This window comes from Leptospira paudalimensis (assembly GCF_026151345.1).
Lineage (GTDB): Bacteria > Spirochaetota > Leptospiria > Leptospirales > Leptospiraceae > Leptospira_A > Leptospira_A paudalimensis.
Window position 1 is genome coordinate 115,343 of the sequence record NZ_JAMQPR010000002.1, and the last position, 115,343, is coordinate 230,685.

Annotated in this window: 112 protein-coding genes (2 of these 112 running past the window's edge); 61 read left to right on the plus strand and 51 right to left on the minus strand. The window is 38.0% G+C overall.

Annotated features, from left to right (window positions below; genetic code table 11):
* The 6 genes in view from ND855_RS17550 to speE are tightly spaced (at most 26 nt apart) and all read right to left on the minus strand, a layout consistent with a single transcriptional unit that may run on beyond the window.
* Positions 1-609: the start of an NAD(P)/FAD-dependent oxidoreductase gene (locus tag ND855_RS17550; RefSeq protein ID WP_265359525.1), read on the minus strand. The gene continues 663 nt to the left of window position 1, outside the view; the window shows 609 of its 1,272 coding nt (coding positions 1-609); it begins with the start codon at positions 607-609; the stop codon falls past the left edge of the window.
* Between the two features lie 26 nt (positions 610-635).
* Positions 636-1,454: an orotidine-5'-phosphate decarboxylase gene (gene pyrF, locus ND855_RS17555; RefSeq protein ID WP_265359526.1), complete on the minus strand. Its 819-nt coding sequence runs from the start codon at positions 1,452-1,454 to the stop codon at positions 636-638.
* On the minus strand, positions 1,451-2,329 hold the full coding sequence (locus ND855_RS17560) for a hypothetical protein (RefSeq protein WP_265359527.1): 879 nt from the start codon (positions 2,327-2,329) through the stop codon (positions 1,451-1,453). The genes pyrF and ND855_RS17560 overlap by 4 nt, the downstream gene beginning before the upstream one ends.
* Positions 2,326-3,051, minus strand: a complete 726-nt coding sequence (locus ND855_RS17565) for a hypothetical protein (protein ID WP_265359528.1) — start codon at positions 3,049-3,051, stop codon at positions 2,326-2,328. The genes ND855_RS17560 and ND855_RS17565 overlap by 4 nt, the downstream gene beginning before the upstream one ends.
* A complete protein-coding gene (locus ND855_RS17570) occupies positions 3,041-4,300 on the minus strand; it encodes a hypothetical protein (protein ID WP_265359529.1) in 1,260 nt (419 codons plus the stop codon). Before ND855_RS17570 ends, ND855_RS17565 begins: the two co-directional genes overlap by 11 nt.
* Positions 4,301-4,306: 6 nt before the next feature.
* On the minus strand, positions 4,307-5,152 hold the full coding sequence (gene speE, locus ND855_RS17575; protein ID WP_100727913.1) for a polyamine aminopropyltransferase: 846 nt from the start codon (positions 5,150-5,152) through the stop codon (positions 4,307-4,309).
* Between the two features lie 140 nt (positions 5,153-5,292).
* On the opposite strand from speE, the gene ND855_RS17580 reads away from it, so the two are divergent.
* Together ND855_RS17580 and ND855_RS17585 are read left to right on the plus strand one after the other, a co-directional pair.
* Positions 5,293-5,742 (plus strand): hypothetical protein, encoded by a 450-nt coding sequence (locus ND855_RS17580; RefSeq protein WP_265359530.1) that lies wholly within the window; start codon positions 5,293-5,295, stop codon positions 5,740-5,742.
* Between the two features lie 71 nt (positions 5,743-5,813).
* A complete protein-coding gene (locus ND855_RS17585; protein WP_100727911.1) occupies positions 5,814-6,203 on the plus strand; it encodes a DUF302 domain-containing protein in 390 nt (129 codons plus the stop codon).
* Positions 6,204-6,365: 162 nt separating this feature from the next.
* Here ND855_RS17585 and ND855_RS17590 read toward each other — a convergent pair whose 3' ends face one another.
* The 5 genes from ND855_RS17590 to ND855_RS17610 form a co-directional block, all read right to left on the minus strand.
* The gene (locus ND855_RS17590) at positions 6,366-7,112 is read right to left on the minus strand and encodes a trypsin-like peptidase domain-containing protein (protein ID WP_265359531.1); all 747 of its coding nucleotides are present in this window, start codon (positions 7,110-7,112) and stop codon (positions 6,366-6,368) included.
* 84 nt (positions 7,113-7,196) lie between these two features.
* Complete coding sequence (locus tag ND855_RS17595) at positions 7,197-8,117, minus strand: DMT family transporter (protein WP_407658763.1); 921 nt, start codon at positions 8,115-8,117, stop codon at positions 7,197-7,199.
* Entirely contained in the window at positions 8,107-8,589 is a 483-nt protein-coding gene (locus ND855_RS17600) for a DUF2505 family protein (RefSeq protein ID WP_265359532.1), read from the minus strand. Before ND855_RS17600 ends, ND855_RS17595 begins: the two co-directional genes overlap by 11 nt.
* Entirely contained in the window at positions 8,589-9,335 is a 747-nt protein-coding gene (locus ND855_RS17605) for a ferritin-like domain-containing protein (RefSeq protein ID WP_265359533.1), read from the minus strand. Before ND855_RS17605 ends, ND855_RS17600 begins: the two co-directional genes overlap by 1 nt.
* A 58-nt stretch (positions 9,336-9,393) precedes the next feature.
* Positions 9,394-10,062: a lysoplasmalogenase gene (locus ND855_RS17610; RefSeq protein WP_265359534.1), complete on the minus strand. Its 669-nt coding sequence runs from the start codon at positions 10,060-10,062 to the stop codon at positions 9,394-9,396.
* A gap of 66 nt (positions 10,063-10,128) precedes the next feature.
* Here ND855_RS17610 and ND855_RS17615 point away from each other — a divergent pair, with 66 nt between their 5' ends.
* From ND855_RS17615 to meaB, 4 genes are all read left to right on the plus strand, one after another.
* Positions 10,129-10,437, plus strand: coding sequence for a hypothetical protein (locus ND855_RS17615; RefSeq protein ID WP_238761418.1), 309 nt, complete (start codon positions 10,129-10,131; stop codon positions 10,435-10,437).
* A gap of 1 nt (position 10,438) precedes the next feature.
* A complete protein-coding gene (locus ND855_RS17620) occupies positions 10,439-12,250 on the plus strand; it encodes a methylmalonyl-CoA mutase family protein (RefSeq protein WP_265359535.1) in 1,812 nt (603 codons plus the stop codon).
* 1 nt (position 12,251) lies between these two features.
* The gene (scpA, locus tag ND855_RS17625) at positions 12,252-14,390 is read left to right on the plus strand and encodes a methylmalonyl-CoA mutase (RefSeq protein WP_265359536.1); all 2,139 of its coding nucleotides are present in this window, start codon (positions 12,252-12,254) and stop codon (positions 14,388-14,390) included.
* A 144-nt stretch (positions 14,391-14,534) separates the two neighbouring features.
* Positions 14,535-15,650 carry a methylmalonyl Co-A mutase-associated GTPase MeaB gene (gene meaB / locus ND855_RS17630; protein ID WP_265359537.1) on the plus strand — a complete coding sequence of 372 codons (1,116 nt, stop codon included), beginning with the start codon at positions 14,535-14,537 and terminating at the stop codon, positions 15,648-15,650.
* Between the two features lie 288 nt (positions 15,651-15,938).
* Here the strand turns inward: meaB and ND855_RS17635 are convergent, their stop codons facing one another.
* From ND855_RS17635 to ND855_RS17655, 5 genes are all read right to left on the minus strand, one after another.
* Entirely contained in the window at positions 15,939-16,601 is a 663-nt protein-coding gene (locus tag ND855_RS17635; RefSeq protein WP_265359538.1) for a response regulator, read from the minus strand.
* Positions 16,598-17,836 carry a sensor histidine kinase gene (locus ND855_RS17640; protein WP_265359539.1) on the minus strand — a complete coding sequence of 413 codons (1,239 nt, stop codon included), beginning with the start codon at positions 17,834-17,836 and terminating at the stop codon, positions 16,598-16,600. Before ND855_RS17640 ends, ND855_RS17635 begins: the two co-directional genes overlap by 4 nt.
* A gap of 42 nt (positions 17,837-17,878) precedes the next feature.
* Positions 17,879-18,241, minus strand: a complete 363-nt coding sequence (locus ND855_RS17645; protein ID WP_265359540.1) for a PilZ domain-containing protein — start codon at positions 18,239-18,241, stop codon at positions 17,879-17,881.
* A gap of 80 nt (positions 18,242-18,321) precedes the next feature.
* Positions 18,322-21,525 carry an efflux RND transporter permease subunit gene (locus ND855_RS17650; protein WP_265359541.1) on the minus strand — a complete coding sequence of 1,068 codons (3,204 nt, stop codon included), beginning with the start codon at positions 21,523-21,525 and terminating at the stop codon, positions 18,322-18,324.
* A 12-nt stretch (positions 21,526-21,537) separates the two neighbouring features.
* Entirely contained in the window at positions 21,538-23,400 is a 1,863-nt protein-coding gene (locus ND855_RS17655; protein WP_265359542.1) for a hypothetical protein, read from the minus strand.
* A 124-nt stretch (positions 23,401-23,524) separates the two neighbouring features.
* Between ND855_RS17655 and ND855_RS17660 the strand changes: the two genes are divergently transcribed.
* Genes ND855_RS17660 through ND855_RS17670 form a run of 3 tightly spaced genes read left to right on the plus strand, consistent with a single transcriptional unit; the run spans position 23,525 to position 27,250 of the window.
* The gene (locus tag ND855_RS17660) at positions 23,525-24,184 is read left to right on the plus strand and encodes a MotA/TolQ/ExbB proton channel family protein (protein WP_100727990.1); all 660 of its coding nucleotides are present in this window, start codon (positions 23,525-23,527) and stop codon (positions 24,182-24,184) included.
* Positions 24,185-24,195: 11 nt separating this feature from the next.
* Entirely contained in the window at positions 24,196-24,837 is a 642-nt protein-coding gene (locus ND855_RS17665) for an energy transducer TonB (RefSeq protein ID WP_265359543.1), read from the plus strand.
* A gap of 1 nt (position 24,838) precedes the next feature.
* Positions 24,839-27,250, plus strand: a complete 2,412-nt coding sequence (locus ND855_RS17670) for a fibronectin type III domain-containing protein (RefSeq protein ID WP_265359544.1) — start codon at positions 24,839-24,841, stop codon at positions 27,248-27,250.
* Positions 27,251-27,347: 97 nt separating this feature from the next.
* On the opposite strand, the gene ND855_RS18865 is transcribed toward ND855_RS17670, so the two are convergent.
* The 3 genes from ND855_RS18865 to ND855_RS17680 are packed head-to-tail and all read right to left on the minus strand — an operon-like array spanning position 27,348 to position 29,381.
* Positions 27,348-27,605, minus strand: coding sequence for an LA_0364 family Cys-rich lipoprotein (locus ND855_RS18865; protein WP_407658764.1), 258 nt, complete (start codon positions 27,603-27,605; stop codon positions 27,348-27,350).
* Positions 27,602-29,014, minus strand: a complete 1,413-nt coding sequence (locus ND855_RS17675) for a UTP--glucose-1-phosphate uridylyltransferase (RefSeq protein WP_135637846.1) — start codon at positions 29,012-29,014, stop codon at positions 27,602-27,604. Before ND855_RS17675 ends, ND855_RS18865 begins: the two co-directional genes overlap by 4 nt.
* Position 29,015: 1 nt before the next feature.
* On the minus strand, positions 29,016-29,381 hold the full coding sequence (locus ND855_RS17680) for a hypothetical protein (RefSeq protein ID WP_135637848.1): 366 nt from the start codon (positions 29,379-29,381) through the stop codon (positions 29,016-29,018).
* 112 nt (positions 29,382-29,493) lie between these two features.
* Here ND855_RS17680 and ND855_RS17685 point away from each other — a divergent pair, with 112 nt between their 5' ends.
* The gene (locus ND855_RS17685) at positions 29,494-30,366 is read left to right on the plus strand and encodes an esterase/lipase family protein (protein ID WP_265359545.1); all 873 of its coding nucleotides are present in this window, start codon (positions 29,494-29,496) and stop codon (positions 30,364-30,366) included.
* A 63-nt stretch (positions 30,367-30,429) separates the two neighbouring features.
* Here ND855_RS17685 and ND855_RS17690 read toward each other — a convergent pair whose 3' ends face one another.
* The 3 genes from ND855_RS17690 to ND855_RS17700 all read right to left on the minus strand — a co-directional run bounded on the left by ND855_RS17690 (position 30,430) and on the right by ND855_RS17700 (position 32,593).
* Entirely contained in the window at positions 30,430-30,873 is a 444-nt protein-coding gene (locus ND855_RS17690; protein ID WP_135637852.1) for a four-helix bundle copper-binding protein, read from the minus strand.
* A gap of 68 nt (positions 30,874-30,941) precedes the next feature.
* The gene (locus ND855_RS17695) at positions 30,942-31,319 is read right to left on the minus strand and encodes a hypothetical protein (RefSeq protein WP_135637854.1); all 378 of its coding nucleotides are present in this window, start codon (positions 31,317-31,319) and stop codon (positions 30,942-30,944) included.
* Positions 31,320-31,369: 50 nt separating this feature from the next.
* Complete coding sequence (locus ND855_RS17700; RefSeq protein ID WP_135637856.1) at positions 31,370-32,593, minus strand: TraB/GumN family protein; 1,224 nt, start codon at positions 32,591-32,593, stop codon at positions 31,370-31,372.
* A 60-nt stretch (positions 32,594-32,653) separates the two neighbouring features.
* Between ND855_RS17700 and ND855_RS17705 the strand changes: the two genes are divergently transcribed.
* Genes ND855_RS17705 through ND855_RS17715 form a run of 3 tightly spaced genes read left to right on the plus strand, consistent with a single transcriptional unit; the run spans position 32,654 to position 34,578 of the window.
* Positions 32,654-33,157, plus strand: a complete 504-nt coding sequence (locus ND855_RS17705) for a chemotaxis protein CheD (protein WP_135637858.1) — start codon at positions 32,654-32,656, stop codon at positions 33,155-33,157.
* Between the two features lie 5 nt (positions 33,158-33,162).
* Entirely contained in the window at positions 33,163-34,017 is an 855-nt protein-coding gene (locus ND855_RS17710; protein WP_135637860.1) for an HDOD domain-containing protein, read from the plus strand.
* A 24-nt stretch (positions 34,018-34,041) separates the two neighbouring features.
* The gene (locus ND855_RS17715; protein WP_135637862.1) at positions 34,042-34,578 is read left to right on the plus strand and encodes a shikimate kinase; all 537 of its coding nucleotides are present in this window, start codon (positions 34,042-34,044) and stop codon (positions 34,576-34,578) included.
* 145 nt (positions 34,579-34,723) lie between these two features.
* Here the strand turns inward: ND855_RS17715 and ND855_RS17720 are convergent, their stop codons facing one another.
* Entirely contained in the window at positions 34,724-35,674 is a 951-nt protein-coding gene (locus ND855_RS17720) for a TPM domain-containing protein (protein ID WP_265359546.1), read from the minus strand.
* A 46-nt stretch (positions 35,675-35,720) separates the two neighbouring features.
* Here ND855_RS17720 and ND855_RS17725 point away from each other — a divergent pair, with 46 nt between their 5' ends.
* The 13 genes from ND855_RS17725 (at position 35,721) to ND855_RS17785 (ending at position 52,420) form a co-directional block, all read left to right on the plus strand.
* Positions 35,721-36,908 (plus strand): hypothetical protein, encoded by a 1,188-nt coding sequence (locus ND855_RS17725; protein WP_135637864.1) that lies wholly within the window; start codon positions 35,721-35,723, stop codon positions 36,906-36,908.
* 175 nt (positions 36,909-37,083) lie between these two features.
* Positions 37,084-41,661 (plus strand): glutamate synthase large subunit, encoded by a 4,578-nt coding sequence (gene gltB / locus ND855_RS17730; protein WP_265359547.1) that lies wholly within the window; start codon positions 37,084-37,086, stop codon positions 41,659-41,661.
* A complete protein-coding gene (locus ND855_RS17735; RefSeq protein ID WP_265359548.1) occupies positions 41,654-43,096 on the plus strand; it encodes a glutamate synthase subunit beta in 1,443 nt (480 codons plus the stop codon). Before gltB ends, ND855_RS17735 begins: the two co-directional genes overlap by 8 nt.
* 214 nt (positions 43,097-43,310) lie before the next feature.
* Entirely contained in the window at positions 43,311-44,279 is a 969-nt protein-coding gene (locus tag ND855_RS17740) for an LA_0442/LA_0875 N-terminal domain-containing protein (protein ID WP_265359549.1), read from the plus strand.
* 189 nt (positions 44,280-44,468) lie between these two features.
* Complete coding sequence (ccoN, locus tag ND855_RS17745; RefSeq protein WP_108961164.1) at positions 44,469-45,899, plus strand: cytochrome-c oxidase, cbb3-type subunit I; 1,431 nt, start codon at positions 44,469-44,471, stop codon at positions 45,897-45,899.
* The gene (gene ccoO, locus ND855_RS17750) at positions 45,899-46,594 is read left to right on the plus strand and encodes a cytochrome-c oxidase, cbb3-type subunit II (protein WP_265359550.1); all 696 of its coding nucleotides are present in this window, start codon (positions 45,899-45,901) and stop codon (positions 46,592-46,594) included. The genes ccoN and ccoO overlap by 1 nt, the downstream gene beginning before the upstream one ends.
* A 4-nt stretch (positions 46,595-46,598) precedes the next feature.
* The gene (locus tag ND855_RS17755; protein ID WP_100715964.1) at positions 46,599-46,748 is read left to right on the plus strand and encodes a CcoQ/FixQ family Cbb3-type cytochrome c oxidase assembly chaperone; all 150 of its coding nucleotides are present in this window, start codon (positions 46,599-46,601) and stop codon (positions 46,746-46,748) included.
* Between the two features lie 5 nt (positions 46,749-46,753).
* Positions 46,754-47,284, plus strand: coding sequence for a c-type cytochrome (locus ND855_RS17760; RefSeq protein WP_100715965.1), 531 nt, complete (start codon positions 46,754-46,756; stop codon positions 47,282-47,284).
* A 2-nt stretch (positions 47,285-47,286) separates the two neighbouring features.
* Positions 47,287-48,606, plus strand: a complete 1,320-nt coding sequence (gene ccoG / locus ND855_RS17765) for a cytochrome c oxidase accessory protein CcoG (RefSeq protein WP_265359551.1) — start codon at positions 47,287-47,289, stop codon at positions 48,604-48,606.
* A 2-nt stretch (positions 48,607-48,608) separates the two neighbouring features.
* Positions 48,609-49,097 (plus strand): FixH family protein, encoded by a 489-nt coding sequence (locus tag ND855_RS17770; protein WP_265359552.1) that lies wholly within the window; start codon positions 48,609-48,611, stop codon positions 49,095-49,097.
* Positions 49,094-51,556: a heavy metal translocating P-type ATPase gene (locus ND855_RS17775; protein ID WP_265359553.1), complete on the plus strand. Its 2,463-nt coding sequence runs from the start codon at positions 49,094-49,096 to the stop codon at positions 51,554-51,556. Before ND855_RS17770 ends, ND855_RS17775 begins: the two co-directional genes overlap by 4 nt.
* Positions 51,538-51,753 (plus strand): cbb3-type cytochrome oxidase assembly protein, encoded by a 216-nt coding sequence (locus tag ND855_RS17780; protein WP_265359554.1) that lies wholly within the window; start codon positions 51,538-51,540, stop codon positions 51,751-51,753. Before ND855_RS17775 ends, ND855_RS17780 begins: the two co-directional genes overlap by 19 nt.
* A complete protein-coding gene (locus ND855_RS17785; protein ID WP_265359555.1) occupies positions 51,731-52,420 on the plus strand; it encodes a sulfite exporter TauE/SafE family protein in 690 nt (229 codons plus the stop codon). Before ND855_RS17780 ends, ND855_RS17785 begins: the two co-directional genes overlap by 23 nt.
* A 3-nt stretch (positions 52,421-52,423) precedes the next feature.
* Here the strand turns inward: ND855_RS17785 and ND855_RS17790 are convergent, their stop codons facing one another.
* The 7 genes from ND855_RS17790 to ND855_RS17820 form a co-directional block, all read right to left on the minus strand.
* On the minus strand, positions 52,424-52,750 hold the full coding sequence (locus tag ND855_RS17790) for a hypothetical protein (RefSeq protein ID WP_265359556.1): 327 nt from the start codon (positions 52,748-52,750) through the stop codon (positions 52,424-52,426).
* A gap of 105 nt (positions 52,751-52,855) precedes the next feature.
* Complete coding sequence (locus ND855_RS17795; RefSeq protein ID WP_265359557.1) at positions 52,856-53,119, minus strand: hypothetical protein; 264 nt, start codon at positions 53,117-53,119, stop codon at positions 52,856-52,858.
* Positions 53,100-53,624 (minus strand): RNA polymerase sigma factor, encoded by a 525-nt coding sequence (locus ND855_RS17800; RefSeq protein ID WP_265359558.1) that lies wholly within the window; start codon positions 53,622-53,624, stop codon positions 53,100-53,102. The genes ND855_RS17795 and ND855_RS17800 overlap by 20 nt, the downstream gene beginning before the upstream one ends.
* 3 nt (positions 53,625-53,627) lie before the next feature.
* Entirely contained in the window at positions 53,628-54,080 is a 453-nt protein-coding gene (locus ND855_RS17805) for a Spy/CpxP family protein refolding chaperone (protein WP_265359559.1), read from the minus strand.
* A 94-nt stretch (positions 54,081-54,174) separates the two neighbouring features.
* Positions 54,175-54,555, minus strand: a complete 381-nt coding sequence (locus ND855_RS17810; RefSeq protein WP_265359560.1) for a TIGR04452 family lipoprotein — start codon at positions 54,553-54,555, stop codon at positions 54,175-54,177.
* 91 nt (positions 54,556-54,646) lie between these two features.
* Positions 54,647-55,327: an SH3 domain-containing protein gene (locus ND855_RS17815; RefSeq protein ID WP_265359561.1), complete on the minus strand. Its 681-nt coding sequence runs from the start codon at positions 55,325-55,327 to the stop codon at positions 54,647-54,649.
* A 37-nt stretch (positions 55,328-55,364) separates the two neighbouring features.
* Entirely contained in the window at positions 55,365-55,721 is a 357-nt protein-coding gene (locus ND855_RS17820; RefSeq protein ID WP_265359562.1) for a hypothetical protein, read from the minus strand.
* Between the two features lie 62 nt (positions 55,722-55,783).
* On the opposite strand from ND855_RS17820, the gene ND855_RS17825 reads away from it, so the two are divergent.
* The 3 genes from ND855_RS17825 to ND855_RS17835 all read left to right on the plus strand — a co-directional run bounded on the left by ND855_RS17825 (position 55,784) and on the right by ND855_RS17835 (position 58,329).
* On the plus strand, positions 55,784-57,190 hold the full coding sequence (locus ND855_RS17825; RefSeq protein WP_265359563.1) for an aspartate ammonia-lyase: 1,407 nt from the start codon (positions 55,784-55,786) through the stop codon (positions 57,188-57,190).
* 74 nt (positions 57,191-57,264) lie between these two features.
* Positions 57,265-57,651, plus strand: a complete 387-nt coding sequence (locus ND855_RS17830; RefSeq protein ID WP_265359564.1) for a response regulator — start codon at positions 57,265-57,267, stop codon at positions 57,649-57,651.
* 51 nt (positions 57,652-57,702) lie between these two features.
* Positions 57,703-58,329, plus strand: a complete 627-nt coding sequence (locus ND855_RS17835) for a lytic transglycosylase domain-containing protein (RefSeq protein ID WP_265359565.1) — start codon at positions 57,703-57,705, stop codon at positions 58,327-58,329.
* A gap of 9 nt (positions 58,330-58,338) precedes the next feature.
* Here the strand turns inward: ND855_RS17835 and ND855_RS17840 are convergent, their stop codons facing one another.
* Positions 58,339-59,670, minus strand: a complete 1,332-nt coding sequence (locus ND855_RS17840) for a hypothetical protein (protein WP_265359566.1) — start codon at positions 59,668-59,670, stop codon at positions 58,339-58,341.
* Positions 59,671-59,771: 101 nt separating this feature from the next.
* Here ND855_RS17840 and ND855_RS17845 point away from each other — a divergent pair, with 101 nt between their 5' ends.
* Both ND855_RS17845 and ND855_RS17850 read left to right on the plus strand, forming a co-directional pair.
* A complete protein-coding gene (locus tag ND855_RS17845) occupies positions 59,772-61,790 on the plus strand; it encodes a protein meaA (protein ID WP_265359567.1) in 2,019 nt (672 codons plus the stop codon).
* Between the two features lie 94 nt (positions 61,791-61,884).
* Positions 61,885-62,886: a P-loop NTPase family protein gene (locus tag ND855_RS17850; protein ID WP_407658765.1), complete on the plus strand. Its 1,002-nt coding sequence runs from the start codon at positions 61,885-61,887 to the stop codon at positions 62,884-62,886.
* Here the strand turns inward: ND855_RS17850 and ND855_RS17855 are convergent.
* From ND855_RS17855 to ND855_RS17885, 7 genes are all read right to left on the minus strand, one after another.
* Entirely contained in the window at positions 62,883-63,317 is a 435-nt protein-coding gene (locus ND855_RS17855; RefSeq protein WP_265359568.1) for an acyl-CoA thioesterase, read from the minus strand. The genes ND855_RS17850 and ND855_RS17855 overlap by 4 nt on opposite strands.
* Positions 63,318-64,958: a glycerol-3-phosphate dehydrogenase/oxidase gene (locus ND855_RS17860; protein ID WP_265359569.1), complete on the minus strand. Its 1,641-nt coding sequence runs from the start codon at positions 64,956-64,958 to the stop codon at positions 63,318-63,320.
* A 4-nt stretch (positions 64,959-64,962) separates the two neighbouring features.
* On the minus strand, positions 64,963-65,892 hold the full coding sequence (locus tag ND855_RS17865) for a diacylglycerol/lipid kinase family protein (RefSeq protein WP_265359570.1): 930 nt from the start codon (positions 65,890-65,892) through the stop codon (positions 64,963-64,965).
* Positions 65,889-66,530, minus strand: a complete 642-nt coding sequence (locus ND855_RS17870; RefSeq protein ID WP_265359571.1) for a TetR/AcrR family transcriptional regulator — start codon at positions 66,528-66,530, stop codon at positions 65,889-65,891. The genes ND855_RS17865 and ND855_RS17870 overlap by 4 nt, the downstream gene beginning before the upstream one ends.
* Positions 66,530-68,146: an FAD-binding oxidoreductase gene (locus ND855_RS17875; protein ID WP_265359572.1), complete on the minus strand. Its 1,617-nt coding sequence runs from the start codon at positions 68,144-68,146 to the stop codon at positions 66,530-66,532. The genes ND855_RS17870 and ND855_RS17875 overlap by 1 nt, the downstream gene beginning before the upstream one ends.
* A gap of 85 nt (positions 68,147-68,231) precedes the next feature.
* A complete protein-coding gene (locus ND855_RS17880; RefSeq protein WP_265359573.1) occupies positions 68,232-68,684 on the minus strand; it encodes a VanZ family protein in 453 nt (150 codons plus the stop codon).
* A 41-nt stretch (positions 68,685-68,725) separates the two neighbouring features.
* Positions 68,726-69,031: an HU family DNA-binding protein gene (locus tag ND855_RS17885; protein WP_004788037.1), complete on the minus strand. Its 306-nt coding sequence runs from the start codon at positions 69,029-69,031 to the stop codon at positions 68,726-68,728.
* Between the two features lie 177 nt (positions 69,032-69,208).
* Here ND855_RS17885 and ND855_RS17890 point away from each other — a divergent pair, with 177 nt between their 5' ends.
* Complete coding sequence (locus tag ND855_RS17890; protein WP_265359574.1) at positions 69,209-70,486, plus strand: STAS domain-containing protein; 1,278 nt, start codon at positions 69,209-69,211, stop codon at positions 70,484-70,486.
* A 457-nt stretch (positions 70,487-70,943) separates the two neighbouring features.
* Here the strand turns inward: ND855_RS17890 and ND855_RS17895 are convergent, their stop codons facing one another.
* Positions 70,944-71,471, minus strand: coding sequence for a hypothetical protein (locus tag ND855_RS17895; RefSeq protein WP_135603360.1), 528 nt, complete (start codon positions 71,469-71,471; stop codon positions 70,944-70,946).
* Between the two features lie 87 nt (positions 71,472-71,558).
* On the opposite strand from ND855_RS17895, the gene ND855_RS17900 reads away from it, so the two are divergent.
* Positions 71,559-73,061, plus strand: a complete 1,503-nt coding sequence (locus ND855_RS17900) for an HDOD domain-containing protein (RefSeq protein ID WP_135603359.1) — start codon at positions 71,559-71,561, stop codon at positions 73,059-73,061.
* A gap of 2 nt (positions 73,062-73,063) precedes the next feature.
* Positions 73,064-73,315 (plus strand): hypothetical protein, encoded by a 252-nt coding sequence (locus tag ND855_RS17905; protein ID WP_265359575.1) that lies wholly within the window; start codon positions 73,064-73,066, stop codon positions 73,313-73,315.
* 11 nt (positions 73,316-73,326) lie between these two features.
* Here ND855_RS17905 and ND855_RS17910 read toward each other — a convergent pair whose 3' ends face one another.
* Complete coding sequence (locus ND855_RS17910; RefSeq protein WP_100715991.1) at positions 73,327-73,755, minus strand: Crp/Fnr family transcriptional regulator; 429 nt, start codon at positions 73,753-73,755, stop codon at positions 73,327-73,329.
* An 80-nt stretch (positions 73,756-73,835) separates the two neighbouring features.
* On the opposite strand from ND855_RS17910, the gene ND855_RS17915 reads away from it, so the two are divergent.
* The gene (locus ND855_RS17915) at positions 73,836-74,939 is read left to right on the plus strand and encodes an acyltransferase family protein (protein ID WP_265359576.1); all 1,104 of its coding nucleotides are present in this window, start codon (positions 73,836-73,838) and stop codon (positions 74,937-74,939) included.
* Here the strand turns inward: ND855_RS17915 and ND855_RS17920 are convergent.
* From ND855_RS17920 to ND855_RS17935, 4 genes are read right to left on the minus strand one after another with little or no spacing between them, the layout of a single operon-like run.
* Entirely contained in the window at positions 74,887-75,489 is a 603-nt protein-coding gene (locus ND855_RS17920; protein WP_135603358.1) for an NADPH-dependent FMN reductase, read from the minus strand. The genes ND855_RS17915 and ND855_RS17920 overlap by 53 nt on opposite strands.
* Complete coding sequence (locus ND855_RS17925) at positions 75,486-76,130, minus strand: DUF1569 domain-containing protein (protein ID WP_135603357.1); 645 nt, start codon at positions 76,128-76,130, stop codon at positions 75,486-75,488. The genes ND855_RS17920 and ND855_RS17925 overlap by 4 nt, the downstream gene beginning before the upstream one ends.
* Positions 76,131-76,137: 7 nt before the next feature.
* Positions 76,138-76,848 (minus strand): ParB/RepB/Spo0J family partition protein, encoded by a 711-nt coding sequence (locus tag ND855_RS17930; RefSeq protein ID WP_265359577.1) that lies wholly within the window; start codon positions 76,846-76,848, stop codon positions 76,138-76,140.
* Positions 76,832-77,749 carry a ParA family protein gene (locus ND855_RS17935; protein WP_265359578.1) on the minus strand — a complete coding sequence of 306 codons (918 nt, stop codon included), beginning with the start codon at positions 77,747-77,749 and terminating at the stop codon, positions 76,832-76,834. The genes ND855_RS17930 and ND855_RS17935 overlap by 17 nt, the downstream gene beginning before the upstream one ends.
* Before the next feature lie 221 nt (positions 77,750-77,970).
* Between ND855_RS17935 and ND855_RS17940 the strand changes: the two genes are divergently transcribed.
* From ND855_RS17940 to ND855_RS17955, 4 genes are read left to right on the plus strand one after another with little or no spacing between them, the layout of a single operon-like run.
* A complete protein-coding gene (locus tag ND855_RS17940) occupies positions 77,971-79,020 on the plus strand; it encodes a putative porin (RefSeq protein ID WP_322113585.1) in 1,050 nt (349 codons plus the stop codon).
* Positions 79,007-79,681, plus strand: a complete 675-nt coding sequence (locus ND855_RS17945) for a M48 family metallopeptidase (protein ID WP_265359580.1) — start codon at positions 79,007-79,009, stop codon at positions 79,679-79,681. Before ND855_RS17940 ends, ND855_RS17945 begins: the two co-directional genes overlap by 14 nt.
* Positions 79,682-80,155, plus strand: a complete 474-nt coding sequence (locus tag ND855_RS17950) for a low molecular weight protein-tyrosine-phosphatase (protein WP_265359581.1) — start codon at positions 79,682-79,684, stop codon at positions 80,153-80,155.
* A 2-nt stretch (positions 80,156-80,157) separates the two neighbouring features.
* The gene (locus ND855_RS17955; RefSeq protein WP_265359582.1) at positions 80,158-81,429 is read left to right on the plus strand and encodes an NAD(P)/FAD-dependent oxidoreductase; all 1,272 of its coding nucleotides are present in this window, start codon (positions 80,158-80,160) and stop codon (positions 81,427-81,429) included.
* On the opposite strand, the gene ND855_RS17960 is transcribed toward ND855_RS17955, so the two are convergent.
* The gene (locus ND855_RS17960) at positions 81,415-81,675 is read right to left on the minus strand and encodes a hypothetical protein (RefSeq protein ID WP_265359583.1); all 261 of its coding nucleotides are present in this window, start codon (positions 81,673-81,675) and stop codon (positions 81,415-81,417) included. The genes ND855_RS17955 and ND855_RS17960 overlap by 15 nt on opposite strands.
* Entirely contained in the window at positions 81,672-82,031 is a 360-nt protein-coding gene (locus ND855_RS17965) for a hypothetical protein (protein WP_265359584.1), read from the minus strand. The genes ND855_RS17960 and ND855_RS17965 overlap by 4 nt, the downstream gene beginning before the upstream one ends.
* A gap of 160 nt (positions 82,032-82,191) precedes the next feature.
* On the opposite strand from ND855_RS17965, the gene ND855_RS17970 reads away from it, so the two are divergent.
* Genes ND855_RS17970 through ND855_RS18020 form a run of 11 tightly spaced genes read left to right on the plus strand, consistent with a single transcriptional unit; the run spans position 82,192 to position 95,904 of the window.
* Positions 82,192-83,052: an alpha/beta fold hydrolase gene (locus ND855_RS17970; RefSeq protein WP_265359585.1), complete on the plus strand. Its 861-nt coding sequence runs from the start codon at positions 82,192-82,194 to the stop codon at positions 83,050-83,052.
* On the plus strand, positions 83,049-83,591 hold the full coding sequence (locus ND855_RS17975) for a PaaI family thioesterase (protein ID WP_108961200.1): 543 nt from the start codon (positions 83,049-83,051) through the stop codon (positions 83,589-83,591). Before ND855_RS17970 ends, ND855_RS17975 begins: the two co-directional genes overlap by 4 nt.
* Positions 83,588-84,907 carry an LIC20035 family adhesin gene (locus tag ND855_RS17980; RefSeq protein WP_265359586.1) on the plus strand — a complete coding sequence of 440 codons (1,320 nt, stop codon included), beginning with the start codon at positions 83,588-83,590 and terminating at the stop codon, positions 84,905-84,907. The genes ND855_RS17975 and ND855_RS17980 overlap by 4 nt, the downstream gene beginning before the upstream one ends.
* The gene (locus tag ND855_RS17985) at positions 84,898-85,878 is read left to right on the plus strand and encodes an AAA family ATPase (protein ID WP_265359587.1); all 981 of its coding nucleotides are present in this window, start codon (positions 84,898-84,900) and stop codon (positions 85,876-85,878) included. Before ND855_RS17980 ends, ND855_RS17985 begins: the two co-directional genes overlap by 10 nt.
* A gap of 1 nt (position 85,879) precedes the next feature.
* Positions 85,880-86,698: a DUF58 domain-containing protein gene (locus ND855_RS17990; RefSeq protein WP_265359588.1), complete on the plus strand. Its 819-nt coding sequence runs from the start codon at positions 85,880-85,882 to the stop codon at positions 86,696-86,698.
* Complete coding sequence (locus ND855_RS17995; protein WP_265359589.1) at positions 86,691-87,533, plus strand: LB_053 family protein; 843 nt, start codon at positions 86,691-86,693, stop codon at positions 87,531-87,533. Before ND855_RS17990 ends, ND855_RS17995 begins: the two co-directional genes overlap by 8 nt.
* Before the next feature lies 1 nt (position 87,534).
* Positions 87,535-88,488: a VWA domain-containing protein BatA gene (gene batA, locus ND855_RS18000; RefSeq protein WP_265359590.1), complete on the plus strand. Its 954-nt coding sequence runs from the start codon at positions 87,535-87,537 to the stop codon at positions 88,486-88,488.
* Positions 88,489-88,493: 5 nt separating this feature from the next.
* Positions 88,494-90,137, plus strand: a complete 1,644-nt coding sequence (batB, locus tag ND855_RS18005) for a VWA domain-containing protein BatB (protein WP_265359591.1) — start codon at positions 88,494-88,496, stop codon at positions 90,135-90,137.
* Complete coding sequence (locus ND855_RS18010) at positions 90,121-91,686, plus strand: BatD family protein (protein ID WP_265359592.1); 1,566 nt, start codon at positions 90,121-90,123, stop codon at positions 91,684-91,686. Before batB ends, ND855_RS18010 begins: the two co-directional genes overlap by 17 nt.
* A gap of 3 nt (positions 91,687-91,689) precedes the next feature.
* Positions 91,690-93,522: a molecular chaperone HtpG gene (gene htpG, locus ND855_RS18015; protein WP_265359593.1), complete on the plus strand. Its 1,833-nt coding sequence runs from the start codon at positions 91,690-91,692 to the stop codon at positions 93,520-93,522.
* Between the two features lie 57 nt (positions 93,523-93,579).
* Entirely contained in the window at positions 93,580-95,904 is a 2,325-nt protein-coding gene (locus ND855_RS18020; RefSeq protein WP_265359594.1) for an ATP-binding protein, read from the plus strand.
* Here the strand turns inward: ND855_RS18020 and ND855_RS18025 are convergent.
* Positions 95,888-96,694 (minus strand): hypothetical protein, encoded by an 807-nt coding sequence (locus ND855_RS18025; RefSeq protein ID WP_265359595.1) that lies wholly within the window; start codon positions 96,692-96,694, stop codon positions 95,888-95,890. The two genes, ND855_RS18020 and ND855_RS18025, sit on opposite strands and share 17 nt — an antisense overlap.
* A gap of 91 nt (positions 96,695-96,785) precedes the next feature.
* On the opposite strand from ND855_RS18025, the gene ND855_RS18030 reads away from it, so the two are divergent.
* Positions 96,786-97,949, plus strand: coding sequence for an AZOBR_p60025 family cell surface glycopolymer formation protein (locus ND855_RS18030; RefSeq protein WP_407658766.1), 1,164 nt, complete (start codon positions 96,786-96,788; stop codon positions 97,947-97,949).
* Complete coding sequence (locus ND855_RS18035) at positions 97,946-98,773, plus strand: 1,4-dihydroxy-6-naphthoate synthase (RefSeq protein WP_265359597.1); 828 nt, start codon at positions 97,946-97,948, stop codon at positions 98,771-98,773. The genes ND855_RS18030 and ND855_RS18035 overlap by 4 nt, the downstream gene beginning before the upstream one ends.
* Here ND855_RS18035 and ND855_RS18040 read toward each other — a convergent pair.
* From ND855_RS18040 to ND855_RS18055, 4 genes are all read right to left on the minus strand, one after another.
* A complete protein-coding gene (locus tag ND855_RS18040) occupies positions 98,759-101,269 on the minus strand; it encodes a discoidin domain-containing protein (protein WP_265359598.1) in 2,511 nt (836 codons plus the stop codon). The two genes, ND855_RS18035 and ND855_RS18040, sit on opposite strands and share 15 nt — an antisense overlap.
* Before the next feature lie 51 nt (positions 101,270-101,320).
* On the minus strand, positions 101,321-102,244 hold the full coding sequence (locus ND855_RS18045) for a helix-turn-helix domain-containing protein (protein WP_265359599.1): 924 nt from the start codon (positions 102,242-102,244) through the stop codon (positions 101,321-101,323).
* A 343-nt stretch (positions 102,245-102,587) separates the two neighbouring features.
* The gene (locus ND855_RS18050; RefSeq protein ID WP_265359600.1) at positions 102,588-103,409 is read right to left on the minus strand and encodes a ParB/RepB/Spo0J family partition protein; all 822 of its coding nucleotides are present in this window, start codon (positions 103,407-103,409) and stop codon (positions 102,588-102,590) included.
* A complete protein-coding gene (locus ND855_RS18055) occupies positions 103,393-104,145 on the minus strand; it encodes a ParA family protein (protein ID WP_265359601.1) in 753 nt (250 codons plus the stop codon). The genes ND855_RS18050 and ND855_RS18055 overlap by 17 nt, the downstream gene beginning before the upstream one ends.
* 230 nt (positions 104,146-104,375) lie before the next feature.
* Between ND855_RS18055 and ND855_RS18060 the strand changes: the two genes are divergently transcribed.
* The 9 genes from ND855_RS18060 to pyk form a co-directional block, all read left to right on the plus strand.
* The gene (locus tag ND855_RS18060) at positions 104,376-105,689 is read left to right on the plus strand and encodes a helix-turn-helix domain-containing protein (RefSeq protein WP_265359602.1); all 1,314 of its coding nucleotides are present in this window, start codon (positions 104,376-104,378) and stop codon (positions 105,687-105,689) included.
* A 2-nt stretch (positions 105,690-105,691) separates the two neighbouring features.
* The gene (locus tag ND855_RS18065) at positions 105,692-106,690 is read left to right on the plus strand and encodes a hypothetical protein (protein WP_265359603.1); all 999 of its coding nucleotides are present in this window, start codon (positions 105,692-105,694) and stop codon (positions 106,688-106,690) included.
* Between the two features lie 528 nt (positions 106,691-107,218).
* Entirely contained in the window at positions 107,219-107,662 is a 444-nt protein-coding gene (locus tag ND855_RS18070) for a phosphatidylinositol phospholipase (protein ID WP_265359604.1), read from the plus strand.
* A gap of 952 nt (positions 107,663-108,614) precedes the next feature.
* Complete coding sequence (locus ND855_RS18075; protein WP_265359649.1) at positions 108,615-108,830, plus strand: hypothetical protein; 216 nt, start codon at positions 108,615-108,617, stop codon at positions 108,828-108,830.
* Between the two features lie 381 nt (positions 108,831-109,211).
* Entirely contained in the window at positions 109,212-110,330 is a 1,119-nt protein-coding gene (locus ND855_RS18080; RefSeq protein ID WP_322113581.1) for an MBOAT family O-acyltransferase, read from the plus strand.
* An 8-nt stretch (positions 110,331-110,338) separates the two neighbouring features.
* Positions 110,339-111,859 (plus strand): hypothetical protein, encoded by a 1,521-nt coding sequence (locus ND855_RS18085; RefSeq protein ID WP_265359606.1) that lies wholly within the window; start codon positions 110,339-110,341, stop codon positions 111,857-111,859.
* Between the two features lie 36 nt (positions 111,860-111,895).
* Entirely contained in the window at positions 111,896-112,945 is a 1,050-nt protein-coding gene (gene asd, locus ND855_RS18090) for an aspartate-semialdehyde dehydrogenase (protein WP_265359607.1), read from the plus strand.
* Positions 112,946-113,029: 84 nt separating this feature from the next.
* Complete coding sequence (locus tag ND855_RS18095; protein WP_265359608.1) at positions 113,030-114,961, plus strand: hypothetical protein; 1,932 nt, start codon at positions 113,030-113,032, stop codon at positions 114,959-114,961.
* Between the two features lie 4 nt (positions 114,962-114,965).
* Positions 114,966-115,343, plus strand: partial view of a pyruvate kinase gene (pyk, locus tag ND855_RS18100; protein ID WP_100716024.1) — the beginning only. It continues 1,056 nt past the right edge of the window; 378 of the gene's 1,434 nt are visible here — the first part of the coding sequence; the start codon lies at positions 114,966-114,968; the stop codon falls past the right edge of the window.

A 115,343-nucleotide genomic window follows, 5' to 3' on the forward strand; every position in this document is an offset into this window, starting at 1 on the left:
GTGTTGTGTATGGAGTCCCAAAAATCCATGGTTGTAAAAAAATCGTATGAGTGATTTGGCAGGGAATTCCAACATTAAATCTGGTGGAGTGGACCAAACAGCCGAACTCATGGGAACCAAATAATAATTGAGAATGTCTTTTCCATACCCGAAGGTTTCCATATAACGACCCAAATTCCAATCATCGTATGTTGGATTATCCAAAATTTTAGGTGCTTCCGTATTAAATCGATTGATCTCGAGTAACATTTTTAAGTACCGAGGACGGAAGAGGTTTTTTTTCTGTGCAAATAAACCAGCAAGTCCAGATCCGCAAAATTCGAGTTTGGTGGGATCATATTGCACACTGAATGACATATCCGATTTTTTAGTCGGAACATTTAAGGTTTGGAATAAACGTAATAAATTGGGATACGTAACATGGTTGAATACAATAAACCCAGTATCAATGGGAATTTGGATTCCATCTTCTTCTACCATAACCGTATTGGTATGTCCGCCGATATAATCAGCATGATCAAAAATGGTTAATTCAAAATCGTTTTTTAAAAAGTAAGCAGAACCTAAACCTGCGATTCCAGTTCCAACAATTGCTAATGTTTCTTTCACTTGATTCCCTAATGGTGATTAGACCGTTAAGGAAAGAGTTGGTTCATCTGCAAATGTACTTCTTCTGATTTCTTTTTAGAAACTTCTCCAAAATTTTCAGCAACTGTACTCATGGTGATCCCACGTGATGAATTGATAAGAGATTCTTTCCCACTTGCTTTGATGATGGATTCTAAATCGCCACCTTGTGCTCCAAAACCAGGGATGAGAAAACATAACTCTGGGTGGCGCTTTCGTAAGGATTCAATTTCAGAGGGATGGGTTCCACCGACAACTAAACCCAATTGTCCAGGATAGGATTCTGCCAGGCGCGCCATTTGGTCACTCACCTCTTCGTACACGTACAAATCACTGGACCCAATCCTTAGTTTTTGAAAATCAGATGAACTTGGATTTGAGGTTAACCCTAAAACAAATAGATACCCACCCAAATCTAAGTATGGCACAAGGCTGTCTCGCCCCATGTAAGGATTCACTGTGAGGGCATCCACCTTTAAGGTTTGGAAAAAATACTTTGCATACTCTTTTGCCGTATTCGCAAGGTCCCCACGTTTGGCATCCATCACAATGGGGACTTCGGGGGAAATTTCCTTCATTAAGTGGACTGTATGTTCTAACGCAAAATAACCTTCTGCGCCGAGGCGTTCAAAAAAAGCAATGTTGGGTTTCCAAGAGACCGCGTAAGGATGGGTGTATCGAACGATGGTCTCAGCAAAAAAGACAAGAGGTGATTTTGAATCCAAACAGGGTTTTGGTAATTTTTCCAATTCAGGATCCATTCCAATGCATAATAAGGAACGTAATTTGTCTCTTCGGGAATGGAATTTGGTTAAAAATGAAGTCATGGATTGGATTTTGGTTCCTTGATTTTTTTCTTTTGTTTTCGTTTTTCTAATTCGAGAGGGATGTCTCTTTTTTTATAACGACCATAAATATGACCAGGGATGACTGCGACAGCTGTTAATGGGTTCACAACCACATCTCCAATAGCTCCACCCACATACGTAGAATAAGCAGGTGTTAACAATTCATAAGAGGAATTTAATTGAGCCATGTCCTCTTTCTCTGCAAAATAATTTAAGGCATCGTCAGATGCTTTTGCTTCATGGTAAAGAGCTCCAACAACGGGAATGGCATAAACAACTGCATACAAAGTCCTTTTTTCTCTTTGTGAAAAATCCTTTGCATGCCCACCTTCATGGATCACGACTGGTGGTAAGTCAGAGTAGACATTGATTGTATTGGTAAATGAATTATAATGATCACCACCAATCGTACCTGCGAACAATCTACCAGGTAAAAACGTATAGGCAAGGAGGGAGATGGATCCAAAAAAATATCGGATCACAGGGTTAATATTTTTGTTTTTGGGAAGTCTACGCCATTCAGAAAGAGGAGCATACTGGTTGAAACGTACTTTAACATCTCTTAGGTTGTTTTCTTTGATGTAACGAATTAAATATTCTTTGGTTTCTTTTGAAATATAATGGTTATCTGCTTTTAGATTCCATAATACCAATTTGGAGGGAAGAGAAAAAACCCAATTCCCCGTTTGGTCCAAAATCCAAATCGGTTCCCCTTCTTCAAATTGAGGATCATCTTCTGTAAATTCAGGGCTTGGATGGTAAGGATTTCCATAATTATATGGTTTTTCCAAGGAATAACAATTGGAAAAAAATACCAAACTCCCCAAAAATAAGATGAATCCATATCGTTTCATAAACTGTCTAAAATTTCCTTTAACTTTGGATCCACTGGCTCTTGTTTGGTGGGTGTTTGTTTTGGAATGATTTTTTGCTCCTCTAACTTTTGTGATTCGGTGGATTTTTCAGTGTAACCAGAACGTATTTCTAGTTGGGTAAATAGTTCTGTCAACGCATTTCGGCCCAATTGGTTTAATTGGTCTTCGCGGTTTCCACGAAATCCATTATAAGGCACATACCACAAAAGAGGTACAACAGTGATGATGCTACCTGTTAAAAAACAATTAGTAACCTTCGAATCAATTTCATCATAATAATTAATTTCTTCTTCGGCATAACCTCGGATTTGGATTTTTGCCTTTAACCGAACATAGGTTAAATTCCGAGAACAACGATCTAAAGATACTAATTGGAATTCCTCTACAAAAATAGAACCCCCTCTTTCAACAAGTAATGGGTACCGTGACTCTCGGATGGAAAGTTCTTTTCGGATGAGATAGGATAATGGGCCATATTCATTTTGTAGGGCTTCGGAATCAAAAAAATAGGGATCATACACTGCCATTTGCCTTCGATTTTCTTGTTTGACCTGGATGACAATATGATCCATTTTTTTTACAAAATCATATTCCCTTTCATTTGGGAAAACTCGGTACACTCGCAACGAAATCCCGCACTGCAAAAATCCAAAGAGAAACAAGAACAAACTTGAAACAGAAAGGATCCGATTAATAAACATAAGTATACCCAAAGTACAAATTCGAAATACCATAGGATCTCATTGGACGACCCTTCCCTCCATCTGCTTCGTAATACGCAGAACTCACAAAGTAATCCCTAACACCTGCAAGATAAGATTCTTGGTTTAAAGCACGAAGCCCTGGTGCTTGCGATTCATTGGCACGCCAATTGTATTGTATGGCTTGTAAACCCAGATGGAATTTATGATTCGGAAAGGGAACCCAATTCAATTGGGCATTCAGATTCAGCCCAACAATCGTCGTTAGAATTCGCTTTTCTGAGAATAAAGAATACACTTCATCTGTTGTGGTTCGTTCACCCCCAAATCGGCTCACTCCTCCACTACTTGTCAAACTATCTCTTCTATACTTTAAATTCCCAACGGGGGTAAAAAACAAATCACCACCCAATTCATAGGAATAATTCTCAAAAAACTGATGCACAAATTTAAAACCAGTACTTGGAGCCACATATTGGATTGTATCTCGGAAAAGTCCTGTTTGCCCCAATGATTGTGAATTCTGAGATGAATTTGTATTTAATGATCCCATTCGAAATCCAAATTCCCACACAAATCTCTTGTTATGCGAATATTCATCATGGACTAATACAGATAATTTATGGTCTGCACTATAAAATCGATCCGTTTGGAATCCTAGTTGGAAACCTGCAATGTCCCCCATCGAAAAAAAGTTTCTAGTGGTGTTAAACTGCATGTATACATATTCAATTCCCCACTTTTTGGAACTATGTTGGTAGGAAATCCTTGGAGAAAAAGTATCTGAATTTTTTCTAGTATCTTCCCATTCCAATTGGTAAGGAAGTGTGCGGATATTTTGGTATCCCATGGGGGACCTTGGAAAATAGGGAGTGCCCGCTTGGAAGGCAACTCTTCCATCATCTAACGCCCATTCCTTGCCGGAACGAAATCCTGCATTTTGGCTTAAAAAACGAAACCCGAATTCCCAAGTCCCATTCATAAATTCGAGTGAACCGTTCTTTGTCGTTGGTAAATTTTGGTTAGGTGCGAGATATACCGATTCGTTTTCTTTGGATTGAAAATTTTCCTTTCGTATCCGTTTGATTTTTTCTCGGATGAGGTTTGCTTTTTTTGGATAACCTCGTTCTTCGTACGATTCGGCTTCCAATTCCATCTCTGTTGCTTTTGTTTCTTGTGCAAACAATAGATTTGTACTTCCCAAAAGGGAAAAACAAAAAATGAAATTGGAAACGAATCGAAATTTCACAAAGTTTTAACCTTTTCGTTTGATATAAGCTTTTGCAAACTCAGGTAATACAAAGGCAGCTTTGTGGATTTCAGGGCTATAGTACTTAAGTCCTTTTGGAACTCGTTTTGGATCAGGTGTGACCGAATACGGATCAATTGCATTCGATAAAAAAGTAAACCCAATGATTCCGGAAGGGTAAGTTGGAATCGTTGTGTAATAGTATCCATATTCAGGAAAAATTTTCGGAATGAATTCAAAGAGTGAAGTGATCACATCACCATGGTACCAAAACGATTCTGCTTGAGTGGCAATGATCCCAGTAGGTTTTAAGGCACTTGCCATATCACGAAAAAAAGGTTCCTTAAATAAAACTTCTGCAGGGCCCACAGGGTCACTAGAATCCACAAGGATCACATCAAAACGACCTTTGTTGTCTCTTGCGAATTTGGCTCCATCATCATAATGGTGAATGACTTTTGGGTCTTTCATGGCATCTGCACATTCTGGAAAGTATTTGTAACTGATGTCTACAACGGCTTTGTCAATCTCACACAAAACAACTTCTTTGACAGATGGGTGTTTTAATACTTCACGAACAGTTCCCCCATCCCCTCCTCCAATCACAAGGACAGATTCTGGATTGGGATGGCTCATCATTGGGATATGCGCAATCATCTCATGATAAGAATGTTCGTCTTTGTTTGTAACCATTGTTACACCATCTAAAGTAAACATACGACCGAATGATTGTGTTTCAAATATATCAATTTTTTGGAACGGAGATTGTAGGCTTTCGATTGTCTTTGTTACTCGGTAACTGACGGCTCGCCCTTTTTCTAATTCCAATTTTTCTGTGTACCAAATCTCCATTAAATGCTCCTATGGATTCTCTCTTTGAACCAGAATAGGAATGGGAAGAAGAAGGTGTAGTTTTTTTTAAAGATTTAGGAATGGGAAAGCTTAAAAATTGAACTTGGCGGGAATCGGTCAGTACCATTCCATAGATTTGTATGCAGAAATATTCTCGCGTTTTTTACCTAGTTGGTTTTTTAGCGATGCCACTCTTTATTTTACTTTTGGTTTTTGGCTATATCAAAATCAACCAAATGGCAAGTGAAGAAATCCATTGGGGCCATAATAAATCGTTTGCGTTTGGACAAGCTTCAAGAGAAGGAAAACTCATTTTATTATCCGTAACAAAATCACGTTGTGAAATGTTAAAAGGATTGGAATGTGGGGAAGGAAAACCAGACCTCGGCACCTATGTCCTACTCAACTTCACTCCACGTGACAACGAATTCCAAACCCTCATTTTGGATGATCGTTTTGCCTCACTCAAATCTGACCCTCTGCCTCAATATTTTCTGTTGAATGCTTCGGGCGAAATTAGGCATACCTCGAACCAACTTCCCAGTGTAGAAGAAATGCAAAAACTCCCGAAAAAAGAAACTTCTCCTTAAAAATTTAAAAAAAGCTCTTGCAACTTCCAACTTCTCCTATACCCTATGGGGTATAGGATTTCGGAGGATTTATGTTAGGGTTAACCGTTCACAGAAAAAAAAGTTTTGAAGAAACCATAAACGATACAACGGAAGCGTTAAAAAAAGAAGGGTTTGGAGTTTTGACTACCATCGACGTCAAACAAACCTTAAAAGACAAAATTAACGTTGATTTCAAACGTTATACCATCCTTGGTGCATGTAACCCAAGTTTTGCGCACAGAGCCCTACAAACCACGGACGAAATTGGAATGTTGTTACCATGTAATGTGGTAGTGACAGAAGAAAAAAATGGTGAGATCAAAGTTTCTATTTTTGATCCCATGACAATGACTAAACTCGTGCAAAATTCCGAACTGGAAACGATCGCCAAAGAAGTGCAGGACAAACTTGTACGAGTGATCCACCACCTCCACGAATAAAGTACTTTTTGTAATTGTTTCTCCATTAACGGGGGCGCCTCGCCAATGGATGAGAATTTCGCATTCTTTCCATTAGGTGATCCCGCCTCAAACCAAATTACTGAATACGTACTGTTGGTATTGGTACGACCGTAACAAATACCACTTTGGAAACAATTGATACTATTTTCCTTCTTCTTTTTCAAGAATTGCATTTACTAATGAATTTAAATCTAAAACATAATTCGCCATAGCAAATTTATTTGTATAAATGTCGTCTTCAAAATAAAAATTGGAAAAACCTACAAACTCGCCTTTAATATTAAATAGTAAACCGGGATCCGGTATAATTCTTGATCTCGATGAGATCAAGAGACTTTCCCTAGTTGAATATTCATTTTGAGGATAAATTTCATCACTAATATTGATTTTTGAAATGGATGTTAAAGCATTTACAGATTTATCTTTCTCATTGTGAGTAATTAGAATTAGAAATTGCCCAATTTTCAATTTTGAATCATTGTTGAAGCGAATTGGTTTTAAAATCACATTATTTGCGACTTTTAAGATTGCGAGATTATTCTTTTCGTCTATACCTACTAGTTTGCCAGGAATTTTTCTTCCGTCTGCGAAGGTAATTTCAAAATCGGAATTAAATTTACGAAGTGCATAACGATTAATAATTATGAGTCCATCTAAATTGAATATAAATCCTACTCCGAGTTGCCTCGAAAGAACATTTTCTGAATTTGTTTTCTCTTGATTCTTTACACTAACAATTACAATTGATTCCTTAACATCATTGAATATAAATTCAGGTAATTGATTTAAAATTGATTCATCTATATTTGAATTTATATTCTGTGAGAGTATTATATTACTTTGAAGTATAAAAATAATATTGATAATCCATTTAATAGCGTATTTCATATTTCCTCCCATTTTGCCCTATTGACGCATAACTTGGAGTTATTTGAATCTCCAATAACACTCAAACCAATTTCAAAAAAAACACTAAATAATTTTCTCTTTTTCCCGCGTCCGAGACTCATTCTGTTTCCGAAACACTTCCATCACAGCACAAAACAAAATCACAGCTCCACCGAGCCATAACCGATCGGGTGGAACTTCTCCGAGGAAGTACCATGCCGCCAAACTCCCGTAAATCGGACTTAGTGTGGACAATGTTCCCGCTGTAGTCACAGATAAATTTGACAAACTGCGAATCCAAATGGTATGGGCAAGGGAGGTAAAAATTCCTGCAAGGATCACTTGGAAGAGGAGATACTTTGGTTCTGCGAGCATCTGGGAGAGTCCATCGGCAAACGGGAGTAACACCAATGAGGTTGCAAAGAGTTGGGTGAATAAAATTTGGGAACTCGGGTAATGTACATGCATCTCTTTTGTGAGTAGATTGCGAATCGCATACAAAACAGCAGAAACCACTCCCCAAACCACACCTTGGAACATTTGGTTGTCCCAAGACAGATCAGGCACAATGAGAAATAAACCAAAAAGAGAAAAGGAAGCCAAAAATAATGTAAATGGTTCTGGCTTTTTACCACCTAACATAGGTTCTAAAATTGCAGAAAAAACAGGATAGGTAAACAGTGACAACATCCCAACGGCAACTGTGGATACTTGGATGGAGTGAAAGTAAGTTACCCAATGTAAGGCGAACAAAATCCCAATCCCAAATACATATCCAAAATGTTTAAAACTCTGGTAGGATATGGACTTACGCCTGAGGAGAAAAAATAACCCTAATATCAGTACAGAAAACAATGCACGACCAGAGATAATGGTTACCGCAGGAAAAGGGAGGAGTTTGGCAAACAAAGTGACGTTCCCCATAATGAGGATCGTCAAATTGAGTTCTAATACAGAACGAAGGAAAGAAGGGCAAGAAGTTTTCACTTCTTCCTTAGGATTCAACCCCTAGAAATTTGGCGATGGATTTTCTGTCCTTCTCCAAACTATGTTTGTGAATTTCTTCAATTGCCTTTTCCACAATTGGAGAAACAAAAAGTAAACTAGAAACCACGTCTACATCATAAGAACGTTTGGACTCAGAGCCACTTGCTTCGTATTTACTTTTCCCTTTGATCACAAATACGTTGTCTTTGCCTGGTGGGGCAATTTTAAACTCATGTGTATTGGTTGTGGTATCAAAGGTAGATTCTTCGAGTAAGGAAAGATCATTGAGAGCTGCTGATAAAACGGCAGGCATTGATCCTTCTAAACTCACCTTTCGTTTTTGGTGGATGAGGTTCCCTTCTTTTTTTTCTTCGAGTAACGTTACATTCTTTAGATCAGGAAACTGGTCTAGGTGTTTGTATCTCTCCTCTCTAGCATGCAAAAGTTTATCTAAGGGAACTGGGAATGTATGGGTGACTTGGTATTTCACTATTTTTTCTTACCTTTTTTCTTTGCAGGTTTTGCCTTTGGTTTGGCTTTTTTAGGTGTAGGTTTTGCTGCTTTTTTAACAGCTTTCTTCGCCTTCACTTTGTTTTGTGGTTTAGCGACTGGTTTGGATGCCGGTTTTGCCTTTGTCGTAGTTTTTGGTTTCGCACTTGGTTTTGATTTCCCTTGTGACTTCGAAGGTTGGTTTACCTGTGCGAGTAAATCTTCATCTTCCCAATAAAAAACTTGGTCAGCTGGAGTGGATTGTTCCATCGCCATTGCTTGGGCTTCCAAAAGTGAATTATTGGATTCATTAAAATTTGCTAATTTTTGAAACAACAAATTGATTTTTGGATCTTGGAATTTCCCACGGATGGTTGCATAAAAATTACGTGCATCTTCCCCTTCGCGAATGGCAAGTTCAATGGCCTTTTTTTCGTCAGCTTTGACTTCTGCATTTTTGTTTCGGTCTAAACGATCCATGATCTTTTGGATGGTGGAAGAGTGGAATTTTTCAATCTCCGAAAGTTGTTTGAGGTTCGGAAGTTCTTTCCCCTCTGCACTTTTATAAATGTCTTTGATGTATTTGATGTGCTCATCACCATCTAACGCAAGTTGGCTGAAAAGTTCTCTAATTTGACCTTCAGGCAAACTTTCAGATAGTTTAAGATAAAAATTGAAACATTGAACCTCATGTTCAATCGCAGCTGCTACTGCTTCAATAAAGGATGTTTTTTTTAGTGATTTCATAATCCCTTTCCCTGGTTTTGTAAAACCATAAATACGATACTCGTTTGAGTGAAGTGAATCAAGTATTTTTCACTGATTGAACATCTAACTCTTCTGTCTTTGTTGCAGCATAAATGAGTAGTTGTGCAAGATAATAAGTGATCATGATTCCAAGAGATGCAACGGACCGGTCCATTTCTCGGTTGAGAAACATCGAATATGCGATAATGGAGTCCGAGAGGATGAAAACCAGTGCACCGAGGAGTCCCAAATAGAATGGTTTGGTGATCGAATTTCTTGCAGCTGCCCGCCAACCCATAAGGCAAATGGCAGAGATATAAAATCCTACAGGGATCGTGAGAGCACCTAATTTCGGAACAAGCACCATAAAAAAGGAACTACCAAATAACAAAAATGGAATCGCAAGGACAGGTTTGATTTTGGAATCAATGGTAAATGCATACGAATAAATCAATTGGGCGATGAGAAACGAACCAAGCCCTGGGACAAAATATCCTTCTTTCGGGATGGCCAAAAAACTATCTCCAAATAGAGAAAATACAAGTCCTACCGCAACCAATTTTCCTCGTTTTTCCAATGTGGGAAACGAACGAAACAATGCGACAATCAAGATTAAGATTGGGACAATTTTGGAAGGTAGATAAAAAACATCTTCCTTTGAGATCGTAACGATCGCAAGCAGATGAACAACAGAAAAGAGAACAAACAAAACAATTTCTTTAGCCATATTTCTTACTTTACACAGATATCATTCTCGAGATTTCATCAGATGGAAAGCCCGAGTGATCAGCCTATGAAACAAACACGACCCTTGTCTATCCTTTTCTTAATCTGTCTTTTGTGGACACAAACCTTATCTGCAAGAGAAGTCCCTTCCGGCGGAGAAATGTTGATAGATCTCATCGTTGCTCGTCCCATGGGACTTGCAGGTACTGTATTAGGAACTGCTGCATTTATCGTCGCATCTCCATTCACTCTTCTCTCTGGAACATTCTTGCAGTCTGGAAGAAGATTGGTTGTATACCCTGCAAAATTCACCTTCACACGAGGGTTAGGCGACTTCCCTGGTTATATGGAAGATTACCAAATCGTAGAGGAATAAATTGAACGAATTTTTATTTTCAGATTTTCCTGAAGTATCCACTGAGGATTGGAAAAACCAAATCCTCAAAGACCTAAAAGGCAGTCCTTGGGACAAAGTGACCTGGGAAACCGAAGAAGGTTTTAAAATTGAACCTTTTTATCGCAAAGAAGACCTTCCTGTTTTACCTAGAGTTTTCAAACGAAACCCTGGATGGAAAGTAACCGAAACTATCACATCCAAATCCGAAACAAAATCTTTAACAGAGAAAGGTGTTGAAGCAGCCATCCTTGTTTCTCACGAAGAGGCAGGAAAACAATATGGTTGTAAAATCTCCTCAACTTCTGACTTAGAATCTCTCGCAAAATCAGTGGGTGAAATTCCTCTTATCGTTTCACTTGCCACACGAACTCCAAAGTTCACCGACACATTCAAAAAACTGGCATCTTCGCATAACACGGTTCTAGGTGACTTTGATCCGTATGGTACTGCTCTTCTTTGTGGAGAACTTGGTTGTGAAAAAGAGAGTATTGGCAAAACCTTCCAAGCACTTTCAGGAACCAAAGGGTTCTCTGGTGTGGGCATTCATAGTTTGTATTTACGGGATTCAGGTGCTTCCATTGGCCAAGAACTTGCCTATTCTCTTTCTTGGGGTGTGGATTACTTAAACCAACATTTGGATGCGGGAGTTTCGATCGAAGATGCTGCATCAAACCTTTGGTTTTGGATGGGGATTGGCTCTGATTACTTCACAGAGATCGCCAAATTCCGTGCTATGCGAATCCTTTGGACTGAAATTCTCAATGCCTACAAACCAGGCCTTGGAGAAATGCATCCTGCTCTTATCCTTGCCCAAACTTCTAATTTTCAGTACACGGCATACGATCCTTACGTGAATATGTTACGTGGAACAACGGCTGCTATGTCTGCCGTAATTGGTGGTGCTGATTTTATCGCAGTATCGCCTTTTGATTCCGAATATACCACAAAACAAGAGTTAGGCAAACGAATTGCAAGGAATGCACAACTCCTTCTTCGTTACGAATCCTTCCTCGACAAAGTAGAAGACCCTGCGTCTGGTTCGTACTACTTAGAATTACTCACGAAAAAATTAGCGGAAACGGCTTGGGAAAAATTCCAAACTGTGGAAAAAGAAGGTGGGTTTGGTGTTTCTTTGAAAAAAGGTACCATCCAATCCGAAATCCAAACTCGTGCTTCCAAAAAACGGGAAGCCCTTGCTACCAAAAAAGAAATCCTGCTTGGAACAAACCAATACCCACTCCCAACAGAACGGCATGCTGAGCTAAAAGAATCAGTGGCCGAAACTGAAAAACGGCTATCTTACTCAGAAAAATCAACATACGAACGTTTGGTGCCACTCAGACTTTCGTATGAATTTGACAAGTGGAGAAACAAAACAGACCTCCAGGTTGCTTCTGGGAAAAAAGCACCTAAGGTATTTTTACTGACCATTGGGGACCTAACGATGCGAAAAGCACGTGCTGGTTTTAGCTCCAACTTCATTGGCTGCCTAGGATACGAAATCATCGACAACCTGGGATTTTCTTCTATAAAAGAAGGAGTGACCAAAGCAAAAGAATCGGGAGCCGAGATTGTTGTCCTTTGTTCGGCTGACGAAGAGTATGCGACCTACCTTCCTGAATTTGCAAAGGAAATGGCAACCCAACTTCCAAACGCTTGGAAACTGCTTGCTGGTTACCCAAAAGACTTAGTTAGCCAAGCGGAATCTCTCGGGATCGATGACTTCATCCACATGAAACGTAACCTCGTTCAGTTTATGGAAAAAGCCCAAAGCAAATGGATCGGGAAATAAAATGAAGAAACCTAATTTTGCAACTACCCCACTTTCTTTTAGTGCCCCAAAACCAGACCCAAAGTCCATTTCTCTTTGGCAAACGGCAGAAGGGATTTCCATCCAATCTCGGTACCAACCAACCGACTTGGAAGGAATGGAACACCTAAATTATGCGGCTGGAATCCCTCCCTATTTACGTGGGCCTTATTCCACCATGTATGTAAACAAACCTTGGACGGTCCGCCAATACGCTGGATTTTCCACAGCTGAAGAATCAAATGCCTTTTATCGTCGAAACTTAGCCGCAGGGCAGAAGGGACTTTCCGTTGCCTTTGACCTGGCAACACATCGGGGTTATGATTCCGACCACGAACGAGTCGTAGGAGACGTGGGGAAAGCGGGTGTGGCGATTGACTCTGTCCTCGACATGAAGATCCTCTTCGACCAAATCCCTCTCGATCAGATGTCTGTTTCCATGACCATGAATGGTGCGGTCATCCCAGTCCTTGCATTCTATATTGTTGCAGCAGAAGAACAAGGGGTTTCTAAGGACAAACTTTCTGGTACCATCCAAAATGATATTTTGAAAGAGTTTATGGTGAGGAACACTTACATCTACCCGCCAAAACATTCGATGAAAATCATCGCTGATATCTTTGGTTACACTTCTAAATACATGCCAAAGTTTAACTCCATCTCCATCTCTGGTTACCATATGCAAGAAGCGGGTGCCACAGCCGATTTGGAACTTGCCTATACACTTGCGGATGGTTGGGAATACATCAAAACAGGAATCGCTTCTGGGCTTTCTGTCGATGAATTTGCACCACGCCTCTCATTCTTTTGGGCGATTGGGATGAACCATTTTATGGAGATTGCCAAGATGCGTGCGGGGCGTCTGCTTTGGGCTAAAATCGTAAACCAGTTCCAACCGAAATCCACAAAGTCTTTGGCTCTCCGAACCCATTGCCAAACGTCTGGATGGTCCCTCACAGAACAAGACCCATTCAATAACGTGGGAAGGACTTGTATTGAAGCCATGGCAGCAGCCCTTGGCCACACTCAATCCCTTCATACAAATGCTCTTGATGAAGCGATTGCCCTTCCGACTGACTTCTCAGCAAGGATTGCACGTAACACACAAATTTACTTACAAGAAGAAACTAACATCCACCGAGTCATCGACCCTTGGGGAGGATCCTTTTATGTGGAAAAACTCACAAACGATTTAGTCCACAAAGCGTGGGATCTAATCACCGAAGTACAAAAATTAGGTGGTATGGCAGAGGCGATTGAGACGGGAATTCCAAAGATGCGGATCGAAGAAGCATCCGCAAGAAAACAGGCTCGTATCGACTCTGGGAAGGATGTGATTGTCGGAGTAAACCGATTCCGTTTGGATAAGGAAGCTCCCCTTGATATATTAGACATCGACAACACTGCAGTTCGACTCGCCCAAATCAAACGACTCGAACAAATGAAAAAAGACCGTGATAACACAGCCGTCGAAGCTGCGTTAAACGCCATTACGAAATGTGCAGAAACAGGCAACGGAAACTTACTCGAACTCGCAGTGGATGCAGCACGCAAACGTGCTTCTCTCGGTGAAATTTCATTTGCAATGGAAAAAGTATTCGGGAGGTACAAAGCTGTGATCAGATCTATCTCGGGAGTGTATTCCTCAGAAATTTCCGAAGACAAAGGTTATATCGAAGCGAGAGGTCTTGCCGATGAATTTGCCAAACTCGAAGGCCGTAGACCAAGGATCATGGTTGCCAAAATGGGACAAGATGGCCATGACCGTGGTGCCAAGGTGATCTCCACCAGTTTTGCTGATATGGGGTTTGACGTTGATATCGGGCCTCTTTTCCAAACACCTGCGGAAGTTGCCAAACAAGTGGTAGAAAACGACTGCCACATCCTGGGAGTTTCTTCCCTTGCAGCAGGACACAAAACCTTGGTTCCGCAAGTGATCGAAGAATTGAAAAAACTTGGCGCAGAAGATGTGTTAGTTGTTGTGGGAGGAGTGATCCCTGCACAAGACTACGACTTCCTCTACAAATCAGGTGCTACAGCGATTTTTGGACCAGGAACAGTGATTTCGGAAGCCGCAAAACAAATCCTCAATTTGTTACTCGGCGAACGAAGAGCCGCGTAAGGTTTACCAAACAAAGATCCGGCAAAACACCGAATCAAACAACAAACACCGACTTGTCAATCTGGCGGTCGGTGTTCGTTTGGTGTCTGACAAATCAGGATTCAAAACACAACCGAGACATTCTTACGTTTCATAGAGAATCAAATGGATCAGGAAAACAAAGACTCACAGAAAACCAAACTTTCCAGTGAACCGAAAGAGCCAAAATCGGCCCTCTCTGTCAATCCTGGTGTTGCGGATGCTCCCGCCATCTCTCCCTATATCAAAGAACAACGAAAGTCCCTCTCCAAAAAAGAAACCACACCAGAATCCCTTGCAGATGGAATTTTAACAGGGAACCGAACAGCCCTCTCCAAAGCCATCACCCTTGTGGAAAGTAATTTGGAAGAACACAATGACAAAGCCCAAGCCATCTTAGAACTTGTGATGCCAAAGGTAGGAAACTCCATTCGCATTGGGATTACAGGGGTTCCCGGAGTGGGAAAATCCACTTTCATTGAAAGTTTTGGAAGTTACATCCTCGAACAAAACCGAAAACTCGCAGTACTCGCCATTGACCCCAGTAGCCAACGTACAAGAGGTTCTATCCTCGGAGATAAAACGAGAATGGAAGTTTTGTCCAAAGCAGAAAATGCCTTTATCCGTCCCTCACCTAGCAGTGGTTCACTGGGAGGTGTCGCACGAAAAACACGAGAAAGTATGTATCTCTGTGAAGCAGCTGGGTTTGATACTATCATCATTGAAACGGTAGGTGTCGGTCAGTCTGAAACCCAAGTCCACTCCATGGTGGATTTCTTTTTGTTACTCATGCTTGCAGGTGCGGGAGACGAACTCCAAGGGATCAAACGAGGCATTATGGAGATGGCAGATCTGATTGCCATCAACAAGGCCGATGGACAAAATGAAGCCTATGCCACTCGGGCTAGAGCCGAGTATGAATCAGCTCTCCACCTCTTCCCTGCCCCCGAATCCAAATGGACACCTCGTGCCACCACTTGCAGTGGACTTGGAGGAAAAGGAATTGATGAAATTTGGAATCTCATCCAAGACTACACCACCACCACAAAAACAAACGGTTATTATGCGAAAAATCGGGAAGACCAAACCAAAACTTGGTTTGAAGAATCTTTGAGGGAAGCTGTTTTGGATCAGTTTTTTGCAACTGAAGGGAAAAAAGAAGCCATTAGCCTCTCTGAATCCAAATTGATGAGTGGAAAATCCACACTACTACGCGAAATCAAGTTCCTCCTCGGGAAATAAAAAAAACACCACCGTGACTGAACACGATGGTGTATTATAAGGTTATCATTCATTTAAAGGAAAAGTCCAATTCGAAATAGGGTGAATTAAAGAATAAAATTCACAAAAAACAAGATGGTGAAATAGACACCGAACCAAAGGAAAAAACGAAAGTAGGTAACAAAAAAGAAGACCAAAACTTTTAAAGTGTCCTTAAAAGAAAAATTCTCTGAATCCGGATTTCATTATAAGGGAGAATTGTAGATTCGTCTATCTACCAGATGGTATAAAAAGAAACCTGCAAACAAATCAGAAGATACCAAATACCCTCGCTTTTTTTAACATTTGGACCCTGGTATTGACCTGGAGTTTTTTGTAGATGGTTTTGATTTGTTGCCTGACAGTCCCGATGGTTGTTCCAAACAATTGGGCAATCTGTTGGGGAGTATCCCCTTCAATGATGAGCTCTAAAATTTGCCTTTCCCTGGGTGATAAAACTTCTAAACCCAATTCTTTTTCTTTTTTAGGATGGGAACTTAGGGTTGGACTCGTTTCTGGTTTTCGAAATGCTAACAATACTTTTGTGGCGATAGAAGGAGAAATCACACTCCCCCCATCCAAAATTGTTTGGATGGTCTCCCATAGGGAATCCAATTCTGACTTCCAGATATAACCTGATGCACCAAGTTTGATCGCAGCAAAGATCACATCATCTGTTTGTAAAGAAGAGATCACAAGACTTTTCCTCACATCAACAGTATGGTATTTTTTTAAAACATCGATACCACTGGCGCCCGGTAGTCCAATATCAAGAATCAATAATTGTAATTCTTCCTTAGGAGGATTTGAATCGAAGGCTTCTGCAGAGTTCCAAGTTGTGATAGAGAGTGTATCTCTAGTTTTTAATACAGCTACTAAAGAATCTAAGTAGTCAGGATTGTCTTCTATGATGCCAATTTGGACTACATTCATAATAAGAATAATGATTTCGGGATTCGCATTTTGATCCGGTAAGGAGATGGACTAATTTCTAATTGACCATTTAGGAATTGGATTCTTTGTTCAATCCCTTTTTCTCCGATTCCCAAATTCCAAAACGATTCTGGATTTTCAATGATTACATTTGGATTCTCTGCTTTTGTTTTTTTGCCTTCTGTGGCAAATTCAATGGAGATGGAATTTTCAGTTTCCTCTAAACGACAAATAGTTTTTCCACTACCATGCCTTAAATCATTGGTACTAATTTCTTTAAAGATTTGTAATATATGGTGTGCAGTTTCTGGTTCTTTGATTGAGACCAAACGGTCGGTAAAGGTCTCGCTTTGGATTAAAATTTCCCTGCCTAACATTTTATATCTTTTTTTAACAAGGAGATGTAGACCATCGATAAGAGATTCCTGCAAAATTTCTCTCTGGTCTTCTTCTTTTACTTGGTTCCGTAAAGATTGTAAAGCGTCGGAAGAAAGTTCTTTGATTTTATGTACCACCGCAGTTGCAGTTCCAACTGAATTGGTCTCCAATGTTTGGCAGAGTAATACCAAGTCCGTGAGTTTAGAACCCAAACTATCATGGATGTCTTGGAAAAATGTCCTACGTTTTTCTTCGAGTAACATACCTCGATACGCTGCAATGTAACGTGTTTGGAACCACCAATGGTTCAGAAAAAAAGAAACTAAAAACAATGGTACAATGGTAGACATCTCTCTCCATGTTTCTTCTGGAATCAAAGAATCATTTTGGATGAAAACTCGTATTAAATAAATGCAAAAAACAAGTGTCCATTCAGAAATAAACTGCCAAACAAGTCCTGGATAAAAAAACGAATTTGAACCAATGAGTGCGATGATCGTTAACCAATTTCTTGGATCAAAGTAAGGGATAGTTGGATCATGAAAGCCAGTTTCAATTTCGACTAAGACTAAAGAAAAAAATAAAATTCGAACGAGTTTTGTGATATTGGCATTCACTGTTCGATAAAAAAAAGAAATCCCAACTAAGCATAAACTGATGATGAGTTGTGAAAACGAAAGATAACAATTCGTTAGATCAACTTTTCCCCACTCCAAATAAACGCTATGAGCATAAGCCAAGGTATAAGCGAATCCTAAAAAATATAGTTTGTTTAAAATTTCAGAATAAACAGCAATTAAAGAAATTGGGTCAAATTGTTTGCCCAACAGTTTGTGATAGAAAACACGAATGTTCATAAATCTACCAATACTTTGTTTGGTAGGGAATGAAGACTTTCTTCATACTTCTAGTTTTTTGATATGTTCCAATAGAAGTTTTTTATCATCATCAAAGATTTGGTTGAATTCAAGTCCGACTTCATAAAAAGCACCTTCACCAAATTCCTCCAATCGAACTACTTTTGCCTTTGGGTACAAAACATATTTTACATCTGGGAAACGTAATTCCAATTCAAGCCTTGTACCCAATGACATTGGTTCCTTCGTACGAAAGAGGAGTCCACCTTCTGAGATGTCTTGTGAGTCCCCTTCCCCTTTGTCACTAGGCAAAAACTGAGCCGAACCTGCACCCGATTGGATCACACGGTAGGTGAGATGGACTTTTTCAGAGATACGATTGTAAATGCGGCGTTCGCTAGACATGAATGCTAGAGAACACCGAATTCAATGTTAGGGCAAGTTTAAAATGAAAATCTCACCCGTATCTAAGAGTGAGATTTCTGTTATCCTTCTAAATCCTCAGGTCGGATTTCGTAATCTGGACGGAAGGCTCCTTCAATTTTCTCTCTGAGTCGATCAATGTATCCAAAAACGGCAGGTACCACAATGAGTGTGATCAGTGTCGATAGGATGAGTCCACCAATAATGGCAATCCCCATTGCAGTTCTCGATTTAGATGCCTCACCAATCCCGAGTGCAATCGGCAATGTCCCTGCAATCATCGCAAGGGATGTCATAAGGATTGGTCTCAAACGTTTAGCACCAGCATCAAAGATGGCATCGTTTCTAGACATTCCATGTTCTTTCATGGCAAGCATCGCATGGTCGACAAGTAAAATGGAGTTTTTAGCAACAAGTCCCATTAGTAGGATGAGTCCAATCATACTAAATAAGTTTAACATTTCACCAGTTAAAGCGAGTGCAAAAAAGGCACCCGAAATGGCAGGTGGAATGGCAAACAAAATCGTTATCGGTGTGATAAATGACTCATAAAGAGAAGCTAACACAAGATAGATGAATATAAGCGCCATTCCAAAGGCAAGGACTATGTTTTGTAACAATTCTTTGAAGTCTTCTGATTGTCCCACAAAGGAATACGTAATCCCAGGAGGTGGAGGTAATTTTTCCTTCAGGATTTTGACAGCAGATTCAGAAGCTGATGCTATGGCACCACCTGGTGCTAGGTTTGCATTGATAGGAACAACTCTAGATCTGTCTTCACGAATGATCCTTGCAGGGGATGTACTTTCCTTACCATCTGCAATTGCACTTAGAGGAATGAGTTTGTTTTGAATGTTTGGCACTCTTGTTTCATAAAAAGACTTACGTAAATTTCGTTGGTCTTCTTTCAGACGTAACCTAACATCATATTCAATTCCATTTTCAAGGTATTTGGCAACTTCTCCCCCTTCGATGTGGTAACGAAGTTCTGCTCCCATCACCCCTGCCACCACTCCAACAGTTTGCATTTTGGCACGATCTGGTACTACTTGGAATTCTGGTTTACCTGTTCTGTAAGTTGTGTCCACATCGGTTAAGTCTGGAATTTTCCTAAGTTCATCCATTACCTTGAAGGAATAGGTTTCCAAATCTTTTAAATTTTCCCCTTTTAAGTTAAGGTTGAATGGATATTGAACACCACCACCAATCGCAGAATAGTCGTTCACTTTCGGTCTTGCATGAGGATATGCTTTTAGAAAATCTCTGATTTGGTCTTTTACTGCGGCTGTTGTACGTTTGCGGTATTCAGAAGGGAGTAAGGCAACACCAATCGTAGCGATATTCGATTCTCCATCACTATTCCCTACAACTGTTGCCAATAATTCTAATTCGGGAACGTTTTTGATAATTTCATTTTGGATTTGTTCTACCACTTCAGAAGTTCCTGTTAAGGAAGTCCCTGGTGCCATCTCCACATTCACCATAAATTCTCCCTGATCGTTTGCAGGAAGGAAGGTCTTTTTTACAAAGGCAAGCGAGAAGATACTTGTGATGAGTGTAAGAATTGTGAGTAAAATCACTGCCCATGGTTTTTTTAAGGCAAACTTCATAATGATTGCGTACATTCTGTCCAGGAAATCTTGGAACTTATCAAAATAACGAAGGACAAAATTCTTTTCTTTATGAATGTCAGTTTTACCTGCAAAATAAGCAGATAACATTGGTGCAACTGTCAGACCATCAAAAAGAGAAATGATCATGGCAAAAACAACTGTGAGTCCAAACTGTTTGAAAAACTGACCCACAATTCCTGATAAAAATCCAATGGGGAGGAAAACCGCAATCACTGTGAGAGAGGTTCCGATGACCGCTAAGGTTACTTCTTCCGTTCCTTTACGGGCTGCAACAATGACCGATTCCCCCTCTTCCAGTTTACGGAAAATATTTTCCCTAACCACAATGGCATCATCAACCAAAAGTCCTACCGCAAGTGATAAGGCAAGAAGTGTCATCACGTTCATGGTAAATCCCATGGCATACATGATGATAAAAGCACCTAACATTGAGTTTGGGAGTGCCATACCAGTGATGATGGTAGAACGAACGTTCCCAAGGAAAAGATACACAACTAAAACAGCGAGAAAAATTCCTAGAATAATGGCGAGTGTTACATCTTCAATGTTAGCACGAATCCATTTAGAGCCATCTCGGATGAGGATGACTTTTGGAGTGCCTTTCATATCTTTGATTTGGTCATTGATGGTATTAATTTTTGCTAAGATACCATCGGCTACTTCAACTGTGTTTGCTCCCGATTGTTTGTAAACATCTAGGAAAAGTGCTGTTTTTTGAACCCGCTCTTTTTTTGGTGCTTCGTATTTGAATAATAATTTTCCAATGATGGAAGGTTCTTCGTGTTCTTCTGTTTTGATGGGAGCATACAAAAGTCCACGGGTTTGACGGTCTTGTAATGTATCTTTGACCTGACCAAGGTCTTTGACAAGAACTCCTCTACCAAATTCACCACCAAACGAAACAACTGTGTTCTCAATTTGGGATAAGGATTCGTATTTTGCAACTGTACGAAAGGATGTTTCTTTTTCTCCACCTTCTACTTTTCCTGCAGGGATGTTCACACCAGAGTTTTTGATTTGGTTCCCTATCGCAATGGCAGGCACTTGGTAAGCATTAATTTTGTTACGATCAAGTTCGATATGAATCTCACGGCGTGCACCACCGATAATCTTTACCGCACCAACGTTATTCACCTGTTCTAATTTGGTTTTGATTTTTTCTTTTGCTAAATCGTACAATTCACCTTCAGGTAAATCAGCAAATAAAGAGATCCGCATAATGGGTTGGTCTGAGGGATCAAACCTTTGTACAAGAGGTTCTTTTGAAGATTCAGGGAAAAGTGGTTTGACCCTTGCTGTTTTATCCCGAACTTGTTGTTCGGCATATTTGATGTCAGTGGTCAAACTGAACTCAGCAAAAACAAGAGAGATCCCTTCTTGGTTTCGGGAAGTGATCCTTTTAAGTCCAGAGATAGAACTAAGTTCCTCTTCCAAAGGTTTGGAGATGGAAGTTTCAATTTCTTCTGGGCCTGCTCCAGGGTACACTGTGGACACCACAACAAATGGGATGTTGATATCCGGGAATAAATCCACACCGATACGTTTTAAGGAAATGTAACCTGTGATCACCATGATGATCACGAGGGATGAAATGAAAATGGGGCGTTTGATCGAAAAAGAAGCAATACTCATGAATTTTTATCTCTATTTAAGCAGTTTGTATTCTTGTAAACAAGCAGTACCAGAGCTCTCTCTGTAAGTAGACAGCAATGTTGACTTACTGTTCAACATTTTTGTGCGATTTTCAAATTTTTCTTCAACAAAACTATCAGGACAAACATCACTTAATAAGAGAACGGAATCAAAATTTGTCCAATCTTTCCATCGGTATTTGTTGTCATTTCGTACCATCCCTTCTTTGTAAGTGCGAAGTTTCATCGCCAGATCAAAATCAGAGGCTAAAACTCGCCCTTTTGTCTCATATTTTTCTGTAAAATGGAAGGCATTGATGAGGATGTATTTTTTATTAGGAGCCACATGTGAGGCAATTTCTCTTGCAGGTTCGAAATCACTTGCGTTCATCCCTCGGTAACAGAACATTTTGGTCTCATAAAATTTCCCGGAAAGAATCCCTTGTGCATAAACCGAATTATAAAATACAAAACTAGTTGTGAGTAAGATCACTGATATGGAAGTGATCCTTTGAAAATTGTGATCCGCTAAATGATAAAGTCTTAAAATCCATAAAAACCCCACAAGACCAATCGCAGGGATAAACTGGAGAACATGCCTTGGTTGTTTGTTCCCAGTGGTGAGTTCCAAAATCAAAAGTTCTAAAAATAGAATAAAAGTGCCAGCCACAAGTGGGTCTTTGATTTTATTCCACATTGTTTCTTTCGTACGAACAAAAAAGTATAACAAAGACAAGGTGGAAAATAATACCAAAGTTCTAAATCCCCAAATGAAATCAAAAATCCCAGGAACAGATGGGTCTTTTCCTGGTTCCGTCCAAAGGGTCAGGAAAAAACTCCTTGTGTAGGCATTCACAATCATCTGTGCATCAATGAGAGCATTCACTCTATCTGGATTTAAAAATAACCATAAAAATGCAGGGAAAATAGCATAAGCCCAAAGTACAACAGCTGTTTTTGGGAAGATTCTCTTCATGGCATCGCGGTTTCGGAATAAATATACAGAAAGATCAACAAACAAAACCAAGGTGATCCCAAACATAAACTGTTTGAAACTCTTTTGATTCAAATTGATTTTGGTGACAACACGTAAGACAGGTAAAGAAAATACCATGAGTATAACAAATACTAAGTATAAAAGTCGAATGCCTTTCGCGTATTGTTTTAACAAATAAAGAATTACTTCTTTGTACTTACCTGGGGAACGAATGAGTTCATAGGCAAAACATGCCATAAAGAATAAAATCCCATATGGATATTTGGTAAAATAAAATCCAAATAAGGAAACAAAGATCATCCATTTAGTAGTGCCATCAATCTCACGTTCTCGGTTATCTGTATCATACAAACGGTAAATTGCATAAACAGAAAGAAGTAAAAAAAACATCGATTGGGTTTCCAACATAGAAGACAAAGAATACGCAGGCACTTCTACTGTTTGGATGGTAAGGATAAAAATGAGAGATGAAAAAAGTCCTGACCAAAAAAGAGATTTTGTCATCCGGAACGATGTATACACCAAACCTGGATACACTAAGACCAAAAAGAAAAGTCCAAGAAAACTATCTCGATAGGTTTCAAAAGCATCAATAGGTAAGTATAAAGTAACAAAGGTTAGAATCGAACGTAATGGTGGCCAAGTGGGGCTTTCCAAAAATGGCATGATTCCATAAAACCAATTTCCATTCCGAAAATCGACGTATTGGTCGAGGACTTGGTTCAGTCGAATGTTTTCATCCCAAGACAAAAAATCTTTGTTGGGACAAATTTGGAGGAAGGCCTCCCAAGATTTTGTAGCATAGAACACGACGAGAAAAACGCCGAAACCGATGAAAAGAACCCCAAAACTGTTCAGAAGAATGTTTTTTGCCTTCATACCAATCCTTGGAATCATTCTTTCTTTGGGGTGGAATTGGGATCAACCGAAGTATTTTTTACGCAAATTTTCTCTTTGATTGTTGTCCAAGGGATTGGATTCTGTCCGTTAGAAGGTTCAAAAAATGCAAGATTTCGTAGACATTGGTGAAAAAATCATCTTTCTCGTGATGTTATTCGCGAGTATCCTCGCCATTGCTGTTTTCATCGAAAGGTTAATTGTTTATAAACGCAATTTTAACAAAGAATCTGAATCACTTCTCGATTCACTCACACTTCTGATTCGCCACCGTGATCTAAAAGGTACAGAAAAATTACTCGAAAGCCATCCTATGGAAAATTCTTACACACGATTCATTCATTTTGTTTTGGAACGTGAAAAAGAAAATCACAAAGGTTTATCCGAACTCATGGAAGGGAAAATTCTAAAAGAACGTCTCAGTTTAGAGGAACGACTCCCAATTCTCAACACTCTTGGGAACAACACTCCCTTCATCGGACTCTTGGGAACTGTGCTTGGGGTGATCAAAGCGTTTTATGGTTTAGGTACTTTAGGGAACTCTGGAGCAGAAGTAGTGATGCGTAGTATTTCCACTGCCCTACTTGCCACTGCTGCTGGTCTTGCTGTTGCGATTCCTGTTGTGATGGCAAACAACTACTTCACCCGTAAAATGAAACTGGTATTAGGACAATTAGAAATTCTTTCGAAAGAAATCCATGCAAGTTTCATCACGAGTGGAAAACACAACCAATCCTCTAGTTCCACACCCAACATCCACCACTAAACATAAGTTATATGAAATCATTTACATTATTTTTACAATACAAACTCAGGCGGTTCGGTCTTTTCCGAGCCAGCTTATTTGTTTCTGTGAGTTTACATGTAATGTGTTATTTGGTATATTTTGTTTTAACATTACCCAGTGAAGCAGCTTTTCAAGAAACTTCGTTGGAAGATATGGATGTATCCTTTGAAGAAATTCCACCAGAACTCATTGGTGGCACTTCAAGCCCTGCTCCCGTCGAAAAACAAGAGTGGGTAGAGGGATCGAATAAAGATGCAGAAGACAAACCCGATAATTCAGACTTAAACCCAAACCAACTTTCAGGGAATGGAACAGACAAAGATGGATTTTTGTTTTCATTTAACGGAGACAGACCTCCCACACCTATCATTGATTTTGATCTAAAAGCATATTTCCCGGAGGCAGCCAAAGCTGCTAATATTAGCCAAAAGACAGTGGTTGTTATGGTGCAAGTTGACGAACAAGGTGTACTCCAAGGAGTCAAAATTGTTTCAGGGCGAGCGGGATACGGATTCGATGAAGCTGCAATTAAAATCATCCAACGTGCAAGGTTTACACCTGGTTATGACAAAGGAAAACCAACTCGAATGGCACATAGATTGCCCATCAGTTTTGATTTAGAAGAGGATTAAGATGTTTCGGAATACAAAACAAAAAATTGCAATTGGTACTTTATTGTTCATTGTTGGGCTAATCGTTGTTAGTTTCCAATCAAAACCAATTACTGGAAAAACGGAAACCAAATCATCTTTAAAAAAACCAGGGTTAACACCAGACCCATTTGCCTTATACCAAAGTATTCCTCCCTTTATTTCCCAAGTTTCCCCTTCAGATTTACCTTCCAGTATCGACCTTAGTGCGGACTTTCCGACTCCGATGGACCAAGGCACAGGAAAAGATAATGTAGGATTTACGGTCGGTTATGGCCTTATTTCGTTTTTAGAAGCTGGTAAAAAAGGGATTCGCAATTTAGCAACAATTGGGCCAAATTCTGCAAATGGACAAAAACTACTATATTCCGCAAATTTCATTTATAACCAATTGAACAGTGGGAAAGACCAAGCAGTTTCCTTACTCGATGCCTTGGTACTTGCAACGAGTAGAGGATCTGTGCCCATTGAGCTCATGAATGAATCAAGTAACAATCTGAGGGTACGACCAAAAGCAAACATTGTAGAAATAGGTCGAAAAGCGAGGCTTGGGCGAATTTATAAAATTGAACCTCACGACCTTTCCTCCATAAAACTTGCATTAGCTGAAAAAAAACCAGTTTTAATAGGATATTTGGTCTATGAAAATTTTCTAGATCCAAAACCAGATGCCGTTTTCCAACAAGGCAGTGGAGAAGTTATAGGAGCCCAATCCCTTGTGATATTGGGATTTAATGACAAAAAGAAAGCGTTTAAAATTTGGAATACTTGGGGAACCAATTGGGGAGACAAAGGTTATCTTTGGATTTCTTACGAAAGTTTCCCAAAACATACCAAATCAATTTATGTTGCCGATCCCTCAGAAGGAAACCAATTACTCACAGAATCAAAGTTGATGAATGAATTGGAATCATTGGAATTCGGTGAACATAATTTATTCCCACCAAAAGAAGTATATGCATCCCGAGGTGATTATTCTGATCGGATTAGAATCTCTTGGTCGAGTGAAAAACGTGCCATTGGGTACGAAGTGTACAGAAAACGTAAAATCGACACAAAATACCAACTTGTTGGACTTTCCAAACAACCTTACTTTGACGATTTTGGTGTTCAAAAAAATACTGCCTATCATTACAAAGTAGCTAGCTTAGATGAAAATTATTTATCCAAACCTTCAATTGACTCAAACGATGGTTATGCGTCAGAGCCAACAAAACCTGCAGGGATTTTACCTGTCACCAATTTACGAGCATCAGTAGCACCAACTAATGACCGCATCATATTAGAATGGGACAACCAATCCATCCCTACTACCTATGTCGTGTACAAATGGAACGCAATGGCACGGATTTTTCGCTTTTTAGGAAAAACTGAAAAAAATTCTTACACGGATTTAAAAGCAAGTCGTAATGGTGACAACGAAATTTACCAAGTTGTTCCAGAAAGAAACCAATTAGAAGGAGAATCCAGTTATTACGTATCTGCACATTTAGATCCTTCTGAAGTTTTAAAACCAAGACCTGAACATTTCACCGCATCCAAGGGTTTGTATCCAGGTGTGACCGTCTTACAATGGGAAGGTTCTCCGAGTGCAACAGCTTACCATATCTTTCGAAAAACAAATGGTTCCTGGAAACGAATTGCGAAAACCACAGACTTACTCTACAAAGACGAGGAACCTTCTGGAAAAGAATCATTTTATGCTGTCACAGCAGAATTCGAAGGGGAATTGTATAGTTTCCCATCTGAACCAGATATAGGATATGCATCACTTGTTGCAGGAAGGTCTTTAAGTATAAAGACTCCTGAATTAACAATCACAGAGAATCGGAAATCTGGCGAACTCTGGTTCAGTTGGAATGTAATTCCAAAAGTCACTTCCTATAAAATTCTGATGAGAAAAAAGAATGAAGAAGACTGGAGTCTAGTCAAAGAAACTTCAGAATCTAATTTTAAACTACAAAATCTTTCTAAAAATGAATTTTATTTTTTTGTGATTCAATCCGTTCAAAAAGGAGTTGGTGAAAGTCTGTATTCTTCCCCGGTCACTGCTGTTTTATCAGAAACTGTTCCCGATATTAAAAAAGTAAAAACTTTTGGTGAATCCGCCATACAGAAGTTTATCGGCCCTTGGACCGCAATGTATTGGGATGGAAAAAACAAAGTGAAACCAGTTCGATTGACCATCGAAGCTGAAGACGCAGAAGGGAACATTGTCATGAAATGGAATGAAAATCCAATCTTTCGTGGCAAAAATATAGTAGATTCCGATTTAATTGAAGAAAAAGGAAAATGGAAAATTAAACTATCTCCAAACTATGAATCTTTATCAGGTGAATTTGAAGATAAAGGTTTAGTCCCAGAAAAAAGCCAACTATCATTTATCCGCGAATAAACAAATTGATTTGGATTCATTGAATCATGAACCAATCAAACCACTTACAATAACGCTAATATAGACTTGGAGTCATGATGGACTCTTTTTTAAGAAATCAAAAAAGAGTCCCACTTTCGCAGTTTTTTCGGCAGACTTTTTCTAATCCAAGACAACTGCCAACAATGGCCGCCAAATCTGCGTTACTGTAAGTAGACGCCCCAGTTGACACTCGATAAAAAGCATCGTTACGTAAAAAACACGCACCTTCAATTGTGGAACATTTGTTCCGCTCATAACAAGCAGAACGAAACGAAAATGGCGCACCACACCCCATTAAAAATACGAAAGTGAAAGAACCAATCAAACCTTTCATAAGGAAATGATTTGGTTTTCAAATTCAGCTTTTGATAAAGATGAAATTTTTTGAAGTGAACCAGAAACATTTTGGAATTTTACTTTCCCTTTTATTTTCACTGGAATATCAAATAAAATCTCACCTTCCACAATAAGTTCCTCACATTCAACTAAAGATGGTAAGGCGACAAACAAAGCATCAAATTGTTGGATTTTTTTATAGAATTTTTCATCTAAAGAAACAAGAACTTCGCCAAGTCCTTTTTGTTTTCTTTCCTTCGTCATTGTTAACGAATAATCTTCGTTTAAAACATAGGCATCTGAACGACGGATCAAATAGTCTTCTGTTTTTTTGACTGGAGCAAATCGATCTCTTGGAATGATGATCCCTTTGAACTTTGAAAAGTTACCAACAGCACTGCCCATTGCTGTTTCCAGTTGGATGACATCCTTTCCAGACACTTGTTTTGGATTGACGATGAGAGATAATGAAAAGTTTCCTTTTTGAAACCTTTCCTTAAGAGCCCGTAAATTGATCCAAAGATTATTGGTAGAAAACGTTCTGAATTTTCCAAGCCCACTAAATTCGTGTTCGTGTTCTTTTGGAACTTGAGCCGTTTCCAATAATTCGTATTGGATCATTTTACCGCCGACTAACTTGCGATAAATGGCCCCGCCTTTTTTATCCGCCAATGTTTTTGGTGTCATTTCCATTGCAAAGTGGATATTTTCTTTGAGTAAATAAGATACAATTTGAGGGTCAACCGTTGCGCCCAAATTATCCCCATTGGAGAGGAAAGCGATTTCAAATCCTTTGGAGAGAAGTTCATCTAAAATCCCTTCTTCCATCATTGTGAAATAAATATCACCATGGCCAGGCGGACACCAGTTTTCTTTTTCTACATCGGTTTTGATAGGTGCAAAGGTTTTTGCATCTAATCTTGGAACCTTATGTTGTAAAAAACTAGAACGTAACGATTGTTTGAATCCACTATGATTTAATTCTTTTTGAGAATCTTCTTGGGTATTATAAGAATCCATAAAAAGTAGAGGAACATCGATTCCATACTTGTTACGAAGGTATTCGATTTGTTTTGCCATCACGGACAAAAAAGACAAATTCCCTTTAATCGGGATAAGAGACTTGGCTTTGTCGAGTCCCATACTTGTCCCAAGTCCCCCATTCAATTTGATGACAACAAGTTTTGAAAGAAGTGTGGTATCGAGTGGATAGGATTCATGGATTGACTCAAGGGAAATTTCGTCAGATTTGGGGTCTAAATCTCCTACCTCTTCCCAACGTACGATCCCTGTTTCACCATTACGGACTGCGTCTACTTTAAGAATAAAGTCAGCGATGAATGCATCAGAAAGACCTGCTTGTTTCATCGTCTCGCGGATCAGTTGGTCTACGGTTTCTTTCTCCATTTCATTTCCCTTCGTGTGGTTCCCCTAATTCGATCCGGTGGGGTTCATCAATGATTCCCGGATTCCAGAAAAAAAAGACATGAATATTACGACCTTCCAGTTTTGGAACCGGTGTCGTTTCTTTCCTTTCGTACTTTGGCATAAATACTTCGAAATTGTACACCCAATACTTTCCTTTTTTACGAGAAATCTGACGGATCCCCTGATTGAGAGGGTCCTTCTTAATGAGTTTTCCATAAGGAAGTGGGTATTTTGTCTCCCAAATTTCAGGGAGTAATTTGGCTGCATCCTCATAGGTCCCAGGATTTGCCGAGAGATAGGACGGCAAAACCAAAAAGAACAAAAAAAAGCGCACCAAATGTAACATAGCTTACTAAAAGGCAATCCTATGTGAAGACGGTTAGAGGTCAATTCAGGAATTCTTCCCCTGGAATTGATTTTCCTAGACAAGAATTGTGTCTGATTGAATCATCAAATTCATGTTTCGATTCATGGAATATCTGGAACGATTTTGGGCTTTGGTGTCGTTTTACCTGCCTAGTCATTTGTCGATTGATAACAATAAAGATAAAAATATTCTCATTGTGCCTGGGTTTAGAGCCGGACGTTTTTTTTATGCAAGACTAAAGTCAAATTTAGACAATTTGGGTTTCAAGGTTGGGATTTTGTCTACTTTACGAAACCCCACTTCGTTAGAAGAAGCAATCCAACACTTGGCGAAACAAATTTTAACAGCACCTAACGAAGTTACTTTGATCGCTCATAATACTGGTGGTCTATTGGTTTTGATTTTACCAGATGAAGCGAGACGAAAAGTAAAAAGATTAATCACTTTAGGAACTCCGTTTCATGGATCTGATCGATTTACCAACACAAGATTTTCGTATTGGGGTTTTGAATCGGATTGGGTGAAAACCAATTATAAAAACGCATTGTTTTTTCCACTTTTCCAACCACTTTCTGCAATTGAAGATTTTAGTTTTCCCCCTCAAGAAAGTACTGAGTTTGGACAAGGACGTGACCTATGGTTTGACATTCCAGGAAATTACAATCTTGTACGCAGGAATGAAAACATCCGAACTTTACGTGAATTTTTAGGAACACCGAAGGACAATATCAATATCACACCAAGTCCAAAAGCAAATCCCGACTTTGCAGTCCCTAAAAAAATCGAAGTTGATTTTTCTAAATATGAACCAGCTGTTTATAAAAAGAATAAAGCAACACTATCAAAAAAGAAATCTTCTTCTAACAAAGAGTTGGCGAAACCGACACCAAAAGCAAAACCAAATCAGAAAGCGAAACAGACTCCGAAACCAAAGGCAAAACCGAAAAAGAAATCCAAACGGTAATCCATAAAAAAAGCTGTCCACCTAACGATGGACAGCTCCTAAAATCAAAGTTCTAAATTGAACTTAAACTTTTTTTAGTTCTTTTGCACAAGCAAGACAACTGTCTCTACATTCTTTGCAAACTGCATGGTGATTGGCATGTTTGTCACATTCTTTTGCACATGCCTCACAAACTTCCACACATAAATTTGCTAGTTTTTTCGTAAACGTTGAACTTTGGCTTGCAAGTTTCACAAACGAGTCACATAGGCTAATCACTTCACGAGTGGAGGCCGCACATGCTGCCATCGCTTTATCACCTTTCCCAAGTTCGGTGATACAATGACTTAGGCATACTTCTGCTGATAGTTGGCAATGGATTGCCGCCATCATTGCTTTTGCATATTTGGATTTTCCAGCTGTGGGCATAGCACCTGAATGGTCATGGTCTTCTGCGGAAAGTGTTGATAAAATTCCAGAAACAGCTACTGCCATTCCTGCTTTTTGTAATAATTCTTTTCGATTCATATTTTAATCCTTCTAACGTTATTGTAATCATTCGAAATCGGTTCACCTCAATCCCAGGTGTGCCTTTCTCAAATCAGAAGGTGGATCGTTCGAATGGGAGTATGAGGAGGGAGTCTGTGTTGTGATCTGGCAATCCAAATCTCGGTTGGATTCGGTTTTAATAAGGATACAGACGATTTATGGGAATCTGACCAAACAACGAATGTGACAAAGGGTTTGCCGATGGAAAGATCCGAATCAGGAGAAGATTGGAGTGATTCTAAAACAATCGGACAATCACAATTGTCTTTTTTTTCCGATTCACCTGCTTGTGTTTGGTGGCAAGGAGGGAGTGATGATTTTTGAACGAAGGATTCAGGAGACAAACATACCCCAAATAGGGACGATTTGCACCCTAAATAGAGTAAAAACAGCAGTATGAACCCTAAACTCGCCTTCCGTTTCATTGTTGTTTCCCAGTTATTAGACGAAGAACTTTTGTGATCAGATTACCAGTTTAAAATAAATTCTTCAAGCCTTTTCCTGCGACAATAAAGGTTCCAATTGTGGACCCAAATTGGGGGAGGAAAAAAACCAAGAAGATATGCAATACTCGATTTTTCCAAAACCCTTGAAAGGTTTCTGAATCTTCTGCAATTCTTTCAAAATCTTCTACAAGTGGTTTTCGTAAATAGGACTCGGATAAGGCACTCACCCAACCTGCTTTAAAAATAGGAACAAAGGTTCCGATAGGTGCCGTAATGAAAGCAAGCAAAATGGAAATGGGGTGTGCCCATGCGATGAGAGCTCCGAGGGCAGCAAGTCCCCCTTTGATGTAAATGAGTTTAGAAAACAAATCCAAACCCGCCTCCCCTCCTTGGCTCCAAGTGGTATATCCAATGAGACCCGCAAAAAACACAGGGTAGATGATTAGACTCAAACTATCCCAAAGTTTTGGTTTGGGTACTTCGTCTAACACAGATAAGTCATTTTGTAAATCAATATTCCTCTCGATCCCAGCGAGGTGGCCTGCTCCCACAACAGCTACCACTTTTTTCACCTTTTTGTCTAAGGTAGAAACGCGGATTTTTTCCGCTAAGTATACATCCCTTTCATCAATGATAACATTTTTGATAGATTCATATTTTTTAGGAATTTGTGAGAACAAATCTTTTAGGATATCATCCGATTTCATCTCTTCAATCTTTTCGTCAGAAACATCTTCTTTGACAAGTAATGATGCAAGTAAGGCACTAAAGAGATACATCTTAGAAAAAAATCCAACATTGCCCCACGAACGTTTGAGAGTGGTTTGGATTTCTCGGTCAACAGGAAGGACGGGTTTTTTGAGTGATCTTCCAAGAGAGATGGCTTTCCGCATCTCATCTCCTGGTTTGATATCTTGGTTTCCCATTTTTTTCTGAAACGAGGAAAGGATGAGGCTCGAAAGTAATAACCACATCTTTCGTTCTTTGAACACTTTAAAAATATCTAATTTTTTAAGATAGTCTGGGTCTTCCACAGACTTCATTCGTGATTCACATAACTCAACACAAATGACATCTGGTTTGATACTTTGGATCAGTTTTTCAACTTCTTCCACACTTTGTTTTGATATGTGGGCAGTTCCTAAAATATGGACTTCTGTTTTGTCAATGGTTTTAAACAGGTAAGGTTCTTTTGTTTTGAAACCTTTTTTGGTAGATTTTCTTGGTGGAGTAGTTTTTTTGATTGAACGCATACTGAGAAGTGACTATCTATTATACCTAAATAACGGTTCCTCTCTCTAGAAACAAGTAGAATGTCTATAAAATCCAAAATCATCAATGTGGGAATTGCTGACATTAAGGTCGGAAAAGATACGGATGTACTCCGGACTACATTGGGTTCCTGCATTGGAATCGTCTTGTATGACCCCGACCAAAAAATTGGTGCCATTTCACACATCATGCTCGCAAAAGATCCAACAGGAAAAGACATGAGTAAGTTTCCTCACAAATATGGTGAAACAGCACTTCCAATTCTCATTGATATGATGAAAAAGGAAGGATCAAACATTGGGCAATATTCTTGCCGAATTTTTGGTGGAGCTTCCATGTTCAAAGGAATCAATTCCCAATTCTTACAAAATATTGGGGAACAGAACATTCTCATCGTCAGAAAGTTTATGGAAGAGAAAAAAATCCCAATCATTGTGGAAGATGTAGCTGGTAACGAGGGAAGAACCATCAGCCTCTACTGCGATGACGGTCGCGTTTTGCTAAAAAAAGCTGGTATGGAAAAATACCTTTATAAGGTGCGTTAGGCGATATGCTAAAATCAAAAGTTGATGAAGTATTACAAGACGTAAATAAATTACCGGCCATTTCATCGGTTGTATCCAAAGTATTGGAAAAATTACAAAAACCCGATGTCAACATTGCTGACTTAGCTCAAGAAATTTCTAAAGACCCAGCCATTACTGCCAATGTAATCAAACTTTCAAACTCGGCTTACTACCGAGCTTCCAAACCGATCCGCACTGTCCAAGAAGCTTTGATGACATTAGGGATCAAAACGGTAAAAGAAATTGTACTCCTTACTGCTGCAAAGGGAATCCTTGCACAAGACTTAAACAGTTACCAATTGGAAGCTGCACAATTATGGACGGCATCCTTACTTGTCGCAGAACTATCTAGTAAAATCGTCCAACACAAAAAACTAAAAATCGATAAAGACTTAGCCTTTACTTCAGGTCTTTTGTGTAGTGTTGGCAAAATTGTCCTCGCTCAGTTTTTTAGTTCTGTGATGATGCAAATCAAAACAGACCTCAAGGACAACCAAGAACCATTCCCTGCATTAGAAAAAAAATACTTCGGTTACACACACATGGAAGTTTCCGAAACACTTTTAAAACGTTGGAACTTCCCTGTTGACCTTACGGATGTTGTGGCAAACTACCTCACTCCTGAAAATTCAAAAGTAAACCCACTCCTCACTTCAGTTGTGCATATAGCAAGTATCCTCATTGTAGTATCAGGGATTGGGATCGATATCGGTGGAGAATCAGTTCCGATCTCACCTTTTGCTCTCAGCCAAACAGGTGTTACCGATGCAGATATCGAAACATATTTTGTCCATATTCCTGACTTACAAGCAGGTCTAGCCGATTTGTTAAATGTTTAGAACAAACTAAGGATTTACTCTTAGATGAACATCATACTCATTGGGGCAAGAGGAGCGGGGAAATCAAAAGTTTCACGCTCTTTATCAAAACAAACAGAAATTCCAGTGGTGTCAACAGATTCCATCGCAGTTTATGAAGCTGGCGGTATTCCTATTCCTAAGTTTGTCGAAGAAAACGGCTGGAAGGTATTTCGTGAATTAGAATATTCTATTTTGCAAAAACTACAAAATGCAAATGGTATCATTTTAGATTGTGGTGGTGGAATCTTATTTGATTTGGATGATTTGGGGAACGAAGTTGTTAGCCAAAGAAAGTTGGACCTATTGCGGAAAATTGGTAGGATTGTTTACCTAGAACGCGGCATTGAAGAACTAGTAGAAAAGGTAAAAGGGGATAAAACAAGGCCCGACCTATCGAAAGTGACATCGTATCGCACCATTTTAGAAAAACGCCTACCTGTTTACCAGGAAGCGGCACACATTAAATTGAACTTATCCAAACTTTCGAAAGAGGAAGCAGTGGAACGGATCTTAGACTGGCTCGGACTCAAATCCAAATAAAGGAAAGAGGTGTTGTCGGTGATAAACATTGCGCTTATCAGGTTAAAAATTTTTAGTCGTCCGAATGACAGATAACTTTTGGTACGGTTCGGTAATCGCAAAAAAAAATTGATTCCAAGATTCAGGTAAGCCGAGCTTACTTTCATTACCAACTTCCACTTGATCCCCCACCTCCAAAACTTCCACCTCCTCCACTGAATCCACCACCCGAACCTCCTGATGACCCACTCCCACTACTTCCAGAAAATCCACCAGATGAAAAAAATACATTGTCTGTTACCTTCGATGCAATGTGTTTTACCCATTTCACTTTATCCCTTGTGAGTCGTACAAAAACAAAACCGAATCCATAAACCAAATTACAAAATAGCCAAGCAGAATAACCAAAGAACATAGTTGGAACCCATTGGAAGAATACCAATATGAAAAAGAACATACCAATTCCTTCCGCTTCATAATGAAAGGCCGAAATAAAAGCGAATAAAAACAAAACACCTATAAACAAACAACCTAGTGGGTATAAAAACCAATTTCCTTGGAAATCAAAACCTCGAAAGGATTTGAATTTTTGAAATAAGGATGGTTCTTCTGGAGTGACTCCAACTGTTGCGGTTTGTAAGAACTGTTCCAATCCCAATCGTATCCCTGTTGGGTAATCTCCTTTTCTGAAATGAGGGATCATCGTATCATAGATGATTCGTTTGCAATATACATCAGTGAGAACACCTTCTAAACCATAACCAACTTCAATCCGTACTTTTCTGTCATCAGTCGCAAGTAAAACTAGGACTCCATTATCCAAACCTTCCCCACCAAGTTTCCAGTTTTCCGCCACTTTTAAGCTATACTCTTCTAAGATCTCACCTTCGAGAGAATGTACGACAAGGATCGCCACTTGGTTTGAAGTTTGTTTTTCGTGTTCGGCAAGGATTATTTCCCACTCCAAAGCCACATCTTTAGGGATTGTTCCTTCTTCAAAAGTAACTCTCGATTCTAATTTAGGAATCTCTTTTGCGAGTAATCTGGAATGATAAGGAAGGAGATACAAAGATCCGAGTACGATCCAGACGGATATAAATCTGATTTTCATTGGCATAAGGTTAGTTGACAAATTCAAAAAAATCAAAGAGATTTTTTCGCACGTGGAAACAACATTTTTACAAAACTCAATTCTCATCCAAGGGGCAAATGTACATCCTTACGTACTATTATTGGGAGCGATTGTTTGGGGGATTCTCTCTCTACTCGGGATCCTTTTTTGGAAACACCCCATGATCGGTAAAAAAGGGATTCTCTTTTCCCTTCTCACGTTTACCCCACTCAGTTTGGTTTGTGTGAAATCGTATCAGGAAACCAATTCGTTTTCCTACCATGTACAAGTGGACGGAGAATCGAAACAGGTTCGGTTTGGAGATACTCAAGGAATGAATGATTTGGAAATTCCTTTTTCCGATTGGGTTTCATACCAAATCCATTCTGATGCAGAATCCAAAAAAGATGGTTGGAAATACACGGATACTATTTATCTCAAACATAGGTTAGGTTTACTGATTCCGGTTTCGACCATTACAGTTAGAAAATACACGGACAAATCAAAAGAGTTTAGCCGTTACCTAGATTTAAACCGGGAACTAAAAAAATTCTTCCGATTTATACCACTCCCCATTGAAGATGAGTTAGGTGACTCATTTTCTGGGCTACCCATCCCCTTAGATCCACCAAAGGCATTGGATTCGAATACATCACCTAACTTAGAATTTCTCCGTCCAAATTCGCTTTTCCCAATCCAATGGGAACATTCCATTTCGAATGCGAATTGGTTTTTTTCGTTTTGTTTACTTGCCGTTGGACATTTGGGACTTCTCATTTTACTTGCCAATCTTACGAACAAAGAGATGAGCAATATAAAAATGGGAGTTGTGATCCTTCTTGTGGGGTATTTATCCTTCGGAATCCAGTTTTACTTTTGGATTGGAAAAAAAATGGGAATGTCTTATCAAATTGAACGTTTGTCGGATGGTTATGCGTTATATGGAATCACAAAGAAGGGAAAAGAGAAATTACAAGAATGGAAACAAACCGAAGATTTGATGGTTCACCTAGAACTGCCCTCAAAATACATATGGGTCCAATCCCGAAAAAGTTACGAATCCACACGGTCGCTAGCAAAATCCCTTCTCGACCCGAATTCAGAACTAACTTCCACATTGAACCATACGAAGGATCTGTTCACCTCTTCACAAGCACAGCGCTGGGATTTAAGCGATCTTCCTATGGAAGTTGCAGTTCGCTTCTTTCTTGTACTATGCCAAAGATTAGACTCAATATAATATTGCTATTTATATAATCCGATTTAATATATAGTACACTAAACGATCAAACAATAAGCATTTTTATGCCTTTGCTTTTGCCTAAAAATAAATCATTTTGCTGAAAACAAATTAATTGGACAGTACACCCAAATTCTAAAACAAGGTACAGTAATTGCTTTAGTGTAGGGTACGTATGTCAAAATCCAACCAACCACCCATTCTTCCACCACTCGGCCCACAGGCCCAAGGTATGTATGATCCTGCCATGGACAAAGACTCCTGTGGTGTTGGTTTTATCGCAAACTATAAGGGCAAACGTTCCCGTGACATCGTAGACAAAGGGATCCGCCTTATGTGTAACCTCGAACACCGAGGAGCCGAAGGTGCTGATCCAAAAACGGGAGACGGTGCAGGGATTATGATCAACCTGCCAGATGCTTTTTTCCGCAAAAACCTACCCTTCACCCTTCCCAAAGAAGGTGATTACGCCGTTGGATTTTTATTCTTACCTCAAAATGCAGAAGTGAGAGCGGCCGTTGAAAACGTAATCGAAAAAATCATCATCGACGAAGGGGAAGAGTTCCTTGGTTTCCGCGATGTCCCAGTAAACAAAGAGTATGCGGGGGTTGTGGCTTCCAAAACCATCCCAGTCTTCAAACAAGTGTTCATCGGGAAAAAATCCAAAAAAATCAAAACATCAGATGATTTTGAAAGAAAACTATTCCTTATCAGACGACTCATTGACAGACGAATTCGTGCAGAACTCAAACTTGATCGTTCCCAATACTACGTACCTAGTTTTTCTTCCAGAACCATCGTTTATAAAGGGATGTTACTTGGAGACCAAGTCAAAAAATTCTACGAAGACCTAAAATCACCTGACCTCACTTCGGCCTTCTGTTTGACACACACAAGGTTTTCCACAAACACCTTCCCTACTTGGGATTTAGCTCACCCTTACCGACAAATTGCTCATAATGGTGAGATCAATACGTTACGTGGGAATATGAACTGGATGGCAGCTCGCCAAATGGTCATGCAATCTCCGTTATACGGTGATGAACTCAAAAGAATGCTTCCTATCGTAATGGAAGGCCAATCAGATACTGCAACTTTTGATACTGTTCTTGAACTACTTGTGATGGGAGGAAGGTCATTACCACACTCAGTGATGATGATGATCCCTGAAGCTTGGTCAAAAAACAAAGCGATGGACGCCGACAGACGTGCGTTCTACGAATACCACGCTACGTTTATGGAACCATGGGATGGTCCTGCTGCCATTGCGTTCACTGATGGAAGGATCATTGGAGCCACGCTTGACCGAAATGGATTAAGACCTGCTCGTTATATCGTGACCAAAGATGATGAAGTGATCATGTCTTCCGAAGCAGGTGTTCTCAATTTACCACCAGAAGAAGTCCTTGTCCAAGACAGACTTCGTCCAGGAAGGATGCTCCTCATCGATATGGAAAAAGGACAAATCCTTGACGATGAAGAAATCAAAAAACAAATCTCTACTCAAAAACCATACCGCAAATGGGTAGAAGACAATATGATTCGATTAGGTTCTTTACCAGAACCTGAGAACGTAAAACAACCACAACACGAAACCATTTTAGAAAGACAAAGAGCATTTGGTTACACACACGAAGATGTGTTTACTCTCATCAAACCGATGGGTGTTTCGGGAGAAGAACCAGTTGGTTCCATGGGAGTGGATTCCTCTCTTGCTGTCCTCAGTGAAAAACCACAACCCCTCTATCGTTATTTCAAACAAAACTTTGCTCAGGTGACAAACCCTCCAATTGATCCAATCCGTGAAGAATTGGTGATGGAACTCACAACATATATTGGTCCAGAAGGGAACCTTCTTTCAGAAGAACCAGAACATGCCCATAGGCTTGAGTTGGAACACCCGATCCTTACGAACGAAGATTTTGAAAAGATCAAACAAATCAGTGAAGGGCATTTTAAAGCGAAAACCTTTGATATCCTTTTTGATCCTTCTAAAAAACATGATATGCGTAACTCACTCGATAGAGTATGCGCGGATGCAGCAAAAGCGATCAGGGAACAAGGGGTAAACCTCATCATACTTACTGACCATGCAGTGGGAGAAAAAAAGGCAGCCATTCCTTCCTTACTTGCAGTTGCTGGACTCCACCACTACCTCATCCGAGAAGGCCTTCGCACAAAAGCAGGGATCGTTTTGGAATCTGGGGAACCAAGAGAAGTTGCCCACTTCGCATTGTTATGCGGGTATGGTGCAAATGCCATCAACCCATACCTAGCATTCGAAACCATTGCTGATTTGTCTCTCCAAGGACTTTTACCAGAAGTTCCAAACTACAAAGATGCAAAGAAAAAATACATCAAATCCATTGGAAAAGGACTCTTTAAAGTATTCTCTAAAATGGGAATCTCCACATTACAATCGTACTGCGGAGCTCAAATTTTTGAAGCTGTAGGACTTGATTCCGAACTCGTGAACACGTATTTTGCGGGAACACAATCAAGAATTGAAGGGCTTTCTCTTGAGATGTTGGAAGAAGAAACTGTCAGAAGGCACAAAGCTGCATATGACCCAACTTTTTTCCCTAACAACTTAGAACCAGGTGGAGTTCATTATTACCGTAAAAATGGAGATAGCCATCTTTACACTCCCATCACAGTTCATAAATTACAGAAAGCAACACAAGAAAACGATTACAAAACATTCAAAGAGTTTTCTGCTCTCATCGACAACCAAAACGAAAGAGCGATCACACTGAGAAGTTTGTTCCAATTGGACTTTGATGGATCAAAGGCAATTCCAATCGAAGAAGTGGAATCGGTAAAATCCATTCTCAAACGTTTCCAAACGGGAGCGATGAGTCATGGTTCCATTTCTTGGGAAGCACATACAACTCTTGCCATCGCCATGAACCGCATTGGTGCAAAATCCAATACAGGAGAAGGTGGAGAAGACCCAGTTCGTTTCAAAACCCTTCCGAATGGAGATAGCATGCGTTCGGCGATCAAACAGGTGGCATCTGCGAGATTTGGTGTGACCATGGAATACCTCACGAACGCAGATGACATCCAAATCAAGATGGCACAGGGCGCAAAACCAGGAGAAGGTGGACAGTTACCTGGACACAAGGTAGACAAATACATTGGATGGTTACGTTACTCCACTCCAGGGGTAACACTCATCTCCCCTCCTCCTCACCATGATATTTATTCGATCGAAGATTTAAAACAGCTCATCTTCGATTTAAAAAACTCAAACCCAAGAGCTCGTATCTCCGTAAAACTGGTTTCGGAATCAGGTGTTGGAACTGTAGCGGCAGGGGTTGCAAAAGCCCATGCGGATCATATCCTCATTGCAGGTCACGAAGGAGGAACAGGAGCAAGTCCAATTTCTTCCATCCACCATGCAGGAACTCCTTGGGAACTGGGACTTTCGGAAACCCACCAAACACTTGTTGCAAACGGATTACGTGATCGTGTGTATCTAGCAGTGGACGGAAAACTCCTCACTGGAAAAGACGTGGTTGTGGGAGCTCTCCTCGGTGCAGAAGAGTTTGGTTTCTCCACTTCTGCACTTGTTTCGGTTGGATGTATCATGATGCGTAAATGCCATCTCAATACATGCCCCGTTGGTGTTGCGACCCAAGATGAATTTTTAAGAAGTAAGTTCACAGGAAAACCTGAGTATGTTGTGAACTTTATGACCTTTGTTGCAGAAGAAGTTCGTGAGATCATGGCAAAACTTGGTTTCAGAACTTTCGAAGAAATGATTGGCCAAGTGGAAAAAATCAAATTCAAACGACCTCACCACCATTGGAAGGCTCGTGGACTTGACTTTAGCAAAGTGCTCCATAGACCAAACCCTGTATTCCCAACAGGTCTCTATCGTGCAAAAGAACAAAATCACCATTTGGATGAACAGATTGATAACGAACTCATTCGTAAATCCCTTGCAGCGATTGACCACAAACAACCTGTAAAAATCCAAACATCGATTGTGAACTTAAACCGTTCTGTGGGAACTATGCTCAGCCATGAAGTCACTAAAAAATACGGTGTGGATGGACTAGCAGAAGATACAATCGACATTGAGTTTACGGGAACCGCAGGACAGTCGTTTGGTGCCTTTGTTACAAAAGGTATGACACTTCGCCTGGTGGGTGAAGGAAACGACTATGTTGGGAAAGGACTTTGTGGTGGAAAACTTATCTTCCAAACTCCTAAAAATGCTCCTTACAAAGCAGAAGAAAACATCGTTATCGGTAACACATGTTTCATCGGTGCAACTAGTGGGCATGCTTATGTAAACGGTATGGCCGGTGAACGTTTCTGTGTGAGAAACTCTGGAGCCCATGTCATCGTGGAAGGAACTGGTGACCATGGTTGTGAATACATGACTGGGGGACGAGTGATCATCTTAGGTGAGATTGGTCGTAACTTTGCTGCGGGTATGTCAGGTGGAATTGCTTACCTCTGGGATCCAAAGAAAAACAAAGAAGCTCTCATCAACAAGGAAATGGTCGACTTAGATCCGTTAACTGAAGCGTCTGAAATTGCAGAAGTCAAAAAAATGGTGGAAGACCATAAAAAATACACTGGGTCCAAACGTGCAGAAGAAGTTCTAAACAATTGGAATGAAGTCGTAAAACAAATGATCAAAGTAATTCCGAGAGATTATAAAAAAGCCTTAGAAAAAATGGCTTCTGAAAATGGATCGGAAAAACAAAAAACAGAGGGGGTAACAACTCGTGGGTAAACCAACAGGATTTTTAGAATTTAAAAAAGAATACCTTCAAAAGATTGATCCGAAGGAAAGAGTTAAAAACTATAAAGAGTTTGAAAAACCTTTTCCTGAGGTTGTTGCCAAAGACCAAGGAGCTCGTTGTATGGACTGCGGGATTCCATTTTGCCATGGCGACACGGGTTGCCCTGTGGATAACCTCATCCCTGAATTTAATGACTTTGTGTACCGAGGTCGCTGGAAAGAAGCTTGGGAAAATCTTTCGAAAACGAATAACTTTCCTGAGTTTACGGGAAGGTTATGCCCTGCTCCATGTGAGTCAGCTTGTACCCTTGGGATCATTGAGCCACCAGTATCCATCAAGTCCATTGAACGAACCATCATTGACCGTGCTTGGGAAGAAGGATGGGTCATCCCACAATCTCCTGTTTCTAAATCGGGAAAAAAAGTAGCAGTTGTTGGATCGGGACCAGCTGGTCTTGCCGCAGGACAACAGTTAGCTCGTGCAGGTCATACAGTGACAATCTTTGAAAAAAACGATCGCATTGGTGGCCTACTCCGTTACGGAATTCCAGATTTTAAAATGGAAAAAAGACACATCGACCGCCGAATGAAACAAATGGAAGCGGAAGGTGTTACTTTCAAAACCAATGTGAATGTTGGGGTTGATATTACCGCAAAACAATTATTAGCTGAATTTGATGCGGTTGTCCTTGCTTGTGGATCTGAAGTGCCGAGAGACCTGCCTGTAGAAGGTAGAAATCACAAAGGAATCCATTTTGCAATGGAGTTTTTGACAAAAAACAACAAACACGTCGCTGGTGATGCGATTGAAATCATCAATGCAAAAGACAAACATGTGATTGTGATTGGTGGTGGTGACACAGGTTCTGACTGTGTAGGAACATCCAACAGGCATGGTGCAAAGTCCGTCACTCAAATTGAATTATTCCCTGAACCTCCAAAAGATAGAGACAAATCCACTCCTTGGCCTTTGTATCCAAAGATGTACCGAACATCCACATCTCACGAAGAAGGTGTGAATCGTAAATGGGCAGTTTCGACAATGGGATTCAAAGCCAATGAAAAAGGTGAAGTCACTGCAATTTACGGATCGGAAGTCAAAGAAGAAAACGGAAAGTTCATCCCAGTTCCTGGAACCGAATTCGAATGGCCTGCCGACCTAGTCTTTTTAGCGATGGGATTTGTGAACCCTGTGAAAGAAGGTTTACTTGCTGATTTACAAAAAGAAGGATTAGAACTTGATAATAGAGGGAATGTCAAAGCAGAATTTGGCACAAAAGCCGGATCCTTTGCAACCTCAATTCCAAAAGTGTATGCTTGCGGAGACGTAAGACGAGGACAATCCCTGATTGTATGGGCAATTTCGGAAGGAAGAAAGTGTGCAGACCAAGTGCACCATTTTTTGACTTCAGAAGTAGAAGCTTAAATTTTCAACAATCTCGCTTAAGGTCCACATTTGGAGCAAACTTTCTCGTAACAGGGATAATTTGTTTCCAATTGTGGATTCTGATTCATCTTCTCTTTTGCAAAAAAATTCTTGCCTAACTTCCAAATCGATAAAATCATAGGAGAGATTAATTGGAACGTAGCAAGTAACACTATAAAAATTGTTAAGTAATATTCCAACATTCGAGATTCCCTTGAAACTAATTGTAAAACAAATTGTAAAAATCGCAACACTTTTGGTACTCCTATCTACCAACGTCTCTGCAGAAAGCATCCTACTCAAAAAAGGAGGAACTATCAAAGGGAAAGTTGTAGAACAAGACCAATACAAGCTTAAAATCAGAAAAGAAGATGGAACCACTGTTGTTCTCAATAAAACTGAAATTTTAAAGGTCGTTTATAAAGACCAACTAACAGCTGCAGAGGAAGATAAACTCAGAAAAGCAGAAGAAGATAAAGAACGTATCAAACGAGAAAAAGAAGAAGCGGCAAGACTCAAAAAAGAGCAGGAAGAAGCAGCTCGTTTGGAAAAAGAAAACGCTAAAAACAATGCAGCTTTAGAAGCAGAAGCAAAACGTAAACAAGAAGAAGACGCAAGGCTTGCGGAGGCAGAAAGGAAAAATCTGACCCGAGCAGGAGCAACGTGGCGATCTGCTGTTCTCCCAGGATGGGGTCAGTGGAAACAAGGAAGAAAAGTGCAAGCGATTGTTTACCCTTCCATCATTGCCATTGGACTCTTTTTTACATATGACAAACACCGCATGTATCTAAATGCAAAAAGAGATTATAATAATTTAGATAATCCTTATACAACAAATGGACTCATCCGTGCTGCTTTCACACCACAAACGGCTGCTGTTTCTCCTGGAGAAGCTGTGGTTGCAAGCCAACTTGGGCCTTTTAAGGGGCAAAGGGAATCTGTAGAAAGGCACTACCAAGAAATGCAGTACATTGGGATTGCCACCTTACTTGCGTATGCTTGGAACATCTTTGATGCATATTACTTCCACCCTACAGGTTCTGGACTCAGTATGGAAGATACCAGGAAAGAAAAGTTCTTCCTCCATTCAACTGTAGACAGAGTTGGATACCACCCAACAGCAATCGCTGGTGACAGAGGTATTGAACATCGTACTCAATTAGGTTACGAAGTCACCTTCTAACCAGAATTATATTGATATCCCCACTCCTTAAATTTTAGATCAATTCTAAATCTCAAGTCCATCCTTGACAAAAATCAAGGGTGGAACATAGTCCATCTTTCCAGTTTTTCTTTCTTTTCTTCGTCTTCTTTGTATAAAGGATTAAGTTCTCTAAAGAAATAGAACTGATAAAGATTAAGGAGAGAAACATTGGCTACGGAAAAAACTCAATATGACGATTTTATCGTAAAAGGGTTTATCATTTCAGCGTTAGTCTGGGGCGTTGCATCAATGACATTTGGTGTCATAATTGCCTTCCAACTTGTGTATCCACAGCTGAATTTGGAATTACCTTGGACGAGCTTCGGAAGGTTACGACCACTACATACCAATGCTGCCATTTTTGGTTTTGCATTGAGCGTAATCTTCGCCACTGCTTATCATACAGTACAAAGACTTTGTCGCACAAGAATGTGGAACGACACTCTTTCCAAACTGCATTTGGCATTATACAATCTATCAATTGTTTTAGCTGCGATCACATTACCACTCGGTTACAGCCAATCAAAAGAATATGCTGAATTAGAATGGCCTATCGACTTACTCATAGTTGTATGGTATGTAATCTTTTTTGCAAACTACCTCATGACGGTACTCAAACGAAAAGAAGAACAAATGTATGTTGCCATTTGGTTTTACATTGCTTCCTTCGTAACAGTTCCCCTACTTTTCATTGTGAATAACATCGTAATCCCTGCTGGATTCTTAAAATCGTATTCGGTTTATGCAGGAGTATTTGATGCCAATATCCAATGGTGGTATGGTCACAATGCGGTGGCATTTGTTCTTACTACTCCATTTTTGGGACTTATGTACTACTACCTCCCAAAACACATCAAACAACCAATTTACTCACATAGACTCTCCATCATTCACTTCTGGTCCCTCATCTTTATCTACATTTGGGCAGGTCCTCACCACTTATTGTATTCACCAATCCCTGAGTGGTTACAAACAACTGGTATGGTATTTTCCATCATGTTATGGATGCCATCTTGGGGTGGTATGTTAAATGGATTTTTAACCCTCACGCAAGCCAAAGACAAAATCAAAGTGGATGCAACCCTCAAAATGATGTTAGCTGCCGTTACATTTTACGGTATGTCAACCTTTGAAGGTCCTCTTCTTTCGATCCGTGCGGTTTCTGCATTAGGTCACAACACAGACTGGATCATTGGTCACGTTCACTCTGGAACTTTAGGATGGGTTGGATTTATGTCTGCCGCTGCTTTGTATTACTTAGTTCCTAGACTTTGGAATGCAAACCTCTATAGTGAAAAATTGGCGAATGCACATTTTTGGCTCGGAACTCTTGGGATCCTACTCTACATCATTTCCATGTGGGTATCTGGTATTACAGAAGGATCTATGTGGAGAGCTGTTGGTGAAAACGGTGAACTCGTTTACAAAGATTGGGTCGAGATCGTTGAGTTCTTAAAACCATTCCGTTTGTTCCGTGCGATTGGAGGAACACTCTACCTAACAGGGATTATCCTTATGGTGTATAACTTTATCAAAACCATTCAAAACAAAGACAGTGGTTTTGTGGAACAAGACTTACGTATAGGAGTGAAATCATAATGTTTGGTTTTAACAAATTCTTAGATTGGTTTTCAGAAATTGCTGACCGTTGGGATACAAAAGGTGTCAAGTTTACTATTTATACAACCATTGCGGTTGTGATTGGTGGACTTTTTGAGCTCATCCCGCCGTTTTTCCTAACCAAAACGGTCACTCCAATATCCACTGTAAAACCATATTCAGCATTGGAGTTGGCAGGTCGTGATACCTACCAAAGAGAAGGTTGTATTGGTTGTCATACACAAATGGTTCGTCCTTTTAAATGGGAAGTGGATCGTTTTGACCCAACTAAATCTTACGGAAGAAATGGTTATTCCAAGGGTGGGGAGTTTGTTTACGACCATCCATTCCTTTGGGGTTCAAAACGTACGGGACCTGACTTAGCACACGAGTCACAAATGTTACGATCAAATGAGTGGCATAAAAACCACCTCATCAACCCTAGAACCGTAGGTGGTGTACCAAACTCCATTATGCCAGCCTATCCATGGTTATTCGAAGAGTCACACAAAGTAGATGTCGAACAAGTGGTTGCGAACATGAAAGCACTACGATCCATCGGTGTACCTTACACAGAAGAAGATTTGGCAAATGCTCCATCACTTCTCAAAGATAAAACTGAGGGAGATGCACTTGTTGCTTATTTGCAAAAACTGGGACGTGACTCTGCGGAGTTACAAAAAGGGATGAAGTAAAGTCATGAATGACGCCGACCTTCTCTTAATTTACAAAAGTTTGCGATTGCCGATCCTTGTGATCGCAATTGCATACATCACCTACTACGTTTATAAAAAACGCAGTAAAGAAGAAATGGAAAAACCCAAGTATCGAATGCTTGAGGAGGATTAATACGAATGAAAGAACCAAAAGAAGTAGACGGAATCTTCCAAGCCGACAATCCAATGCCACCTTGGTGGAAATTAGTATGGCTCATCAGTATCATCGTATCCATCGGTTATGTTGTATACTTTCACTGGTACTCAGATTGGCCACAAGATGTTGCTTTCGAAAAAGAAGTAGCTGAACACGAAACAAAGTTTCCAACAAAACAAGTTGTTGTAGCAAATCCTGAAGATGGCTCAAATCCATACCGTGATGATGCTGTTGCGATTAAAGAAGGTGAGAGCACTTACAAACAAATTTGCTCAGCTTGCCACGGCCCAACTGCAGAAGGTGCAGTAGGACCAAGTTTGGTTGATAAAGATTGGATTCATGGAAACACTGATAAAGAAGTGTTTAACAACATCATGAAAGGAATCGGACCAGATAGACAAAAACTCAACCGAGGTGGTATGCCAGCTTGGGAAGGTTTAGGTGCTGAGAAGGTATATGCTGTAATGGCATGGCTTGCAACAAAGAACAGTAGTTTGGTAAAGGCAAAATAAAGATGATCATATCAAGACCCCAATCAGGAAAAGTAAGGACACGTAGAAATATCGTTATGAGTTTTCTCGTGGGATTATTTTTAGTCGCACCTTGGGTGGTGTTACCAGAAGGTAGTCCACTCATCCGACTGGACATCCCGAAGAGGATGTTTCACTTGTTTGGTGGTCTTTTTATTCCACAAGAAGGACTGATCTTATGGTTTTTCCTTCTCACAATGGGATTGTCACTTTTCTTTTTTACATCCGTCATTGGACGTGTCTGGTGCGGATGGGGTTGCCCCCAAACCATTTATACCGACTTATTCGACCGAATTGGTCGGTTTGTTTTAGATTCTAAATATGGGAAAAAAGACGCATCCATTATAGGAAAATACACTGTGTATTTTTTATGGATCGTAGTTTCATTTATTGCTTCTTTTCACTGGATCGCATACTTTGTTAGCCCCTATGAAATGTTAGCTGACTACAAGAGTTTCTCAGCATTTTCCGAAACATATTTTTATTTTACCTTATTTTTTACTGCAGCGATGTTCATTGATATCGGGTTTATCAGAGAACAATTTTGTCGATATGCTTGCCCTTATGCAAGATTCCAAACCCTTCTCATGGATGAACATTCCTGGAATGTAACTTACGATTTCAAACGTGGTGAACCTCGTCGTGATGGAAAAACCAAAATCGGTGACTGCATTGCTTGTAATATGTGTGTGGTAGTTTGCCCAACAGGAATTGATATCCGTGATGGCTTACAAGTAGGTTGTGTTGCCTGTGGGAAATGTGTGGATGCTTGCACTTCTATCATGGCAAAAGAAAACAAAAAAACCTTAATCGGTTATTTTTCTCTCAAACAAATTGAAACTGGTGATAAAATCAAATGGGTTCGACCAAGAACCGTGGTCTATGCAATTTTATTAGGTGTGGTTCTCACAGGGGCAAGTATCCAACTGCTCACAAGAATTCCGATGTCAATGATTGCTGCTTCCAATAAATCAATGCCCCCTATCCTCATTCCAGATAATAAAATTAGAGCCTTCATAGCACTTAGAATTCAAAACATTGCTCCAGTCGAAAAAGAATTCCAACTCACTGCTTTTGATACAAGGCATGGAAAGGAGATACTGATTCGATCAGGTGAAGAAAACAATCAATTCACATTAGGTTCAGGAGAAATCAAAAGCATATCTGTTGTGTTGGAAACGCAAACCCTCTCCGAACAGGAATTAAACGAAGGATATTTACCTGGTTCCATCGTTTTAAAAAACACACAAGATCCAGATGAAAAACTAGAGAAAAAACTATCACTGTCTCTACCGAGGAAATAATTATGTTCAAAGACTTACACCCTAGTTTACGCAATGCAATGTATGTAGTATTGTTTAGTTTTACTGGCCTCGTGGCAGCAACATTTTATACGATACGCCTTACTTACAAACATTTTGAACCAGTCATGGACAAAAACTATTATGAAATCGGTTTGAATTATGAAAAGGCGATCGAGAATCAAAAAGAATTGATCAAACAAGGTTACAAATTATCTACCAATTGGGACAAAACAACAATTCTTCCTCTAGGTGATTTAGAATTAACAGTGACTTTAAATCAAAACGAATCATTTGTGAAAGCAGATTCAATGTATGTCATACTAGAACGAAATGCAACTACCAAAAACACAACTCGATATGATTTAAAACCATCTGATCTCACTTTCACTGGGAAAATTCCATTAAAAGAATCGGGCACTTGGAACATGAGGCTGATTGCAAACATTAGCGGGAAATCCTTTGAACGAGAAGGTAAAATCATAGTTAAATGAAAGAGACAACATCACAAAACACAACAACAGAATGTGACCACTGCGGGAATCCCATTCGATTGGTTCGTATCGAATCCAAATTGGGAGACGAAACAAAGGTTTTCTGTTGTGAAGGTTGTGAAACTGTTTATTCCATAATCCATTCATTGGGTGGAAGTTATTATTATAGCCTAAAAGGAAATACAAAACTCAGCCCCGTTGAAATCGAAGAAAATGAAACAGAGGTTGAGAATGAATTGGTATACCAAAAGTTCGTAAGGCCTTCAGGAGAATTTTCAGAAGTTTCAATCCAAATCACGAACATCCATTGTTCTGCCTGCGTTTGGATCAATGAAAAAGTTTTGAATGAAGAAGAAGGAATCCTTTCTGCTCAAATCAACTTTGCATCTGGACGTGCAAGAATCCGATTTGATAAATCTAAGATTAAAATTTCACGTATCCTATCTCTAATTCGTGCCATTGGATATAAACCAATTTTGTTTTCCCCTACTGAAGGGAATTTACAAAAGTCAAAACAACTTAAGAACTTATTACTTCGAATTGGCGTAGCCGGATTTTGTTTTGGGAATATCATGATTCTCAGTGTTGCATTGTATTCTGGATACTTCACTGGAATTGATCTCAATCTCAAACGTATGTTTCACTATGCCTCTTGGGTTTTTGCAACTCCTGCTTATTTGTATTCAGGGTTTCCTTTTATGTCGGGGTTTTTAACAAGCATTAGAAGGCGAACTCTCTCCATGGACTTCCTTTTATTTTTAGGAATTTCGATGGCTTATTTTTATTCTGTTTTTGTCACCTTAACCGATAAGGGAGAAGTGTATTTCGATTCCGTTGCGATGATTTATTTCTTTATTTTAATAGGGAAATACTTTGAAGAAAAGGCAAGGGTATTTGCTTCTGATAAATTAGAATCCATTCTTTGTAAACTTCCAGAAACTTCAGTTCGTATCAGTGAAAATATTGAAACTACAATCCCTAGTAGCGAAATTAAGTTAGGTGATAAAATCCAAGTTGCTCCAGGTAAACGTATCCCTGTCGATGCAATTTTATTGTCGAAGGAAACCTATGTTGATGAATCGTTTTTAACAGGGGAATCTGTTCCGATTCGAAAACAAACAGGAGATTCCATTCTTGCTGGTTCCCTCACAATGGACAATCCAGCTCTTATCCTCGCCAATTCTGATTACCATGCATCTACATTGTCTTCGCTGAAACTCCGTTTAGAGGAAGCATTGCACTTAAAACCAAAAATCCAAATCCTAACGGAAAGAATTGCCTCTTATTTTATTTCTGTCGTTTTCCTATTGGCATTTATTTGTTTTGGAGTCTGGATGTTTGTCACGAATGGTAATCTAGAACAGAGTTTGGTCACTACAATTTCTGTTCTGATTGTTGCCTGCCCATGTGCCTTAGGAATTTCAGTTCCCACTGCCCTTGTCACAAATCATATTCTAAATGCAGAAAAAGGTGTACTTTTAAAAAATCCGTCTGTTGTGGAATCTTTAGCAAAGGCAAATACAATCTATTTGGACAAAACAGGGACACTCACGGAAGGGAAATTCCTTGTTCGTTTGGTGACAGTTTCAGAAGATCACCTACCATTTGTTTATCGAATCGAAAAGGAAATTAACCATCCCTTAGCCAAATCTCTCGTAAAGTATCTTTCCCCTTTCCATTTGGTGAAGGAAAAAGCAAAAGAAATGGATCTTGTCCAATTACAGAATCTCCCAGGACAAGGTGTCAAAGGAACTATCCTTTGGTTGGGGAAAGAACATTCGGTTCTTATTGGAAACCAAACTCTTTTAAAAGACCAAAATATAACCATAGATTCCCATGCTGAAAAAGAAGGATCGATCATCTACGTTGCCATTGATGGTAACATGTTAGGACAATTTGTTCTAGCAGATGAAGTAAGACAAGGTGCTCATTCATTTGTGACCTTACTGAAACAAATGATTCCAAAAATAGCCATCCTTTCTGGGGATCGTTTCCTGGCAGTAAAGTCCATAGCAAATACATTGGGGATCCAACAGTTTTATTCAGACCTTTCTCCCGAAGAAAAAGCTAATATCATCCAAGATTCACAAAACAAAGGCAATGTGGTCATTATGGTGGGTGATGGAATCAACGACAGTTTGTCTTTGGCTAGAGCAAATGTTTCCATTTCTCATACGGAAGCTGAAGATATGTCACTCGAAAAATCAGATGTTGTACTAACTTCTGGAAATTTAAACGGACTCATTCATTCCTTACTTTCAGCCAAAAAAACAAAGGAAGTCATATTGCAGAACATTATCATTTCTTTCTGTTACAATTCGATTATGTTACCACTTGCCATGTTTGGTTTGATGTTACCCGTAATCTGTGCAGTATTTATGGCTTGTTCTAGTTTGACAGTTCTCATCAATTCGTTATCAATACGGATAAGGATCCCCAAATGGAAGCCCTCTATTTAACCATTCCCATGGCAATGTGTATTGCTGGTTTCTTTTTATATGTATTTGTTTTGGCATTTCGAAAAGGCCAATTCGAAGACATTGAGTCACCCAAATATAGAATGTTCTTTGAAGAAGAGTATTCTGTTCAATCAAAAGTGGAACCTACTTCAACAAAAACAGAAGACAAAAAAAATGGACCAACTGACAAACCTTAGTTTTTTTGTTTCTATCATTATCTATGGTTTACTCAGTAGTTTTCACTGTGCCTTGATGTGTGGACCGTTTATTTCTCTCCTGCAAACATCGAATCCATCTAAACAAATACCCGTGATTCTCTATCATTTAGGCCGGATGGTATCGTATTCTTTTTTAGGAATCGTGTTAGGATTGATTGGCAAAGGAGCAAACGCATTAGGAGAACTCAAGTCCATCCAAAGTATTGCAGGAACATTTACCTTTGTCCTATTACTCTTTTTTTTAATTCGGATGCTTATCCTACCTACAAATTCTAAATTTGGAACCTTGCCAAAAGGGATTTCCAATGTACTACAAAAAATCCGTGAAAAAACAAATCTGAATGGTTTAGGGTTTGGAATTGGAATTCTCAGTGCTCTCCTACCCTGTGGTGTTTTATACCCAGCATATGCCGCATCGTTTGCAACTGGAAGTGCAGTTACAGGGGGGCTTGTGATGTTTTGTTTTTATCTAGGCACAATCCCAATGCTAACAGGCTTAAGTGTTGTTATGGGGAAAATTCGAAAATACATTCAACCCAAGTGGATTCCAGTTTTTGGCACTGTGATCATTCTCACTTCACTTGGGTTTTTACTCTTCCGATTGTTCTTTCATGCCCACTCGGAGTCTTGTGATCATTTGATCTAAAAGTTATGCCCTTCCTCGAAAGTACTTTTCTTTAAAGTGACTGACGACACTTGGATTGATTTTAGTTTCGATTGTACTTCCAATCACAGCGATGAGTTTTTTGGCTAAAACACGGTCATGGTTGGCTAACCATCGGCGGTATTCGGTGTTCAAACCCGATTCACCCACAAGGATCACTTCATTTGGTGAATTTAAAGTTTTGGTGATTTCTGCAAAATCCCATTTGTCAGTTTCCTTCATTTTTTCCCAGGACTTTGATTCCATGTGATCTGATTCTAACTTGATCATCTCAATTCGTTTTTTGTTTAAGTAGAGAATGCAAGCGTTCATTTTATGTTGTTCCTTCCCAAATTATGACGAAACAATTGAATAAAATATACCTAATTCTTCAGTAAGATGCCTCCAAATTGTACTGATATTTATCAATGACAAATATCAATCAAAACTCAAACTCACGAGCGATTCAGAACTTAGTTCTTCGACCAAATAACTCATGTTACTGATCATTTCGTTGGGTTCAATCACCCATTGGTGAAAGGTAAATGAGGACAAAATGAGAAAACTAAGCCCAAATGAGACAACTAGGTTTCGATTCTTACGTTGTGTTCGCACCTTGGTTTCAATTTTACGAACAATACGCGATTCAAAATCAGAATCATTCAATAATTCTTCCCATCTTTTATGATTCTTGGAATTCATTTTTCACTCCTGGCAACGATTTTCGAATCCATTCTTTTGTACGAAACAATCTGGATTTTACAGTTCCCTCTTTGATGTTGAGTTCGTTTGCAATTTCATCCATTGATTTACCTGATAAATACAAACGTACTGTCTTTTGGTATACTTCTGGGATTTTTAGTAAGGTAGATTCAATCCATTCTTGTTTTAAAATGGAATGATTCTCATCTGATTGGAACAAGTTCGATTTGTTTTTTTGCAAATATCGTTTTGCTTTCTCTTCTTCTCGTAATCGTTTTTCGTTCATACGTATAGCTTCATTTTTTGCAATCGTGTAAATCCAAGTGGAAATCTTAGATCGACCATCAAATCCACCTTTTTCGAGGGACTTAAAAACACGGAAATACACTTCCTGAACTACATCCTCGGTGGCATCGTCAAAACGATCGATGAGAGTGTCACCGATCGTTTTTAAAACCAAGTATTTGGTTTCTTTGACTACAGATTCGAAGTCAAAATTTGCCATGTTTTACTCTTCAGGTGATTGGTGACGAGATGCAAATTTTTCTACGAGTTCTGCAAATTTTTCCCTTTGTTCTGGTTTTAAAACTGCATGGAACTCAACAAGTTTTGTTTGGAAAAACTTACGCATTTCTTGGTGGCGTGTTTCTCTTTCTGCACTCATTTTGTCGAGATACTTGGTATCAATTTTTTCAGAACGAATCTGAGTTGCCAATTCTTTGGCCCAAGATTCATGTTTTGGTTTCATCTCTTTGTGTTTGGCGATGAGTTCTGCTTTGATACTTTCTAGTTTTGCTTTCTGAGCATCGTCTAAATCTAATTTTGAAGTGAGTTTAGATGTCACCCATTCGATACGTTTTTCAAAGTCTTTGTGACCACGGCAATTTCCAAAGGCAAACGCCATAACCGATACAAGACCAACTGTCGTTGTGATTTTGAGGGCTTTTTTAAGAGAGATCATAAAACCTTCCTTTTTAGTTTTGAGAATATGACCCGGAAGATTTTGAATTGGTTCCCTGCTCTAAAAAAAAGAGCAGGAAAAATATGGGAAGATTTTAGAAGCTTGGGAACGGATCTCCAGTAATATATCCATCTGTTTTCAAATCCTGGCAGGATATAATATTTGTGATCAAAGATCCAAGTACAAAACCTTTGAATCCAGTAATGTCATCGATGCATTGATCAACATCTGCTTTTACATAATATTTATCTGATTCAATTTTTGCAATATCGGAAGCGAGTAATGTGATAAGTGAAATCGCAGGTCTTCCTGCCAATAGAGTTGAATTAACCAAATCGGTTTGGATGGCTGCATCCGTGATTCGACCCGCAGCGACAGAACCTTTTTCCCTATCAATTGTTGCACCAAGTGGATTTAAAACCAAACAGTTGGTGAAAGAAAGTGCGATGGCACCTAAAAGCAATTTTTTTAACATATTGAATCCTTTTACGATTGTTTGTTCTCATTTGAAAATCTAGCTTTCGAATATCAAGAAAAAACTAATCGAATTGATAATTTAACAGCTATCAATCGCCAACAATGAATGTTGTTAGATACCACTGCCCATTCTTTTTTTCGAAAAAAGCTCTGTAGTCGAGAGGACTACGGATGAATCGATCACAAACAAATCCGGCTTTTCCCTGAGGTGTACAAATCTTTTTCCAATTACAATTACTTTCCTTTTCCAGTCTCCTTCCATCCAAATCATCAGCCTCTGACTTAACAATTTGGTAACTGAGTTGGGCAATCACCTTTGATTCTTTTGATGCATCCTCTCTTACATTTACATTTTTACCAATGATGAGATAATGCGAAAAGGGATCATAATCACTTGGGAATGTTTCAAAAAAATAAGGAGCTACCATTTGGCCTTCCGCATTTTGACGTAAACCTAACTGGATCGTATCGTTCATTAAATTCCAAAAATCAGAATCATTCGGTTTTTCTGTCAGTTGGAATGATTTTAAAAATTCTTTTTTGCCAGTTTCTGGACCAAACGTAAAATGGATGTCTTTGTCCAAAAAAGATTCTAAGGATTTTCGATCTTTTGATTTTAAGGTTTTTAAAAATTTGACTTTGAATTCCGAAAAACTTTTGTCTTTCGATGAATGGTCGATAGGTGACAAAACTTTCGTAACAAAAGGTTCACATGGCAAAAGGACCATAGGAGAAAGGAAAAGAAGGGAAATAGAAATGTACTTCAACATATACTTGGCAATAAATTTACTAGATTGAGTCGAAGAATCAATTCTTTTTCGTAACGGATTGGTAGGAATTACATTGTTTAGAAAGACCCAAATTGTCTCGAATTTCTTCTAATGTACGTTTTTTGCGTTTTAACTCACACACTTTCAAAAACAATTCTTGGTATTCTTTATCCAATTTTTCGCCTTCTTCATCTTCTTCAGTGAGAACAAGTTTTGCAATTTCAGGACAACTCCGTTCTGAATCCGGTAAAAGTTGATAAATCGTTTTGACTGTTTCTTCTTTCTGTTTGCAAGTCACTTCCAAATTTGTCTTTTCAATACCAAATAGAAAGATGGAAAAAAATGGAAGGCTAAAGTAAAAAAATAAGAATGTGAATTTCTTCATGCAGAACATAAATCTTCTTCCCAATTCTTTTTGGTCTAGTATCTTTCGTTCTCAATTGGAGAAATTCTGAAATGACAGAAACAAATTTTCGGATGGAACATGACCTGCTTGGCGAAAGAGAAATTCCTAAGCATGTTTATTGGGGGATTCACACTTTAAGGGCACTTGAAAATTATCCCATTACGGGAAAGTCCATTGGCACGTATCCTGATTTAGTGTGTGCCCTCGCCCATATCAAAAAAGCGTCTGCATTGGCAAATCTACAATTAGGACTACTCCCTTCCGAAAAATCAAAATGGATTGTGGAAGCTTGTGATCAAATTTTAAATGGCAAATTCCATTCTGAGTTTGTAGTGGATGTCATCCAAGGTGGTGCAGGCACTTCCACAAATATGAATGCCAACGAAGTGATCACAAACATTGCTTTAGAATTAGCAGGCCATCCCAAGGGTGATTATACATTTCTCCACCCACTCAATGATGTCAATATGTCACAAAGTACGAATGATGTTTATCCTTCTTCTATCAAATTGGCTGCTGTGTTTTCTATCATCGGATTACTTTCTGCTCTAGAAAGTTTACAGGTTTCGTTTCAAAAAAAATCAGATGAATTCAAAGATATATTAAAAATTGGGAGAACTCAGTTACAAGATGCAGTGCCAATGACCTTAGGCCAAGAATTCTCAACATACGATGTAATGTTAGGTGAAGACATTTCCCGATTAAAAGAAGCAACTTCCCTCATAGGTGAAATTAATTTAGGAGCAACTGCAATCGGCACAGGAATCAATACTGACATTCGTTATTCGAAAATCGTAACTGAAATCCTGGCAAAACAAACGGGGTTTGATTTAAATGCAGCTCCAAATTTGATCGAAGCAACACAAGACACAGGTGCTTTTGTCCAATTATCTGGAGTATTAAAACGAATCGCTACCAAACTGTCAAAAGTATGTAACGATTTACGATTACTCTCGAGTGGCCCACAAGGTGGATTTAATGAAATCAATTTACCAGCAAAGGCTGCGGGTTCCTCCATCATGCCAGGCAAAGTGAATCCTATCATCCCGGAAGTGGTGAATCAAATTGCTTATGAAGTGATTGGAAATGATATCACAATCACTATGGCAGCAGAAGCAGGACAATTACAATTGAATGCATTTGAGCCAATCATTGCTCATAGTTTATTCAAAAGTATCGAGCACCTAACGGCCGGTTGTAAAACTTTGGAAACTAATTGTGTTTCAGGAATCACTGCAAATCGAAAAGTTCTTGAATCCAGAGTCAAAACATCAGCAGGTCTTGCGACTGCTCTCAATCCATACATTGGGTATGAAAATGCAACCTTAGTCGCCAAACGAGCTCTTGCCGAAAATCGATCTGTGGAATCCATAGTCCTTGAACTTGGATTCTTGGAAGAAACAAAACTAAAAGAAATACTTAGACCAGATGTTTTAACCTCTCCACATACCTTATAAAGAGAGGATGTTTCATTTTATTGGTTGCTTCTTTTCCAGAAATCGATAGTTTCTGAGAGAAGTTTTCCAGAATCATGAGCCAAATTTCAAAAGTATTTTTGATCGAAGATGATGTTGTTACTACTTTTCTCATCAAAACTCTTATGGAAAAACTTTCCTTTGCTTCTGAAATTTTCACTTACCCGAATGGATCGGAAGCACTCACTGCCTTAAAGTCCACGGAACATCTTCCTGAACTTTTGTTTTTAGATTTGAATATGCCGATCATGGATGGTTGGCAGTTTTTGGAGACAGTCCAAACGATCACACCCATTTCTCAAATCCCGATTTACATTCTCACATCCTCCATAGATCCTTCCGACCAATCCAAAAGTTTGTCCTTTCCCAATGTGAAAGGTTACCTTGTAAAACCACTCGACCCAAAAGACCTACACCATATCCAGACTAACAAAATTCAGTAAGAGACATAATTTTTTACTTCAGTTTTCTAGAATCTGACCGAAAGGAATGATGTGAAACTCACTGATATCCCTTCTGTTTCTTCTGTCTTAGGCAGAATGGAATCTTTGTCCCAAATGGCAAAGAACCCTAGTGCCCTTGTCTCCTTCCCTGATCTGTTAGAAAAGGAATGGAACAAACAAAATGGGGCAAAACAAACGAGTGAAACAAATCCCATCCCGAACGACTCCATCCAACTTCCTTTCCCTGATACAGCGAAATCCTTAGCACCTGCTCTTTCACGAGGGCCCAAACAAACAGAGGATCTCATTGGTACAATCGAATCCATAGCCGAAGCACAAGGGATGGATCCAAATTTAGTAAAGGCAATGGTGAAGGCAGAATCTGGATTTAAAACGAAGGCGGTTTCTCCCAAAGGTGCAATGGGCCTCATGCAACTAATGCCCGAGACTGCAGAAAGTTTGGGTGTGAAGGACCCTTTTGATCCCGAAGAAAACATCACTGGTGGTGTAAAATTCTTAAAAGGTCTGATGAAAGAATTTAAGGATCCAGAAAAGGCAATTGCTGCTTACAATGCAGGTCCTGGTGCTGTGAAACGATACAAAGGTATACCACCATATGAGGAAACAAAACAATATGTTTCCAAAGTGAAACGTTTTTATAAAGACTTTAGTTCTTAATCTGAAGTTTTAGTAAAAACTCAAATAACCAAACTTTTTTTGTAAACCAGCAGTATATTCATCAAACGGGCGCTTTGCGGGAACATTGGCCCACGATTCTTCAATCTTCTTAGAGATAAAACTTAGATTTTTTTCATTTTTAATTTTATCGAAGGTGATTTTTTGGATCAGGACATCGTCTTCACTTAATGGAACAATGCCATTCGACCGATTCGATCTTCGAAACAATCCAGATTTTTGTACCAATTGGATGTCTTGGTTCCATATCCCTTCTACATATAAAAAAGATTTATCAGGTATCACAGTTTCTTTTAAATATTTTGTTTTGGTTCCTGTTTGGAAATACAAAGCAAAGGAAAACTCTTTTGGTAAATAAATAGGATCGGATTTTAGAACAAGTGCCTGCCCAAATGATTTGGTTAAATTTTTAGTTTGAGTGTCCCACGGTTCTTTGGCAGTTGAACGTAAATCCTTAAAGATAAAATACACGGAAACAAGAATGGAAATGCCTAACACAACAGAGGCTGTGATTGTATTCAGTTCTTTTTCTGTTTTTAATAATATATGTCCAATCCCTATGGTTACCATGGGAAGTAATATCATCAGAGCTATTTGGTACCAAGTTTTGAAAAGAAAACTGATCGATTTTTCTCCAAAAAAATTGGAGTAAGAGAAAAAGATAAGTGAGATAAGAAAAAAAGCTAAGTATCCAAGTAAAAATAAAAACGGAACATTTTTCTTCTTATAAAAAACTGATGTTTTTTGTGCTGCTTTTCTCGATCCACGAATCCCTGTGAAGATCACGAAGAATGTGAAACCCAAGTAGAACATGATAAAACTAGAGAAAAAGGCAAGAAGTGTGAACGTTGGGAAAATGAGTAAGTCTGTCATCTTTTCCAAACGAAATGTCAAAAAAACTAGTAACAAAAATACCAAACAAAGTGTCTCTGTGAAATAGGAAGTTGGGAATCCGTAAGAAAACGGCAAAAAGGCAGCAAGATAAACCACAAAATAGTGATTTCGTTTCCATTCTACATTTCTGAGTAACAACAAAAAAAGATGTAAAAACAAACTATAAAATAAACCAGCTAACGCAATGAAGGATGGAATGTAATTGCTACCAAAGATTTTTTTCCATGTGACTACAAACCAGAATGCAAGTGGTTCTCTTGCAGAAATGAGCCCCCCCTCCTCCGTTGCAGCTTTGGCATTTGCCAAAAATTCCCATTCTGTTTCTGTTGTGGGGAATGGTCTAAAATATGAGAACAACGCATAACCCAAACTTAAGAGTAAGATGCTAAAAATGAATGGAATTGGTGAAAAAGGTTTAGGTTCGCGCATCTTGGAAAAGGCTTAAATTGCCTAGTCCTGTATAAATTTTTAGGTGAAAATATTCCAGAAGATTTTCAATTATACATAGAAATTATAAAACGAGGCAAAGAATGTCCGCCGAAAAAAAAGATTACCTTCTCGTTGACGAGAATGGACAGGGAAAACCTGACAAACCATGGATTTTTAGGACCTATGCAGGGCACACCAACGCAAAAGCCTCCAATGAGTTGTACAGAAAGAACCTTTCTAAAGGCCAAACAGGGCTTTCCATTGCATTTGATCTACCCACTCAGTGTGGTTATAGCTCCGACCACGAAGTCTCAAGGCCTGAAATCGGGAAAGTGGGAGTTCCTATCAACTCACTTGAAGATTTCCGCATTTTATTTGACCAGATCCCAATCGAAGAGATGAACACATCGATGACCATCAATGGAACTTCTATGTGGTTATTGTCGCTTTATGTGGCACTTGCGGAAGAACGTGGAGTTCCCCTCGAAAAACTAAACGGGACCACTCAAAACGATCTCATCAAAGAATACCTGGCTCGCGGAACTTATATTTATCCACCAAAAGACTCGATGAAAATCATCGTGGATATGTATGAATATTGTCTGCACAATATTCCAAAGTGGAACCCCTCTAACATCTGTTCTTATCACTTACAAGAAGCGGGTGCAACACCTGTACAAGAACTTTCCTTTGCTCTTGCAACAGCGATTGCTGTGTTAGATGCCATCAAAGAAAGAAACTGTTTCACAGAAGATGAATTCGAACAGTGTGTGGGAAGGATTTCCTTCTTTGTCAACGCTGGGATTCGTTTTGTAGAAGAGATGTGCAAAATGCGTGCGTTCACAGAAATGTGGGAAGAAATCACGAAAGAACGTTACGGTGTCAAAAATGCAAAGTACAGAGTGTTCCGTTATGGAGTACAAGTGAATTCACTTGGTCTCACAGAAGAACAACCAGAAAACAATGCATGGAGAATCCTCATTGAAGCATTGGGTGTAACGTTATCTCGTAATGCAAGATGCCGTGCTTTACAATTACCAGCATGGAATGAAGCACTTTCGCTTCCAAGACCTTGGGACCAACAATGGTCACTTCGTCTGCAACAAGTATTAGCATATGAAACCGACCTTTTAGAATACCCAGATATTTTTGAAGGATCAAAAGTCATTGAATCAAAAGTAAAAGCCCTGAAAGAACAAGCCAAATTGGAAATCCAAAAAATTCTCGATATGGGTGGAGCTCTTGTTGCCATCGAAAACGGTTATATGAAATCACAACTCGTGAAATCACAAACCGAAAGGCTTTCCAAAATCAATTCCAATGAACTTGTGATTGTTGGTAAAAACAAATGGACTGACGGGATCAAATCACCACTTATGACTGACTCTGACGGTGGTATTTTCAAAGTTGATCCTAAATCCGCTGAACAAACATTAGGTGTATTGGCAGAAGCAAAAACACGTCGGAATGCAGAACTTGCTAAAAAATCTTTAGAGGAACTCAAACAAGCTGCAAAAGATGGAAAAAATCTTATGCCATACTCCATTGCATGTGCAAAAGCACTTGTGACAACAGGAGAATGGGCAGATGCTCTTCGCGAAGTGTATGGCGAATACAACCCACCAACTGGTGTGGACGGCCAAAAACTCTTCCTCTCTGATGATAAAGTAGCAACTGTTCGTGGGAAAGTGGAAGCCTTCACAAAAGCCCATGGCCATAGACCAAAAATTGTTGTAGGAAAACCAGGACTTGATGGTCACTCCAATGGTGCTGAGATGATTGCAGTATCAGCAAAACACAGTGGGTTTGATGTGATTTATTCCGGAATCCGACTTTCTCCAGAGGAAATCGTACAATCTGCGGTGGAAGAAAATGCAAATGTGATTGGACTTTCCATTCTTTCTGGTTCCCATAAAGAAATCGCAAAACAACTATTTGATGAACTTGCTCACTACAAAGCAAACATCCCAGTTGTGATTGGTGGGATCATCCCAGAATCCGATTTTGAAGAACTGAAAAAAATGGGAATCCGTGAAATCTTTACTCCAAAAGATTATGATTTGATGTCGATCATGAACAAAATCATTGATATCATTTCGGTTGAACCAGCCCTCGTTTAAACAAGAGATCCAACTGCCTCCACTACACTTCGATATGAATGTTAGTGGAGGTTTCACCTCGAATTTAACTCATTTTACAATGGCACACTCTTTGATGGATTCCACAGAAACACTATCGCAATTGGTTTCAGAAGCACTTCTTGGTGAGAAGTTTCCCATTGCTAAAATCATCTCCAAAATTGAAACAGAAAACAATCTAAGATTTCGAGAAAGTTTGTTCAACGAAATCCAATCGCAAAAACCAAATGCCAAAGAAGGTCTCACCATCGGAATCACAGGCACCCCTGGTGCTGGCAAATCATCGTTACTCGGAGAACTTTGTCGTTTGTTCCTGGACTTTGCACCAAACAAAAAAATGGCAATTGTGGCAATTGACCCCTCTTCCAATATCAGTGGTGGGTCGATACTTGGAGACCGAACAAGAGTCACTCTTCCCAGAAGGGACACGAGGATTTATTTTCGATCACAACCTTCTCAACTTGAATTAGGTGGACTCAATCCCTATACCTATCATGTAATCCGTTTTTTAAGAAAGATATTTGATTATGTATTCATTGAAACAGTCGGCATCGGACAAAACGAAATTTCAGTATCACTCATTTCCGATATTTCATTTCTCGTGATGCAACCTTTGGGTGGTGACCAAGTACAGTTTATGAAGTCTGGGATTATGGAAGTTCCAGAAGCTTTTATCATCAACAAATGTGATGAAGAATCTCTCGCCAATTCAAGTTATTATATGTTAGAGTCTACTCTGGAATTTATCAAAGACATTCTCCCTGACCAATCACTTCCACCTATTTTTAAAACATCAGTGGTAAAAAAGAAAGGGATAGAAGAACTATTAAATTTTATTCTATCATATACGAAACGGAAAGATAAAAATATTGAAACCATAACTCAACTTATGCAGTGGATTCGAAATGAATACGGCCGATTTGGAATTGGGATTTGGAAAAAAATGGAATCCAATACTTGGAATCAAGCAGTCAGACTCAATTCTTTAGGTGGCATTCATAAGCTCAATTATGAATCAGAGGAAACAAAATTTTTGTCTCTCATTCAAAACAACATAGTTCAAAACGACAAAAATTAATTCTTAGATTCTTTTTTGATGACACTTAAAAACACTGCTGGGATTGAACAAGGTTTCCGTTCCGAATAATCAAAAAAGACAATTGCAGTTTTAGCACGAGCAATTTCTTTTCCATCCTTATGTGTGATCACATACAACATATCCAATGATTTTGATGAAATTTGATCTACATACAATTGGATGTTTAGATCATCAGGGAAAAAAGCTTCTGATTTATAAACAATGGCTACGTCAGAAACAACTATCCCTTTGCCTTCTACATTGATCTCAGTCCATCCATGAGAATGGAAAAATCTAGCCCTACATTCGTGTGTTAATGTCAAAATCGCATCATGAGCCAAATGACCGGCAAAATTGATATCTGATATTCGAACTGATAAGGATGTTTCAAATATTTTATGATTTGGAATCTCGATTTTTATTCTAGGCACTTAATCAACATACCACTGATAACGTTCATCAACTTTTTTGACTTCTTCTTTCAGGCGATCTGCGCTCCAACCAAGTAACTTCGCAATTTTTTTATCAAGACGAGTTCGTTCCGAAGTTTCTACTTTCCCCACTGTTCCGACTCCAGACCTTCTGAAATAAAAATCAGTTAAATGATGAATGTCTTCATTTAGAACAATGTATTCAACTTCGTCTTCAAAATACATCTCACCATTAGGAATTCGATATGTATCCAATCCTTTTAATGATAATATTTTCCAAGTTAAACTTCCATACCGCCTAACTAAAGTATCGATCTTATTCCCCGAAACATGTGGGAACTTAAATTGAATTTCCGTCACTAATTCTTTAAGGTTCTGATATCTTCCGCCAAGTAATGGAGTGAACTTTGTGACACAAGTTACATGTTTTCCTTTTGTATAAGTATCAATTGCATTCACTAAACTTTCTGCAACAGCTCTACTTGTTGTGTATTTACCACCTAAGGCTGAAAAAAAACCTGGGAACCCTTCATTTTCATAATGAAAAATTTCCGACTTCCTTGATGCAGAGTATGTTCCCTCCGTACTACCTGGATCCTCTACAAGTGGCCTTAATCCACCATAATAATAATCGACATCTTTTAATGTTAATTTTGCAAAACCAAAACTGAAATTCACTTCATCTATCAAATCAACAATTTCAGATTGTTTAACTTTAAATTTGTCTGGATCATCCTCATATGCAGTATCAGTAGTTCCAATGATTGTTTTCCCACGCCATGGTATAACAAATAAATGTGAGCCATCTCGTTTTGACAATACAACACATTCATTTCCGCAAATATTGCGTACAACTGCGTGGATCCCTTTAGATCGAACTAATTTTTTTTCAGCAGAAATCCCCGCCATTGATTCGATTATATCTGCCCAAGGTCCTGCCGAATTGACAACTACCTTAGCGGATACCAAAACTTTTTTGCCAGTGATTTCATCTGTTAATCCTACCGTATAACCACCACTATTTTGTTTTTTTAAGGTAGTAACTGCCAAATAATTAAAAGCATGTGCACCTTTTTCTTTTGCAGAAAGGATAAATTCCGTTGTATGTTTCTCTGGATTTGGGTTTGCATAGTCGTAATATTGGAAACTTCCTTTGAGTGATTTTCTACCAAGCCCCATCACTTTATATATTGTTTCCGCTACTGAATTCCATCGGTATTTGGGAAGTTGAACATCTGGATCAATATCTTTGTTTCTATCAAAAGATAGTAAATTGTATAATTCCATTCCTAATAATAACTGAATCCTTTGGAAGAGAGACCGAATCGGAATGATAAATCCCATAGGACGAACTGCGTGTGGAGAGATTTTTGCTAGATACCTCCGTTCTGATAAAGATTCACGCACAAGCCCTAGTTCAAAATTCTTTAAATAACGTAGCCCACCGTGGATCAGTTTGGAAGTAGCTTGGCTCGTGCCAGATGCATAATCATTCTTCTCCACTAGAAGGCAATTATACCCTCTTAGTGTTGCATCCCACAATACATTGGCACCAGTAATCCCACCTCCAATGACAAGAATATCGTATTCTTTTTTTAAATGATCTAATCTCGAATTTTCTTGTTTGGTGCTATTTTTCATAAGTTTAACATTTAATTGGCAATACCTTGGGAAGAACTTTAAACTGAGCAGGAAGTTGCCCCATATTTTCTCCATCTACATCGATAAATACATCTTCTTCAGACTCTGCTTTGAGTTCAGTAATTTGTTTGGAAATTACTTTGGCATCATCAGATAATTTTCCTTGGTAAAGATTTCCAAATTTGCGAAGTGTTTCAAAAACAGAAACGTCTTGGATTGCTAATAAATCCATTTTCCCATCATCTAACTTCGCATTCGGTGCAAACCACATTCCTCCTCCAGCAAATTCGCCATTCGCACAAACAATTAACCGACATTTATTTGTGATTTTCTCAAATTTGGAAAGTGTGAGTGTGATTTTTTTATTTGTATAAGAAAACAAACAAACAACTGTATAAAAAAGGAATACACCTTTCCCACCAATAAACCTACCTAACTTTGATTGGTTTACCCTATATACAACTTCTCCACCCATTCCAAAATCAGCCAAATTCAAACACAAATATTTACCTTTTGATTTATCGGGCTTGGTATAGGTAACATCAATTAAATCAATATGTCTTTCATCGCCATTTAATGCTTGTTCCAATGCTTTTACCGGATTTTTAGGAACCTTTACAGTTTTGATAAAATCATTGCCCCGGCCAGCAGGGATTGGACTAAATACAACATTTTTATTGATCAATTTTCCATTTTCGAAAAGTCCATTGATAATATTTGAGAATGTACCATCTCCTCCAATACCTAAAATCCAATGATACCCTTGTTTTACGGATTCTTTTGCGATATCTTTGGCGGCTTTTTCTTTGGTAGTTGCTTCATAGGAATAGGGAATCCCCTTCTGGATGAGAATAGGTTCAATTTTTTGCCAAACTTTTGCAGAAAGGCCTCCACCTGAAACTGGATTTAAAATTACCTTTATCTTTCTCATCATGTTTCTCCTTTGTTTCCACCTGAAAATAATCCAAAAAATAAAACATGTTCAATCGTTTCTAAATAAGCTTTTTCACTTTTTATTTCATTTTGAAAATGCCCATCGAGAATCACTTCTACTGCACCACGTATCATTCCCCATGCAACAGCCACATTGGGATAGGTACCTCGTGAGTTGATGAGATTTTCTATTTTTGCTTGTTTGTAAATTTTTTCTAATAAAGACAATCGATTTGATCTTTCATCAGTGAGCATTTTTCTCATATCTTCAGAAACATTGTCAATGTTTAGATTCACTCCACATTGTTTTGCAACAAGGTACATATGTTTATCACCTAAACAATGATCTATGTAGGCTCGGATCGCACGCCTAGACATTTCAATTGCAGTTTTTTCTTCGAAAGCTTTTTCTAGCCTTCCCCGCAGACGAACATAATCTTCATATTGGATTCGAGCCATTAAATCATCTTTACTTTTAAAGTGTAGATAAATTGTCCCTCGTCCAATTTCTAAATGTTTTGCGATATCATCCATCTTCACAAGTGATGGATGTTTTGTTCGAAAAAGTTCAATCGCGCAATTTAGTATATCCGTTTCTCTTTGTGCAAATTCTCTTTTTTTCCTTTCAGAAACGCCCATTATTTTAATCCCAACAATCCACCTGGATTCATGATCCCCTTTGGATCAAAAGTTTTTTTAAGTGAAGAAAGGATACGAAGCCCTTCTTCCCCTACTTCTTTTTCCATCCAAGGAGATAACATTCTGCCAATCCCATGATGATGGGACAAGGATCCACCATTTTCATGGATACTATCGATTATTCCTTTATGAAATTTAATAAAAGAAGAAACTTCATTTTGTTTGTCCATTGGGCTTATGAAAATAAAGTATAAATTTGCACCATTTTCATAGGCATGGGATATATGGACCATACATGATGTATTTTCAAAACTTTTTATATAAGCTCTTGTGTTTTCCCATAAGGTATGAAGATTGGACCAACTAACGGCAGTTTCTAAGGTATCGATCCTAATACCTTCATCCATTAAATAATCACGCAAGTAGGCACTTGAATACCTTTGGTGTAACCATTTGTTAACCGGTGATTCTCCTGTAGAAAACCCACCATTTCGTTTAGCGATTCTTTTGATTTTCTTCAAAACTTCTTTTGTATAGGAAGGGTCTCCATCAATGATGATATGCATAAGAGATCTTTGCATTGGTTTGTAACCAATGAACCTAAGAAAAAGGTCCTCTTTGCCTCCATTTAATCCACTCATATGAAAAGAAATATCAGTTTCTTCTGGATCTTGGATTCGGAAAAAATGAGGTTTCCCAAATCCTCCTTGCATCACTTCACGCATTGTCTCAACTGCACTTTCAAAGTTTTTGAAAATAAAAGAACCTTTCGCAGAATTTTGCGTGTGGTATTTACGAATTTTTAAAGTAGCCTTTGTAATGACACCAAAACTTCCTTCCGTTCCAAGAAACAAACGAAACATATCTGGACCAATGGAAGCTGCGGGATAAACTTTCGATTCGAATTTACCAGAAGGTGTAATAGCCGTTAATCCAAGAAGAATATCTTCGATTTTACCATACCCAGTGGAAGCTTGCCCTGCCCCTTTTGCAGCAATCCAACCACCTACAGTTGAAAATTCAAAGGATTGTGGGAAATGACCACAGGTATATCCCCTGTCATTTAAATGTTTTTCTAATTCGGGTCCATATACTCCAGCTTCAACTGTTACTGTTGAATCAATCGCATTAAATTCAATGATGCGATTCAATCGAGACAAATCAAGGGAGATTCCTCCTTTTGGAGCTTGTAGTGCTTTTGTGACTGTAGATCCCGCACCAAAAGGAATGACAGGAATTTTATTTGCATTCGCAAGAGCTAATATTTCCTCAATTTCCTTTTCGTTTTTAGGAGAGACCACTACATCAACTACATCCGAAACTTCACCAAACCGAGCTTTATAGATCTCAGTATAAAATTTTCCTATTGAATGTTTTGCTCGACTAACATCGTCTATTGAAACATTCGAATTCCCCACAATTTTTTTAAGTTTTGAAATGACTGTTGGACTTAACTTAGATTTCTTTAATGGTTTTAAAGGGAGTTCACCTTTAGGAAGAGAAGATTTAAATTCGTTTGATACTGGGAATTGATGATTTAAAAAATCCAATGTATGTGAGGGAAGTTTTTCTTCCACTTCTTGTGATCCCCATTTATAGATGTTTCGAGTTTGCATAGAAGTTACCAAAAATCCTTATTTGCTCCAATTTTTGAACCAAATTCACAAATTGACAATCAAAAAAAATTTTTGTTCGTTTTATTTAACCGCGTAACTCTTTAAAATACTCAGCACGAACAGATGTTAAAAACTCAATTGATAATGTGATTCCGAATAATAATGACAAAGTTTCTCTTAATACTTCATCCAAATCAAATCCAGTTAACAACCATTCTATGAGTTCAAAACAAATATCTAATGCGGGTAAAGAATTTGTTGGTGTATTCCCTTTTGCAATTGCTATCAGTAATTTGGGAATTTCGCCAGTTTGATTGTTTGCAATTAAATTTCTGATTTCAGTAGGATATGAAACCATTAACTTTTGTTTGATTGCGTTTGGTGTGAATACTAACTGATCTTCTCTTAATTCCAAAGCCATGAGTAGATGGTCTTTTAAATTTTTTTCAGAGTGATGGCTATCTTGCCAAACAAGTAGAGTTTTTTCCCCTACAAGAGAATCTTCAAACGGTGAGAATGGATATGGTTTTTTTTCCATAAAATTCCCAGGTAGATTCCCACCTGGGAGAATTGATGACTTTATTTTTTAGGTGGGACAACCGCGTCTTTGCAAGTTTTAGAAAGAGTGAATTTCACAACTGTTTTTGCAGGGATAACAATCGCTTCACCAGTTGCAGGGTTTCTACCTTTTCTCTTTGGACGATTACGTTTAACAAGTTTACCTAGACCAGGAATGACAAATGCACCATTCTTCTTAGTTTCTTTGTAAGCGAGTTCAACGAAAGAGTCCAAAAATGCTGCTACATTTTTTTTGGTCATTCCAGTTGTTTCAGCGAGTTCGCTGAGCATTTCGGACTTTTTCATTGGGGTAGGAGTTGTTGCCATACTTTGATTTTCCTCTAAACCATTTAACGGTTACACATTATTTACAAAACTACCTGTTTTGGTACAAGATTAAAATCATTTTGGATACAATTTTTCTTAAAATTCCCTAAGAAAATCGTAGTTTTTGTAAAAAAACCTTTATTTTCCTAATGAAAATGGGAATTTCTTCCAAAACTCATGACTTCCATCAAGTACAAGAAGATCGTTGTCGTTTTCAAACGAACCAAATACGAGTTGGATTTGGAAACATATGGTTCCATACAAGCCTATAAGGAAGTCACAAAACAAAATCCAGAGGTATTCCAAAGAACGTATGAATCCCATGAAAGGCAAATTCGTTCCCGTGAGTATCTAAAAACACATGTATTTCCAAAGGCTGATTTTGTTTTCCGAGAACACTTTGACCCAGAATCCGGTTCGAATTATGACTTAGTTGTGGCTCATGGTGGAGATAATCATTTTACATATGTTGCTCATTTGGTCGGCAATACTCATTTAATTGGGTGTAATTCAGATCCAGATTCTTCTGTTGGGGCTCTCCTTGGATTTACAGCAGAAGAACTTGGTGAAGCCGTAAAACATAATTTTAAACAAACAAAAATAGAGTCTTGGTCACTCTTAGAAACTGAAATTGTCTATCCAAATGGTACAAAACTTAAAACTGTTCCAGCTGTATGTGAACTTTCCATCCGAAACAATAGCCCAGAGCTCACTTCAAGGTTTTGGATTTCGTATTTGGACAAAAAGGAAGAACAAAAATGTTCTGGATTACTAGTTTACACAGGTGCAGGATCAACAGGTTGGATCAGTTCTTGTTTCCCTAAGAAATTCCCACCATTTTCGAAACATGAGCCATTTTTCCATGTGTATTCCAGAGAAATACGAGTCAAATCACGAGAAACAGAGTTTTCCTTGGCAGATTTTAGGGCTTTGGATCAAGTGGAAGTTATTTCCGAAATGAATGGTGGTTTGGCAGTGGATTCTCTCACAGAGAGACACTACCCGTTTCCACCATATGCAAAAGCGGTAATCAAATTATCGCCTGAGAAATTATTTGTAGTCGTTCCACTAAAGAGAGGGGAATCCATGCAGGACTTACCATACGAAATCGAACAAAAGCGCATCAATGGAACTGTCATTGTTCAAATTAAAGGACGGATGGAATCTGGTCCGTTAGACCGAATCACCCAAACCATACTTGATGAAATGGTTGGTGCCGATAGAAAACATTTGATTTTAGATTTTTCTGAATTACGTTACATATCTAGTTTAGGAATACGAATGATACTAGATGTAAAAATGAACTTACAAAAACGAAACAAAGAAATGGCTCTCGTTGGTGTAACAAGTTCCATTTTACAGGTGTTCCATCTTTTAGGTTTATCAAATGCATTCCAATTTTTTTCTGATCGAGAAGATGCTTTAAAGTCTTTTGAGGAGCCATCTAAGTCCTAGATGACTCCACGAATTTCCGTTTGGATCTCCACTTCGGTTTTCGTTTCTTTTTTAGTGATTTCTATATTCTATTCCCTCATTTACTACGAAAACTCCTTCCTTAAAGAGGAGTCCATTTCACTCATAAACGAAAAAAACAGAAGTTTTGCGAGAGTACAAGAATTGTCTCGAATCAAAAATCAATTCCCAATTGCTTACCAATGCCATTATAATTTTGGATTATCTGATGGATCTTTATATGAATCTACCGAAAAAATCCCTTATTCCATTTACAAAAGGTTAAGGTTAGGTGATTCAATTGAAATTTACAAAAAGGAACTGAGGATTTTAGGAAAACCTACAGCAATTTCGAGAATAATGGGGAATGAAGAGCCACTCCCCCTTTTAGAGAACTTAGAAAAATATTTTAAATTTAGTTTTTACTATTTCCTTACTTTAACGGCTGTTTTTTTGGCTATTAGGGTTTCGGAATTGTTACTTCGAACTTATCCTTCCCAGAAAAAACCAAATGAGACTGACGTGATTGTTGTAAATAATTCTCAGGATTTACATCAAAAGTAACAAAACACATATATTTATCGTATTTCACTACATACATAAATTCCATATAATTGAGATGTGTATTTTGAGTCATAAAACCACGTAACCATTTGCTATCGCGATATACTCTTTCGTATTGGATGTTAGTTGCATCTATTTTCTTGATTGATTCTGCTGACTCTTTTGAATAATCACGACTCATGATTTCTTTTTTGAGCGTCTTAATCAGGTTATATTCGAGTTTTGCTTTATTAGGTGGTAAATTTTCTGGACGTGTTTTATAGTAGTACTCGAACAACTCTTTGTCTTGGCCTTCTTTGGCATCGTGATTTTCTTGATTCACGTCGGTAGATGTTGTTTGTGGTTTAGTGTCCTGTGCAGAGATTGAAACAACTGCTAAACTGAACAAAATGGTAAAGAGAAGGCTTTTTTTCGAGAGTTCCATAGTTACTATTATCGGATTTTCTAAGTAAATTTCAAAATAAAATTTTCGGTTTTCAAAAAGAGAAACAAGGTTCAAAACAGTTTTATCATGTCGATTCCCCCACTCATGACATTCCAGGAGGACTTTCTCTCTGGGAAATTGATCACCAAAGAATATGTCCATTTTTCGGAAATCGACTGTCCGGAATTGGACATTTGGATTGGTCGTGTGGTCAGGAGTATTTCCCTGGAATTCCTACATGAGATTTTATTTACTATCCTAAGCGAACTTTTAGTGAATGGTTGTAAGGCAAATGGGAAACGTGTTTTTTTCTCAGAACAAGGGTTAGACTTATGGAACGAAAAAGATTATGCCCGAGGGATTAGTCTTTATAAGGATGAGTTTGGACACCATCGTAAACGCGTATTTTCTTCATTAGAAAAATCAAATTATTCAATTTCTCTCAGTACAATGTACAAGGATGATTTTATTGAGTTCAGAGTTCGCAATAATGCAAAAATCCTTCCAGAAGAGAAAAATCGAATCGTAAGAAGGGTCCAAGCTTCAACAAAGTATAAAAATATAAATGATGCTTACCGAGAATCCGTGGACAATGAGGAAAGTTCTGGTTTAGGCATTGTATTAATTCATATCCTACTTCGTAATTCAGGGATTCCAAATCAATTTTTCGAATTGGTAACTGGTGAAGACTATACAGAAGTGATCATTCGTATTCCCAAACAATTGATTCCAAAAGATAGCCAATTACGCATTAAGGAACTTTTGATTCGGGAGGTAAATTCACTTCCTCCATTGCCTGCTCAAATAAATAAATTGATCATGATTGCAAAAAAGAAAGATGTTACTTTCCAAGAAATTGCAACTGAAGCTGAAAAAGACCCAGCAATCGCAGCTGAAATTATTAAAATTGCAAATTCACCATTATTTGGAGTCCATAAATCTATTGTTTCTGTTGTTGAAGGAGTGAAACGGATTGGTCTAAAAAACCTGGAGTCAATCTTTCTGGCATTGGGTGCTAAAAAAATACTTAACTCTCGTTATGCGAAACAAGTTCTTGTTTGGACTCACTCTTTTAAAACTTCGATGTATGTGAAGTTCTTACTGGAAGAAAAGCGAAAACACATCCAACTTTTAGAAACAGCAACGATCGCTGCCCTATTACATGATTTAGGAAGAATGGTTCTATTATCCCTTGATTTAAGCCAAGTCAATCAGATTCGAGTTTTAAGAAGTGACGATAATACAGAAATTTCTGAATGGGTAGAAGAATACACCGTTGGAACAACACATTCAGAAATAGGTTATTTAATTTCTGACAAATGGCATTTCCCTGAAGAAATTTTAGATGTAATTCGATTCCATCACAAACCTTGGCAATGTAAGTCTAGAAATAACATTTTATGCCAAATCATATACTTGGCAGACATTTTGGCAAATATAGGCAAAGGGAAAGGGAATTATTTTACTGTCGAACCGGAAGTTTTGGATTATTTTGAAATTCACTCAGAAAAAGAATTTCGAGAAATGCAAGATCGTTTTAAGGTAAAATTTGAGGAACATAGAGAAGAATACCAGAATCTCTTTATATAAATATGGATTGGAAATTATTACTCACGCTCGAAGAAAAAGATTTAGAAGACCCAAATTTAGCTGATGAACTCAATTTAGTTGGTCACCCTGAATACCCTTTAATTTCAAGTTTGCCACCCGAAGAAACTTTAGAAATATTGAAAGAATTTGTGCTCGCTGAAGGTCACAAGGTCAATTTGAAGAATTTACTCAGTTACGCGCCTATATTAGAAATCACTTTGGTCAAAAAAAACTTACCATCCATTTATGGATAATGGAATTGTACTTAAACACTTCCCAAATCTTCTTTTAAATCTTTTCCTAATTCTGTACTAAATTCAATTTTCTTAGCAACTGATTTTTCCATACTGCTAATCAACAATTCATTTGTTTTTGCCAATCGATCCGCCATAATAGAAACCATCTTCGCGGCAAATTTCGGATTTTTAACCAAGAAATTTTCTAACTGCTGTTTACTCTCAATCACTGCCAATTCGCAGTTTGTAATTGTCCTTGCAGTCGCACTCCTTGGATTGGAACTAAACAAAGCCATTTCTCCAAAAAAGTCCCCAGGTTTCATGAGTGCCAAGCGAGTTTGGCTATTATTAACTGTAAAAAAGATTTCCACATTCCCTTGCAAAATGATGTACATAGCATTATTCAACTCCCCTTCTTTGAAGATCCTTTGATTCGGCGGAATGTTGAGTTTGCTCATAAAATGGTGACTCCTATATCTATTTTTGGCTATTTTGGCTAAAATCTGAATTCATTTTCCTTTCCAACCTGAAATATAAAATGAAAATGTTCGAAAAGGACAATTACGATATGGAATGGGAATTATTAGGGATCATACTAGCTGGGATGTTGGCACTTACGTTTTACACTTTCCGCATTCCATTATTATTTCCCGTGCCAAACCAATCAAAAAACAACAGAGAATCACGTTTTGATGTGCTAAGAGGGTTTGCAATGATAGGAATTGTAATGATTCATATCCATTCATACTTTCAGTTTTTTCATCCTGGTGATAGTTTTATTATCCATAATACATTGATGTTATCGAATTTGGCACGTTTTTCAGTCCCTATGTTTATCCTAACATCAGCTATTTTTCTAAAAATAAAGGAAAGTTATTGGGTATCAAAATTTAAACACCTAATTCTACCTTATACGATATTCTCAATTCTTGGGTATTGGATAAAATACAATCATTATTCACTTAATGAGTTTCTTACCTTTTACGCTTTAGGGAAAGTGTTTACACCCTTCTATTTTGTACCTTTGTTGTTACAATTTTACCTATTATTCTATATTTTGAATCCAATCATGAAAGGAGAAAATTGGCGAAATATAATCCTGATAGTTTCTTTTTTAATCAATATGATCTCAAATTTGGGTTTTTTTGATACTTATTTACCGTCTGAGTACCATTCAATTTCAATCTTCAATTATATTTTTTTCTTTGTACTCGGTATTTTCATCGGGAAAACAAAACAATCTAAGTCTGAAATCAATCATAATTCAAAATTTATAATTTCAGTATATTTTGTTTTATCCTTAATTTTGATCCTAATTTTTAGTCATTTATTTGGCACAGACCTAAAGAACCACCACACCATATATCCAGTTCTTTTTCTGTTATGTATTTGGCAATACTTGAATGATTTCAATGGATCGATATCTAAAGTCCTCAGTTTTATAGGAAATCAAAGTTTATTTATCTTCCTACTACATCCATTTATCATACACTTCATGCACAGCATAGATCCGTATTCATTTGGAGGTCCATTTTTTGGGTACATTTTGACACTCTTACTTAATGTTGGAGTTCCAATTTTAATATCGCTTATAATCCAAAAGGGTAAGTTTTTATATCAATCACACCACTTGACCGAATAGAAGTGAACGCTTTTGCATATTCTACTAATACGTTCAACACATAGTTTAATCTACCTCGGATATATGTGTCTTCTTTTGATTCTGGTGAGTCTGAATTTAAAAGTGTTTCCACGTGTCTTACTATTACATGATCAGGAATGTAGACGATTCTTGTGTTTTTATAACTAGACATTCTTAACTCAGCATTTGGGTAACTTCCTCCCATTCCGCTTGATACTGTTATAATAAGGCCTGGTTTATGAGAAATATCCCCGCCAGATAAATAGAGAAAAAAGTTTTTCATAGCAGGACTTGCCATTCCTGCATATTCTGGTGTAATAAATACAAAAGCGTCTGATTCAGACAATCCTTGATTGTATTCGTTCCAAAATTTTTTGATTTCCGAATCTTTTTCCCACATTCCAGGCTCCCAAATTGGTAATGGCGAATTACCTAAGTCTAGAATTATGGTTTCAATGCCTTTATCTTTTAATATTGAAGCTAAAAAATTAGTTACTTTTAATGATTGTGAATTCTTTCTATGACTTCCGCTTACTAACGTTATCCTCATTTAGGACCTCCTCCTTGGTTTCTATTTCCCTTATAATGGGATTTCTTTTTATTTTTCCATTTTCTATTATTGTGTCCGCTTGGTTTCGATTCACCTTTATCTTCATTCTTTCTTTGGTGGTGATTTTGTTTTTTTTCAGAAAAATTTCGATCTTTTTTGTTCTCTCTATCTTTTGCATACCTAAGCTTTTCATCACCAAACAACTGTATGTATCCGAATAAAAAAGAAGAGAGGATACCATGAATTTTTTCCCATTGTTTTTTATCAAGTTCGCCAAAAACAGGATGTTCAGCGAATGGCCCAGAATGTAATTTAAATGCAGTTAAAGATGTTTTTAACCTTAATTGTGCAGATTCTGGATCACCTAAGTCTTTCGGTGGGAAACCAGGGATTTGATTTGCCTTTGTGTAATGGCCAGTTGATATAAGTTTCGCGAATTTGTATTTACCTAGAAGTTTATTTACAGTTGTTCTTTTGGTAGTATACCCTACTCCTTGAATCGATAACTCAATGGACTCAGCTAAAAAATCAAAGATCTGAGATAATGTAATGTCTGATTTTTGTTTTTTTTCGCAAGTGATTATAATTGATAATTCTTTTTCGATATCATCTATTGTTTTTAATTTTAAAGTTGATTTCATTTTTCCTCTATTCAATGATACCGTATTTTTTTTTGAGCGAGTTTAATTCCTTTAAAAAACTTTCACGCAATTTACTGTTTAGTTTCCCGACATTAATACTAATTTTAGTCTGTGATAAACCAACACGGGGTGAAATGATTTCACCCCCTCTATTTTCTTTTCTTTTAAGCAAATCTTCTAAATTTTTGACTGACAAAGGTTTGCCACTTATGATCAATTCCATTACTGATTTTTGATCTAATCTAGCGATACTGCTAAGTTGTTTGACATACCTTTCACTGTAACCCAATAGATTTGAAACTTCATCCGCTGTCTTTTTCTTTTCTTTCCTTAAATATTGGATAGCTTTTCCTACTTCCCAAGGATTTAGATTTTTTCGTTTTTCATTTTCTGCTAGTGACATCTCATAACAAACATCCTCGTTGGCATCGGTAATAATGGCTGGTATTTCTTTCCAGCCCAGCTTTAATGCCGCTCTATATCTTCGCTCACCCGCAACGATTAAATATTTACCCTTTTCTTTTCGAACCAATATGGGCTCTATTAAACCCAGTCTCTCCATTGAAGGGAGTAAGTCGGAAGTATCTTCTCTACCAATAAGACGAGGTTGAGTTGGATTTGGGAAAATTTGGCTTAACTCAAGATGAGAAGGATTCTTTTTTTTCTCAGAATAAGCTGAAATTAAATCTAATGCTTGGAATTCAGTTTTTTTGGACATTGATTTTATCTTTCACCTCAGTTGCCAATTCTCGAAAATTTTTCATAGTCGCTAAATCGATTTTTGATAAAAAACTCATTTTTGCCTGAGCTTGCGGAATGGATTCACGCCTTTGTATAACTGTCTCAAATACAGGGAAATATTTTTTAACACCTTCAGCTAAACCAGCCAAAGCTTTTTGTCCTTCAAATTGATTTAAAACAGCACCTAATAATTTTAAGCGCTGATTAGCTTTTCTTTGAATTTTTTGGATAGTTTCATACAAATCTCGAATCCCTTGCAAACTAAATGCTCTAGTTTGAATAGGTACAAGAATATAATCTGCACAAATCAATGCATTTTCTAAAATTAATCCTAACGAAGGTGGACAATCAATGATGATATATTCATAATTTGATCTTAGTGGTAAAATTGCCTCTTTTAATAATTCGAAGTCATCTCTTTCGTAAGGAGTTGTCAGATTTGCAAGTTCCAATGTGGAAGGTAATAAATCAAAATTCTTTGCTACTGTTTTAATGAGAGGTTCAATGTTCCTTGGTTTTTTACCACGATAACCCAAATAATCCATAATCGAGGTAACATCGTCATTTAGAAATAACTGAGTTGCATTCGCCTGTGGATCCCAATCGATTAATAATACTTTATGGTTCTCCGAAAGTGCTTCTGCTAAATACAAGCTGATAGTTGTTTTCCCCTCCCCTCCTTTTTGGTTAGAGATTGCTATAACGTTACTATCAAATCCTTCCGAATGATTGATTTCAAAATATTTAGAAAGTACAGACTTCTTATATTCACCAGTTTTCCAACCAGGAACTTTTAATGTCGTTACTCTCTGCTGAAAATTATCGAGATTTAGCCCAACAAATTTTGCAGCTTCTTCAGAATCAAAGACTGTTTCCACGTTACCTTACCTACTCTAACCATTGTATCCTGATGACTATTGTCAATTTAATTATGTCTCCTAGGGGTGAAATCATTTCACCCCTAGGAGAGCTCTTTTTATTGGAAGACTATCACCCACTTTGTTTCCTTAAATCACCTAGCTGAAACCAATTTACGAATTTACAACATTGAGGTAATTTTCATTATAAGTTGGTGCAAAATTTTTTCAAATTTTTCCTAATTTTTACTTCTCTTCTAGTGATTACTTCTCCAACAAAATCTGAAGTTATTTGGGGACCATCTATCGAAAGGTCGGGAGGTGAGTATATCTTTGAAACAGGAAATAAATACCCCAATTTGTCTGGTATTCGCGGTGGGTCTAGAATTTCCTTCCCTCGAACTTTTACATTATTTGGAATCCAGGGAATTTATACAAAGGATAGATGGGAGATTAACGGAAAATTAAAAACTACTGGCTGGAACCAGAAATCAGGTGAAGCTAGGGATGAAGATTTTTTTCTAGGTGCAGTTTCGACTGAAAATTCGACAAATATTGCGACCCGAGAATGGAGTTACAGGGATTCAGCAACAGTCTATTCAGGTAGCAGAAATTTTGCAGATGGGAAAGGTAAATCAACAATCGTAGAAAATAGAATCGAACTATTTGGTCGTTATTATTTTCAAGATGCAAATCCAGATTATTGGAAAGAAGGCTCTGGTTTTTTCTTATCAACAGGTGCTCGCTATTCATACTTCAAATATCTTTTTTATGACGTGAATCAATATATAGAAACTACCCCCGTTTTTTATGCACCAATTGGATTAGGTTTAAGTTACTCCAATGATCTGTGGGAAGTTTTTTATGGCGGAGGTTACCGTTATTCAAAGAACAATTTATACTTTGATTTTAGTTTTATGCCGTCAATTGGTAGGATTAAAACCAGAGATTTCCATGTACAAAGATCAATTAATTTTTTCTCAGAAAATTACGGATTCGGATGGAACTCAAAAATTGAAATAGGATACCAATTTAATCCCACATGGTTAAGTTATTTTAGATTGAATCATCGGAGATTTTTCTCCGAAGGAAGATTCACTTCACAAGGCGGATTGACCGTAGCTGATCTGACATCTAATCTAGTATCAGGATTTAAATCTCATATCAATATTAAAGACTTTTCTATCGAATTAGGGGTTCTTAATAAAATTGAATGGAATAACGGAATCGATAAAACTGAAAAACAGGAATCAGAATCTAAAGAAAAAATAGAAACGAATGAATCAAATTGAAATTGAAAGGAAAATTACAAAAAGTAAAAATATATCTTTAACTGTTTATCAGAACGGAAGAGTTGTTTTAAAACACCCAGCAAAAATTTCAAAAATTCAGTTAGAAAACTTTATTGCTGAAAAACAAAACTGGATCTTAAACAAGTTACAAAAGATTCCTAAAGACATTCCGAAAAATCTCAAATTTGAAGATGGCGAAACGATTCATATATTTGGAAAAATTGCAAAAATTCATCTCACTGATAAAAAGACATTCTACGATCCAATGAACGGTCTTTATATCAAATATGAGAAAAATGAGATTTTAAGGCAAAAAAAAGCAAAACATTATTTAAAATCACTATTACTTTCCAAAATTGAACCCTTGATACAAAAATTTGAATCTAATCTGAAAACGAAGGTTAACAAAATCAGTATAAGGACCATGCGATCGTTATGGGGAAGTTGTAATTCTAAAAATTATATTTCAATAAACTTAAGTTTGGTACATTGCCCAGATTATATTATAGATTACATTATCCTACATGAAATTTCACATACAATTGAACACAACCACTCGCAAAAATTTTGGAATATAGTCAAAAGCCAAAATCCAAATTTTAAAATCGCTGAAAAATGGCTAAAAGAATACGGTAAAAAATACATTTACTATTTAAATTAGATGAAAGATAAAATAAAAGTTCTGTTTATTTGTTTGGGTAATATTTGTCGATCCCCAGCAGCACAAGGTGCATTTGAAAATTTAATTAAAAATAGAGAATTAGACCATATGTTCGAAGTTGATTCTTGTGGAACATCAGGTTATCATGATGGAGAATTGCCTGACCCTAGGACTCGAAAAGTTGCACTTCAACATGGAATCCAATTAACACATCGATCTAGAAAATTACAAACTAAGGATCTCATTTACTTCGACTATTTAATTGTAATGGATAATAACAATTACAACGAAGTTATGAGTCTAACAAATGATGAAGCGCTAAAAAACAAAATTTTTAAATTTGGAAAATTTCGTACTGATAAAGGACCTGACATCGTTCCTGACCCATATTATGGAAGTGAAAAGGACTTTGAAAAAGTGCAAGAATTAGTAGAAAATTGTTCTATTGGCTTCTTAGATTACTTAGGAGTATAATTGTGTCCTTAATAAAGAAAAAAATTATCATCATTGGTGCTGGTTTTGGTGGACTACAAGTTATCAAATCACTAGGAAATAATAAAAACTATGAAATCTTAGTGATCGATAAAAAAAATCATCACTTGTTCCAACCTTTACTTTACCAAGTTGCAACAGCTGTCTTATCACCAGCAGATATAGCGATTCCAACTCGATCTATCACAACCAATTTTAAAAATGTGAAAATTTTATATGGGGAAGTAACAGGTATCAATTTTAATTCAAGAGAAGTTTCATTTCAAAACCGCAACGAAAAATATGATTATTTGGTGATTGCTACAGGAGCAAAAACCAGTTATTTCGGTAATTCCCATTGGCAATCGAAAACCTTAGGATTAAAAAATTTAAAAGATGCATTAGCAATTCGAAAACAAATTCTCTTGTCTTTCGAACAAGCCGAATTAATCGGTGATTACGAAAAAGCAAAAAGTTTAATGCATTATGTGATTATTGGCGGAGGTCCAACTGGGGTTGAGTTAGCAGGTTCCATTGCTGAGTTATCACACAATATCATTCGGAAAGACTTTCGAAGTATCGATTCAGGAATGACAAAGGTAACCTTAATAGAAGCGGGACCAAGATTATTAAATGCATTCAGTGAAAATTCCAGCTTATTTACAAAGGAAAAGTTAGAAAGTAGGGGAGTTGAAGTATTAACTAACTCACCTGTATTGGATATAACTGATACGGGAGTTGTCCTAAAAGATAGAACGATTGTTTCAAATACCATTATATGGGCGGCAGGAGTAGAGGGTTCGGAACTATCAAAAAAACTATCAATTAACAAAGATAAGGCGAACAGGATTATTGTAGATGAATTCTGCAGATCTACAGAATTTGAGAATGTGTTTGCCATTGGAGATGCTGCCAATTTTAGCAAAGGTTTAAGCAGACCTCTACCTGGAGTATCTCCAGTTGCCATGCAACAAGGACGTTATGTTGCTAAAATCATCCAATCAATTGAAAAAAATAAATCCTTAACACCATTCCAATATTTTGACAAAGGGAATATGGCGACCATTGGAAGGACAGATGCAGTTGCCGAATTTGGAGGAATACGACTAAAGGGTATAATGGGTTGGTTCGGTTGGTTATTCGTACACCTTGTATACCAAGTTGGTTTCAAAAATAAGATGAGCACTCTGATCAGTTGGGTTTGGAGTTATTTAACATTTAGAGCTGGTTCAAGACTGATCCAAGAAGAAGCAAACGATACATCAATTGGATCGTAAATTGAACTTATTTTTCTTTGCCTCTGATATACACTTTCTATAAGCCAACTCGGTATTGCCGATCCAATAGATGCTATTGGTATCGGAGACACCATTTGTCGTGTGTTTTTGTAGGATTGGTATCATATACAAGTATCCATTTTCTCGAGTTGTATTACATTCATCATGAAATTGTTCCTCTCTAGAAAGTTGACTACAATGAATGTGAATGAGAACCAAAAATACAGAAAAAATAAAACGACTCATTTTGAATTTTGCAGTATTCCTTTTAATTCATTAAACTCTTTTAACTGTTCTTGCGAACAGTACGATAAATGATTCTCTATAAAGGAAAGGTCTTCTTCCGCTTTTTTTAGTTGAGCCTGTTTGTATTCTGGTTTATGAGTTACCTTTAAAACAACTTCCCCTGTGTAACCAGTATCTCCGTTCGCTTCAAGAAGAATCGATTTAGCTCTTTTTAAATAAATTGGAATGAGAGATTGAGTTGTAGCATCTTTTGAAAACTCATTGATGCCAGCAGACAATAGCGTAATTTTTTTTCTATGAATGGAAGTGAGATCTGCCTTCTTTTCGCAATCGATTAAAGAGCTACATTGATTCAAAGTTTTGTTTTGTCCCAATATTGTGGATACACAAATAAAAAATACTACACACAGCCGAAGTAACAACATACCACAAATACCATCAGAGCAAAATAAAGAATCAAGTCTAATTCACTAGATAAATGTTTACAATCCGAAGGTGCCGAGAAACCATATAATTATGTTGCCGATTTCAATTCGCACCAAATTTCACTCGATCGAGGGATTAGAGTGGGGGAATCCACAAGGCATTCCTATTTTGTGTTTTCATGGTTGGCTTGATAATGCAAATAGTTTTGCTCCACTTGCCCCTTATTTTCCAGAATATAGATTTATCTCAATTGATTTCCCTGGTCACGGCAAATCAAGCCACAAACCTGAAAACACAGTGTATTACTTCGCAGAATACGCATTAGAAATTGTCTCCATTGTCCAAACATTGGGGTTAGAAGATTTTATATTAATGGCTCATTCGATGGGAGCCGCCATTTCCACGTTAGTTGCAGGAACAAACTTATTAAAAATCAAAAAACTTGTTTTGATTGAAGCTCTTGGCCCACTAACAAATGTTTCGCAATCTGCACCAGATATCATGTCAGAAGCAATCAAACAGATTCTTCATCCGAGAGGGAAAAAAGAAACCTATTTCCCTGACATGGAATCTGCAATCACGATTCGCCTTAGAGCAGGGGATATGACTGAAAATTCTGCTTCAGTCCTAATGGAAAGAGGAATTGAAAAAACTCCACGTGGGTTAAAACCAAGGCGAGATATTCGATTGCATTTTAATTCTTTTTTTCGTTATACGGAAGAACAAGTAGTTTCGTTTTGCGAAAGAATAGAATGTCCAACCCTACTAATACTAGGTGACAAATCTAATTTCCCGATTGCGAATGCCTTCCCAAATAGAAAGTCTGCAATCAAAAACCTATCCGAAGTGATTTTAAGTGGTGGTCATCATTTACATATGGATCACCCGGAAAAAGTTGCGCGCGTTATCCATCAATTTTTAAATGAAGATACTCCAAAGGATACTCAATGAATTCACCTATCGAAAATCCATCCAGACATGGTTACGAAATCCATCATGACACTTGTTTTGGCTGCGGAAAAGAAAACCCACTTGGACTTGTAGCAGATTTCACTTTCCACGACGATACTGGAGAGGTAAATTTCACCTATAATTTCAAAAAACTTTATAATGGTGCACCAGGATTTGTCCATGGAGGTATTTTGTCGACTGTGTTAGACGAGGCAATGGGAGGTTTGTGTTTCCATCTGGGTTACATTGTCATGACTGATACAATGAGTTTCAAATTCCATAAAGCAACTCCCGTTGAAACAGAACTATTAATTCGAGCATGGCCCATTAAAAAGGCCAAACGAAAGGTACTTCTTGAGTGTGAGTTAACGTCTTTGAATGGGGAAATTTTATATGTGAAAGGAGAGGGTGCATTTCATATACTCCCTCCAAGATTTTTCTCAGAAAAATTGACAGGCGGAAAAATAGCGATTGCGAATGAATTATTATCTGTTAATAAATTGAAACGAGCACATCTCTTTGACAGGATAGAAACATGAATCGAAAATTTTATGCATTAATGATCACAACATTGCTAATTCAATGTTCAGGTGCATCAGTAAAAGATGGATCAGGTGACCAGGAATTTGAACTCAAATTAACAAAGGGTAAATGGATCCGCACCGAACGTTTCAAAAATTCAGGTGGAATTCGAGCTGTTGGAGAAGTGAAAGCGGAATGTGGTGGAACAAAATGTACAGAAGACCAAGTTTCTAAATTTGCAGCACCAAAAATTAAATCACTCCCCAAACAAGGATTTTGGGAAGAATACATTCAATTCGAACAACCAGGTTCAACTCCTGAAAATCCAAAGTATAAATCCACACTTGACCAAATCGGCGAATACGTAGACGGCAAAAAAACAGGGATTTGGAAAAAACCTGATCCAGAAAATCCTCAAAAAATCATTGCGGAAACTCCATGGGTGGATGGCAAAAAGGAAGGAATCTCCAAAACTTTTGATAAACAAGGGAATATAACTTCTGAAACGACTTATGTAGATGACAAAAAAAATGGTCCGTACTTCCGCAAAAACAACAAAGGTGAATGGGTCGAAAAAGGATCCTTCAAAGAGAATGAAGAAGATGGAGAGTGGTTGTACTATTTTGTAGGTTCTGATGGCAATGGAATCAAAACAAAAGTTTCCTATTCCAATGGTTTAAAAAACGGATTAGAAATTAATTATTATAAAGATGGTGCCGTTGAATCACAGGGAAATTATTCTGCCGATGTCAGAACTGGCATCTGGAAAATGTTTGGAAACAAAGGGAATATCTTAGCAGAAGGAAATTATTCTAAAAAAGAAAACTCTGAAAATTTAGATATCAAATACGAAAGGACAGGGATTTGGAAAGAATACTATCCTGATGGAAACTTATTTGGTACGGGACCGAGAAAACATACGAGAACCGGTGAGTGGAAGTTTTATTATAAAAACGGACAAGTCGCCTATCATGGAAATATGGCCAATGAAAGTATGTTAGAATCTGCAAAAGTTTACGACCAATCTGGAAAAATTTTGGGCGAAGGAAAAATGTTTTTTTCCCTTGTTAAAATTGACGAGGAACTCCAAGACCTAAAATTAAACTATAAACCTAGCATACCTTATACTTACTTTTATCCATCCGGGAAAAGGAGAATGGTAATACGATCTACTGACGATGCGACTGAATATTCAGAAGATGGTAAAGAATTAGGAAGAGGTCCTGTTGAACCACAAGGTAGAAAAATGGGATGTTGGACAATCGGTGGTAAAACAGAGTATTACATGATAGATAAACCAATGCCAAAGATGACTGCTTCTCAATGCAAATAGACAAAGAACAAATCAAAGAAATCTCCGATCAAATGAAACTCATTCGGTCGGAATTAGCGGAATCAATATCAGGGATGGATGAAGTAATCCAATCCCTATTTGTAGCACTTGTTGCAAATGGACATATTTTATTGGAAGGTATGCCAGGACTTGCAAAAACATTGGTAGCTAAAAACTTAGCATCCATTATCGATGCTAAGTTTTCTCGAGTACAATTCACTCCAGACTTGTTACCAGCAGATTTAATTGGCACAAATATATTCAATCCAAAAACATCTTCATTTGAAATTAGAAAAGGGCCAATCTTCACCAATGTATTATTAGCCGACGAAATCAATCGAGCACCAGCAAAAGTACAATCTGCACTTTTACAATGTATGGAAGAACGACAGGTTTCAATCGCAGACCAAACTTTTGATTTGATCCCTCCATTTTTTGTAATCGCTACCCAAAATCCCATCGACCAAGAAGGAACTTATCCGCTTCCAGAAGCACAATTAGACCGATTTCTTTTTAAAGTGAATGTTGCTTATCCCAGCTTTGAAGATGAAGTTTCAATCCTTCACCAACATGGGAATGTAAATTTCGAAAGAAAATCACTCAAAAAAGTAATGAAACCAAAGGAAATCCAGAGAATTTCAGAGACTTCAAACCATGTTTTTGTAGACCCAAAACTATTCTCATATATCGTTCAATTAACACGAAATACACGACCAGAATCCACATCAGACAAAGACTTAAAAGTATTCCTTTCACATGGCGTAAGCCCAAGAGCAAGTATTGCCTTACTAAAAGTAAGCAGAATCAATGCCTTATTAGAAGGAAGAACGTTTGTTATACCAGAAGACATACAAAGGTATTTTCCTGAAATTGTAAAACATCGACTTCACCTAACAATTGATGCTATCAGTGAGGATGTAAGCACTAGTTCCATTATCAAAAGGATTTTAACAGTTACGGAAGTTCCTTAAAATGCTTGATCCCGAATTAAAAAGGTTACTCCAAGTATTACAATGGGAATCTAAGAAAAAATTCATTTCAAATAGACGTGGACTTATCTTTACGAACGATAAAGGAAGAGGGCTTGATTTTAAAGAAGTAAGAAATTACCAATATGGAGATGACATTCGTTATATCGATTGGAATGTAACATCTAGAACTGGTGAACTTCATACAAAAGAATTTTATGAAGAAAAAGATGCCACAATTCTAATCTTCATTGATTTAAGCCAATCTATGGAAGGAATAAAAGCAAAAACTGCCTTCCAAATTGCGCTATTTTTATCTTTATTTCACATCAAAATTGGGAACAGAATTTTTTTAATCAGTTTTTCGAATCAGACAATTTCGTCCAACAAATGGTTAAAAACAGAAACTGAAGTGCTCACTTATTTCGAAAATCTAAATAAACAGAAACATGGGAACCAAACAAACTATACAGTAGCAAACCAATATGCATTTAAAATCCATCCAAAGTATGCAGTTACCTATTGGATCAGCGATTTTAATCATCTGGCAGAATGGACAAAATCTTTTTCGATTCCAAAAGTATGGGACCAATATGGAATTTGGATTTCGGATCCTATCGATGATTTGAATTTTCCGTTTTGGTTAAAATGGTTCCAACCAATTTCCCAAGAAGGGTACACACTGAAAAGTCGAAGTACAACTTACGATTTAGATAAAACGGCAGCAAAAAATTTATTCGGGAACAAACTGATCAAAATAAACCCGAATTTAAAATTAAACAACCAAATTCTTCCTTTGTTTAAATCACAAAAACATGGCTAAACTAGTTTATATTTTTATCCTCTCTGCTTTTCTTTTTTCGATTTTACCTGCTCCAAAGGAATCAATACCAAAGGGCGAAATATTTGTTGGAGACACCATTCAATATAGTATTGAATGGGAAAGTAATGTAACTGACGTTAGCCTAGAAGAAGGTAAGTTTTACGAAGAGCATACTTTACCAACGTTTGAAATCCAAACTGTCAAAAATGACAAAAACAAAATCACTGCTTCCATTATTTTTTTTGTGCCTGGAGACTACATTCTTCCTGTAAAATGGAAGGAAGATGGTGTAGAGACAAATTCAAAATTAAAAATTTCAGTTCTTAGCAACTTAACAGGTAGTGAAACTGAAATTGAAGACATAGAACCACCACTTCAATTTTCAGGTCCATATGTGTTCAGACTCATTGGTCTAATCGCGTTTACAATTTTGAATTTATATTTATTATATGCTTTGTATTTATATTGGAAATCAAGGCCAAAGGTCATTGATGCACTCTGGGAAAAACCCCCAAAACTATTAGAATCTGCCAAAAGATTACATCTCTTGGAACAATACCTGAATTCAGAAACTATCAATGAAAAAGAACTTACATTTCGAATTAGTAATTACCTAAAAGAAGTATACTCGGAAAAATTTGAAGAGAACCTATTAGGCACTACTGACTCTGAATTTTTAGCAATTTTACATGATAAAACACATATACCTGACTCTTCTATTCGCGACTTACGGCTCTATTTTCGAGATCTAAAATACAATCAAAATACAAATTCGATTTCGAAAGAGGACGCTACAATCATTTGGAATCGTATCAAGAAGGATTTTCTTTTATAATATGGATTATTTCCAAAGACCATACTTATTATTTCTATTGGTCCCAATTATAATTGTATTAATTTATCAATGGAAAACAAATCCATACGGTCCTATTTTTTTTGTTCAATCCGACCGATTCAAAGAGCATAAACTACCAATTTGGATAAGGTTCAAAAAACAATTTTACATTTTTAATGAGATATTCATTTATCTTGCGATGTTCTCTTTGGTATTTGCTTCTGCAGGTCCAGGCGCAAAATACAACCTAATGCCTGATAACACCAAGGGTGTTGATATTATGATTGCACTTGATATCTCCGGTTCGATGGTAAATTCTTATGATTTTTTGCCAAAAAATCGACTCTCTGTATCAAAAGATTTGTTAAGAGCATTCATTCAAAAAAGAATTTATGATCGAATTGGGATTGTTGTATTTGCTGGAGCAGCTTACCTACAGTCTCCTCTTTCAAGTGACCGAACCGCCTTGGATGAGTTAATTAAAGAAACATCGAATGAAGATATAGAAGAACAAGGAACAGCGATTGGAGATGCACTCGTTTTATCAACTTATCGATTAAAAAATTCCGAAGCTAAATCGAAAGTGATCATCTTACTAACAGACGGAGTCTCAAATACTGGGAAACTAGACCCTGAAACGGCAGCATATACTTCTAAAACTTTAGGAATCAAAGTGTATTGCATCGGTATTGGCAAAGAAGAAGGCCAATACGAAGTGAATTATGAATCATTACAAAAAATTTCATCCGATACCAGTGGAAAATTCTTTAGAGCAGAATCTCCTGAGGTGTTGGGGGAAGTATTGAATGAAATTGATAGGTTAGAAGTAGTAGAATTACCTTCAAAACCGCTTGAAATCCAAGAAACAAAATTCCCTTCCTATGTATTTTTTGTCTTTTTGTTTCTTTTCTTTAATTTAATTTTTAAAATTTATCCTTTAAAAGAGAAACTCTAATGGAAATGAAAACTGTCATTTTATTTGGATCTTTCACCATTCTCTTGGGAATTCTCGTAGCAAGCATCAAAGTCTTTATCAATTTTAAGGCTACACAATTCATAAAAAAACATTCGGAACTTCAACCAAGGCTCACCAATTCTAAACAGTTATTATTATTCTTACGTTATTTATTTCTTTTGTCTGCACTCATTTTGTGTTTATTGTCTCTATACAAAGTTAAATCCATTGATGTCGAATCTACAAAAGAATTTGAATCTACGGACATCTTATTTGTCGTTGATGTAAGTTTATCAATGAATGCAATTGATGTAAAACCAAATCGTCTCAAACGTTTTCAAGATCTAATATTAAGAACACTACCAGAATTAAAAGGAAATCGAATTGGTATAATCGTATTTGCAGGACAATCCTTTTCATTTTGCCCGATGACCACAGACTTATCAGCAGTCTCAGATTACATACAATCGTTAGGCGTAGAGATGGTTGGGACAAAAGGAACAAATCTAGGAGTTGCTCTAGATAGAGTTGGGAAGGTACTTAAAAAAAATCAAGGACTTCGATCATCAATCACGGTCATTGTTACTGACGGAGAGGACCATGAAAAACAATCTTTACCCGATTTAGAAAATGAAGTAATGGTTTGGGGGATTGGAACAGAGGAAGGTGGCCCGATTGAATTTAGGGACCCAGGCACTGGGAAAGGTGGATTTGTTACGTATGACTCCAATTTGGTGGACTCACCTTATGGAGACAATGTGATTGTTTCTAAATTAAATAAAGAGTTTTTAGAATCAATCGCAGAAAAATATAATGGAGAATATTCCAACGTGTCCTTTTATCCAGATGGGAGTTTCCAACTCATCGACAAAGTGAAAATGATGAAAAAAAACAAAATCCAACGATTGGAAAAATTTAAGAATGAAGATGGAGCACATCCATACTTATTACTCTCCTTATTATTTATATTAGCTGAAAGAATTTTCGCCATTGGAATTCAGAAAAAATCCCCACTCAAAATCATTTCTCTCTTATTCTTCGTCCTTCTTTTCCAAAATCAATTAGAAGCATGGGAGTTAGATCCAGGTGGGAACGCAGTGGAAAGGGGAATTAAATCTTACCAAAACCAAAATTTTAGTGAAAGCGAAAAAGAATTTTCTAACGCAAAAGAATACTTCCATGATGATCCAAGATTGTTATACAATGAATCAGCAAGTGCTTACCAATTAGGAAAATACAAAGAAGCAAAAGAGCTTTCTGAAAAGATTCTTTTCCATCCTAAAGCAAATGCAAATCTCAAATCAAAAGCAAATCTAACATTGGGAAATATCTATAGTAAATTGGGCCAAAAAGAAAATGCCCTGAATTCCTACGTGGAAAGTTTAAAACATAATCCAAATCAAATTGCAGCAAAAAAAAACATAGAACACTTAACAAAAAAGAACCAATCCAGTCAAAACCAATCGGAAAACCAAAAACAAGGGAATGGAGAAAACTCGAATCGCTCTGAATCAAAACCACAAAACGACAAAACAAATCCTTCCAAGCAGAATCAATCCGATATTGATAGGATGTTTGAGCCTTTCTCCAATGACTCCATTTTAAAAAATAAACGGGGAGGACCAATTGATAATGAGAAATTTTGGTAAATTGATTCCATATGTATTTTATTTTCTCTTTGCCTCTATTACAAACTTATACTCTGCGGAAGTGGAATTTTTTTTTCATCCCAACGAATTTTCTTTAGGAGAATTTGCAAAATTAGAAGTAAAAGCATATGGAGATAAACCTTTTCGAACCTTACAAACAAACGTTAAACGGAATGGCGTCAGAATACGATATGTAGGGAGTGGAACGGAAACTCAAATTGTAAATTTTAAAGTATCCAAATCGCAAATCATCAATTTTTACGTCGACACAGAACAAGAAGGAAACTTCCAATTGCCCGAAATAACAGTTGAGTACGCAGGCAAACAGTATTCTTCACCTCCTTTTGACTTCAAAGTCAGTAAAAAAACAAAAAATCCTCCAAATAGTTTTTTTAAGTCTTTCCCTTTTGATTTAGATGAACCAACGAGCGAAGAGAATCCCGAAGTATCCTTCCATACGAATAAGTCAGTATTTTACAAAGGTGAACCTATAGTTGGTTACTTTGTTTTGTACTATGATCAATATAGGCAACCTTTCCTGGAGAGAGATCCAAACCAATCCATCTCATTTCCATTTTTTCTTTCAGAAACACTGAGGCAAGTGACAGTTCAAATCGAACCAGAAGTAGTAAGGAATAATTTACCTAAAAAAACTTTGGTGTTTGCAAAAGAAATTTATGGATTAACAGCACTTAGATCAGGGAGTTTCCTGCTAGGAAAAACTAAATTCATAACAGGTGATAGTTTACGTTTCAACTCACTCCAACAAACAATTGACACAAAACCTGCCAAGGTCATTGTTTTAGACCTACCAAAAAATTCACCTCCGGATTTTAGTGGCGCGATTGGAAACTTCAAAATGTACATTCTGAATTCACCAAAACAAGTGTACGTCGGTGAAACTGCATACATAGAGATCATGATAGAAGGAGAAGGCGGTTTTGAAGGCATTACACCTATGGTCTTTTCTAACTCAAAGATACAATGTATCAACCTTTCAAAGATAAAAAATTTCCAACAACTAGACTCGGGAGAATACGGTTTCCATTCAAAAGTAAAATTTCTCTACGCTTATCAAATTGAAAAAATTTCGAATGAAAAAGTGGAACCTATCAAATTTAGTTTTTTCTCCCTTGCCGAAAAAAAATACAAAACAATCTCGATCAATTTCCCGGAATTCAAAATTTTACCGAAGCGAAAAATGGCAGAAGTAACTCCTCCAAAAAAAGAAAAAATGCAATTAGAATTACCTTTCTTCTCTTTAGTTTTACTTGCAGTTTTAGGAATCTTTGGTTACGTAGCACTTAAAAAGTATAAACTAATTGTGGAGACCAATTCTTTTGTTCGTATGGTTGAAAGTTTTGGCAGGAAACGAGATTTTTTCTTAACAGAACATTTAGAGAATCGGGGAGTGCCAAAATACGAATCCATATGGCTCACCGAATTGATCAGTAATCAAACTGATCCCTCCCATTTATACAAACAATTATCAAAAAAAGATCAAATAATGGCATTACGCATTGCCAATACATTAAAACCAAAGGAGTAACATATGTCAGCTGAAGAAAAAGGTAAAATCAGTGTCGAAACAGAAAACATTTTCCCAATCATTAAAAAATGGCTCTATTCCGAAAAGGATATTTTCCTAAGGGAACTAGTTTCCAACGCAAGTGATGCAATCACCAAACTAAAAAAAGTCGCATTGACTGAAGAATTTGAAGGTGGAAGTGATTACCGCATCGACCTAAATTTTGATGTCGATAAACGAATTTTAACCATCGAAGACAATGGAATTGGTATGACCGTCGATGAAGTAAAAAAATACATCAATCAAATTGCTTTTTCTGGTGCAACAGACTTCGCCAAACAATACCAAAACGCCGAAAATAAAGCAGAAATCATCGGCCATTTCGGTCTGGGTTTTTATTCAAGTTTTATGGTATCAAAACAAGTAACCATTGAGACAAAATCATACAAATCCGGACAAGCGGCGGTTATGTGGTCTAGCGAATCAGGCACAGACTTCTCAATTACACCCGTTGAAAAAGACACAAGAGGTACAAAAATTTCTTTGTACTTGGACAGTGAATCAGGTGAATACCTTGATAAGTGGAAATTAAAGGAACTAATCAAAAAATACTGTGATTTTCTGCCCGTTTCAATCTTTGTCCAAGGCGAAAAGGCAAATAGAGAAAAACCACTTTGGTCCGAGGAACCTTCTAAATTGTCTCCAGAGGATTATAAAGATTTTTATTCTTACCTGTTTCCCTTTTCAGGAGAATCTTTATTCCACATCCACCTCAACGTGGATTACCCATTTCGCTTACAAGGAATCTTATACTTTCCAAAACTCACCCATGAATTAGAAGCTTCAAAAAACGGAATCAAACTTTTTTGCAATCATGTATTTGTAAGCGATAATGCAAGTGAGTTGATCCCCCAATTTTTGACCATTCTCAAAGGGACAATTGACATTCCTGACTTACCATTGAATGTCTCACGTTCCTATTTACAAAACGATCCCCTCGTTAAAAAAATCTCAAACCATATCATTAAAAAAGTAGCAGACCGACTCATTGATGATTTTAAAAAGAATCGTGTAAAGTATGAAGAGAACTGGAACGATATCTCTATCTTTGTGAAATATGGTGTGTTAACAGATGAAAAATTTTATGATTCAATGAAGGATCATATCATCTTTAAAAATTCCGAAAATGGGTTTTCAACAGTTTCTGAATATTGGGAAAAGAACAAAGAAAAGAACCAAAACAAAATCTTTTATGCAAATGAAACAGAAATGGGTTCTGTTTATATGGAACTCCTCAAATCACAAGGTCTGGAAGCCCTCCTAGTTGATTCGAAAATTGATTCTCACCTCATCCAACACTTAGAGGGCAAAAATCCTGATTGGAAATTCCAAAGAGTGGATTCAGAAATTGCAGATCAAGTATTAGATAAAGAATCAAATACAGAAATTGTAAACGAATCCAATGAAACTGAATCCAATCGAATCACAAAACTATTCGAAGTTGCATTGCCGAAGGAGGGGGTTCAAGTCAAAGTAGAAGCACTAAAATCAGTAGATGTCCCAGGGGTTATTTTACTACCTGAATTTATGCGCAGAATGACGGAAATGAATTCTATGTTTAACAAAGAGGACACTAAATCAATGCTTAAGTCTCACACTTTGATGGTTAACTCAAAATCACCTCTCGTAAAATCCGCCTTACAGGCGTTTGAGGGAGTTAACCCAGAGAAAGGTAAAAAATTGGCGCGTGTCATTTACGATTTATCTTTACTGTCTGCCAAAGTAATGGACGAAAAAGAAGTCTCAGAGTATACAAAAAGGACAACAGAATTTCTTCAGGAGATTTTTTCGACTTAGGGTAAATTCCACTCATAAAGATTTGGCAACGATTCCTATCAATGGAATTGTTGCCAAGTGATCCAAATTTGTATTACAAGTCGACTCAGCTCCTTACCCATCGTGGTTGCCTACAAAAAAGGTTACTTCGAAGAATTTGGAGTCAAAGTTACACTTCACCTCAATACTCACCACAAAGCAATTTTACCTTTATTGGACGCGGGACGAGTGGAAGCAGGGGAAGTACCAACCATTGCATACTTACAAGACAGCTTTTTAAAAAAATCAAAACTCAAAAGAATCTATAGAGGAATTTATCTATACCATTCACCTCTATCTTTTTATTCAAGATTTCAATTCAAACCAGAAGACTTAACTAGAAACAAAGCCTATATCCTTCCTGTTCCCCATATCAATTCCATCGAAAGATTATTTGCAGAAAAATTCCTAGAAGAATATGCACCTAAAAATCCGGTAAAGGTGCGTTATATTGACACACCAGGATTTTTAGAAGAAAAAGAATTCTTAAAACCAAACTGCTTAGGGCTTGTATCTGATCCATTTTCAAGTCCTTTCCTCCGAAACTTCCAAGACTTTGCCAATAACTTAGAACTTCCTATATTGAAAAAGGACACGATTTATCCTTCCACCTTACTCGCATTTAGTGGTGATGCCATATTAAAAACTGGAAGAGAAGTATCAGGAGTATTGTTGGCTGTTAAAAAAGCCATCGATTTCCTTCAAAATGCAAACAAAGAATATCATGGTAATTTATGGGAAGACCTACAGCTTTCTCATTTTTACCCACACTTAAGAGTAGGAGAAACAAAAAACCTACTCACCGAACATCCGTTAATCCAAAAAGGAGTTTTTTCTTACCACGGCGATGAAACAACTCTTTTCCCATTACTAAAAGATGTTTATTTTCGCTTAATTCGAAGGGTCATCCAGCCAGAAGCAGTACAAGCTGCTCTAAACTTTGAAGAAATTTTATCAGCACTGGAACCTAAAAAAGTTTTCGATGTCAGAAAATTATCTAGCTTCCAAGAACCTACTAATGTGAAATTACATGCACCATCACAAATCAATTACCGAAAATTAAATGCAGTAAGGCACTTAATTGTCGATGTCAATTCATTAGTTTTGGATATGCTACAAGGAAATTACAGCTCACGTCTCAATACCGACGAAACACTTCAACTGGACAACAGAGTCAAAGTACTCGTTAACTCAATGTTAGATTCTTTTAACGCCAAAATCGAGTTACAAAGAGAAGAAATCACCGAATTAGAAAATTTAATATCGATTTTGGAAATAAAATTAGATAGATCCGCTGTTGACTTACAATACTCGGAAGAAAAATACCGTTACCTATTTGAATTTTCAAGAGAAGCGATTGCTTTAGTTGATGCTGATACAGGGAGTATCCTTGAAGCGAATAATCAATTCCGATCATTAACTGGATATACCAGAGGTGATATCACCAAAATGAATATCGAAGATATCATTATTGGAAACCAAGTATCCAACCAATTACGATTTGGATCCGATTTATCCTCTGATACTATGTTATCACTTCCAGATGTTGAAATTTTAGTAAAAGATGGCTCCAAACTGGAAGTAGATATCAGTTTTACTTCCATACTATTATCTCCAAAAAAGAGATACCAAGTTCAATTCCGGCCAAACTCCGAACGAAAAGAACAAGAAAGACTCCAACATGAATTTATCTCAAATGTAAGCCACGAGTTACGTAGTCCGATGACGAATATTCGCGGATACTTGGAATTTTTTAAATCAGATTCATCTTTACCATTCAACAAAGAACATATCAATATGTTGGAAGTTATCGATAAAAACGCAAAAAGACTTAGTTTTCTAATCGAAAACCTACTAAAATTAACAACTTCGCGAGAAAAAGATAAAGAAGCTGAAGTGATAGAAATTTTTGATCCAGTTCCTGTGATTGAAGATGTCATTCATATGAATTCACATCTTGCAAAAGGAAAACCAATTGAATGGGAACTTTCTTTGAAAAAAGGTCTTTTGATTCGTGGAATCAAATTCGAATTTTCGCAAATCATAACAAACTTATATGTCAATGCGCTAAAATACACTTTCAAAGGGAAAATTGGAATCTCGTTACGCGACGCCAACGGGAAAGTGGAAATTATAGTAGAAGACACTGGAATTGGAATTGATCCCAACTACAAAAATCAAATCTTCGATCGATTTTTCCGAATCCCATCTACTGATAATAAAAAAATTGGTGGAACAGGTCTTGGACTTTCCATTGTTAAATCACTAGTAGAAAAGATGTCTGGAGAAATATTCGTTGAAAGCACAATGGGTGAGGGAAGTAAATTCACCATTCACTTCCCAATCATCAATGGGAACGTTTAACCACCTTCTTCTTTTTAAGTGCAGCTTTTTTCTTTGGCGGAATTTTTGTTTTTTGTTTTTCCGAAACAACGGGTTTGGAATTTAAATTAGAAGGGATGTTCTGTAACTCCAAATTCATTTTAGACAAAAGAACCGACAATTCCATCATTTCCCTTGTGCCCAAAAGTTGCATCATTGCCAATGCCTGGTTCATACCCAATTTTTTAAAGATTTCCAAAACATTCGAAACTCCAAAAAACTTGAGAAGGATCGGCAATTCTTCTAATCCTCTTTGTTTGATCCATTTTTTACAATCTGCCACAGAGAGTTCATTCACCAATTGTATGATTGGTTGTAGCTGAATTTTATCAACTAACCATAAAAAATCTCGCATAGGAATTTCTTTCAGCAAAGAGATCGACTTTTGAATTCCGAGTGATTTTAAAACTTCAACACTTGCTTCGGGACCTAATGTTTTTGCCAATAGTCCCACATCATGTGGAGGGATACTTTTAGATACAATGGCAAGATCTGCAATCGATAACGAATGAATGAAATAAACCAAATCATCATCATCATTTTCACGAATCATCTCCACCAAAATTTTTTCAGGGATTTGATTCACTAACTCAACGACTGTTTCTTCACTCAATTTTTGAGTTAGAACAATGAGTCGTTCTTTTGGTACTTTTCCAGTAAGGGAAAGAAGTTTTTCGTATCCCAAATTTTTCAGTATTTGAAAGGACTTTTTTGGACCCAATTTTTCCAAATACTGATACACCGTTTGTATGGTAACGAGAACTTCTTTCATTTGCCCCAACTTTGGATACAAACTGTCAGAATCTTGTTAAAATTCCAGAGAAATTCCTTTCAAAATCTATTAATTTTTACAAAATGGGAGTGTGAAACCGCGGCAACTCTGGATTATCATGTTTTTTTTCATTTTGGGAGTAGTGGGGATCATTCAATTTAAAATATCTCCCTACAACCATTCACTGTCTGCATTAATTGGGCTTTGGGAAGGATTTTATGAAATCAATCCAAACTTAGTCGATCCAAATTTTGTCGTATATAAATCAGGCGGATATGATGGACAATTTTTTTACTTACTCGCAAAAGATTTGTTTAACGATTCAGATTGGAACTTAATTGTAGATAGTTATTATTTCCGTTACCATAGAATCGGATTATCTCTCATTTCTGGATATGTTTCTCATTTATTAGGTAGCGAACATTATCCGATCATTACCCTTGCGATTTTATTTTCGACATTTTTATTTTCTGTTTATTGTTTATACCAATTACTTCCCGAAAAATCAAAATGGCTAGTTTTGTTTTATATCCTCTCTCCCTATTCCCTAAATTCCAATTTATTATTAGTTGCTGATTCTTTTTTTGTGAGTTTAGCAATCATTAGTTATTATTTTTATACAAAAAATAACTTAGCTCTTTCGTTTCTATTTTTCCTGATCACAGTCTTCACAAGAGAGCTGGGGGTTTTATTTTTAGCTCCGATTGTATTGGGAGCCATGTACCATAAACGATGGAAAGAAGTAATTCTGTTTTCCTTACCAGGTATTTTGTTTTTGGGTTTTTTATATTTCGGATGGAAAAACTCCCCAAATCATTTAGGGACAAACCCACTTGGTTTCAAAGATATGACTGATGTTCCTTTATTTGGATTTGTAAAAAGTTTTTTTGACCATAACCAATTTCAATTCAAACTAAAGGAATTCCCCAAACTACTTTTCCTAGTTTCGTTTTTAAGTATGATTATGATATCGATTTCATCTATCAGAAACTCATTTCAAAAGGATCTAAACTTACTTGTTCCTATCCTTGGAAGCTTATTTGTCATAACCATTGCAGAAGAGGGGTACTGGAGGTCTTTTGATAATCTAAGCAGAATGTTTACACTCATTTTACCTTTCAGTCTACTTCTAGAAGGAGTAAATAAAAAACTAAGTTTTAAAATCTTTCTTAGCACCTCTCTTACTTTGTTTTTCTTTTTACTAATTCGAATTTTTTTCATCACACCAACAAAGGAATATTTTTTAGCATTATGATTTCACTTGCTTATTCACCTTGCCCAAATGACACTTTTCTCTTTTATCACCTGATTCGTAACACAGGTTATCCAGTCAAAGAAGAACTTTACGATGTTGAAAACTTAAATGAATTTGCATTTGAAGGTAAATTCCCGGTAACCAAACTTTCGTTTGCTGCTTTTTTCCACATCATTGATAAATACATATTATTGGAAACAGGTTCTGCTTTAGGACGTGGTTGTGGCCCACTTCTCGTCAGAAAAAAAAATACAAACACCAACTTAGAAAATTGCAAATCTCTGTATATCCCAGGACAATTGACTACCGCCAATTTGTTGTTATCCCTTTATACAAATGGCACACATAAACCAACCGCACTTCGTTATGATGAAATCATTCCAAAACTTTTAACGGAAGAAAATACTTTAGGAGTGATCATTCACGAAGAAAGGTTTACATACGAAGAAAGAGGACTAGAAAAGGTGGTTGATCTTGGAGAATGGTGGGAATCATCTACAGGATACCCAATTCCTCTAGGTGCTATTGCCATCAGAAGGGACATCCCAAGAGAAGAAGCACTCAAATTCCAATCGGAACTTCAAAAAAGCCTAAGAGATGCTTACCAAGAACCAAAAGAAATGATGGATTACATCAAGGAAAACTCTCAGAATAAAGAAGATTCCGTGATCAAGGCTCATATCAATTTATATGTAAACGAATTTACAAAATCACTGGGAAAAGAAGGACACGATGCTGTAACTTATCTTTTCCAAAGGGCGATTGAGGCAGGATTTATCAATAAACCTACCTCAAATCTATCGCTGTTTTTAGGAGAAAGTTAAGAGGCAAAGGATATGACCTTTATCTCGTTTACATGCTTCCATTGCCTTTGCTACCAACATACCTGGTTTTAATTTGGAAGGATCCGCTTTGATCGCATGACCAGAAGTGAGTCCCGAAACCAAAAGATCTCCAGGGTAAATGGGCACTTGTGTTGCATCCACATGAAGTTTTGCCATTCCAAGTAATGCCACTAACACGTATTCTACGCCTTTTTCTTTTTTACCAAAAACAACATTAGCATTTGCAACCGCGACACCAATCACATTGGTAGAGTAGGGGTGTTTGCTCCTTCCGAGTACTCCCGTTTCCTCGGTTGCCACAAGTAAATCACCGGAAGTGATTACATCCTTCCCATCGAGTCTAAAATAACGAGCAATACATTCTTCGCCACCGTCCTTCGTTATGCGAAGGTTCCCTTCAAAAACCGATTCTCCATTAGCATAAATTGCTTTCCCGGAACCAATCAATTCATATTCAGGAATTCCTTTCCCATCAACAACAATGGCAAACTCAGACTGTGAAACAAACCGACCACCGGGTGACGTTGTGCCGGCACCTAAAATTCCAGCTGACCGAGTAGTTTCTTTCCCTTTGGATATCCCGTAAACTCCGATAGAATCTCCAAAGCCAACAACACCCGAACCAGAAGAAACTCCCACAAGCCCTGTACCATTCTTCGTATTTTTTCCGTAAATGATCGCATCACTTGATTGTGGTGGAACAAATCCTTTGGAGATAGATTCAGCTTCACCTGTAATCTTTAATAATCCAGTATGTGAGTTAATATCATGTTCTTTTTCAGCGTATGGATGTGTATGTGGTTTTGGTTCTCTTTTATCTGACAATCTTGGATCATCTGACAAAACAACCTTTCCAGGTACTGCTTCCCCATGATTGGCCAACACAACTATACCTGCATCGTCAAACCCTGCTTTGGCGAGACGTTTATCGTTTCCTTGGACAACAACACCAGCTTTATTTTCACCTGAATGTGCAAGTTGGACAATTCCATGTGCTTCCGTATTGGCAAGTTTTAGACGTTTATCATTTCCTTGGACAACGGTATTTGATTCCTCTCCACCATTCGGCGCTAACTGTACAATCCCTTTTGCAGTAGTTGTAGCATCCTTTAATCTAGGGTCATCTCCTGTAACCACTTTATCAATCGCAGTTTCACCAGCTTCTGCTAGTTGAACAAGTCCTACCGATTTTTTTGTCGCAATTTTTAATCGAGAATCATTACCTTGGACGGCAACACCTGGGCGTGTTTCGCCATCTAATGCAAGTTCTACGATTCCGGGGTGATCTGTAGAAGCATTTCGTAACCTCTCATCATCCGATTGAACGACAAGACCCGGCCTTGCTTCACCACTCCTTGCAAGTCTCACGAGACCATGAGTGAGTTCGGAGGCGATTTTTAGGCGTTTATCATTCCCTTGGACAACAACACCTGGTTTTTCTTCCCCGTCAGATGCAAGTTCCACAATCCCACGGTATTCGGTTGTTGCGTCTCTTAACCTTCGATCATTAGATTGGACGACAACACCTTCTTTTACTTCACCATCAACTGCGAGCCGAATGATTCCTGATCTTAAAACAGAAGCATAGGGAAGTGGTTCTCTGGTTGGACCACCTGATTCCTTTTTATCTGCACTGGAATACAATTCGATTTCTATGACTTCGGTGGTGTATTCTTTTTTGTTAGCTTGTTTTTCATCGATAAAAACAATTTTTAAAAATCGTAAATTGACTGGTGGAAAACGCCACTTGTACCAAGTTCCTGGCTCTGATAAAAAATAATTTTCTTCATGTAACTGATGCCAAGTTAGATCATCTTCACTGTAATAAACAATGAACCTTTCAGGGAAATTGGTGATGGCATCGTTTTTCGTTAACATCCGAAATTCTTCAATCCGGTTGACTGATCCCATATCCAAAATCACATATTCATCAGCAGGTTCTTCCTTTTTCTTAGAAGACCATCCATAATCAGGCCTTGTATCGAATAAATTTTCTTTCACATAGAGTCTATCTAACTCAGAACTAACTTGAATTGACTGAACGCCACTGATTAAGATTTTTAATGGACCAAAACTAATCCGATTTTTCCCGTTACTTGCTTTTCTTGAAATTTTTGAAATAAACTTCACATAACGAGCGCTTGTTAATGAAAATAACCATTTAGCGGAAGTTTTGAATGATTTGCGAAAGGATGACTCTTGTAAGATGGGTTCCCAATACTTACCATCATGGGATAACTCAAAACGGAATGAATCTGGGAAAAAATCCAATCCATCTTTCCCTGGCAATAACTCGATCCCATTAAAAAAAACAACATCGTCAAATTGGAAAATGATCGAGGAGAGAGAGGATTGTTCCTTTTCTTCAAAAAATGACAAAAACTCATTATTTTTGATTTCATACGTTCCCGTTGTGGAAACCGATTGGATGGGCAAAGAGTAGGGGTGGCTTGTGCGAATTAAATGATCTTTCATGCGCTTTTTCAGTTATGATTCCTTCCAAAAAATACCGTTTTTCTATTCAGTCTATCGAATTTCACCGACACGTGAACCTTCTTCTTTTTCTGTAAACACTACGAGAACTACTGGTTTCACCCGTTCTGTAAAATACATTTGGATGATTTGGCGTAAATGACCAAGAATCGGAGAGGAAACGATGATTACGTTTCCATCAGTAGTCACCTGGATTTTTTCCAACTGCCGATAGGATGATTCTGTCAATTCCTTCGAAGCCCATGCCAAAAACCCAGACCAAGAGGCTGGGTGGGGTAGGGAGGGTTCTTTTCCTGAATCATGCCCAGAATTAAGCACTTCCTTTCGATGGGCACTCACCAATTCCCTGCAAAGAGTTTGTACATACGAAACATTCGATTCCATATGAAGGTCCACAGCTTTACGATATGCTTCTAAAGCAATGTCAGGACCAAACAAATCGACAAGTGTTTCAAAGTCTTTTTTCCCTTCTTTTGCATCTCTCTTACTTTCGCTAGGGTCCTTTGCTTCTGGTACATGGTTTGTATTGGATATAGTTATATTAATATGGTTAGGGGATCCAGCTGTAACCCCCTTTGTGGGTAAAATGACTCCCTCAGCGGTCCCTGGCTCGGTCCCTCTGGGGTGTATCGACATATCTCCCAGAGGGGTAATTCTGGAACCCTCATAGTGGAAAGAAAAATGGTATCTTGTGGATGTCCTTCCACTACCTGGAACTTGGTAGAGTAGGCCTGCTTGTGTTAATTCTTTTTTGGCAGTCACGATGGATTTTTTAGTTTTGAATCCTGTTAGGCGCATCAGGGTTTCTGTGTTTGGCCAAACAGGTTTGAAGTTGTAGTCACTGAATTTTAAAAGCACAGGATACAACGTCTTTGCAGCATGGGATAACCCTGCCCAGACACCAGAATCGATGATGTCGGTCATCAGGCGGATATAGGGATGTCGCTGGTCGCTCAAGGAAGCTCCTCCGATTTCTGCAAAAATCAAACTAAATTTAAGCAAATAATTCGAAGGAGTTGACATTATCTGACATAATGTTAATTATGTCTCATCCAACAACATTCCTTCGGGAAACCCCGACCCCCTGGTGTACCAGGGGATTTTTTTTATGTATCGGGTTAGGGCAATAGAATGCCCCCACACCTTCTCACAAGAAAAGGTGTTTGCTCAAACCTTTCAAAAGTTTTATTATGTCACATTATTGTCGGATTCTGGTAACTGTCAAGTTCGTACAGTATTTTTCCCTATTCGGGCCAAAAAATTTTTTCCTAAGTACTTGACTGCTAAGTACTTGTTTGGGTTATGCCGAGTCACCATACTTTTTGGAGAGTTCTTTTCTGATGAATTTATAAATGTCTCCCAGTAAAATTTCGTCTTCGGATTGGATTTGGATCCCGCTACTCGTGCGTCTGATTTTGTAACCAGAAAGAGGGGAGGATTTTTGATTTGTCCCATCACCCGTTTTTACTTGTTTGTTGAAGTCTTTTGCATCTTTTACGGTCTTAAGTGCACCTTTGTGATACAGGGTGAGAAATTCATCCAAACTTCCTTTTTTGGCTGCTTGGGCTGCCTGCACGAGAAGGTTTTTATTGTAAATTTCGTTCTTTTTACATTTCTCCAAATCGGCCTTGGACATGGAAGTAATCGAAAGGACTTCCGTCATGTAACTGCGGCTTTTTCCAAATAGGTCACCTAACTCCTGGTCCGTATATTGGTAGGAATTTTTTAAAAACAGAAGGGCATCCACTTCTTCATAGGGTGATAAGTTTTCTCTCTGCAGGTTTTCGATGACAGCAAGTTTGTAGATTTCTTTATCGGGTCGGTTTAAGATCTTACACTCAATCTCTGCCCATCCCAAGGATTTGGCAGCATGGTATCGTCTCTCTCCAGCAATGATTTTATAACTGCCTTCTTTTTCCCCTTTGGAGACGATGATGGGTTGTAAAAGGCCATCTGCTTTTAGTGTCTGGGCTAATTCTTCGATCCCTTTTTTTCGTTCCTGTCTCGGTTGGTATTCAGAAGGTTGGATTCTGTCCATACGGATTGTACGAATGGTCCCGTCCAAATTTTCAGCCTGGTAAATGTCGGCGAGAGTTCCTAGGCGTTTACTTTTTAAGCTCACTTAAAACCTCCTCGATAAAACCTTCATACTCTTGGGATTGTCTGGATGACCGATTGTAATCGTAGACGGATTTTTTGGCCAAATGGCTTTCGCCAATTGCAACTCCATCAGAAATCGTATGTTCAAAAATCCTGAAGTACTTTGTGAGGACAGGTAAGATCGTCTTCGTTAATAAAGTTTGGGGTTTTAATTGGGTGATGAGGGCGCCTAAAATTTCTAGGTCAGGGTTGATCCTTTTTTTGATCGAGGAAATGGTTTGTTGTAATCCCATGATCCCATCCATCGAAAATTTTTCTGCCTGAAGTGGGATCAGTACATAATTGGCAGCAACCAGACTGTTGACTGTAAAAATCGAAAGGGAGGGTGGGCAGTCAATGATGACAAAGTCAAAATCCTTAAGTCCGGAAAGTGAGTCTCTGAGGATATAAGGTGCTTCTACCGAGTTCACGGAAACAGTTTCCATTTCCGCTAAACGCATGCTAGATGGAGCAACCCACAAATGCTCGTTATATGCTGGGGCAATGATATCCTTCATATTTGCCGAATTTTGGAATAAGTGGGCAAGGTCCTTTTCGACGGTTTCAGGATTTAAAAAAATTCCAGTAGAATTTGCCTGAGGGTCCATATCGATCAGTAAAGTTTTGAGATTTCGGCGAGCCAATCCCATGGCAAGATTCAAAGAAGTAGTTGTTTTACCCTCTCCGCCTTTCTGATTTGCAACTGCAATGGTGATCATCTATCTCTCTTTTTCCTTCCCAATTGGTATGCTTTCCATTCGAAAATTTGGGATCAATTGAATTTTTGAAAGGGAACAAAAAAAGGGATTTTTGTCCATTTCTACCTTCATTGTCGGACATCCGACATACCAAAAATTAGCAAAAACTATCTCTTCTGTTTCTGTCGGACATCCGACATTCAAATTGGTACGTACTTGACAAAGTGATTAAATTTAAACAGTTTCATAGCATGCCCCCTCATACCGCTTCCTTGTTTGCATCCAGCCAAACAGGCAAAGAATGGATGGAAACGATCCTTCCTTCTTTGTGGGCAGAGTTGTGTACAGAGTTTGGGTTGGCCTCGGGAGTTGTGGTTCTCAAAGCAGAAGACGAAGATTCCTTTTATGAGTCAGCCAGTTTCGGATACGGAGAAGATGGTTTTTATTATTCGTTTTTGAATCGAGGTTCTGCACAATGGGAGACTCTCATGACTTCCAGGGAACCTGTTTTCTTTTCTGGGAAAGAATTTCCTTTATTTGGAAAAACAACAAATGCAATGTCCATCCGAATCGTTGCAAAAGAAAGTATTGGTTTTCTTCTCGTTGAATTTGAAGGAGAAACATCCTTCTCTTTATTTGCTCTCCTTTCGCTTTTTGCAGAAAAAATTGGAAAAGAGTGGAGTGGCAATAAACCCCAAATGCATCGTCTGACTCCAAAAGATTCTGATGTTTCGTATCTCTATTTCAGAGACAAAATTCCCAATCTTGAATCAGCAGTCCATAGGTTCGGATCCGAGAGGTTGGTTTCGATTTTTGGAGCTCCCGGGTCGGGGAAAAAAAGTCTAGCAAAATGGATCCACCAAAACAAGTTTTCGGGTGCTCCCTTTCTCGTTGTAGAATCTGTACCTGATCATTTTGGGAAATTTGAAAAAGCCCTTCAGGAATGGGGAACTGAGTCAAATTTAGGGAGTTTAGTATTTACGAACCCAGAACATTTTTCATTGGGCCAACAACAAATCCTTACGGATTGGTGGGCAAAATCTGGGTTCCAAGGCAATCTTTTTCTCTTGGGAGATTCGAATGGAAGTGGCGAAGTCCTTCCCGAATTTGTCCAATTGTTACGAAAAAATCCAGTGTATTTACCGGCATTAAACCAATTGCCAAAACCTACATTTTCCAAAATCATAGAGTCCATTTTCCAAGAATTGTGCCACGATCAAAATCGTTCCGATCTGACTCTGAGTCCGGCCGGAGAAGAGGAACTTCTCAATCGAAATTATAAAGAAAACTTCGTCGAATTGAGGAGTGCGATTCTTTCTGGAATTTTAACTTGTCGTACCAAAATGGTAGATGTCCCTGATCTTTTGGTCGGCCGGAACCGGATGGATATTGAGATTCCAGATGCAGAAGATTTAGACTTGCGGCGAGGGATAGAAGCCTTAGAAAGGCAGAAGATTCTTTTGGCAATGCGTATCTTTTCGGGAAACCAAATCCGAATGGCAAAGGCATTAGGAATTTCGAGAGGGTCTCTCCAATACAAAATGAAACAACTTGGTTTGATGTAAAGATGGATGATACTGTATACGAAGAACGGAAAACTCCGGCAGGGTTTCTCGTAAAAGTCCGGATTTCCAAACTGACTTACGTCGTTTTTACTGAATCAGGCCCCGAGGTTCCCAAAGGGGCCAAAAATAATTCCATCGTTGTCAACGTCCCGAGAGTGGGTTTTTTTGGGGATGATTTTGACGTTTCCCATTTTCATTTGGGGGAACTTTCCTTCGTCAACGTAAAAGCGGGAAAGATGGTCATTCCATACCAACATGGTTTCTCCAATGAGATCAAAACCATTTATCTGGGTACGGGAAGCCAGAGTGATGTTTTACCCGTTGTCATTTATCACTATAAAAACAAAGAAGATTTGATGGCAGCTTGGGAGCGGGGGGAGCAGGCACAATTTTTGGTTGTCGATGAAGAAATCCCCAGATCGGACATGGTCTCATTCAAAATCCGATACCCGAGTATGAACATCCTAGTGATCAAAAAAAGGATTAATACTTCCGCAGAATCCCTGTCTCCAAAAACCGAAGAATCAAAAGACAAGGGAGTGGTGGATTATGATAAGGTTCGTGCGACAGATGTTGCCAAAAACCAAAACCTAAACACATATAGTGAGAACCCAGTTTTTTTAGCTAGGATCCACCTCCGTGCTATGGAGTTAGATAAAGTAAAACAACTCCTCCTCGATTTCCATTTGTCTTCTGACGACGTTATGTTCATCCGAACCTTTTTGGATGTGATGATCAAAAATGAATATAAGAAACCCGAACTAGACACAGTCAAACCCCAACTCATTGCCATGAACGAAGCTTTTCGATTGGCAGTCTTAATTCTGGAATTCCAAGTGGAAGCTTTCGAAAAAGAATTGGATGGTGGATTTTCAAAAGACATTTCACATATGATTTATGCCCTCTTAGCCAAAGAACAAGACTCGGCCAAAGACCTAGAACACGAAATTGTTTTGTGGGAATGGAAACTCAGGGTCCGTGCATCCCTCTATAAAAAATAAGAAAAAACACTAAAAAATGCTTTATTTTTCTCGAATTTCAGGGAAAACTATGGATATTCATATGGATTTCTTGGGAATAACAGAAAAGTTGGCACAAAAATTGCACAAAACTGCGCCGTTTTTTTGTGCTCTGGTGATAGCCGTTTTTTCCCAAGGATCTTTATCTGCGAATGAATGGGAGGAACCAGTTGTCCTCTTAAACGATCCACTTGTTCCTGCCATTGAACTAAGGGAAGGTGTGATCAGTGAAGTTGAGGTAAGTCCAAACCAAGAGATTGCCATTCCATCGAATCAAAGCGAAGGGCAAAATCTCTTCCAAATTCCAAATGCCCAAGTGGAAAAACAATCGATTCAGTTTTTTACATCCAATCAGATTTCCTTCGCAAATGTTTCACTTCCGGGTGAAAAGGGGATGGGTTCGGCTCATTGCCAAGTTGTACTCGCAAACAGTATAATAGTATCGAGGGAAGCGGAGAATCTACTTGTAAAATCGATTGCCAGCCCAGGACTTTTTGGTTTTCTGGGGATATGTCTCAACCGAAGCGAGTTGCCTTCCAAAAATTTCTCAACGCCATGCGAAAATTGTCTACTGAGGTCAATGACTCTGAGATCTGCAAGCGATTGGAGATTCTCATGGCAACCAGTAAGGACGACCTCCCATTGGCTCACGTCAACCAACTCCTCCAAGAACCAAAAGAATTCGATCCAAAGACAATTCCTGAGCCATACACTCAATACGTCCGACATTTCATCTACATGGTCAAACGGAATGGCCGAATGCCCAGTGACATTCTCTCCAATGAAGAAAATGGCACAGGAGGATCTGGTAATTCTCGCGGGAATCAAAAGGAATCAAAGGTTTCCTCTAAAACCAGTACAAGCGCAAAAAACAAACGATCTGACTCTTCTGGTTCAAAACCTTCGTTTGCTGTAAAAAAAGCTAAAACCACCACCTCTAAATCTAAAAAATAATCCAAACCAAGATCCCTCATGAGACCACCATCTTACGCGTGGTTTCCGTTGCCTTTCCGTCCCTGTGCTCACTACAGGGAGAAAATGCCAAAATTGACAAAAACAAGCACAGTCCTGGGCGACACCCTGGGGAAAGAATATTTGCCTAAAATTAGGCAAATATAGCCGAAATCTACGTCTTAACGGCTCACAGTCACAGGAATTCCCGTTTGAAAGCAAAAGGGTTGTTGGAACCAAGAAAAATTGCCTATATTTAGGCATTTAAATTCGGTGGAATCTGCTGAGTCGAATTGCCCGAAGTTCGGCATACGAATCGGGGCAGAGCATCCCGAGGGACCAACTTTCGGCATCGAGTGTCCTCGAGTGGGCGGCCTTTTGGAAGGGGTGACTCGGTTTCGCCAGCCCGTACTACGGCAATTCCATATTTTGAATTTGCTGCCGGAAACTCGTCAGTCACTCCTTCGTTTTCAGCTCTTATGGGATTGTTTCCTTTCCTTTCCTTTCCGCCCCTTTATGATTACAAGCTTCCCCTGAAGGTTTGGTGACCAAATTCGGTCATTTCCTAGTAAAGGAGAGGCGATGAACAAATCGGCCAGAGGGAAACTTTTGTCCGCATTCTAGCCCAAATATTGAAGTGAACTTTCGTAACTTAGCCGTGTTTTTCCAGACCAAAGGAAAAGGAATCCAAAAAGCAAATTACCCATTTTATCAGATAAAACATTCTCAATTGCCGAAAGATAGGCATTTAGGACTAAAAATCTGCCCAGAGCGAGGCATTTCCCCCTTGGGCCCCACCTTTGTTCCCAGGCCAAATTCCTTCTTTTTTTTGCACCAAAAAGAACAAATAAGCTGCCAATATGTCATGTGTAGCCCGATTTCATCTGCATGCAAATTTGGCAGAAAAGCGAATATTGGTTGCCTGAGGGGCAACTCCTCCTCATCTTTCCTTGGTATGGCAGAAACAATACGGTTAAGGGTGAAATGTCACGCCTGCTCTAATGTAATCGAAGGTACGGCCAAATACGGCTCAGGTCACTTTGTGCCAGAGGGTGTTGTGTTTGAATTTGTGGCAGTTGGGAAAGTAGAAGGTGCAAAAGGCCGTCGCGTAAAGGCAGAAGTCACTTGCACATGCCCCAATTGTGGAGTAAAATGCAAATACAATGTTTAATGCACAATATTAAGCCATTATATGCTCTTTAATTCGGCACTATTTGGTGTGTTTTTGGCAATCACGATTGTTCTATGGCATCTTCTTGCAAATTGGCTGCACATATTTAGTCAAATAAATGCACAAAATAAATCAATATATAGATCATTTAAAGTTTTTTATCTGTTGATAATTAGTCTTTTATTTTACAGTTTTTGGAACAAAAATTACTTAATATTAATCATTTGGATTGCTCTGGTTGACTTTCTTGTGACTCGAGCGATCCACAGCGCCAAATCGGCCCGATTTCGCCTTTTCTTTTTGTCACTTTCTCTAGCAAATAGCCTTGGGTTACTGGTATTCTTAAAATATGGGCATTTTATAGCTGAAAATTGGGCAAATATGATCGGATCTCCACAGGGTTCAGGGACTTTTTGGAGCCAGTGGCTCTTACCCGTTGGAATTTCCTTTTATACCTTCCAGTCGATTTCTTATGTAGTGGATGTCTACCAGGGGGAATTGGTTCCGGAGAGGAAATTTTCATCCTACCTTCTGTTTCTCAGTTTTTTCCCACAGTTAGTAGCGGGTCCCATTGTCACGGCAAAGTCTTTTTTACCACAGATCAGGAGGCCACTCCATTTCCTTCGGATCCCCTTTTTATTCGGGACATTTTTAATTCTACTCGGTCTGTTTAAGAAAATGGTGTTGGCTGACCATCTGGCTGAGGTAGCTGATATCGTTTTTTCACATCCAGACAAAATGTCATCGCCTGCTCTCTGGATGGGAATGTTTTCCTACTCCCTACAGATATACTGCGATTTTTCTGGGTACACTGATATTGCCCAAGGCACGGCAGTTCTATTTGGATTCCATTTGCCTGAGAATTTTCGGATGCCTTACCTATCGAGTGGATTTTCAGAATTCTGGACTCGTTGGCATATTTCTTTATCCCAGTGGTTAAAAAAATACCTATACATTCCTCTTGGTGGAAACCGGATGGGAGTCTTTTTTACTTATCGGAACCTTATTCTTGTGATGGCCATTGGTGGTCTTTGGCATGGTGCTTCTTGGAATTTTGTAGTTTGGGGGACTGGGCATGGCATCTTACTTGTGGTGGAAAGATGGATTGGAGTACGTTACTCTCTGATGACACTTCCTGCTTGGAAACCATTCAAAGTTGTTTTCACTTTTTTTGCGGTAAGTCTTTTGTGGGTATTCTTTCGAAGTGCTAATTTGGTTGATTCCCTGTGTTACCTACAGGGGATTTTTACAAAAAAAGAGGGTTTTTTGTTACCATACACTCTTGAAATGAAATTTGTTTATTGTTTTGTGTTGGTATTGATTGGCCATTTGATTGGAAGTCGCATTTTTAAGGAAAACAAACAACTGTTAGCAAAATTCGAAAAAATGCATAATTCCTTAGGAAAATTGGCATTTTTAGCTTTTGTTGCAGTTTTAAGTTTGATTGTGATCGTATTGTATTCTGCTGAAAGTAAACCGTTTGTTTACTTTGTATTTTAGGAATTAAGATGAAAAAACGGATATTTTTCCTTACATGTCTGATTGTCTTTTTGTTCGGGATAGATACTTTGTTTTTCCGCAAAATCCAATTCCTTTTGCCAAATGAATCTCCTTGGAATACAAATCATTTTTTCAATTTTTTATACGAATATGAAAGGATACGTTCTCTTCCCAAAATTAAAAAACGGATCATCATTGTCGGAAGTTCGGTTGCCTATTATTCCATTGATGCACGGTCCTTGGAAAAAACCTTAAAGGATAAATTTTCATTAGATGTAGATGTTTTTTATTTAGCGTATGCGGGCAATAGTCCTCTATATGTGTATTTACTTCTCAATTGGCTTACACCTTTGGAACCAGACTTAGTCGTTTACCCCGTTAATTTTATTGATTATCGCCTCCACCGAACGTATGTTTTGTTTCCAGAAGGAAGGAATGATTCAGTTGATGAATCTTTAATGATACGAGATGCACTTACATTTGGAGAAGCACCTCAATCATTATGGGTTTTTCCTTGGGAAACTCTGATGGAAGTGGGCTCGGAGATGGATACGGAAACTTTTTCTCGCTACATTGTTTCTTCCGGTTTCACTTTTTACCGGTACAAAGACATTTTCGAACAAAACATACAAAACCTACTCCAACACCGATTTGGTCGAAATACAAGTTATCATTCTTATATGGGTGTCAGCATTCCAGAAGGAGTCAATGGACTTGGTTGGACAGGGAAACAATTTAGTTTTTTCCCAACACATAAAATGGAAGAAAAAGGGATTTGGTTGGAAGTCACTCCCTATTTGCTTGCTGGTTCCACTTGTAAACTTACCTTTTCGAACGGCGATACAAACCAAGTCGTGATCCTAAAAGATCCTAGATGGACGAAGGTTCGTTTGGATCCAATTTTCTTTAGGGAAAACAAACAAATCACTGCGACATTGGAACGAGTGTGGTATGCACATGAAGCTACTGGAGCTTATTTGGATTATCATTATGACCCCATGGGTGTCCGATTGGAACAGACATTTGGTCTAGAAGTGGCAAAGTCAGGTGTCCAATACACTCGGGAACCACGTACGGAAGACTATCGTTATCAGGGGATGGATGATAAGACTTATACTCGTTATTTTTACTATCGATTGTTAGAAGGTTTGGATAAACGACCTGGAATTGGTTATTTAGTCGCATTAAAACTTGCCAAAGAAAGAATCCGAAACGAAAAATTCCGACCTTTTTTTCATTTTCATTACCTGCAAAAAATCGCAGACCATTTTCGAAATCGAAATATCCCGTTTTTGCTCATCAATAACCCAGAAAATCCAATCTCTCTCAATTGGTATGAGAATTCGGACTGGTATCGGGACCATTTGCTTTTTCTGAAATCTTTGGATTCGGGTTCCGTACATTTTTGGGACATCCACGGCTTACTCCCAATGCAAGGGTTTTCCGATTTTCATCACTTCACTTATGCAGGAATGGAACAAATGAATTCGATTTATGCGGAAAGAATTGGAAATCTCTTTCCGAAATAACATGTTTTTCAATCCTTACATTAGATAAGGAAAATTATGGAAAAAATCAAAGTTGGAGTCCTGGGAGCAACAGGATCCGTCGGTCAAAGATTCATTCAACTTTTGGAGGATCACCCTTATTTTACGGTGACTCATTTAGCAGCTTCTGAAAAAAGTGCGGGCCAAACTTATGGTGACGTGATGAAGTCTCGTTGGAAGATTTCTTCTGACATTCCTTCTTATGCAAAAGACATTATCATTTCATTACCAGATCCAAATGTAACAAAAGGCGTACAACTTGTGTTTAGTGGTCTAGACGCATCCATTGCAGGAGAAGTGGAGACTGCTTATGCGGAAGCTGGAGTGATGGTATTATCCAATTCCAAAAACCATCGTATGGACCCAAATGTTCCCATCCTTTCTGCAGAAGTTAACTCACATCATTTGGATGTTCTTTCTGCACAAAAAACAAAAGGGAAAATCATCACAAATTCCAATTGTACAATAATGGGAGTGACGATCTCACTTAAACCACTCATGGATGCATTTGGATTAAAGTCTGTTATGTTATTTTCAATGCAGGCCATTTCAGGTGCAGGTTACCCTGGTGTTCCAACCATGGACATCCTTGGAAACGTTGTGCCTTATATCGGTGGAGAAGAAGACAAGGCGGAAGTGGAACCTCAAAAATGTTTGGGGACTGTGGAAGGTGGTGTCATTAAATCAGCAGACTTTAAAATCTCTGCTCATTGTAACCGAGTTCCTGTATTTGATGGGCACACTGTTTGTGTTTCTGTATCCTTTGATAAAAAACCAAAAAAAGAAGAGATTTTAAAGGTTTGGGCAGATTTTCAAGGGGAACCACAGAAATTGGGATTGCCGTTTGCACCGAACCCCGCTATTCTTTACCGCGAAGAAAACGACCGCCCTCAACCTCGTCTCGATTTGGACACAGGAAAGGGAATGACAACTGTTGTGGGAAGGTTACGAGAAGATTCAATCTTGGACTGGAAATGGGTAGTTCTTTCGCATAACACGATTCGAGGTGCCGCTGGTGCTGCTATCTTGAATGCTGAGTTATTGTATAAAAAAGGATATTTTAAGTAAGGACTCACTACCGACATGTTGGATCCAAATCTCCCAGAATTAAAAGTCATGGACTACACGGCCTGCCTCCAAAAGGTGCAGGCTATGGATTCTCGTGGAGATTTTTCTTACAAGGGGATCTATAAAGTTCTACTTGTTATCTTTGAATGGACAGATAAATTTTTACAAAACAAAGTTTTGCCGAATGTCGAACAGATTGAACGGGATAGTTCCATTGACAGAGATCGCACAGAAAATTATGTAATTGATCTCAGTTATAAACAAAACCCTGCAATCATCAAAAAATTAAATGTATTAGAATTTCATCCCAATGAACCAGGGGATCCAGAAAATCCTAAAACCTACATCAAACACAATACAGTTTTTGCAAGACCGACAACTTCTGATGGCGGAACGGCTTTCCGATACGCACTTGGTTTAAACGAACTTTCAACTTCTGCGATCAAGGGATGGTTCAATGAGAAACGAAAGTATGTTGGTAAAGAAAAAATGCGGAAAGTCATCAAAGCAGCTGTTGATGCCAATCGCCTTTTTGATACTTATGCTTCTACAGAATTAGGAAATTTGTTCCAATGCCCGTATGACAAAACAAAGGTACAAAAGGATGCAACGATTGTCATCCACCTCAAACCAATTCTCAAACAATTGGTAGATGATAAAATTTTATTTTTCTTTCGAAACGACTCTGCTTCGAGGCCTGCTAACAAAAGTGTATTTTTATACAATCGACCTTCCGAAATTTCGGATCGCTATGATGCCTATGTGGATTATGCAAAAAATACCATTTATCCTGCGTTAAAAAATTTGGGTGTGATGGGTGAGATCACTGAAGATTCTTGGAATTCACCTAAAAACATATTAACCGAAATCAAAGGATATATGAATGAATCTTATGGTGACCAAAAAACTCTGATGGAAGAGTGTTTGGTGTTAAATGAAATCATAGAAAAAGATCGAGAAAAAGAAGAAAAACAAAAACGAAAACAACAAATTGAAGATCTAATGGCATTTCTTGCTGAAGCAGGTAGGATAGTTGAGGTAAACTTACTACGTGTGAGCGGGGAACCACTTACTGATGAGTTTCGTTCCATGTTATTATCACAGCCAGAAGTGTTATATACTGAATATGCAGACAAACGAGTGTTCAATGAATTTATTTTACATAAATCTTGTATCCCTCAGGCGATTGAATCAGCAAAGCGAACCTTCCAAATCAAACATTCTGATTTAGAAATCCGTGTACTGAATCAAATGAACGTGACACTTCATTTGAATGATGAAAGTCCAAAAAGACTTTTAGAAGAAATTGAAGCTCAAAGTTTGTTTCAATTTTTGCCATTTTTTACAAGGTTATGGAGGATGATTATGGGTAATATGACTGTCCATAAATTCGAAATTCCTCCCATCAAAGCAAGACTCCAACAACAACTCACAAAAGATTTGGCGAGCCAAAAAGTTAAAAAGATATCACAAGAAAAAGAAAAACTTGTCAAAACTAGGTTGAAAGAAAGAGAAGAAGCAGAAAAAGACGCAGAACGAAAATCGAAACAAAGTCATTCACAAACCAATTCTTCTAACAATTCACAAGACGATGATGAAGATATAGAACCAGTAAAACAAGGTAGCCCTGAAGAAGAAAAAAAATGGAAAGAATCCATTGAATCCATTGTTCGTATCTTGGATGAAGCGTGGGAGTTCGGTGTGTATCCTGATCGTGAGTATGTTTTATCCAAACTCAATGGAAAGTTTACTGAAGAAAATTTGATCTTTTTCTTAAAAAAATTTGGCGGAAAAGAAATCTATAGTTTTCCAATCCGTAACCAAAGAGAAAAGTTTCCTTGGCCCATTTTGATTTCAACTGGGTATTTGAAACGACATGGCAAAAAACTATTTGATAAAGTTTCTGCTGAAAGTGAACGCCAAAGAAATGATAAGTTCCCAAACCAAGAAAAATTCGACCTTGCGGAATCGCAGTTAGATTTTTTAAACCGAATTTTACCCAAACTAAAACCATAAGATTATGCCAGCAATTGAACAACTAAGAGCAAGAAAAACAAAGATCGTATGCACTATCGGGCCTGCGACAGCATCCAAAGAAATGATCCGAAGTTTAGCTTTGGCAGGGATGAATATCGCAAGGATCAACATGAGTCATGGTGACCATGAATTTCACCGTAAGATCATTCGAATCATAAAATCTTTAAACAAGGATGAATTACACAAACATCCAATTTCGATTCTACTGGATACACAAGGGCCAGAAATTCGAACTGGGGATGTACAAAATGACTTACACCTAAAGGTAGGAGAAACGTTTACATTTCATATCATACCTGGTATGGAAGCGGAAGCGCAGAGTGTTTTTGTAAACTACCGTGATATCGTAAAAGATTTAAAA

What these genes read in the sequence shown, in the direction of transcription:
- ND855_RS17945 (WP_265359580.1), top strand. Translation starts at nt 79,007, where the DNA reads ATGAATCAAATTGAAATTGAAAGGAAAATTACAAAAAGTAAAAATATA.
- ND855_RS18065 (WP_265359603.1), top strand. Translation starts at nt 105,692, where the DNA reads ATGGATGATACTGTATACGAAGAACGGAAAACTCCGGCAGGGTTTCTC.
- ND855_RS17640 (WP_265359539.1), bottom strand. Translation starts at nt 17,836, where the DNA reads ATGAACATTCGTGTTTTCTATCACAAACTGTTGGGCAAACAATTTGAC.
- ND855_RS17925 (WP_135603357.1), bottom strand. Translation starts at nt 76,130, where the DNA reads ATGAAATCAACTTTAAAATTAAAAACAATAGATGATATCGAAAAAGAA.
- ND855_RS17985 (WP_265359587.1), top strand. Translation starts at nt 84,898, where the DNA reads ATGCAAATAGACAAAGAACAAATCAAAGAAATCTCCGATCAAATGAAA.
- ND855_RS17565 (WP_265359528.1), bottom strand. Translation starts at nt 3,051, where the DNA reads ATGTTTATTAATCGGATCCTTTCTGTTTCAAGTTTGTTCTTGTTTCTC.
- ND855_RS18055 (WP_265359601.1), bottom strand. Translation starts at nt 104,145, where the DNA reads ATGATCACCATTGCAGTTGCAAATCAGAAAGGCGGAGAGGGTAAAACA.
- ND855_RS17980 (WP_265359586.1), top strand. Translation starts at nt 83,588, where the DNA reads ATGAATCGAAAATTTTATGCATTAATGATCACAACATTGCTAATTCAA.
- ND855_RS18085 (WP_265359606.1), top strand. Translation starts at nt 110,339, where the DNA reads ATGAAAAAACGGATATTTTTCCTTACATGTCTGATTGTCTTTTTGTTC.
- ND855_RS17590 (WP_265359531.1), bottom strand. Translation starts at nt 7,112, where the DNA reads ATGAAATACGCTATTAAATGGATTATCAATATTATTTTTATACTTCAA.
- ND855_RS17990 (WP_265359588.1), top strand. Translation starts at nt 85,880, where the DNA reads ATGCTTGATCCCGAATTAAAAAGGTTACTCCAAGTATTACAATGGGAA.
- ND855_RS17655 (WP_265359542.1), bottom strand. Translation starts at nt 23,400, where the DNA reads ATGAAGGCAAAAAACATTCTTCTGAACAGTTTTGGGGTTCTTTTCATC.
- speE (WP_100727913.1), bottom strand. Translation starts at nt 5,152, where the DNA reads ATGGAGATTTGGTACACAGAAAAATTGGAATTAGAAAAAGGGCGAGCC.
- ND855_RS17970 (WP_265359585.1), top strand. Translation starts at nt 82,192, where the DNA reads ATGTTGCCGATTTCAATTCGCACCAAATTTCACTCGATCGAGGGATTA.
- ND855_RS17755 (WP_100715964.1), top strand. Translation starts at nt 46,599, where the DNA reads ATGAATGACGCCGACCTTCTCTTAATTTACAAAAGTTTGCGATTGCCG.
- ND855_RS17695 (WP_135637854.1), bottom strand. Translation starts at nt 31,319, where the DNA reads ATGAAACGGAAGGCGAGTTTAGGGTTCATACTGCTGTTTTTACTCTAT.
- ND855_RS17760 (WP_100715965.1), top strand. Translation starts at nt 46,754, where the DNA reads ATGAAAGAACCAAAAGAAGTAGACGGAATCTTCCAAGCCGACAATCCA.
- ND855_RS17950 (WP_265359581.1), top strand. Translation starts at nt 79,682, where the DNA reads ATGAAAGATAAAATAAAAGTTCTGTTTATTTGTTTGGGTAATATTTGT.
- ND855_RS17580 (WP_265359530.1), top strand. Translation starts at nt 5,293, where the DNA reads ATGCAGAAATATTCTCGCGTTTTTTACCTAGTTGGTTTTTTAGCGATG.
- meaB (WP_265359537.1), top strand. Translation starts at nt 14,535, where the DNA reads ATGGATCAGGAAAACAAAGACTCACAGAAAACCAAACTTTCCAGTGAA.
- ND855_RS17615 (WP_238761418.1), top strand. Translation starts at nt 10,129, where the DNA reads ATGAAACAAACACGACCCTTGTCTATCCTTTTCTTAATCTGTCTTTTG.
- ND855_RS18080 (WP_322113581.1), top strand. Translation starts at nt 109,212, where the DNA reads ATGATCGGATCTCCACAGGGTTCAGGGACTTTTTGGAGCCAGTGGCTC.
- ND855_RS18010 (WP_265359592.1), top strand. Translation starts at nt 90,121, where the DNA reads ATGAGAAATTTTGGTAAATTGATTCCATATGTATTTTATTTTCTCTTT.
- ND855_RS17845 (WP_265359567.1), top strand. Translation starts at nt 59,772, where the DNA reads ATGTCCGCCGAAAAAAAAGATTACCTTCTCGTTGACGAGAATGGACAG.
- ND855_RS18060 (WP_265359602.1), top strand. Translation starts at nt 104,376, where the DNA reads ATGCCCCCTCATACCGCTTCCTTGTTTGCATCCAGCCAAACAGGCAAA.
- ND855_RS17780 (WP_265359554.1), top strand. Translation starts at nt 51,538, where the DNA reads ATGGAAGCCCTCTATTTAACCATTCCCATGGCAATGTGTATTGCTGGT.
- ccoO (WP_265359550.1), top strand. Translation starts at nt 45,899, where the DNA reads ATGTTTGGTTTTAACAAATTCTTAGATTGGTTTTCAGAAATTGCTGAC.
- ND855_RS18025 (WP_265359595.1), bottom strand. Translation starts at nt 96,694, where the DNA reads ATGAAAGAAGTTCTCGTTACCATACAAACGGTGTATCAGTATTTGGAA.
- ND855_RS17905 (WP_265359575.1), top strand. Translation starts at nt 73,064, where the DNA reads ATGGATTGGAAATTATTACTCACGCTCGAAGAAAAAGATTTAGAAGAC.
- ND855_RS17995 (WP_265359589.1), top strand. Translation starts at nt 86,691, where the DNA reads ATGGCTAAACTAGTTTATATTTTTATCCTCTCTGCTTTTCTTTTTTCG.
- ND855_RS17650 (WP_265359541.1), bottom strand. Translation starts at nt 21,525, where the DNA reads ATGAGTATTGCTTCTTTTTCGATCAAACGCCCCATTTTCATTTCATCC.
- pyrF (WP_265359526.1), bottom strand. Translation starts at nt 1,454, where the DNA reads ATGACTTCATTTTTAACCAAATTCCATTCCCGAAGAGACAAATTACGT.
- ND855_RS17825 (WP_265359563.1), top strand. Translation starts at nt 55,784, where the DNA reads ATGACAGAAACAAATTTTCGGATGGAACATGACCTGCTTGGCGAAAGA.
- ND855_RS17890 (WP_265359574.1), top strand. Translation starts at nt 69,209, where the DNA reads ATGACTTCCATCAAGTACAAGAAGATCGTTGTCGTTTTCAAACGAACC.
- ND855_RS17920 (WP_135603358.1), bottom strand. Translation starts at nt 75,489, where the DNA reads ATGAGGATAACGTTAGTAAGCGGAAGTCATAGAAAGAATTCACAATCA.
- ND855_RS17860 (WP_265359569.1), bottom strand. Translation starts at nt 64,958, where the DNA reads ATGAAAAATAGCACCAAACAAGAAAATTCGAGATTAGATCATTTAAAA.
- ccoG (WP_265359551.1), top strand. Translation starts at nt 47,287, where the DNA reads ATGATCATATCAAGACCCCAATCAGGAAAAGTAAGGACACGTAGAAAT.
- ND855_RS17820 (WP_265359562.1), bottom strand. Translation starts at nt 55,721, where the DNA reads ATGTTCTGCATGAAGAAATTCACATTCTTATTTTTTTACTTTAGCCTT.
- ND855_RS17805 (WP_265359559.1), bottom strand. Translation starts at nt 54,080, where the DNA reads ATGATCTCTCTTAAAAAAGCCCTCAAAATCACAACGACAGTTGGTCTT.
- ND855_RS17915 (WP_265359576.1), top strand. Translation starts at nt 73,836, where the DNA reads ATGAAAATGTTCGAAAAGGACAATTACGATATGGAATGGGAATTATTA.
- ND855_RS17775 (WP_265359553.1), top strand. Translation starts at nt 49,094, where the DNA reads ATGAAAGAGACAACATCACAAAACACAACAACAGAATGTGACCACTGC.
- ND855_RS17875 (WP_265359572.1), bottom strand. Translation starts at nt 68,146, where the DNA reads ATGCAAACTCGAAACATCTATAAATGGGGATCACAAGAAGTGGAAGAA.
- ND855_RS17960 (WP_265359583.1), bottom strand. Translation starts at nt 81,675, where the DNA reads ATGAGTCGTTTTATTTTTTCTGTATTTTTGGTTCTCATTCACATTCAT.
- ND855_RS17815 (WP_265359561.1), bottom strand. Translation starts at nt 55,327, where the DNA reads ATGTTGAAGTACATTTCTATTTCCCTTCTTTTCCTTTCTCCTATGGTC.
- ND855_RS17880 (WP_265359573.1), bottom strand. Translation starts at nt 68,684, where the DNA reads ATGGAAAAAAAACCATATCCATTCTCACCGTTTGAAGATTCTCTTGTA.
- ND855_RS17680 (WP_135637848.1), bottom strand. Translation starts at nt 29,381, where the DNA reads ATGTTACATTTGGTGCGCTTTTTTTTGTTCTTTTTGGTTTTGCCGTCC.
- ND855_RS17560 (WP_265359527.1), bottom strand. Translation starts at nt 2,329, where the DNA reads ATGAAACGATATGGATTCATCTTATTTTTGGGGAGTTTGGTATTTTTT.
- ND855_RS17605 (WP_265359533.1), bottom strand. Translation starts at nt 9,335, where the DNA reads ATGAAATCACTAAAAAAAACATCCTTTATTGAAGCAGTAGCAGCTGCG.
- ND855_RS17720 (WP_265359546.1), bottom strand. Translation starts at nt 35,674, where the DNA reads ATGCCAATGAAAATCAGATTTATATCCGTCTGGATCGTACTCGGATCT.
- ND855_RS17830 (WP_265359564.1), top strand. Translation starts at nt 57,265, where the DNA reads ATGAGCCAAATTTCAAAAGTATTTTTGATCGAAGATGATGTTGTTACT.
- batB (WP_265359591.1), top strand. Translation starts at nt 88,494, where the DNA reads ATGAAAACTGTCATTTTATTTGGATCTTTCACCATTCTCTTGGGAATT.
- ND855_RS17865 (WP_265359570.1), bottom strand. Translation starts at nt 65,892, where the DNA reads ATGATGAGAAAGATAAAGGTAATTTTAAATCCAGTTTCAGGTGGAGGC.
- ND855_RS17660 (WP_100727990.1), top strand. Translation starts at nt 23,525, where the DNA reads ATGCAAGATTTCGTAGACATTGGTGAAAAAATCATCTTTCTCGTGATG.
- ND855_RS17670 (WP_265359544.1), top strand. Translation starts at nt 24,839, where the DNA reads ATGTTTCGGAATACAAAACAAAAAATTGCAATTGGTACTTTATTGTTC.
- ND855_RS17930 (WP_265359577.1), bottom strand. Translation starts at nt 76,848, where the DNA reads ATGTCCAAAAAAACTGAATTCCAAGCATTAGATTTAATTTCAGCTTAT.
- ND855_RS17850 (WP_407658765.1), top strand. Translation starts at nt 61,885, where the DNA reads ATGGATTCCACAGAAACACTATCGCAATTGGTTTCAGAAGCACTTCTT.
- ND855_RS17710 (WP_135637860.1), top strand. Translation starts at nt 33,163, where the DNA reads ATGCTAAAATCAAAAGTTGATGAAGTATTACAAGACGTAAATAAATTA.
- ND855_RS17840 (WP_265359566.1), bottom strand. Translation starts at nt 59,670, where the DNA reads ATGCGCGAACCTAAACCTTTTTCACCAATTCCATTCATTTTTAGCATC.
- ND855_RS17870 (WP_265359571.1), bottom strand. Translation starts at nt 66,530, where the DNA reads ATGGGCGTTTCTGAAAGGAAAAAAAGAGAATTTGCACAAAGAGAAACG.
- ND855_RS17900 (WP_135603359.1), top strand. Translation starts at nt 71,559, where the DNA reads ATGTCGATTCCCCCACTCATGACATTCCAGGAGGACTTTCTCTCTGGG.
- ND855_RS18095 (WP_265359608.1), top strand. Translation starts at nt 113,030, where the DNA reads ATGGATTCTCGTGGAGATTTTTCTTACAAGGGGATCTATAAAGTTCTA.
- ND855_RS17975 (WP_108961200.1), top strand. Translation starts at nt 83,049, where the DNA reads ATGAATTCACCTATCGAAAATCCATCCAGACATGGTTACGAAATCCAT.
- ND855_RS17910 (WP_100715991.1), bottom strand. Translation starts at nt 73,755, where the DNA reads ATGAGCAAACTCAACATTCCGCCGAATCAAAGGATCTTCAAAGAAGGG.
- ND855_RS18075 (WP_265359649.1), top strand. Translation starts at nt 108,615, where the DNA reads ATGGCAGAAACAATACGGTTAAGGGTGAAATGTCACGCCTGCTCTAAT.
- ND855_RS18070 (WP_265359604.1), top strand. Translation starts at nt 107,219, where the DNA reads ATGTCTCAACCGAAGCGAGTTGCCTTCCAAAAATTTCTCAACGCCATG.
- ND855_RS17585 (WP_100727911.1), top strand. Translation starts at nt 5,814, where the DNA reads ATGTTAGGGTTAACCGTTCACAGAAAAAAAAGTTTTGAAGAAACCATA.
- ND855_RS17610 (WP_265359534.1), bottom strand. Translation starts at nt 10,062, where the DNA reads ATGGCTAAAGAAATTGTTTTGTTTGTTCTCTTTTCTGTTGTTCATCTG.
- scpA (WP_265359536.1), top strand. Translation starts at nt 12,252, where the DNA reads ATGAAGAAACCTAATTTTGCAACTACCCCACTTTCTTTTAGTGCCCCA.
- ND855_RS17790 (WP_265359556.1), bottom strand. Translation starts at nt 52,750, where the DNA reads ATGAACGCTTGCATTCTCTACTTAAACAAAAAACGAATTGAGATGATC.
- ND855_RS17690 (WP_135637852.1), bottom strand. Translation starts at nt 30,873, where the DNA reads ATGAATCGAAAAGAATTATTACAAAAAGCAGGAATGGCAGTAGCTGTT.
- ND855_RS17705 (WP_135637858.1), top strand. Translation starts at nt 32,654, where the DNA reads ATGTCTATAAAATCCAAAATCATCAATGTGGGAATTGCTGACATTAAG.
- ND855_RS17635 (WP_265359538.1), bottom strand. Translation starts at nt 16,601, where the DNA reads ATGAATGTAGTCCAAATTGGCATCATAGAAGACAATCCTGACTACTTA.
- ND855_RS17895 (WP_135603360.1), bottom strand. Translation starts at nt 71,471, where the DNA reads ATGGAACTCTCGAAAAAAAGCCTTCTCTTTACCATTTTGTTCAGTTTA.
- gltB (WP_265359547.1), top strand. Translation starts at nt 37,084, where the DNA reads ATGTCAAAATCCAACCAACCACCCATTCTTCCACCACTCGGCCCACAG.
- ND855_RS17645 (WP_265359540.1), bottom strand. Translation starts at nt 18,241, where the DNA reads ATGTCTAGCGAACGCCGCATTTACAATCGTATCTCTGAAAAAGTCCAT.
- ND855_RS17700 (WP_135637856.1), bottom strand. Translation starts at nt 32,593, where the DNA reads ATGCGTTCAATCAAAAAAACTACTCCACCAAGAAAATCTACCAAAAAA.
- asd (WP_265359607.1), top strand. Translation starts at nt 111,896, where the DNA reads ATGGAAAAAATCAAAGTTGGAGTCCTGGGAGCAACAGGATCCGTCGGT.
- ND855_RS17810 (WP_265359560.1), bottom strand. Translation starts at nt 54,555, where the DNA reads ATGTTAAAAAAATTGCTTTTAGGTGCCATCGCACTTTCTTTCACCAAC.
- ND855_RS18040 (WP_265359598.1), bottom strand. Translation starts at nt 101,269, where the DNA reads ATGAAAGATCATTTAATTCGCACAAGCCACCCCTACTCTTTGCCCATC.
- htpG (WP_265359593.1), top strand. Translation starts at nt 91,690, where the DNA reads ATGTCAGCTGAAGAAAAAGGTAAAATCAGTGTCGAAACAGAAAACATT.
- ND855_RS18035 (WP_265359597.1), top strand. Translation starts at nt 97,946, where the DNA reads ATGATTTCACTTGCTTATTCACCTTGCCCAAATGACACTTTTCTCTTT.
- ND855_RS17800 (WP_265359558.1), bottom strand. Translation starts at nt 53,624, where the DNA reads ATGGCAAATTTTGACTTCGAATCTGTAGTCAAAGAAACCAAATACTTG.
- batA (WP_265359590.1), top strand. Translation starts at nt 87,535, where the DNA reads ATGGATTATTTCCAAAGACCATACTTATTATTTCTATTGGTCCCAATT.
- ND855_RS17770 (WP_265359552.1), top strand. Translation starts at nt 48,609, where the DNA reads ATGTTCAAAGACTTACACCCTAGTTTACGCAATGCAATGTATGTAGTA.
- ND855_RS17685 (WP_265359545.1), top strand. Translation starts at nt 29,494, where the DNA reads ATGTTTCGATTCATGGAATATCTGGAACGATTTTGGGCTTTGGTGTCG.
- ND855_RS17785 (WP_265359555.1), top strand. Translation starts at nt 51,731, where the DNA reads ATGGACCAACTGACAAACCTTAGTTTTTTTGTTTCTATCATTATCTAT.
- ND855_RS18865 (WP_407658764.1), bottom strand. Translation starts at nt 27,605, where the DNA reads ATGAAAGGTTTGATTGGTTCTTTCACTTTCGTATTTTTAATGGGGTGT.
- ND855_RS17885 (WP_004788037.1), bottom strand. Translation starts at nt 69,031, where the DNA reads ATGGCAACAACTCCTACCCCAATGAAAAAGTCCGAAATGCTCAGCGAA.
- ND855_RS17665 (WP_265359543.1), top strand. Translation starts at nt 24,196, where the DNA reads ATGAAATCATTTACATTATTTTTACAATACAAACTCAGGCGGTTCGGT.
- ND855_RS17675 (WP_135637846.1), bottom strand. Translation starts at nt 29,014, where the DNA reads ATGGAGAAAGAAACCGTAGACCAACTGATCCGCGAGACGATGAAACAA.
- ND855_RS17715 (WP_135637862.1), top strand. Translation starts at nt 34,042, where the DNA reads ATGAACATCATACTCATTGGGGCAAGAGGAGCGGGGAAATCAAAAGTT.
- ND855_RS17795 (WP_265359557.1), bottom strand. Translation starts at nt 53,119, where the DNA reads ATGAATTCCAAGAATCATAAAAGATGGGAAGAATTATTGAATGATTCT.